This is a genomic window from Spirosoma litoris, from assembly GCF_054776755.1.
Map to the genome: position 1 here is coordinate 39,041 of NZ_BAAHBI010000002.1, position 115,343 is coordinate 154,383.

The window sequence follows — 115,343 nt, forward strand, 5'->3', positions numbered from 1 at the left end:
TGGCTACGATCCGACTTATTATAGAGTGTTGAGCCAATCTCACACGTAAGCGATGTGCAGACACAAAAGCCGTCTTCATTGTAACGGGAACCATTAAATCGGTCGCGTGACGAATGAAATATAGCTTCCTCGCGGGTTGCAAATGACCGTATTTCATTGGGTAATCCATTGTAGGAAACACCCAAATCAACGTATTCACCAATGAAAATTTTCGTCATTGCATTGTACTGATCGACAGTCAGTCGCGCATATCCTGGGCAAGTCGAATAGGTAGAGGCCAGTATTTCAACGATTACGCCGTTTTGTACGCGAATCGCCTTCTTAACACTATCGACTAATCCGTTTGCAAAGACGTAGTAAATCTTATCGTCTACGACTTCGCAATTTGTCCCAACGCCATTATAGACGGTTTTGCCAACTACAACCGAATCGATATTAACGCCGAACGTGGAAATAGTGCCTGGGGCTGTATTGTCGAGTTTTGCGCCAACCGTGTTGTTTGCGTCCGCCAGCGTCGTAAACAGTCGGGCATTGCCGCCCGGTGGAACGAAATTCCAGGCCAGTTGATAGGTTGTTAATCCGCTTGGACGGGTACAATCGGCATTAAGAACCTGAACATTGAAAGAAACAACAACGTCGTTAACGGTTCCGTGAACCTCTACGTTTGTGTTGGCACTAATCGTATTAGCTCCAGCCGAAAAGAAGCCGTCTGCATCGACCCCAACGCCCGAAGGATTACCAACATTCGACCACGTAACCAGTAGGCCGTTAACCGCTTGCCATGAACCATCCGAGTATTTGCGCTCTAAAGCGAGTTGAATACCTACCCCGCCTTCGGTTACCGATAACGGGGTAGATTGAGCCTTTCGGTAGGCGGTTGGGCCGAATAAGGGCGTAGGCGCTCCGCATGTGGTTGTTTCCGGCGTTCCAACGTCCGACGTGGCTTTCGTATCCGATGTGCCGCCGAATATTTCCCATAAGTGCGCAACTCCATCGTTTGTCGAAAGTGGCTTGGCGTAATTCCATCCCCACCGGCAAAATGTTTGATCTTGCGGAACAAGACCCCGCGACTTAAGGTCAGCTAAAACGTCTGGCTGATCGGTTGTACATATTACGTCAGCCATAAAATCGCCGTCCATTTTGATACGGACAAATGGCGCGGTTGTCTTGTGGTTAAGGTCAGCACACCAGCCTGAAATACTACCTTGACTGCCATTGTCTCCGCACGTATTCGTATTTAATCGAATCCGGTAAGACGGCTCAACGGTTTCACCTTTTGGTACAATAAGGAAATGCTGAATCTCACTAAAGCCAGTTGGGTAACTGCCTGGATTGGGTATATTTCCGCAATTGGCAATAAACTGACATAACAACGCCTGAACGTCTGCATTACCCGCCGAACCCGTCAGGAGTTTTTTAAAGATCGCCGTCAGGATTTGGTCGCTGGAACTATAGAATAGTCCGAGTAGCGAAACAGGCGTAGTCGGCCCGATGCCTAAGTAGGACTCAATCATCCGCACAACGGCGGCTGCGGGTAGTGGCTTGGTTTCACTCGCCAAGTCGTCGGGATTGTCGTCGTGTGCTAACTGGAGTAAACCCGCTTGGGTCGTAGAGCCGGAACCGGGTAGGATTTGGTCGGCAACTTCGGTACGGGTTGGGAAATAGTCGGTTAGATCGACGGTTAAGGAAACACCCTTGTAGAGTTTAAGGGTTAGAATCCCGTTTACGATTGTTAAGTCAGTGGGAAGTTGTTTAACCGCATTGTTAAACTTATCCTTTCCGCTATTAACAAAATCGCCGTCTACGATCTCGTATTGTGTAGTATTTGCCACGCGAAGCCGTCGAAAACACAGGTGTAAATTCGACTTCTAGCGGGCCGGTAGCAGAAGTTTATATTGGCAGTTAAGCCAGTACGCCAAAATTAAACTAAAATTGTTAATTGTCAATTCACTTATGCAAAATCTCTAAACCGACAAAAGCGGTATAAATCAGGGTTTGCGGTAACATCGTTCTCGAATTGATGAAAAACCCAATCCGCGTAATCTAAACAGGTTGGCCCTCCGTTCGTATTTTCCGTAAATTTCTTGCGTAAAGTCAGTTCCGCTACTTCGCTATTTGGATTATATGAAATCTTCATAGGATAAGCGTCTACTAGGTCGCCATCCGGGTTTTTAATCGTTACGAACCCCATGTTTTTAGATTCGTTCGGGTGCAGATTGCGAAGGGCCAATAACAATTCGTCTACCTGTTCGGGCGTCATATAGACGGTTGCCGTAATGGTTTCGGGTGAAAATAGTTTCGTAAACCCTTCAAATTCGCCTAATGCAATGTCGCCGGTTTCGCGGACTAGTTGCCTGTCCGTATCGCCGGGCAACACGTAGCCATCCTTAACGCGACTTGCCATATCCCGGTTGTTTTTATAATCTACGTTTCTTAACTCGTCGGTAGCTCGTTTGTAGCGAAAACCAGAATTAAGAAACGCGGCCCAACGGCGTAGCATCCGAACCGGCGATAATTCGAGATTATAGGTAGACGAGGGGTCAGCGATACCCGAAACATCTAACCGCTCATTCGTGCGAATACGAACCGGCTGGTTTTTAAGGCTCCAGCTACCAAAAAATGCCCCTTCAACCATCGGCAACAGGTTAGAAACCGTATATACTAACTTATTTAGACTGTTTGTCGATACATACCCGATTAAGTATTCTACGCCATCGTTTGGCGTTCCGGTTCCTGAAAATATAATCGTGTCACCAACCTTTAGCGGTTTGGCATTGTCGGGCAACTGTATCGTTTTAGCGGCTGGTTGGCCGGGCTTGTAGGGAAAGCCAAAGAACGGAATAACCGTAAAGGTTATGCCGCCCGACTCACTTTTAGGTGCAACGTGCAAGATAAACGCATCGTCGTCGTAAGTGCCGCCCTCTTTACTCTTATCAATCAGCTTGCCGGTTGTGTCGTATTCGGGAATACCTAGCCGCCTTGCTTCTTCGATTGCCGAACCGGCTGCAATCAGCGGGCACTTAATCTCTTTGGTTTGCTGATTCGTAACGATAGGGGTTTGATACGTCCGTTCCGTGTTAAATTCATCCAACACGCCCGGCCCCGTTTCGGGGTATTTCTCGTAGCCGACAATGATTTTATTAACCAGCAAGTCCTTATTGGGTACTTCGGAGTAGGCGAACACTTTAGCGTCGTCTTGCGCTACTTCGTCCAAAATCATAATTTGCCCGCCCCGATAAAACCAGCTACCTTCCTCTACTAAAACCGAATGATTGCCGTTTGCGTCGGTCCGGTAGAGTAATCCCGCTACGTGGTGTGCTGACAAAGCGCCATAGAGTTGCTTTAGGGTAAACGTAGGCGACTTGGTATTGAGATTTCGGAGTTGATAGCCCGAACTAACGGCGTATTCGGTTCCGTAGCCGTCTTGCGCCTGGGTCTGTGATGCCTTTGAAATCAGCGACCCGCCAATATTACCCGTTCCACCCGTTAGCGCGTTACTGACGACGCCGAACACGTGTTTTAGCGCGTCAGGCAACATAAACGCATAGCCGGTCGAATCAACTGCCCGTGTCGTTCGCTCTATTTCTAATTGAGCCTGTAGGGTTGTTATCAGAAAGATTAATTTCCGACAGTTAATAAACGTGCGAATCTGCGTGTACAGATAGATTTTTGTCCCTTTGGGTACATCGAACGAGCCGTCGTAAACGCAATTAAACGACTTTTCGCCTATCTCGTTGGTATTGCCTTCGCCTTGTTGTACTGGAGCTAATTGAATTAATTCGGCGGCTTCTCCTGGACGTAAAATTGCCAATATTGGCGCGATCACCCAACCCGTAAACTTAGCCCCGCCAATCGTTAGGGCTTTTTTGTAGGCGATAATATTAATGCGAAACGACCAAATGAATTTAAGCTTATAGCTACCCGCTGCATAGGCGATAGCTAACGGTATTTCGTCGGCTGTTCCCGGAATAACCGTACCGCTAGGCGTTAAAAATTGGCCGCTACTACTGTTCAGGTTGTCTAAGCCTGGGGGCGCTGGTATGGCTTGTTGCGTAATTGGGTCAATCGCGCCGGTAGGCTTATTGGGTTGTCCGTTGGGGTCAACAAGGTTAGGAAACAGCGTATAGTAACCAACGTATTCCGGGCCGTCAAAGTCGGATTCCTCCGAAAATGGGCCAATGCGCTTAAAATAGCCGGATTCTTTTAACGCTTGCCCTGGCAAACCGATTTCGATAGGTGAGGGCGGGGTAATCGGTAAATTGTCGAGTGTCTTGGCAACGATCATAGAAACTGGCGTATCCCAACGCGCGTTTATTTTCTCGTTTAGATCGTCAGCGATTACGTCGGCTGAAACCTTACCGGGTTGTATTGTGCAGTCGTTGAAATCAATCTTGCCGCTATAACGCAAGATTTCAAAGCCGCCCGCCTGAATATCAACCAGCAAAAACTTAACGATTGCGTCGTTTCCGTAAGTGTAGTATTGGGCCGATAATAGACTAGCCGCCGATTCGCAAGCAAAATCGAGCTGTACTTTGCCATCGCTGTACTGGTAATTAAAACCATGCGTATCGGGGTCGCGTTCGGCGGTTATTTTAACCGAGTCCCATTTTATCGGTTCGTCAATAACGACTGTAACCGGCGTTGCAACGCCCTGACTGACTACTGTTGTAGATAAGCGAAACTCTAAACGAGGGAATAGCATAGCGGCCCGAAGGAATAATATAATTTATCCTGACGGGCCGGTAGTCAGAAGCCACAAAGTACGCAAAAAATGCCCGGTTTTGATAGCCGGGCATTTTTGTTGTTATTAGCTGCAAAAAGCGGTAACATGAGCAAAAATTCTACATCAAAAACGGGGGGTTGCATGGGTATTATTGCAATACTTATGATTATCGTTGTTATAGTGATTGGTGTTAATAGTTTCTTAGAAGCGCCAAAAGACAAAAAACAAATTCGTAGGGAGCATGTAGAGAGTTTATTTTCGGCTTACGATGGTTCTCATGCACAATTAGAAAAGGCGATAAAATCCGAAATGAAAAACCCAGATAGCTACGAACACGTAGAGACTCGGTTTCGTGATGACAGCACTACAATTTATGTTATTACTACCTTTCGCGGTACAAATTCTTTTGGCGGAATTGTGCCCCAAAAGGCAGAAGCAACAATAAACGCCAAAGATGGGCATATTCTTAGTTGGCAAATGCTAAAATAATCTATCTACCCGGCCTATGCTTCTTTGTGCGGTCGATAATTCGCTGATTCTGTTTGATAGTAAAATCGGCGGTCCCGTTAGCGTCGGTGTAGCTGTAGTTAAACGGCAACTTCGATACTTCGTCGGCCAACACGTTACCTATCTGCTTTATCGTTCGACCATCTAACGACATAGCGCGGCTATACTGGCGAACTTGGTAGGCTTCGCGGTTTTGGTCGGTTCGTTGACTGGCTAATGACTGACTGTTAACCCGGTCCGCAATCGCATTACCTTCTAACATTTGTTCGGTTAACCAGTTCGGGTAAATCACATCATTACGCCCTACATTGATTAAACTAGGCTTATCGAGTAAGTCTATACGCCCGTCATGTTGCCATAATTCCCGGCCCCGTTCCCCCGCGATAGCAGGACCGGCGTAGTTATCATTCGTTATCCCGTCGATACCCTTACCCGCGAAGTATTGCGGTAACGCCGTTGCTAGGATTACGCCCGCCTGTACGGCTCCTAGTGCCCCCTGTAACAAAGCGAGTGGTGTACCGAAGGGAAACCCGAACTCAGCGTAGGTTTTCATAATTGCCTGAGCGGTCGAAACACCGACATTGAACAAAGCCTGTTCGCGGTTGGCTATGTCCTGTTTGTGCTGGAGTTGTTTACGTTCGGCATCGAATTTCTTTTGGATAAATGCCTTTGCTGACTCATTATCCCCAACCGCATCTAATTCGTACTGCTGTTGTTTATCGAGTTGGGTAAGCTTGTTTTGGGTGTTTTGCTGCTCAATCGAGAATAAGCCATTTACCAGTGTCGAACCGATTTCCATAGCTACATCAACCATAGCCTTGCGCCGTTTTTCGGTACGTTCGATTTCGGCTATACTGTGATTAGCTTCTTCAGTCGCTTGTTTTTTGGCATTGTCGGCAACCTCTTTATCAAGTTTCTTTTTATCGTCGGCGGCATCCTGTTCGCGTTGTTTTTTTAGGGCGGCTATTTGCGCGTCGGCGGCTTCAATCTCTTTCGGGGTACGAATAGCCGATTGTTTGTACTTCTCCAGATTCGAGATTTTCGCAAGCGTTAGCATATCGCTTGCTGTCTGATCGTCGTTATACGCGGCTTGAGTTGCTTTTAATTGGGCTTGCAACTCAGAAATATTGATCGCGTACATTTGTTTTTCGGCGTCAGGCTCCGACAACTTGCCGCCCCGACGCTTCATTTCTACCTGGGCGCGTTGTTCGCCGTAGAACGCATCAATTTTAGCCAATTCGGCTTCGTAACTAGCCGCCGTCGATTTGTCGATTTCGGTCAATCCGTCTTTAGCCGCATCTAACTCTTTTTTCCAGCCATCTGTAGCAACTTTTAACCGCTCTTTAAAATAATCCCTATCGGCATCTAGTAGTTGCTTGTCGATTTCCTGAGCGAGCTTACTTTGACCCTGACCGGCTGCTACTAAAATCTGCTTTTGCTCATTGAGCGACGCAACGAGTATACTACGTTTCCGTTCGACGTAATCGGCATCTGACAAACTACCGTCCTGGTTATCGCGCCCAATTCCGGCAATAGCGTTGGCCGCGTCGGCTTTGGATTCTGAAAGCGATAACTTTAGTGAATCCCGTTTGTATTGGGTTTGGGCTTCGATCTTATCAGCCGATAGCTTTTTGTAATCGTCAGTTTCCTTTTTGCCCGCTTTGGCTAATAGGGCTTGTCGTTCGGCAATGCCCGATAAGGTGATTTTTTGCCGTTCTTCGATAAACTTGCGCTCTGATATTAGTCCATCTTGATAAGCGGCCTCATTAGCGGCTAATAATTGATCGTTGGCGGCTTTGGCATTAGCTACGTTCTGATTTAGAATTTTGTCGGCTTCTTTCGCGGCTTTTTCGGCGGCTTCGGCTTTTTTGCGGTTGGCGTCATTAATTTTCTGTTGAGCTTCGGCCTGTTTGCGTAACTTATCCGTTTCCGGTGTACCAGCCGCCCCGGCTTGTTGACTCTGTACAGCCCTACCGGCGCTCATAGCTACATCAGACGAAATCAAACCCGCCCCAACTGCCAAAGCGCCACCAATAAAGCCCGCCTTTTGACTGCCCGCGTTGTAGAGTGCTCTTAGACCCGTAGTGTAGGTTGATAGTAAACTAATACCCTTACCCAATAGACCCAACATAGCTGTTAAGGCGGGTATTAGAATCTGAAAAATGTCATTCGCGACCCCTTTAAAGCCATCTTTTACAGTTGACCAACGACCGGCGAAGCTTTGCGCTAATTTATCCGTCGCCCCCATTACGCCGTTTACTTTGCCTAGTCCTATCAAATAGTCGCTAATAGCTTTACTACTATATTCAACCTCAGTACGAACCCCCTTAAACGTGAAAATTACCTTGTCCCCTTGCTTACTGGCATTGATACCAAACTCCTTTAGTCGCCCAAATTCGCCCATTTGGGCGTCGGCAATGGCCTCTACATAGTCCATTATCGTTTTATTCTTCGCTATCGCAACGTCCGATAATTCGGTCAATTGCTCTTTAGTCGGAATAATACCAATATCGACAAGCCGGTTAAAGGCTTCGGTAACGGTTTCAATGTCGGCGGGGCTATGGTCGGCAAAATCGCGAATCAATTTACTAGCTTCGGCGGCTGCTTTCTTGTTGTTGTTAAGGGCGTTTTCGGTTAATAAATTGAGTTTTTCGTATTGTTGACCTACTTCTAAAACGTAGCCGGTCGCCTGAACGGCAACAGCCGCTATTCCCGCTCCAGATGCCAAACTACCAAGCCCTGCAACTTCGCCAACCATGCCAAGCGCCCCGCCAATACCACCCCCGCCTTTGGGATAATTACCGACATTGCGGTTATAAACACCTTGCGAAGCGTCAATTTTCTTAAGCAGTGCAATCGACTCCTGATATTGTTTGTTGAGGGCTACAGCGGCTTTGTTTTGCTCATTAATCTTACCCGTACCTTTATTGTAGGCATCGGGCAACGCATTAAGCTGATTTTTTAAATCCAGCGTCGATTTTCGGAGGGCGTCGGTCGAGCCTTCGGCGGCTTTCTGGGCGCGTGTAGTCGTCTCAGTTGCGGTAGTTAATCCCTTTAGCGCCCGCGTCGTTTGGGTTAACTCCTGTTCGATTTCCTTTTTCCGCTTAAGGTCTTTTTTCTGACTTAGATCAAGCTTTTCGTACTCTTGCTGCAAAGCAATTAACCGGGCCTTCATGGCATCTAACACCCGGTTATTACTCTCTATAACGGTCGTATTTTGCGTAAGAACAGTAGACTGATTCTTGTAGGCCGTCGTCGTATTGACAACTGAATCTTTTAGCTGGTCTAGTTGCGTTTGACCGGCTTTTTGTCCCGTGTTGACGCCAATCAATTCAGCCTTATACGCCTGAATCGTTTTAATTAATTCGATCTGCGAAAGCCGTATATTCTCGTTGGTTGTAATAGCAACCTTGCCGTAATTTTGGTTAGCGTCGGATAGCTCTAAAATGGCTTTGAGTATCCCGGCCCGGTCGGCCAAATCGTCAAATGTAGTCATTAGGGCGCGTGTTTGCGTCGGGGAAAGCAGGACGCGCAACGCGGGCCGGTAGCGAAGCGGTAAAGAGGTACTAAGTACTTAACAACGGGTCACTAAACCAAATTCAGTTTCCCACAATTCAAACGTGCCGGTTGCCAGTTGGGCGGTATCGGTTCCGCTTTGATAGCCAGTTTTAAGCGAAAACCTGTTACCATTAACCAATAAATCCTTATGCGAAAGCATGGCAACAAAGCCTTCATGCGCGATGGCATCGGCATTTTCGACCGTAAAACTATGAAACAGATTTTGCTTAATGGACACGGTTCTAATCTTACCTGTTGCTACGCCGTCGTATTTTTCAATTGTCGATTCGTTTTGCGGATTTGCGGCAACGCATTTTAAGCGAATCGACTGCCTGAAATTCATCAAATCGCCTAGTTCGTAGGGGATATTCGCCAGATTCCTAGCCGAACGAAACGAAAAAACGGCACTGGTATCCTGAGCGGCAAGCTGACTAATGGGCCGATACCAAACCCGATTTGAGTAGTACGGAAAGTTATCGGAACCGATTTTAAGCCTATAGTATTCTTCGCGTAATCCAGCGGGCGGGTTTATGTTTGCGTAGTATTGGGGCGATGCAAGACCCGGAACCGTTACGGTTGTCAGGCTACCAACATTAGCCGATACGACCGTCAACGCGGCATTGTCGGCAACCAGACTAATTGTTGGATTTTCAATTAACAGACCCGAAGGAATATTGATGTATACCGTAGAAAACTCGCCTGGAATCAGAACAACGACCGCCGACACGCGCCCCACGTTGCCGCCCAACGGTAGTTGACTCAAATGCGATGCTTCGGGCGGTGTGTTGCTCCAGACGAGAAAATTAAAGCGGTTTAATAACATGTTATTTGTCTTTACGATACTTGCGTTCTACCCGCGTCACAGATTGATTTTACAGCAACTAAAAAGGGTGCGGGTGAAAAGAAAAAGTACCTGATGGGTGTACCCTCAACTCTTACGGGCCAGTAGTAAGAAGGGAATGGCAGTAAATTTATAGTAAAACAAAGAAATATAGGTATAGCGGGGATTAACTATTAATCCCTGTAACATGCGACCATGCCTTACCCTTTGCGATTAAACCTATAAGGCTTGAATCTACCTCAAATTGTCTCCCAATAGAGGCATATGTTTCTCCTTTATCTATAGATTCTTTAATTTTTAAGACCTTTTCATTATTCAGTTTAGCAGACTTAGAGTTTTGCCCAAATGGTACAGGTTTTTTTTCTATCTTACCTTCCTTTGACATATTAAACCCTGTAACAAAAGCCCAAAGTTGCCCTTTTCTGATTTTACTAATGGTCTCTTGAAACACATTAAATCTTTGGGCGATTTCCTTTATAGAAAGATTGTCATTTAACAATTCCTTAATCAAAATAACATCTTGTTCACTTAATGCAGAAAATTTATTCGTTTCTCTTTGGGCGTTACTTTTATTAAAATGCGCCCGTATTCTAACTCTCTCTTTAGCTTCGTCTAAAAATGAGCGAGGTATAGATTGGTTAAAAAATTCAAAGTCTTGATTTGATAATTGAATATGGCTGTATGTTTCATTTCTGCCTATACGAAAGACTGTTGCTTCTGAGTAATCAAAGTATTCAGCAATAACTCTAGGTGACTCACCTAAAGAACTTAAGTACTTTATTAACTTAACACGCTGATCTTCAAAATGCTTTTTTGTTGAAATATCAGGTACATTATATTTATCTATTTGCTCTTGTGTGATTAGTGTCATTTGCCAAGCAACACCATTCTTGATATTAAAAATATCGGATTGAGGTACGTTAAAGTAGTTAGCTATATTCACTATACGACAACCCTTTGCGAGCATCAACTTTATTTCTATAGCAATTTCAGTAGTCAACTTTGCCGCTGGATGAGCTTCGCCAAATCTTTTAGCCCTAAATGGATGATTTGCGGGCATTTTCTTACCTCTCATTCGTGCTTTAGTTTCTTCGTCAAGCTTTGAACCTAAGCGAGATTTTGCAACCTCAGACATATTGTAACCATAAATCCGGTTTGTGGCATTATATAATTTTATATACTTATCCTCTGTATCTGTCAATAAATCGTATGGTTGATTAGTTAAGTCTACTAATTCTAATAGATTAACTTCAAAAGCATCGGGCCCGTATTTCTTATAAGCTAAATTAAGGTACTTATTAGGGTGCGTGCCATTTTCTAGCTTACGCTCGTGATCTCTAATACGGTACTTAAATTTGTATGTTGAACCAATATAATATTTACCATTGACAATGTTTAAAATCTGATAAACACCTGATTTTCTTATTGCGCCTTCCGAAATGTTGTTTTTCATATTATTTTAAAAACGCTAGGCTAATCATTTACATAGCCTAGCGGATATTAAAGTTAAACTTTTGCTTTCTTTTTTCCTTTTACCTTTCCACGAAAATTAACGGGGTAACTTTCCGTTTTTTCGTGGCACGAATGGCATAAAGTGCGACCGTTCGTTATATCCCAAAGGGCGGGACATTTTAGCGCCGTTTCGATGCAAACAATACCATACTTAGAAACAAGCTCCGATAGGCTTTTAATATGGTCGGCTTCTATAACTCGTTTGCGTCCATTTCTAGCCCCGCAATGTTGACAGGTAAATCTATCTCGGATAAAAACAGCCCGTTTCCATTCTTCGTATTCGTCTAAACGCCGAATAATTGCAATAAGCCCCGGTTGCCGGTTGGGTTGTTGACTCATAATAAATAGAGTTTTTTAGCCCCAACCTTTTACGGTTTTCGTTCCGATGAATAATTACCCGTACACTGGTTACGGCTAACACAAACCATAAGAAGGCAACCGCAAAAGGTTGAAGCGTTTTTAGGTTCATGGTAGTTGTTATTCTTCGGGGGAATGGAGTTCCGACATAATAAAGCCGTAAAGCTTTTCTAAATGTCCGTAGCGTTCCAGTACGTCTAAATGCGACTCTTGTTTACTAAGATGAACAAGGCGATAAACATCTATGCCGTAGAACTCGTGTATTCGCCTATACAGGTATCTGTATGTTTCGCTTTGCTCGGCTTCGTGAATAGCGCAATAGTCGTTTACCTTGCGGGTAATGAGTTGGCGCAACGGGTTAGCCGCTTTCTTTGGCGGGCCAACTAGTCGCGGGGTTAACCTATTCTTAGGCGGTCGATACCCCGACATAATCGTATTAACATCGGCTCGTAGTTGGTTAATTGCCTGTTGTTGGTCAACCAACATTTTTTGTTGATTCGCTAACAGTTGGTTGCTTTGCCCGATTAGCTGAATAAGCACCTGTTCAGTTGTTGGACTGGTTAAAACTTGCCGTAACTGCTTTTCCTTTTCAATAAAGTATAGGCGGGCTTCGCGTCCTTTATGGTTATTTTCGACCATAGCCAATTCCTTAGCCATATCCAGCGTTAGGGCGTACTCTGTTTCTGGCCTACCCCCTTTTACTGAAAATTCAGTAAAACTCTCAACCTCTACGTAATCAGTATCTTGCCGAAAGCTGTACTTAATAATTCGGGCTTTTATCCAATCGTTAAAACGGGTTCTTACCTCTAAAAAAGCGTGTAATTCGCGGGCCGACACTACCGATAAACCTTGTTCATTGGTAGTAATTTGAATAAGCTCATTCATGGTCGTAACTTATTCCGTTTGCTGACATAGATAATTTAGACGCTAGGAGACAAACCGAGTCGAATAAGGTGTTTTGTATCTCCTGTAACTTGGTCTGATTGTAGTCGGCGGCTTCAAAGTCGGCACTATCATCGGCTATCTGCTTTCGATAAGTCTGTTTGCTTTGCTCCAGCGCCCAATAAACTAGCGCGGCTTCGGATAACTTACCGTCGCCAAATTCCCAGACAGATAGGGAAATTTCGGCCATATCGCCCACAAAGGCGGGGCTTAATTGTGTCGGTTGCCGATTGTCAACCGAAGGCGGGGTTTGGCCGTCGTTTTGGGCCGTTTGTGTAGACGAGGTTGCATTATCCCCCCTACCCACGTAGTTTTGCTCCGTGTTCATAATTAACTACCTGTTATGTGTGAACGTCGCCCCGTTGCTATGCCGTGAGAAAGTCTAGCGCGGGGTTTTTTATGACGCATCAATCAACTGATTGACAATACAATATTATACAAACTTAACCATTTTGTCAAGTTTTATAGTAAAAAAATATTACTGAAATTCAATCACCAATTTACTCCCCGTTGCCTTTGCAATACGTTCAAGGGTTGAAACAGAGGGTGGCGTTTTTCGATTCTCAAGTTTATTGACGGCTGATTCGGAAATACCCAGTCGTTCACCAAGCTCTTTTTGGGTTAAGTCAGATTTCAATCTTGCTTCTTTGATTTTTTGACCTATTATCTGTTCCATATTTAGGGGTTTAATACCACAAAGATATATTTCTCAAACTTAACTAAATGGTTAAGCTGTCTATTATTTAACTGACTTTATCAAACGGCATAAAGTTTTGTGTACCTACGCGACTTTAGTGTGCTTGCATAAACTCAGAAAGCCTGTAATCTATTACTTCGCTGTAATCGTAAGTTTATAATAATCAGTTCTAGGGTCGGGGGTCATTGATGTAGTAATACTGTATCGCTCATTTTCGTAGGAGAAATTCTCCTGAAGTTGCATTGACGCATTTATTCCCTCTGGAACGTTGAGTTCAAGCAATTGAAACAAACTATCAACAACACGCAGATAAAATGCGTAAGAATCTGCCTTATGCTCTTTGTTTCGTTGATTCATGCACAACTTTACTATTCTAACATAGTTTTGCGCTTCTGATTCTAAATAAAGCGCAATGTTATCAGGCATACCTAGTTCACTAACTTCTCCAAACTCAAAATAGGGTGTTGAGCAAATCCAGCCAGCCGGGTCACTACGCCAAGCTCTAAGCGAGCCAATACCGGCTTTACTCAAGGAGTTACGCAATAACTCTACGTTATTAAATACATTAAGTGCAACCACGCTTATATAAATTTATTTGAAGACTACTATTAAAGGAATGACTAAACCTAATCAGATTTTTGAACTTTCACAAGCTTGTGGTTAAAGCCTATTATACTGATAAGCTTCTCCTAGTTTAGTAATTACGTGTACCTACATGTTTTTAGTCCGCTTGTGTAACTACCTACAAGAAGCATCGGCATTTTTGCCTACCATCAGCTATCTGTAGACCTATTATACTAGGCGTTTTTGCCTAGATCAAAAGGCGTTATAGTTAGTTGAAATAGATCTATATGAGGAATAAAGGGGCATTTTTAGATTACCTATAGGCGTTTAAAAATAATTACCTATAGGCGCTCAATTGACCTTTAACTATAAATTCCATATTTGATGTATCTACATGAATTTTTCGAGCTAGCGTAACAATTATATTTGTCCAAACCTCAATCTGCCTAAGTTTCCTATGAATCAATCCAGTCCAAAACAATCTAGTGTATTTGGCATAATCGCCATAGTGGTTGCTATAGTTGCGTTCGGGACACCCCGCTTTCTTATTTCAATGGTATTGATTGCTCTAGCCGCGTTTATTATTCTTGGCTTCATTCGTGACGGCTCTAAGGTTTTTAGTTCAATTGCTTTAGTAATTGGAGTAGCTCTACTTTTTGTAATATATCAAAACGACCTAGCACAAGAAACTAGGGAAGCTATCAGGAAAGAGCAGGACGATGCACTGTATACCGTTCGATATGAAACGGCTTGTTCGGATTGTAATGTAAGATATACCAACCGAAGCGGGGGAACAGATGCGGAAAAATCAGTTCCAGTAAGATGGTCGCGCACGCTACAAATAAAAGGCAATCAGTTTATTAATTTCAGCGCCCAAAACACTAACTATTCTGGAAAAATATTTGTCCGGTTATATATAAACGACAAGCTATTTAAAGAGGAATCTTCGTCGGGCGAATACGCTATTGCCAATATTAGTTGCAGGCCAAAGGATATAAATGTAAAGTTACAGTAACTTATTAGATCAAAAAAGCGGCCCGGATATAGAAACCGGGCCGCTTGTGTTACTTGTTAAACCTTTTATTTCGATCAAGAACTCTTTGACTTCCCTTTATAAACCAATTCAGTACGCCATGTTCGTCAAATGTGGTCATATTATACGGTAAATTCTTATTTCCCTCGATAATAGCATCAGTAAAACGATTCATAGGAAAATTATCCCAATTGATAGCTCCAGACAATTGCCTTGCCTGATACTGTTCTTTACCTTGCGAAATCTGTCTACCTGCTAAAGATTGATAATATGCCTGATTAGCTATAGAATTGGCCTGTAACATGTGTTCGGTCATTGCGTTAGGGTAGATTATATCTTTACGCCCAACGTTTAATATAGACGGTTTGTTAACCAAATCTAGTTTACCGTCATGTTGCCATAATTCCCGGCCCTGATCGCCTACCCAAGCTGGCCCGGCGTAATTATCATTCGTAATGCCGTCGATATTTTTCCCGGTGAAATATTGTGGTATCGGTCGAGCTGCGGTCGCAATCAACGACGCGGCCCCAAGCGCACCAACTATTATAGATAGCGGAATATTGGGCAACGCCTTTACGACGGCAACTGCTGTATTAATAGCAATTTCATACATAGCCCTCTGCTTTTCCGCTTCCGCCTGTCGCCGTTGGACTTGTTTACGTTCTGCATCAAATTTCTTTCTGATGAACTCTTTAGCGGATTCATTATTCCCGACACTATCAAGCTCATAGGCTTCCCGTTTGTCGATTTCTGCTAATTGCTGGGTTGTTCGTTGTTGTTGCAGTTGGTAAGACGTATTAACAATAGAAAGCCCGATTGCTGCGGCTGCTTGTGCTGTATCCTTTAAGCCCTGTAATTCATCGGCTTTACGTTCTTCGGCGGTCATTTTATCCCGCGCGGCTAATTTCTCCTTATGGTTGCTGATTTGGCTGTAGATAGCCATTATAGCTGTTGCGCTATCTTGCAAACCTGGAATATTAAACCCACCGTCTACGGGCTTAGAAACTAACGCTAAAATCTCCTGACGGTCGGCCTTTTCCTTATCGGCATTCCGTTTTTTAGCTTGGTACTCTTTATCAGACTGCGCTACACCATTATCGGCAACCGCTTTTTGTACGTTTATAGCATCTTCGGCATCACTTTCGCGCTGTAACTTTTCGAGCGCGGCTATCTGCATTCTGGCTTCGGTTAATTCTTTTTCCGAAGCCCCTGAATAGGCTATCCAGTTATTTAGTTGCTCAATTCGGTCGGCAATAAATTCATGGGTAAGCTGCTTAGCTTTATCCACAAAATGTTGATACGCCGTTAGTTCGTCCTTTAGTTCACTCTGATCTATTAAGAATAATCGTTGATTGCCCTCATTTTCTGATAGATTACCCTGAGCAACCGACAACTGTACTGCATTGCGCTGATCGTTATAAAACTTATGGATTTTGCTTAACTCCGTTTCGTAGTTAGCCGCCGTTTGTTGGTCAATTGCGCTTAAATTTTCCTTAGTAAGTTGTAGCGCATCCTTCCAAGCCTTCTTTTCAACGCTAAGGCGCTTATCTAAGTAGTCAGACTGTTCTTGCTCTAAAGCTGTGTTAGTAGCTTTAAATAGCTCCGTTTGCTCTTGCCTGGCTTCTTTAAGTGTAGTCTGATCGCGCTTTATTCCGGCTACTAGTATTTCATGCCGTTTATCGACATAACTAAGGTCTGAAACGTCGCCTTCGCTGTGTTGTCGATCTAAACCGGCTAGTGATTTATCAGTTGTAGACTTATTTGATTTTAAGTCTAGTTGCAGTTGTGAACGACTATACTCCGTATCCGCTTTTTTCTTTTCTTTCTGAATATTGATATAGTCTTCGGTTTCTGTTTTTCCCGCTTTTTTTAGAATAGCTTCCCGTTTTTCTAAACCGTCAAGGGTGATTTTTAGGCGTTCTTCGATAAACTTTTGCTCACTAATTAAGCCCCCTTGCTGGTCGCTGTTGAGGTCGGCCAACTTATCGCCGGTTGTGGCTTTTGACTTATTGAGGGCTTCCGAAAGTTTTTTATCTGCTTCCTTGTTGGCTTTGTCACTCGCTAGCCGCCGTTTACGGATTTCGTCGGCCCGTTTATTGCGTTCCTCTAACTGCTTTTGAAATTCTTCATAGGTTTGAGGTTCGCCCGTTTTGTTATTAGCCTTCGCCTTTTTTTGTCGTTCTATTTCCCGTTCGTTGGCGGCTATTTCGGCTTCGGTAGCATCAATATTAAATTGATGTGGATTAAAGACGCTTTGGAAAAACGAACCTACAATACCTGTTTTGTCGTTTCCGCTTCGCTCTTTTTCGGCGGCTACCGCCCGTAAATCTTTCAGATACTCAGAAAGGCCGCTTGCGGCCTGTTGGGTCGTTGATATTAACCATTGCAAAGCCGGTTGTAGTATTTCACCGATTTCATTAGCTATACCCTTGAACGTATCACCTAGCGTTGACCATTGGCCGGATAGCGTTTTTCCAGCCGCTTCGGTTTGTCCAGCGATTCCGGGCAAGTCTCCCAGACTAAGGAGATACTTATTAATCTCGGTTGTTGTGTTTTTAACTGTTGTTGTTACCCCCTTAAAGGTGAAGTCTACAGTTTCGCCGTTATTCTTCGCATTAATTGAAAACTCTGCGAGTCTGTCGAATTGATTTTGTTGGGCATCGGCTATAAGCTCTACATAATCTTCAATCGTTTTTCCTTTGCTTAGGGCAACATTAGAGAGTTGAAATAGCTCTTTTTCAGTAGGAGCAATCCCAATATCAACCAAGCGATTAAATGCTGACGTTACATCCGCAATTTCGTGTGGTGTTTTATTGGCGAAATTGGTAATAATCTGTTGCGCTTCGGCGGCTACCCCCTTATTGCCTAATGTGGTTTCAAGTTGCTTTTCAAGTAGCTCGTATTCGGCCCGAACGGATACGATAGCCGTACCCATTTTGATAATTCCAGCCGCTAGGCCCGCCCCGGTTAATAATTCGGCGGCTGGGCCTGTTAATTCACCCACAAAGCTACCTAGAAAGCCCCCTTTGGGGTAGTTGCCTACATTGCGCCCAAATTGGCCTTGAATTTGATCCATCCGAACCAACGAAGCATTAGCCCGGTCGATCTTTGCGGCCAACTCAACGGCGGCTTTATTCTGCTTATTGATTTCTCCTGTTCCCTCTATAAACGCATTGGGCATACTTTTGAGAGTTGCCCGCATTTGCTTCAATTCATTATCAAGGGCATTATAGGAGCCTTCGGCGGCTTTACTAACCTTAGTGGCTTCGTTAGTTACTTTACTTAAACCATTAACGGCGCGGGTCGTCTGGGTTAATTCCCGTTCGATTTCCTTTTTCCGCTGTATATCTTTTTTTTGCGTTAAATCAAGATTGTCGTACTCTTTTGATAGAACCGCCAATCGTTCCCGCATTTGGTCGATAACTTTATTGTTGGTATCGACTAGGGATTGATTTTGCTTTAGAGTTGTATTGTAGTTTTGGTTTGCAGTCGCCAGTTTATTAATATCATCCCGCATACTAACGGCTTGCTTTTCGTTAGTCTGAGCGATTTGATAATAAGCTACAGCGGTTTGCTTTAATTCTTCGATTGACTTTTTAGCGCGTTCATTTGCGTCTACAGTAACGTCGCCAAACTCTTTATTGGCTTTAGCTAGCGACTGTATACTACTCAGTATATCGTCGTAATCAGCTAAGGCACTAAATGCTATAGAACTCATTGGGCAATCTTTTAGCAGATGAGATATTAAGGCATCACGGGCCAGTAGCGAAGCCGGGTAAGTTTTATTTACCGGATTGACGGCGGTACTTATCTTGTAGATCGGAGATGTATGACCAAAATGTAATTGCGGGCGTTAGGTCGTCAACGGGCAACCCTTCCGTTAATAACAGAAACTTATTCTTTCGGTAGGCTTCATGGATAGAGTCGGGTACAGAGCCTTTTCCGGCCATTAACGGGGGCTTTAAAGCATCCACAAACTCGCTTTCGATTGACTTTCTCCGATGTTCTAAGGTTGCGTTATCGGGGTCTATAATTTCGTCAAGCGTCAGTATTAAGGCGCGTTGTAGGCGTTGGTTGACTTCCTTTTGACTATCAGGAAATTGCTTTGGGAATTGTTGTTGTAGCGGCTTTAGAATCTTTTCGTAAACTGGAATTATACCCCCTGCACATTCTTGATTTACCCCTAACTCGCTTAATTTTCTAGCTAATTCCTCTAAGCCTTCGGGTGAATAATCGTCCCACTGTTCGCCATTTACTGTACGAACCAAACAGGATAACGCTAGTACGTTGGGGGCAATTTGTTTATGGAGAATATTAAAGAACAGGTAACGGATATTATTGATAGCCGTAAGTGTGTCGTCTATTTCTTTGGCCGCTACTAAGACTTCTAAAATATCAAAATTGCGCTCGTAATCTTGTAAGGTTGATCCTATAGCCGAATGGATGAGGTTATAGTATGAAAATTCTGTTCGGCGGGATTCGGGTAGCTTGTAAGCGGAATCATATAAAATTATTTCACTCGGCAATGGGATCGCTTCTACCTTTCTAAGTTCGGGTAACACCTCGTCTATAATTTCCTGTGTCAATCCCATTTGGGATAATTTCAGAACTAGACCCTGTAAACCTTCTTCAGTGTAATCGTCCCAACGTTTCCCGTTTACGGTTTCAACGAGCGCGGCAAAGGCTAACGACTTCGGGCTAATTTGCTTGTGTAGAAGCCCAAAAAACAGATACCGAATGTTGTTTACTGCGTTCGTTTGGGCCTGTAGGTCGTCGCTACCTAAAATCAACATTAGCGGCTCGAAATGCCTATCTATATCCTGAATTGACGACCCTATTCCTGATTCAATCAAAGAATAGTAATCAAATTCGACGCGTCGGGATTCTGGCAATTTGCGGGGCGAATCGTGTAATTCGATAACCCCGCGCGGTAAGGTTAGCGTGTGCATTAGTCGTCGTCTTTAGAGATGTATAATGCAACAGCGATACAGGTAAACAATAGTACAACCTTTACGTATGGTTGATTATTTGGTGTTTCCCAAATGGCTCCAGACATTGAAAACAATAAGCAACAGCCGACAAATCTTAAAATACTCATAGTCGATTAAGGATTAGGTTTGTTAAAATTCGTTGTATCGGAATAGCGGCCAACGGCAAGAATACGTACAACAAACGCGGCTCCAGCAACATCAACCAGAATGCAATAGCCCCAATCCAGAAGCCGCGACATAATAGGCAAGGATTGCGCGGCCACCATTTAACCCCGCGAACGTTCATATAGTCGTCTACTTTCCATTTCTCAAAAAGCAAGACGCCCGTAACACCGACGAGAGAGCAAAGAATAAGGTACGAGTACATCTTAAATTGGGTTGCAAAGATTGGTATAATGGACGGTCATTTCGATACGAAAGCCGCCGTATGGATAAGACAAGTACTTGCTATCTAACCCCGATACATCGAAGTTAGGATAGACAGCATTAGCGCCCGAAACGGTCTGATCGTAGGATTTAAACCCTTTGTCGCTCATTACGCAATACAGGCCGCGAAGCTTTTGAATAACGTCCTGCTTCAAACCCTCAAGTGTTGGCGGGTCGATACGTAAGGCTTTCAAATCAGCCCAAACGATAGCCGACAACGTGCGTTTACCAAAGAACCCATATTGGTCGAATTGCTCGTCTTCGTGTGCATACAAGCACGAAAATGAGGTTAGCGTATCATTCGGGTAAGCTTGGTAGTATTCGCCATCGGCTTTGTAAATCCAGGGTTCAGGCAACGAACTATTAGCTTTGTATTCCGGCTTTACGCGGCCTAATGAATTTTCAAGCCAGGTCAACGCGCTTAATTCTTGCTTGATTATGCCGATAACGTTGTCAACGCCGGTTAGGTCGGCAATGATCGGGCTAGGCGGGGTTAGTGCTGGAGTCATTGGCTTGTCGTTTTGGGGTAACACTCGCAATGGCCCATCAAATCGCCTAATGAGCAAGGCGCCATACACTTTTTAGCCTCCTTAGCGAAAGCAAGAGAATTAGCCGCAAGCTTACTAATCTCTAGTTGTATCTGTTCCCTATCTACCAAATCATCAAACCTGATTTTCTTTTTCATAATCCTATTCGGGTTTTAAGTTGGGCTATAAATTGCGGTTTCAAATAGTCGGCAAGAATCCGCTTGTTTTCGGGCGTTAATCCCAGAATATCGGAGCCGTATTTTGCCTTTAGGCTTGCCGTTTTTTCGTCGGTTGCGTCCAAATCAAAAGCTTGCTCGAATACTTCCGTAAAAATGCTTTCGTAAAAAGCGCCCGTATCATAGAGCCTAACCCGGTCGGTTAGTTGGCCCTTTTCCCGTTTTATTTCAACCGTTTGTGGTTTATAATACGGCGTAATTGCGGAACCATCGGCACGAATGCCCTGGTTTAACTGCTTCCGGTTTAAATCTTCGATATAGACGGCGTTGGCCGCGATTACATCGGTTAAAACCGAATCAAGTAACTCGGCTGTTATTCGCAATAACGGAGCTACAAAGCAGTTGTAAGGCGTTAACTCAGTCATCCCAAACGCTACCAAAGCTTATGCCTTTTCGGGGTGCGGCTGGCAAACACGAACTAATCTTAGATAGCGCGTCTTTTAGGTCGCTAATGGCTGCTTTCCGTTCGCCTTTAATCCCGAAGTCGTTATTTTCCTTTTGACCGTTTAGGGCTATATACGCCTGACTCGTCATGTTTTTAGCGATACCATTAACCCGGTCGTTAGTCGCCATATTCTGTAAAACGTCTCCAGCAATCATATACAACAGAGCTTGCGTAAATAGCTCTTTGTTGTCTAAAACCGCCTTTGTTGCGTCGCATTTGGCCGAAATAACCATGTTAAGCCCCCACGATTGGCTACTTATCTGCACATGACTCGTATCGTCCCAAGTCATTAGCCCCGATTGGCTCGGATTGGGCACGTAAATAGGTTGAATCGTGATATACGGAGCGCGGGCGTCGTATAGAGCCGCATCGATTCCACCCCCGCAACCCCCGCAACCGGCAATTGTAAACGGGCGCTGCGAACCGATAGCAAATGTGCCATTCGGCAAGTCTTCAGCAAAATATCCTAGCAAGTAGTAGCCGCCGACACGCTGGTATAAGAACTCTTTTGGTATATCGAGCCACAAGCTTCGACCTACTGAGGTTCCCGAAAACAAAAACGTTGCAATCGGCTCGTTTTGGGTCGAATGAAACAGGTAGATCGGGAAATTGGTAAGCGTACCCGTAAACTGAAACGAAAGTCGAATAATTGGTAGTACCGTATCGCGTCCGTTTACGACGATTTGCCACCCTTTAAAGTCGGTTGAGCGGTTAAGCGTATCGGACGCATTACCTTCGCGGCTAAACAAAGCCTGGTTGTCGAGTAGCGGAACCGTAGGCGGGGCCGACGAAGCCAGTAACACAAGTTTGGTAATCGCGTCGCGCTCAATTCGTCCGTACCAGGCCGATAATGCCGTCGTCTTGCGCCAATAATCGGTATTGGCTAGAGGTTGGCCGGTATTTGGCTGTATGCACTCGTACATTGCGCCATTTTCGCTTGTCTCATCGACTACCAGATCATACAGCAAATACGGTGTATCAGCTTTGTAGCCTTGCGGGCTAACTTCCGACAGCTTTGGGCCGACAGCTTGCAGGATTTCCGGGCGTAATAGTTGGTGCGCGGCTTGCAAATAGACTTCCGGCGAACGATGGTAAACGGCTGGCAGATCGCCCCCACCATTTAGCGACGGATACAGGCCGATAAGCCCGGTTAATTCTTTGGTAAGTGTTGCTGTATCGACCATTTGAGTAGAGAAAAAAAAGCCCCCTCTAATTTTCAAGAGAGGGCTTTAACGAATCCAACTTTAAACCCAAAACCTACGCTTATTAAGCGTTCATAATGCTAAATCGCTTGATAGGCGATTCACCTACTATGCTGGTAAAATCAGACACTAACGCGAAGTCAGCGGCCAATTTACCTTGATACGTTTTTGCGCCACCTGAGCAGTCAAGCAATTGTTGTACGCCCCACTGCCAGTTGGTATACACGTTGTCGTTGATTTTGCCCCAGAACCGAACGTCCGAAATGTCTTTCTCGTCGGTTGGGTCAATTGTGTTGAGGTCAGGCGCTTCCTGGTAATCCAGATCAATAAAATTGACGATACCGATAGAGCCACGAGGTCCGACATAGTGAATGCCGCGTTGACCTGAACTAGCCGCAATCCGGTTTGAGTATTCAAACTCGGTAATATCCGCCGTTTTCATAATCTCGGCCGTATTGTAGGTTGCGCCCCCGCCCGGTTTTTCGAGCCAGTTACGATCTGCCAAAGCCGCCGTATTAAACAGGTCGAAATAGGGGCCGTCCGTGTCCATTTCTTCCATAATCGCCAACAGGTTATTATAGAAGGTTAGCGTATTCGTTACCTGATATTCGCCCGCTACGCCCGTATACAGACGGTTAGCGCCAATAACCTGTGTCGTTTCCTTGTTCGTATCCAAATAAGTAGCACACATGGTATCGAGATACTTGTACACTGCCTTTTTAGCCATGCGGATTTTTTGCGCAAGGGCTTTTTGATAGGAAATGTAGTTGTTGGCGTACTCCGATGGAATAATGTCGAAATCAACCTCTACGTGGAAACGAGTAACCGTTTTCAGCGTTACGCCTAACGCTTGCGTCGTAATCGCGCAAGTACGAACCGTTATAATCGTGTGGTCGTACTTGTTCATAATCGGAATTTTAAACGAGCGGGTGTACGGCGTAGCGCGAAGCTTCGCCAATGTGTCCGCGTCGAACAATTCCGACGTGTTATTATAAAACAGGTTCAACGCCCCATATCGAGACATTCGATTTTCGAGCTTACCAAACGAACCCGGATTGACGTCGGCCATGACGTCAGGCAGTAACATGTTTGTTATGACATTTGCCATTACAAAAAGGTGAATTAATTACCCTGTTGCTGTTGCCGGGCCGGTAGGCAACGCGTAGGCGCTTTCTTGCGCGGGACTCCCTACGTGTTTATTTAGATAGCTTCTTGGTTTCCTCCTCTATGAACTTATAATATTCGTCTGAGTAAGCCGCAAAGCCCTTTGTTTCAATTGCGTATTTGCGAATTTCAGCCGCCGACTTGAATGCGCCAGGAACGCCGGGCGCTGGCTTACCAGTCCCCCCGCCTTTTTGTTCGTGTCCTACTGGCGTTAACAACATTGGGTATTGTTGCCGCATGATTTCGGTAGGCGTCATTGGCCGGTTTTCGGCGGCATTCATCAACGGCTTATCTGTACCTCTTTTTACAAAGTACATTTCGCCTTCGTCGTCTTGCTTGCCTTCGTAAAAAGTCGAAAACAACTCTTTCAATACGCCAACCGCACTATTTTTAGCTGTAGCAACTGCTGCCGCATCTTTCAAGCTGGCATCAATGACAACCGGCGCGGTACGCAAATCGGCACTAACAGCCGCTTTAACCGTTTTCTCAAAGGCGGCTTTGTCTTTAGCTTCGTCAGCCTTCGACTTGTCTTCGATTTGCTGTTTTAGTTGCTCGATAACGGTATCTTTCGTTTTTGACGAACCGTTTATTGAGTCCCGAATTTTGGTTAGTGCCGCTTCGGAAAGAGGCAACTTACCTTCTTTTTCTAGTTGCTCAACCCAATCGCGGGTACGCATTTTGTCGGGCTTTGTTTCGCCCAATGCAATAGCAACCAACGAATCAATACGACCGTACAGCGTTGCACTTTCTTCGCCAACTGCTTTTTTAACAGCCGTTTCCGAAGCAGTTTTAATTTCGTTTTCGTAATCGGTTTGGGGCTTGATTACAAAGCCTTTTGTACCTAATCGAGCTTGTGCCTTAGCTTCTAATTTATCTAGGATTGCCGTTTCTAAGGCTTCGTCAATCTCTACTGTGCCAATGTTTTCTACTGTAATATCCATTTTGATGCGTCGGGCCGGTAGGCGCGTTTTTGGGTTTTTGATTGATTGAACTAGTGATTAAATCCGGTTACAATCGTCTGACTGCAACCGGATTTAAAGGATTTATTAAGCGTCTACTTCGGTCGCTTCGTGAACGGTTACGTAGCCGCCACCATCGCCGGGTTTGCCGAACAGCACGTCATAAGGCGCTTCGCCGGTTGTTTTATTTGGCTTAATCGACTGATCGTACATGGCTGGTTCGATGATTTGCGCCCGACGAGCGGTTGTATCTTCGCGAACTGACTTATCTGACAGTACATCGTGCTTCTGAATGACAATAACATATTTGTCTTTCGGTAGCTCTTTCAGCGTTGGTAACAGCTTAGACAAATCGAACTCCTTCTTTTTGTCCTTATTACCAAATAAGCCCGCTTTTTTAGCTGACTCCGTTACCAGATCGTCGGCTACAGGTAGCGAAGGTGCAACCCCGACAGCCTTTTTTGCTGCTTCAGTCGCGGCATCCTGAGCCAATGCCTTTTCGTTGGCCGTATGGGCTGCGATACCAGCCGCAACCGCATCTTTGATGATACTAGCCAGTTGACTAGCGGGTATCATCGCTTCGCCTTGTTGGGCGACTAGCTCACTTGGTTGCACTGGCTCGTCCTTTGCCGGTTGGCTTGGCTCCTGATTTTCCACCTTTGCCGCCGTTTCTGGGGTTGTTTGGGTCGTTAGCGGGGTTGGCGCTTCCGACGATTGGTTCGACTGGTTTTCTTTCGCTGCCATAGCGTGTAAAAGAAGTTTTAATTTGAGAAATTCGATTTTCGTAGTCAGGCGCGTTGCAGAATTGTTCGATTGACAAATCATTTTCGCGCTCAAAGCGGTAGATAAAACCAAGCAACGACACAGCTATCGTGTAGCCTTCCGGGTCGCTGGTATTGATTCCAAGATTGTACAGTTCATCGGGGCTTAGATTCGGGTAATCGGTTAAATCCCGCATTACCTTAAACCGAAGCTTGCGGCTGGCATCCGTTCGGGCAAAGTACTCCTGTTGCTGCTTCGTTAACTCTTCAAGCAACCAAGCTCCCAACCCCGCATCTTTTGCGGCTTGATACAACGTTATTAGTTGATCGCCCGTTAATAGACTTACCCGGCGACCTAGCGAAACCGCCGAACCCTTGAAATACGCGCCGTAACGATACCGCGCGACTGTATCCAGGATTCGTTTTGTCAGCACTTCGTAGTGTTCGGCTAGGTACTGATAGATTAGCCGCGACCGCTCCAAAATCTGCATAACCTGCGTTTCGTTGATTGGCTGCGCTGTACTACCGCCGTCGTAACCCGTTGCCGTTTGGCGAATCCGTTGCCGAAGGTTAACAACCTTATCGGCAATGTATTTCAGGTTTTCGACTTGGGGCGCAATGAATCCAGCCGGGGGACGCATATCGGCATCCTCTTTGGTTTGTGGAGCCGGTACAGGTAACGTTGTTCCGGGGCCGTAAATCGTGTTATCGGCTTTCGGCTCGTTCGATACGGTTTGCCGAACGGGCGCGTAAGGTGTACCATCGTCTAATGTGCCTACGGGCCGTATGTCCTGAACCAAACCGGGGCTACCTAGTTGCAACGGGGGCGCTGGTTTGCTGGTATCGGTTGTTTTCTCCAGATACCAAAGCATCATAAACGCACTGGCTAAGTCGTTACTTTCCCCGCCCGAATCCCAAAACAACAACCTATCCAACAAACCAAGCAAGGGCCGTAGCATCGTATTCGACGTTAGCGGATTGCTATCCTCTACGTCGTCCCACATCTTGAAAACAGGGCAATACGGTTGATTGTGGGCGACTTTACTGCCCGTTATTTCCTGCCATTTTCCGGTAGCATCCTGCTTAAACAGCGTAATATCGACTGTATCAAACAGCGCCGTAACGCCCGGAACGTCGGTATCAAACCAGACAAATTCAAGTAACCCCGAATCACTAGGGCCGTTCAGCGCCTTGATTGCCCGTACACGGTCTAACGCCAATAGGTATACGTAAGGCTCTGGAAACGGGGTTACTTGAATCGCTGGCAGGTCGATAACAACCAGCGAATTAGGGCGCGAAAATAGCGACGAATGGCAGTTACGCGTAATAAACTGCTGTATGGCTGCTTTTTCAGCGAATTGCTCCCAATCGGCCTCTAGCGACGCGTCGGTAAAGTCGAGCTTTATAAATCGGTCTTCGGCATGGTGTACCGCCGACGCCATGTCTACGATCTCGTCAACAAGTTCAACCGAAACCGGGGGCCAAATAAATTGCTTACGTAGCTGCTTTAGCTTGCTTTTCGATGCAATGACACTCGTAACAAAATCCTTAAACCAAGTCTTAAAATACGGCGACGCGGTAGCTTCTGACGTAGCCGCTTCGGCATGTAGCCTATGGCGGTTGTCGTCTCGCTTCGCGGCTTCTAAGGCCCGATGATCGAATTTTGTTACTATGTCGTCGTAGGGAGTCAGCAAGGTTTTAGGCGGCTGGCGTTGAGGTTGGGGCTTCTACAGCCTTTTGTTTTTTGCTGGTTGACTCATCGGGTACTAGCTCCCAAAGTTTTACGCCCGTCTTTTCTTGACCGGCTAGAATCGCGTCGGCATGGTCATCGTCAAAGTCTTCAATACGTCCCAAGCCAATACCGCAACCGTCTACGTGTACTTCTTTTAGCTTTTTCACTTTTGTTACTCGTTTAAAAGGTTGAGAAAAACGAAGCCAGATTACGGATTCACTAACAGCGAGTGATTGAACGGGAGCGTCAAAACGGCGGCATTGGCATACCAGCTTTTTGACAGTTCAAATTCTACTTTGAACTGAGTCAGCTTGTGCAACTGCCCGCCCGTTGGGTTGCCGATGTACGGGGCGCGAATTGGGATACCACCGCCTGACGCCATCATTAGTAACTGATTGTCTCCACACAGGAAATAAGCGGTTAGCCGGTCAATGTCAGCCGACGCGCGGCCCTCAGCAAACAACGTGTCAATCTGATTGAACATAGCTGGCGACAAACCCGTAAACATGCCCGTAAACTTGGGGATTGTTTCGCCTACGATTTGAGTACGACCCGCTGGCGTACTGTTATCGTTACTACCCACCGTTACAGGTTCAGAACCGGCAAGGTCAGGCTCGTACAAAAGCGATTGAATCGAGCTAATGGCTGTATTACCCGTAGCGGCTAGAAGCGCGGTAAACGTTGCCAGTGTTAGCGCCGTCGTAGTCGTAACGGTTGACGCGTTGCCGGAACGCTGAATGAGTAACCGGCGAAACTGTTGCAATAACGTCGCGCATACGTCGGGCGTTACAATTTGGAGTTTCGTAGCGATTGCGCTACAGTCTTGAAAGACCATCGGGAAACGAGATAAAATGAATTATCAGGTTTTCGACGGGCCGGTAGTCGATACCTATTTGCGACAAAAATAGAAATTATTTACAACCCTAAATATTTTTTGCAAAATAATTGCAAATATTCAAAATAATAGTACGGTAAATATGCAAGAATATAAGCAAGATTATGTAGATTTGGGGATAACTAAAAAGCATAAAACACTATGCCACTATTAGCGACGGTAACAGGGCTAAAGGAAGAGTATCAAGATAAGTTTGATTGGAAAATCCCCGAATTTCCTTTCAAGGTTAGAGTCATTCAGTCAGCCGCTAGACGCTCGGCCTTTGACGAAGATACGCTAGTCGTTCCAATCGGGATGATACAAAAGCAAACCTATTGGCCGGGCTGGTTTAACTTCGCTAAGAAATGAAAAAGAAAGATGTTCGACGTTTGCGCGACATACTGCAACGCATCGAAGCTAATGTTCATAACGATAGGAATAATGACAATCAGAAGTCTATAACTATTTCGCTGATAAAAGAAGGCGTTGAGTTGTGTAACGAAAAACTAAACAAACTAAAGCCCGGCAACTAACCGGGCTTTTGAATAACTTAGCAACATGGAAATACTAGTTATCTACAAGTTTGAAAACGTCTATAAATTCTTCCCCGTTTTGGATGCCAAAGAAGCAAAGGAGTTACTAGAGCTTGAATTAAAGGCTAATAATATCGTACCTATTGGACTTGTAAAGTACGATACTCGTACCAATCGGGTTTTCGAGGTACTAGAACGATATGAAGGCATAAAGAAAGATGTTGAAGTTATCATAGCCGCTAGGAATGCTATTCGATGGTTCCAACTCAATACTACTATGCCTAATCGTTATTGGCCCCTCTGATCTCTCTAGGCGGTCTAACCAGCTCGAAGTATTCGCGCATCATTATACAGTCGGCAAAGTCAGGCGACCAACCGCCTAGAATTACCTTCTGTTCGGCTTTGTCGTTAATCTGTAGTTTCTTTTCGGCATCCATTTCGATTTTCTTGATAGCTCGTAGCTCCTTTTTGATAATGTCGCGTATATCGACCGTTGCCCCGCCCCGCTTGGTCATACAACCCGTTTTAACTGAATGATTATAGGCTTTATTGGTCGGGCTATCGGATACAGGTACGCTTTCGTACACCCACACATTATCATTATTCAGGCTCATGCGAAGCCCGCCCGCGTTAACCCGGTATGACGACTTATAATAACACTGCGTTTTCAGGTTCTTGTAGTTTTCGACAACCTTAACGGTTAAATCCTTTAGCGGTTGCGCCTGATTCACAAAGCCCCGATAGCCTGGGCGTAAGGCCAATACTTCACCACCGACGCCGTTCTGATCGACTACTACGTCATGTTCCATAACGCCGAACTGTTTCCGTAGCCACTCAATCGCGTTAACCGCTTCGGGGCTATCGTTCACTTTCATTACGATACAGCCAACGATTTCCCAACCGAACCAAACCATGATTACCGTCCAGTCGTGACCAAATCGGGCAATGTCGGCAGTAATATAGCGGCCATTGTGTGCGGGTGGATAGTTGGAATGAATCGAGCCAACGGCGGCACTGTTATAGAGCGAATCAGGCGAAACGCGGGCTTTCCAGTTACCCTTTAGTAACTTCTGCTGCTCTTCGGCGGACATAGCCAAGAGCGAACCTAAATACTTCGGGTCTTGCTCCAATAGTATCTTATTGCCGTATATATCGCCGGGAATAAACGTAACCGATAGCGGGCGCGTATCGGCATTTTTGCCCGAAAACTGGTGCGGCACTTGGTCGATAACCTCTTGGGCTGTGTTGCCCCAAACCTCATTGTCGTTTTCGAGTGTCAGATAACGTAATACGCCTTCGCGCTCTTTGATTGGAAAGCCGTAGTTTGGGTTTGGTAATCCGTCGTCGGTTAGTTCTTCCTGATCTATCCACCAACTCAAAAACTCAGCTAACCAGCTATCGGGGTCGGGGTTGCACGAAGCGCGTATATAGGGTTCTATACCGTTTTGGGTTGGGTTCCGGTTTCGAGAAAAGAAATAGGTAAATTGAGTACGGGTAAAGTGCGTCAACTCATCGAAATAGATAACTTGAATCTGTGACCCTTGATACTTATAAATGTCGCTTTCATGTTGTAAGTGCCGAAAGAAGATTTTAGCGCCAATCGGAAACCGCCATTCCATACCGATTGGTTGCGCCCCGTACAATGGGTAAAGCTTTTGGCTCGTACTTTGTAAACCGCCTGGGCTGGTTATTTCGGGATAGGTGCGACGAAAGAACAAACATTCAAAATCGGGCGTGTCTATCGCATAATGCAAGGGGTCTAGCAACATGCCAAAGGTCTTACCATTCAGCCGCCCCCAGCCGAACCACCGACGACCGCTATATCTGCTTTGCAAGATAAAAGGTCTTCTTGTAGTCCAAGCTGAGGGCGAATTTCTATTTCATTAAGTGTTTCCATGATTGGAGTTCTATAATATCCTTTATTGTCGCTAATGCAACACCATATTCTTGGGCTAACATTTTTCGCGTGTAAATATTTCGCTATCGGTTGGCGGTTCGTCGGCTGGAATATTGCTAGGCGAAGGTTGCTGTTTTCTGCGGCCATTATCTGGCATATAGGTAACTACGCGCATTGGGTTAGCGGATTGCCCGCCAATGTTAAGCGGTTGCGGTACACGGCCCTCGGTACGGTTTAGAATCTCCTTAATCGCCTTTATGTCGCCCGCTAACGCCATTTGTAGCAACCGGGCCGCTATAGCCTGGTTTATGGTCTGCGTACCATTCGTTGACAGTCTCGCGGTTGATTCTGATTTTGTACCGTTTGAGGTCTTGGTAATCGTAAATACCAACTCGTCGGAGTTACCAAACTCTTGAAGAAAAGTAGTTATATGGCCTTTAGGGCGTCCGTTTGGGTTGCCAGAATGGCCGGGCGGAAATTGCGTTCCTTCACTATTTGGAACCTTATTGTTTTCCATTGTTACACCTGTTATTCACCTGTTATTAACTACGACGCACTAGGAACTCGTCAACGATAACCATAAGCGACAATTCGTTAGCCACACCCTGAGCATTGGTAATGTCGTTTTCGATTCGGGCCGTTTCTAACGCCTTAAAGAGTTGGGCCGTCTGTTGCGGGGTAAGACCAAACGTTATTGGCGTATCAGCGTCTTTCGGTTTTTCGGGTTCACTATTCGACTCATCATTACTACCGCCCTTCTTAGCCTTCTTATTGTCCTTATCGCTAAATCCTAGACTTTCTACGTCTATATCGTAATCAAGCGCCAAAGAGCCAACTACATCTATATCGAAGTCTAGGTTTACCTGGCTCACCTTATTATCGAGCAAAGCCAGTTCACGCCCTTCTTTGCTGTCTAAGTCCAAATCGTCGCGTTGGACGACAACCAGCTTAGTACCGTCTGTGTGAACGATAATAACGTCGTCCATACCAATCTCAGCGGCTTTTTCGGCGGTCTTATTACCCGCTATCAAATTGCCGTGTTTGTCAGCTAAGACGGAACGACCCGCCCCGTATTGTCTAAGCGACTTTTCGAGCAAATGCCCGCCGTACTCTGTGCCTTTGTTGGCGTTCTGTTGATCGGGTGTAAAGTCTGATAGTTTACCACTACTGGTTTCCATGCCTATATCATTTGCACAATAATACGAACCAAAAATATTAGTACGGTTATTTTTAAATTTTCTTTATTATTTATTTGCAAATTTACCGTACTATACCGTACTTTGATTCAGTAATTCAACAACGAAGAAATAGACAATGAAAAAGCAAGTATTTACCCTGGGCAATACCTTACGCGGTGTTGGTTTAAGCTCGAAAGTCGCGTTTGAACGCGCTTGGTTGGGTTTGCAATTGCGGGCTAAAATGATGAATGAGCCGGTACGCTTTACGTATGTTAAAGAAACCGGCGAAGTACGCAACGCACTCGGCTACTATGGCGACGACCATAAGCCAAAGGATACCGATACCGTCAGCAAGGTTATTAAGTATTTCGATTTACGCGCTAATGGCTGGCGCTCGTTCCGGGTTGATCGGCTGTTGTCGGTTGGCTAATCTCTCTACGCTTTTATTCTCTCACAACGGCCCGACGATCACGCCGGGCCAATAAATCCAAATCAATAATTATAATGAAAGCGACTATTTATCTTCTCGTAAATGGCTCATGGAGCCAGTTTACCATTGAAAACATTTTTGACAGCGAAGAGCTTCGCACTCGAAAAATCCAAATCGACAACGGGGCACAAATCGGCAACGAGGCACGAATCGGCAACGAGGCACAAATCGGCAACGGGGCACGAATCGGCAACTGGGCACAAATCGGCAACGGGGCACGAATCGGCAACGGGGCACGAATCGGCAACGGGGCACAAATCGGCAACGAGGCACAAATCGGCAACGAGGCACGAATCGGCAACTGGGCACAAATCGGCAACGAGGCACGAATCGGCAACGGGGCACAAATCGGCAACGGGGCACAAATCGGCAACGGGGCACAAATCGGCAACTGGGCACAAATCGGCAACGGGGCACGCTTGCTCAAGTGTATTTACATTCAGGGTAGCAGACACACCGTCAACTATTGGGGTCATGGTAAAATAGCGGTCGGATGCCAGATTAATACAATCGAGGATTGGCTTAACATCTACAAAGAGGTTGGCGACAAACATAGCTACACTGAATCTCAAAAAGCCGAATACTTGCGTTATATCGAGCTTGTACGGGATATGCACCAAGCAAATCCAGATTGGGAAGTTAAAACCGTTGCGAAGGTTGACTAATGGACGGCTTTCAACCTCTACCCCACACGCCTGGACGTGTTCAAAATCTCCACATAAGCGGCTTTGTCCGGCTGGAGATAACCGACAGAAACGAACCGGGGCTTTACGACCTACGAGCCTACAACACACGAATAGATAATACAAAACCCTATTCGGAAGTCTACAACGTCGATGCCGATATGATCGGGTATGTAATCCCGATGCTGACCGAAGCAATCGAAGAACTTAAGAAGCACTACACTAACGAACGATTACCTAATAATTAAATCCCTTTCCATCATGCGTAAAATAAAAATGCCTAAAGAATATCCCGTAAGAGACGAACATAGGCTCCAATATGTCGAACACCCCGTACAATTAGAAAATGGCAAATGGGTAGCCGTTGAAGTCCTTAAAACGGGCGGCTACATAAGTCCAATTCAAAACGGGGAAATAAATCCGACAAAGCGGCAATTCGATCTTGAATACGCTTGTCAAGCGGCTTGCGACATACATAACCATTGGTTGGGTTTCAATAAGAATCAAGCTAATAAGCTTATCGGGCAAAGTATGCGGGCTAGTCAAAAAGCTAATAAATCCGGATTCTGAAAATAATACAACGTCGGTAAGGCGTTTTCTGTGATTTTTCCTTTCAATTTCTAAACAAAGTACAATTATGCAAACCAACGATCAACCCGCAACATTAGGCCGCGTCAAATACCTTGAAGGCCACCCCCGCCAATATCGCTTCGACGCCAAAGAAGGCATCTTTAACATCAATGGTACAGAGAAACTAGGCCGAACCTTCACGTTTCAACCTATAGCCTGGAGGATTTTTACTGATAATATCCTCAATATGGGTACAAAGAATTGGGCGGAAATTTTCTTTATTGACGAAAAGAACTGCGTGTCGGCAATCCTGTTTCACGGCTATAGTGTTGATAACATCTTTCGGCTGATTGAGCCACTTTACTACGATGATTTGACGATGGCCGATGTAGTTATAACGGCTGTAGCAGAACCCAAAGAAAATAGTAAGCTGGAAAAGGGTAAGGGCAAATACTACATTGCTACATTCTCGTATAAGATTGGCGACCCTGCCCGTACTGCACTACTAAAGCAATACCCGAACGAGGTTAAGGTATTCCGGCAGGAAACGCTTACTGATATGGCTAACGTTAAAACGTCCTTTCAGTACTACAATCCCTTCCAGCAAGGCGACGACGTAGAAGAACTGACCGAAGGCGTTACCCAACGCGATGTTAATAAGGCTGTAGATAATTACTACGTCGAAGAAACTAAGCAACTCGAAGGCGGCATTGCTGGCGCAAATTCTTAATCAATCAACTGACCCAGGCCGTTGACTCAATCAGAAGCCAACGGCCTTTTTTCTTCTACTTACATGCAATCCCTTTTCGAGTCTTTCCAAGCCTTCGACGGCTATATCAAAGAACAGCGGTTTAACGCGTTCCCATCGGTTGGGGTTATCGTACCAACTTACGAACCTGAGCGATTAAAAAAATTACTACTAAACAGTTGGGCGGCTGAATACGCACTAAGCATTACGCCAGTCGTTAATGACGAGCAATATTTACAATCGTCGCTACATTGGACGTTTCCACAAGCCTACTATAGCGTTTTGTTTAGCGCCCGCGCGTTTTTGCTTATTGCAGGTAAAGACCTACACAACGAGAACAACATACGGCGCGAAATCGCTTCGTTAGTCGTAACGGCCCACTACCCTGATTCGCTAAGCTTTTATGCGATTGGTTTGCCAGATGCTTGCACGATTGGTCGGTTATACAAAAGCCCAAGTATGGCTGAATTTATCCGCGATACGCGGGCGTTGCAAATCGAAAAGGCTTGTAAGTTATTAGGATTTAAGCCAGGAACACGAGTTTACAGCAATATTCAACGCCAAAAGGTTGCGAACGATTTAGGGCCAACGACATTTTTTGACTTACTCAGTCGGTTACGGATTACGTTGGCAGATCGGGAAATAAAAGAGACATTACGAGGGGAAGAAATGCACGTTAAGCAATTTCACGACTATCTAGGAAATATCGTAAATCATGTTAACACGATTCACGAAACACAGATAGCGCGAATCATTGGCCTCGAAGCATTCAGGGACTTAGTAAACGAAGCGCCTAGTTATCTACAGGCTTGTTTAGCAGATCGCTTTAGGGAGATAATTCAAGGTGGAATCGAAAAGCCAGTAGCGACAGTATGAACGCGGTAATCAGTGAGGGCGACCGGGTTTCTGTTACCCGGTTCGTTCAGGGTTTTGAGCGAGGAAAATACAAAGCAACGGTTCTTGGTTGGGTAAAGTCGGGACGGCTAAAAGTTAAAGCCGATGGCACTGGAGCCGTAACGCATGTTAGAAGTGACCACGTTAAAAAACTGGCAGATAAGCCGCAAACTTTAGAAGACAATCAGCAATGAAGCGTCAACGACTGAAATTAACCTCTGAGCAAAAAGAGCGAATTGACTATTTTATTTTTAATGAAGCGCCAACCAAATACGATATGCAACAATACTTTGATAGTCGTCAACAATGGCCGAAAGGTTCGAGCGGTTGGGGTTGCTTAGGTCAAGGCGGCACAGGCATTTTAAGGTTGCTTTTATGGTATCACCATCATTATAAACCTGGTTCTAAAGAGTGGCGACCGTCGATAATTATAAAAGCACTTTTAAAACACTTATATCCACAAAATGCAACTAACTGACCACGAATACCGCGTCCTTCCCGCTTATGCAAATTCTGATCTAAGCGAACTGTTTAACCTACGTACTGGCAACATACAAAAGCCAATCGACCCGAAAGCCGCGCAATTCGGTACGACGTTTCATTCGATGATTCTGGAGCCACATAAGCCGATTGATTGGACGAAACATCACATTAAAGAGCGTCACACGATTATGCAAATGCAGGAGTCTTTTACGGCCAACGCAAGCCCTCTAAGCCTGGATTTAATCTTAGCTGGGGCGCACGAAGTTGTTAAGACCTGGACTGACCCAATTACGGGTTTGCCCTGTAAGGCGAAGCTAGATAACTACGGCGAAGTTTCAGCCGGTACGTATGTAATCGACTTAAAAACAACGTCGGCCCGCTCATCGTCTGAGTTCTTCGACTGCTTTATCAAATATGGTTATGATCGACAAGCCGCCTATTACTTGGATGCAGTTGGTCTGTATCCCGATAACTTTATCTTTATCGGGATACAGAAAGCCAAACCGTTCAATGTCTACGAGATTAATATGAACGTTTCGCACGACCGGCAACTAATGCTTAAAAATGGTCGATCTAAAAACGAACGGCTGTTACGAGACGCGTATAACGAGAGTATCAAGCCGAACGGCTGGAAACCTAGTAGCTGGAGCCGATTGGAGGGGGCTTATGTATGAAAAAGCCTTGCAATAATTGTCCATTTCGTAAGGATAGCCTAGAGGGCTGGCTAGGTGAATACCGAGCAAGACAAATTGCGCAATCAGCAACATCTGACAATAACTTTTATTGTCATAAAACCCTAATCCGTGACGACGAAGGCGATACGCAAATAGGTATAAATAGTCAAATTTGCGCTGGGTCGGTTTTGTTACATCAAAAAGAAGGTCGCCCCAATTGCTATTATCGCTTTATTGATAAAGAATATAGTGGGTCTGAGTTGATTTTTGATTCTGCCAATGACTTCATAGAACACCATTCCTAAATCAATCAATTTCAACCCATAAACACGTTATGAAATCTTTTTTAAGAGCCTTTTTATTCTTTTTCCTAGCCGGGTCGGCGGTTATGGTTTGCCGGGCGCGAGTACATAGCAAGCCGCGCCCGGCTTTTCCAATCTCAATTACGCGTGATACTATAACAACCATTTAAGTAGTAGCCGGGTCTAGTAGACATTTACTAAATCCGGCTTTGTTATTTCATTAAACCAAAATGCCCGGACTGATCGAAACAGCCGGGCATTTTTATGCGTACTTTGTGTAAGGAATCGGGCGAAGAAATACGAATGTTTTCCTATTGTTTTACGCCCCTATCCATAAATGACAGCTAACTATCTGTTGTACAGTCTACTAATCCTAACCGTTTAAAAAACTGCTAATTTAAGCAGCCGTTTTGGGACGGTCTCAATACCGAATCGAATCTACGTATGCCAAACCTGTACCGTCCGTTATGGAAAACCTTACTTATGGCCTGCTTATTGCTGGTTATGAGCCACTTTGCCCTGGCAACCCATATTGTTGGGGGCGAATTGGAGTTGCGTTATCTCGGCTCACAGAGCGCTTATTCCCATCGTATTAACCTGAATCTGTACTTCGATGCCGTCAACGGAAATACGGGCGCCAATGATGCTGTCGTTAGCGTCGGTGTTTTTGCCAAACGAACAAACCAGCTCATTGGCTATGTTCCGCTGCCCCGCGTTAGTACCGAGCAGGTAGCCTATACGAAACCCACCTGCGCCGTGGCTGAGTTACGCACTTTATTGATTCGATACAGTAACGATCTGAACCTCGACCCTAACGTTTTCAATGATCCTGGTGGTTATTATATGTCCTGGGAACGTTGCTGCCGGAACGGAACAATTGTTAATATCATGGCTCCTAACGCAGCAGGTTCTGCATTTTACCTGGAATTTCCAGCCATAAGAAATGGACAGGTTACGGTAGCCAATTCGTCGCCGGTATTTACCGTTCCTAAAGGTGATTATGCCTGCGTAGGTCAGCCGTTTGTCCTCGACTTCAGTGCCAAAGACGCCGATGGCGATAGTCTGACCTATAACCTGGTTACTCCCTATAATGGGTTTAGTACATCCGTTTATCCAGATCCAGGTTCTGTCAATCAGGCGGCCCAACCCGTTTTCAACGCTGGTCCCTACCCACCTGTTCAATGGATCAATGGCATTTCAATCAGCAATGAGATTCCGGGAAGTGTGCCTCTACGCGTAGACGCCCGTACAGGGTTGCTCACGGTAACTCCCGACAGAGTTGGTCTCTTCGTGTTCTCGGTTGAAGTTGGTGAATACCGGAATAAAAAATTGATCGGCCTCGTCCGGCGCGATTTTCAGGTGTTGGTTGTCGACTGTAAGAAAAACAACCCGCCGACACTCCTTTTCAAGCCTGATGGACAGAAAGGCTTCTACAAAGAAGGGACCGTCATCACAATTGCTGAGAAAGACACAAACTGCCTGAGTTTGTACGTCACTGATATTGACCCGAACCAGCAAATCACCATCACTAACATGAGCGGGTCGCTACCCGGCCTGACACTCACACCCGGTACGTTACTCACCAAGACCAGCAGCGATACCTTACAGGCCAAATTCTGTTTTGGGCGCTGCGTCGGAGCCGATGGAAAACCGTTTACCTTACTCATCCGGGCCACGGATGATGGGTGTCCGCAAGGATTGAGTGATACGATCAGTATCCGCCTGACAATTACTCCGTCATTAAATAATAAACCTGCAGCCAGCACCGATCTAGTAAATAACATAGGCAAAGCTACGGTTGGCTCATCGCTTAGCTTTACGGCCTTTGGCAACGATATCGATAACGATAATATCACGATTCAGGCTGTTGGACGCGGATTTACTCTAGCCCAGGCAGGGATGAGCTTCAGTTCAGTATCGGGGGTGGGAAAAGTCGCTCAGCCTTTCACCTGGAAACCAACCTGTACACAAGCCACACAGCCTGAGTATATAGTCGACTTTATTGTGACCGACACACGTTGTAATCAAAACCTTCGCGATACTGTTACGGTGAGGCTTTCGGCTGTGGGTATACCCAGCCAGCCACCCAGTATACGTACAACACTGGCCCAGCCCGTCGTTGAACTCTCCGTAAGCCCCTCCGACTCTACGGGCCACACGCAATTCGATGTACTGGGCAATGACCCTGACCGAGACACACTTCGATTAACAGGTACAGGACGCGGATTTGATGTGAAAGCTGCGGGAATGAATTTCACTGACAAGACAGGTCTGCCAACACTACAATCTGCCTTTAGCTGGACACCTACCTGCGAATTGATGGCGGGCAAAACTGAGGCCACATTCATTGTCGATTTCGTGGTTGATGATCGTTCCTGCCAGCCCAATCATACCGACGTGACCAGCGTTACATTCCATGTTAAAAACCCATCGGCTAACGCCGAGATCAAAGTACCCAATGTATTTACCCCCAATGGCGATGGCGCCAACGATTACTTCGCGGTAAAAGACATACCCGAAAATTCGTGTGATGAACAGTTCAAACGGGTTGACATCACGAATCGCTGGGGAGCAACGATCTTCACCTCAACTGATCCAAAATTTCGCTGGTATGGTAACGATGCTGCCGTTGGCACGTATTATTATCTCCTGCTCACAACCAAACGTACCTTCAAAGGAACAGTAACACTCATTCGATAAGGTGTTAACAGTCTATATCGTCAGTCAGTAGTCATTGGCTGGCAGTTATTCATAAAAGCTGTTTTGTTACCGACTGACAACTAACCACTAGCGACTAATAATGCCTTATCTTTGCCTTCCTCTATGAAAGATAAAATTGTACTTATTACCGGTGCCTCATCGGGCATTGGTCGGGCATTAGCCTTTGCCTTCGGACATGAAGGAGCTCGTATTGTTATCTGTGGTCGTAAAGCGGATGCACTTCAGCTGGTTAGCGATGAACTTCAGCAGGCTGGTATTACCTGCTTTTCGCTTACTGCCGATGTAAGCATCGAAGCGGATGTAAAAAAACTGATTGACCAAACCATTGCCCATTTCGGCCGACTGGATATACTCATCAATAATGCGGGCATTAGCATGCGCTCCATGTTAATTGATACCGACCCGGCAGTTATCCAGAAGGTGATGGACATCAACTTCATGGGAACGGTTTATGCCACTCGTTACGCCCTCCCCTACATTCAGCAAACCAAAGGCTCTATCGTTGGTATTTCGTCGATTGCTGGTTATCGGGGGCTACCGGTGCGGGCTGGCTATTCTGCGTCAAAATTTGCGATGAACGGATTTCTGGAAGCAGTCAGGACTGAATTGCTCCACACGGGCGTTCACGTGCTGACGGCTTGTCCAGGCTTCACAGCTTCCAATATTCGGGTTTCGGCACTAGACGCCCACGGTCAGGCAAAAGGTGAAACAATGCGCGATGAAAGCAGCATGATGAGCGCCGAGGAATGTGCCGATCATATACTCAGAGCCGTAAAAAGTCGGAAACGCGAACTCATTTTAACCGGACAGGGGAAATTCACGGTCTTTATGAACAAATGGCTTCCTGGCCTGATGGACAAGCTGGTGTACAACACGCTGGCCAAAGAGAAGGATTCGCCTTTGAAAAAATGATTGAGTGATTTAATGAATGAGTGATTGAGTGAATAGAATTTTTACGGGCTATTCACTCAATCACTCATTCATTAAATCACTCAATCATTAAATAATCCAAACATTATCTCGCCGGATAAAGTACAGCTCGTTGTGCCAGAGTACACGTAGGTAAATATCTTTCGTGCCCAGAATATTGAGTTTATGCCCCCGGCCGATCACCTCCACAACGGGAGCCGCTGCCGAAGGATCGGTTCGTAACAAAACCCGGTCGTGGCGGGTAATACCCGATTGCACACCCTCAGGTAAGTTCGTAAAGATCAATAACAGCAACAGATAAACGAAGATAATCCATTTCTGTCGTCCTGGAATAGCCTCCTTTTTGACCACTTTAAGTAGTAACACGCTAAACACATAACCTGCTGGAATCAGCAAAAAAAGCAGAAAATAGATGCCGTATTTACGATAGAAGAGGTAAAAGTAGTTTAGATCGTCGGTTTCGTAGCCGCTTAGGTTATTAGCACGAGCAATGTCGCTCATTCGGCGCAGTACCGCGTCGTCGGGATGCCGATCAAAATACACATCGAGGTAATATAACAGCTTCGGCACATCATTTTGCTGCTCATAAGCACTCGCTAACTTCAAAAGCATCGGGTCTGTAGCCGTATGCCCTTCGGCCAGGGCCGCTTCGTAGAGACGAGCCGCATGTGCCTGATCACCAGAAGCAAACAACGAATCAGCACGTCGTAATGAGTCTGGCGAAGCTGTTTGAGCCCAGGCGTTTACAGACAAAAAATAAAAAAATAGACTTATTTTAAGGGTAATGGCTTGCAATGAACGAATAAAGGCCATAATTTTGCACCACAATTACGGACAGCCCCCCTAAACGAGGAACCTTAATTGAACCGATTTGGTAGCTCAGCTGGTAGAGCAATACACTTTTAATGTATGGGTCCTGGGTTCGAATCCCAGCCGAATCACAAAAAAAGCCGCTTTAAAGCGGCTTTTTTCATTAGAGCCATTTTAGAATGGCAGGTCGTTACTTTCTTCATCAAAAGCTGCATTGAACGACATAGCAGCACCTTGAGGAGCGGGGCGAGACTGCGCTTGTTGCGGAGCCGCTGGGCGAGCCGGTGCCGAACCACCATCTCCTTCGGCTAATTCGATACGGAAAGCCCGCAATTCAGTATACCAACGCTCATTGTATTCTCGCGACTCAGCACTAAAGGTAGCTTTCAGGGTATCGCCCGTAGCATATTGTTTCAAGTCTGCTACTTTATCGCCCCAAGCGGTTAAGCATACTTTTTTGGGATAGGAAGCATCCAGCGTTTCGATAACGAATTCCTGTTTGCTCCAAGGGCCTTTTTGACTTTGCCCCGATACTTCTGGCAGAACTTTTATGAGTTTTCCGATTAATTCCAGTGCCATATAAATTGGACTTTTAAACGTGATTTAGAAAGATAAAAGTACGAAATTTTAGCCACTTATGCCCCCTGTTTCACGAAAAAAGGAAAAGTTTCGAGCTTCTGTTTGGGAAAAGAAAACTAGAATCTTATCTTTGCACCCGCATCACAGAAATGGCCACGTGGTGAAACTGGTAGACACGCCATCTTGAGGGGGTGGTGCTGCAAGGCATGGGAGTTCGAGTCTCCCCGTGGTCACACAAATAACTAAAAACCAAGCACTTACATTCAACAGTAAGTGCTTTTTTGTTTTTCTAGATAAAGCACCAGGCAGTCAGTTATTAAACATCTGGTGATGGCTTTTCCCGAAAAAAGTGAATTACAGTTCTGATTTGCCTGCTCCTACTGGCACTTTATAGATACGTATAACTTCGCTCTACTCACTCGAACCAGAACGATTTATATTTTTCGAAGTCTTTCAGCTCGTTTCTATAGCAACTGTCCCCGCTATAGAATTTCCTAAACGACTGTGGCCCAACTATCAACAATAACATATCTACAATCTTCAACAATTATTACAATCAAAATAATTAGTTTACCGTTTCTCCTTTTAATAAATATAAAGTATTACTCATTCACTTAGATTAAACTTTATACATATCAACAATACACAAATACATACTTTTGTAAACAAGTCTATCTCACAACTTGGGAGAAGCTTAAGACTTATCTGACCGTAAATACTTGTCTTTAACACCATATTATCATTCATGAGAAAATATCTATTGAGTTTTACTGTTTTAATTGCGCTGGCAAACGTAGCACAGGCACAGGACAAGGTAGGCTCTTCCAGTGAAGCCGGTCTAGATTGGTCTAAATCTTTAAAACGAGGTGACAATTCTTCCGTCGAAACGCTCACGCAACAGCTAAACTATTACCAGAAGAAATCCGTCTATCTAGCCCGCCACTCGAAGACATTAACGCGAAAGATATCGCAGCTTGATCTTAAAAATAAACGGCTGGTTTTCAAGGTCGATGAATTACGTCGGGACAGCCTGCAATTGCGTAAGATCCTGCAGGACGCTCTCAACGATAATCAGCAATTGGTTAAATCTTACGAAACCCGAATCCAGGGTATGGCCGGTGAGCTGCGCGCCCTGCACGACTCGCTATCTGATTTGCGACTGGTGAAGCACGACCTGGATATGATCAAGCGCTATTTTGACTCGGCTTTACTGGCCAAGCGAGAATATAACTTGCCCGTCTATAAAGTCGTCCAGGCCCTGAATGACACGTTTAGAAAGGCTAACTCCCCTTACCAAATCAAAGGAGGTACTGGCCAGGAGTTGATCGTTACCGAAGAATTCAGCTTAAAGAGACCCGGATTTCTTTTCCTAAAGTCAACTGTTCACATACAGGGTGAGTATAAACTTAGTTTGAAGCCTCACCCGTTTGACGAAGGAAAAACGTTGTTGGACTGTCAGCCTAGTTTCCAGCGAAAACAGGGCAAGACCTTAGTTTACGATAGCCAATATGGCGACAAAGTGGGCACTGAAAACCGACTCTTCAGCTACATCGATCAAGCTATCTACTCCAATGACTTACACGCTAACGTCTCTAGTCATAGCCTTCACAATTAATGCCGCTTGCCTGGCAAAATCAGATGACTCGTTTAGCCTTAGCTATAAACGAGTTCATCTGCAGGATACAACCACCATTGCTTACCTACGGGCTCAAGTTGACGATGGCTTATGCCATTGGAAAGCAGGTGAGTATAGTCAGGCTGAGCAGTGCTTCCGAAAGGCGGCTACTCATAAATACAGTTGGGGCCAGTACAATCTGGCTCTTTGCTATTTCCACGGAAAAGGAATTTCCAAAGACTTAGTTAAGGCCGCTAACCTAATGCGACTAGCGGCTATCCAGGGAAATTCAGAAGCGCAGGGAGCTTTGGGTAGTATGTATTTCTATGGCATGGGTGTCGAGAAAAATTATACCGAAGCGCTAACCTGGTACCAATTAGCGGCTAAAGCCGGAAATATAACAGCCCATACATACTTGGGTTATTTATACGAAGCTGGGCTGGGCGTACCCAAAAATTACCAGATCGCCTATGAGTGGTATCAAAAAGCTGCCGATAAAGGCTGTGGTGACGCTATGCAATGCCTGGGTAATTTATATGAACAAGGCAACGGCGTTGAGAAGAACACAAACGAAGCGTTAAAATGGTATCGGGCAGCGGCTGAACAGAGTATTCCCGAAGCCAGTTATCGGGCTTTTCGAATTTATTACTACGACCGGTTAGATACCGTAAACAGCTATATATACCTGACAAGAGCAGCGGCTCAAAACCACGTTGCCGCCTTGTATGAACTTGCCGAAGCCTATTATTTAGGCCTGCTCGGACGCCCAATCGATAAGCAAAAAGCATTAAAATATTACCAGAAGGCAGCCAACTCCGGCAGTAACCTGGCTAGTATGGCGCTCAAAGTCAGAACGTTTCCCGATGCCGAGTAACTCCTATTCATCTAAAGTTTTTCGACAAGATTTACAGGATTAACATGATTTAAGCACAGAAGAAAAATCCTGTTTTATCCTGTAAATCCTGTCGAAAAAAATTGCCAACCTCAGTCAACAATCCCATTGAATTCGAAATCAGCAACTGCTTAGCCGTACATTTGCGGGCAGTTTACAGCCTATCACGATGATGGCTAGCTCAAATTCCAGAGAATTTTAATGGACGTAAATTCATACCAGACGCTTAACGATACACGTTTACGATGGCTTTGGGGCATAGCCCTACTTGTTCAGCTCTTTTTTTGTATTACGCAGGTAGGCTTCTTTCATCCCGATCAACACTTTCAGTTAATTGAGTTTTCGTCCTGGCAAATGGGCGAACCTACCGGGGCTACTAGTGTCTGGGAGTTGACCAGCCATATTCGCCCAACGTTACAGGTTTATTTGTTTTCAGGATTTGTAGGCGTCTGCCGTTTTTGCCACATAAACGACGCCTATACACAACTTCTAATCCTGCGACTCCTTTTTGGGGTATCCGGGCTCCTTTTATTTAATGCAATCGGGCTTTATTATTTCAAGTCCGACAAAAAGCTACTTTATCTCGTCCTGCTACTGATCAATTTTTCCTGGGTACTCCCCTATACGCGTACCTTATTCAGCTCGGAAATGGCATCGTCGATGGTGTTTTTCGGGGCTATTTTATTGTATGAACGCAAAGGGACTAAAACACTATACGTTTTTCTGATCGGGTTCCTGTTTAGTCTGGCGTTCTATTTCCGTTTTCAGGTCGCCTTTGGTCTGATTGGTTTCGGCTTATGGATGCTGCTTATTGAACGAAAATATACCCGATTGCTACCAATGGCTATTGGCTTTGGTATCGGACTAGCCATGAATATGGTTTTAGATACCAACTTTTATCACCAATTCGTTTTTACGCCCTACGAATACTACCGGGTGAACATTACAGAAGGCAAAGCGGCTGAGTTCGGGACTGCCAGCTTTTTGTATTATGTGGTAATGCTGCTGCTGGTTATTGGTACGCCCCCGATCAGCATTGTCTTATTCTATTACAGTCTGAAAGGCGTCCTGAAACAGTACCGTCAGCCGTTGGCATTTGCCGTGGTGTTTTTTATTGTCGGGCATTGTTTGGTCGCGCATAAAGAAGAGCGCTTTTTATATCCAGTCGTCAATGTACTACCCATTCTGGCAGGCTGGGGCTTATCGTCATTGCTTACCTACTACCAGCAGGCTAAAACGGGGACCCGCCGTTTTCTAAAAAACGCCTTGTATGCCAGTATAGCCCTCAATGTAATAACGCTGATCGCCTTGCTTTTAAACCCAATTGCGCAAACCGTTGAGTTTTCGCGAAAGCTGACCAATACCTTTAAGAATTCGAATCCTACAATTTATTGTCTGGGTCGTACGCCGTTTGAAACAGAAAGCCATCTCCCACTAACGTTCTATCGCCGAAATGCGCCCAATATGAATCTGGTCAGGATTAATGATGCTGATTCGGCCCGGTACTTACATAACGCCTGGGTGGTCACGACCTACAATGACGCCAAGCCGAAGCTGCCTCTTTTAGATAGTTTGGGGTTTAAGCCCCAATTTTATTCCTCTGCGGCTTTGTGGAACATCAATAAATTTCTACAGTCTAAAGAAATAGGTACCATCAATGAAATCTGGGTGCTGTATAAAAAAGAGTAGCTGGTGGTGCCATTACACGAAACAGGTTGAGACAAAATTCGTCGCCATAAATCACAAACGGCCAATTCATTAGAATCAAATACCTTCAATTGTAATCATAATCTAAGGAAAATCTAATGTTACTCTAAACCAGACCTAATACCAGGAAAGTAGCTTTGTTGATGATTTGGTCATGTAGGGGATTACAATAAAAACACCAGACGTTTAAATCTGGTGTTTTTATTGTTAAGACGTTGACCTGGACAAGAATGCATCCGTTTGTGATTGATGAAAAAGCAAAACTACATAATTCTGGAAGCGCATTGCCCGAAGGTTCTCCTCAATTCGATTGCCACGTTAAAGGCCGATGGCTATACGGTATTGGCGACTAGTGCCAGTCCGAAAATTTGCCAGTTGGGAAGAACCCGGTTATACGTCCAGGCGATGATGCGGGTTTGCATTTGCTAACTTTTCACGCTTTCTTGAGCGGCTTCAGATCATCTGATAGGTTTGACCAGGCGTTAACTGTTTCTACTCCCCACGAAACTCACACGAGTCGCTAATCCACGGATTTAACACTTTATCCCTTGTATTTTATTGATAGGGTGATTGCATGAAGAAAATAGTAATCATTGAAGACGACCGACGCATTGCTCAGATGATTAGCCGGGGACTTCAGGAGGAAGGCTATACAACCGAAGTCGTTTATGAAGGCATTAATGGCAGGCAGGTAGCTCTAAAACCAGATGTAGATTTATTACTTCTCGATCTTAACCTACCTGGCATCAATGGGTTCGAAGTTTGCCGTAGTGTACGGGCGGCTAAACCTTCGCTGCCCATCATTATCCTGTCGGCCATGGGCGAAATAGAAGACAAAGAAGAAGGGCTGGCACTAGGTGCCGATGATTACCTGGTCAAACCTTTCGATTTTCGGGAGTTGGTTGCCCGCGTGAAAACCAGCCTTCGTCGGTCGGAGTATATGAGTGGAATAAGCACCGAGTCGGAGCAGGTTTGGCAGGTGGCAAATTTGACGGTGAACCTTATCACGAAAGAAGTTCGTCGGGGAGAGGTTAAAATAGATCTGACGGCTCGCGAATTTTCTCTGCTTGACTACCTGATGCGTAACCGGGGCAAAGTACTCTCCAAACTGGATATTGCCGAACATGTGTGGTCACTCAATTATGACCCAGATTCTACCGTCGTCGAAGTTTATATTAATTACCTCCGAAAAAAAATAGATCGCGACTTTAAGCCCAAACTGATTCACACCCGGCTCGGTATGGGCTATGTGTTGAAAGAAGAGTAGGTAGTTGCACCGGGTTGATCACAATCGGTTTCTAATCTTTTTCTAATTGTTTTCTATAGACATTATAAGGTTAGCTTAAGCCTGCTGTAACCTTCACAATGGACCTTTGTAGCCATTCATTGGGTCTCTCATGCGGTTATTAATTTCGTTACTTTTTATTTTAGTCAGTGCCCGATCGCTTCAGGCACAAGCTACTACTGAACAGGATTCTATTCAGTTAACGCTCCGACAGGCCGACAGTCTGTTTGTGAAAAACAATCTACTCTTACTGGCCGAGCGGTTTCGGATCGATGCCAGTCAGGCGCAGGTGTTACAAGCTCGTTTATACGACAATCCGACGGTTAGCCTCGAACTAAGTGCGTATAATGGCGATGAACGACGGGTACTTGATGTAGGCAAACAGGGCCAGAAAATCGTTTCCATTCAGCAATTGCTTTACACCGCGGGCAAACGGAACAAACGAATCGCGCTGGCCTCCGAAGCGGCTCAACTGACTCAGTTTGAACTACTCGATTTAGTCAGAGGGCTACGTTTTGATCTGCGGAGTCGATTCTATTCCATTTATTTCCAACAAAAAACCCTGACTCGCTTCGATCAGCAACTGGCTACCCTCCAGACAACCGTAGCGGCTTATGAAATACAATACAATCGAAACAACGTATCGCTTCGGGAGCTACTTCGGTTGAAAGCCTTGCTGTTTCAGCTCAACAATGACCGGACGGCTATTGTGTTTCAACTAGCCGACGATCAACGGGCGCTGCGCACCTTATTATCCGTCGATCAGCCTATTAAGCCGCTGGTTATCGATGAAAAATTGGCCCGTTACAGTCTGCCAGTCCAATCAGAAGATACGCTGCAACAAATGGCGTTGCGCAATCGGCCTGATTTAAAAGCGGCTGAATCGTTAACGAAGCAAGCCGAGTTGAATCACACGCTCCAGCGTGCTCTAGCCACACCCGATTTACGCGTAGGGGGAACGTACGATCAGGCCGGAAGCTACATTCAGAATTACGTTGGTCTATCTGTTTCGGCCGACATTCCTGTGTTCAATCGTAATCAGGGCGCTATTCGGGCGGCTCGTAGCCAGATTCAGTACCAAAGTCAGTTACAGCGCCAAAAGGCGATTCAGGTAAATAACGAAGTTGCAACATCCCTGCAAAAAGTGCGGGAAGTGGAACGACGGGTACAATCGATTGAACAACAGTTTACTGATCAGTTCGATCAGTTGAACCGGGGAGTCATTACCAGCTTTCAAAAAGGAAATATTACCCTTCTTGAATTTGTCGACCTGATCGAATCCTATAACGATAGCATCAGTCAGCTCAATCGCCTGAAGGCCGACCGGGTGAGTGCTTACGAAGAACTCAATTACCTCATCGGCGAAGACTTATTTAAGTAAGCCCGGTCACCTGCCTGGCCAGCACACCCGTAGCAAGCCTATTCTTTATACGCCCGAACCGACGATCTGGGCTTATCCAATAACCATGAAAATCAACATCTTACTATTCTTTAGTGGACTGACTATTATTAGTTCATGTACCCCAAAACCAGCCGCAGAAGAGGCCGGAGCCTTTATGCTCTCCGATACAATGATGCGCCGTATTCGTCTCGACAGTGCGGTAACGCAGCCTGTACGAAGCGAACTGACCCTGGTTGGCAAAGTTGTAGCCGACGAGAACCGGGTCATTAAGGTGTTTCCACTGGTGGGTGGCAACGTAGAAGACGTCAAAGTTGAATTGGGCGATTACGTCCGCAAAGGCCAAACGCTGGCGGCAATCCGATCGGGCGAAGTAGCCGATCTGGAACGCCAGTCAATCCAGGCCCAGTCGGATTTGCTGGTGGCCGAAAAAAATCTTCGGGTCGCGCAGGATCTGTTTGAAACCAAACTTACGTCGCAGCGCGAAGTAGTAGCCGCTCAGAAAGAAGTGGAAAAAGCGCAGGCAGAAGCTACCCGAGTCAAAGAAGTATTCCGCATTTATGGCATCGGCAAAGCATCGATGTACACGGTAAAAGCGCCCATTGACGGCTACGTCATCGAGAAGAACGTGAACCGCGATATGCAACTCCGCTCCGACAACGCCGATAACCTGTTTACCATTGGCCAGATTAGTGAAGTATGGGTATTAGCCAATGTGAACGAAAGCGACATTGGCCGGGTACGAACGGGTATGGAAGCGACCGTGCAAACACTCAGCTATCCTGACGAACTCTTCAAGGGCCATGTTGATAAAATCTACACCGTCCTGGACCCCAATACGAAGGCCATGACGGTTCGGATTCGGCTCAATAACAAGGGGATGAAGCTCCGGCCCGAGATGCATGCCACTGTAACCTTGCGCTACGAAGACGGCGGAAAACTGGCAACGGTACCCTCTGCAGCCGTGATTTTCGACCGTTCAAAGCAGTATGTCATGGTCTTCCGAAATCGGTCTGACATCGAAACCCGCGAAGTCAGTGTCCTCAAATCGCTAGGCGATGTGGCCTATATCAGCCAGGGTATCAAACCCGGCGAAAAAGTCATTTCCAAAAATCAACTGCTGGTCTACAACGCACTCAACAATTAAGCGAGGAGCAGGGTGCATAGGGCAGGGCTAAAAACCGTGCTCCATGCACCCTGCCCCGCGCCCATTCCCATGAATAAATTCATTCGTAACATAGTCGGTTTTTCGCTTAAAAATCGATTCTTTATTTTCTTCATGACCCTGGGGTTGGTCATTGCAGGTATATATAGCTACCTACATACCCCGCTTGAAGCCTTCCCCGACGTCACCAATACCCAGATTATTGTGGTAACGGAGTGGAATGGCCGCTCTGCCGAAGAGGTGGAACGATTCGTGACCGTGCCCATTGAGGTTGCCATGAACTCCGTTCAGCGGAAAAGCAATGTTCGGTCAACGACCATGTTTGGTTTGTCGGTTATGAAAATCATTTTCGACGATGGTGTCGATGATTTCTTTGCCCGACAACAGGTCAATAACCTGCTCCGTAACGTGTCGTTACCCGAAGGTGTCGACCCAGAAATACAGCCTCCCTACGGTCCAACGGGCGAAATTTTCCGATATACACTCGAAAGTAAAAACCGCAACAGCCGCGAATTGCTTACGCTACAAAACTGGGTGGTTGACCGCCAATTACGAAGCGTACCGGGTGTTGCCGACATCGTTGCGTTTGGCGGACGCGATAAGATTTATGAACTGCGAGTCAACCCAACTCAACTGACCAAGTACGATATTACACCCCTGGAAGTGTATCAGGCCGTTACCCGCAGCAACATCAATGTGGGGGGCGATGTTATTGAGCGCAACAGTCAGGCCTATGTGGTACGCGGTATTGGGTTGCTGACGTCAATTCAGGACATTGAGAATATTCTTATTGAGGAAGTCGGTGGCAATCCGGTGTTGGTCAAAAACGTGGCCGAAGTTGCGGAATCGAACCTGCCCCGCGTCGGGCAAGTTGGCCTGGATACTAACGACGATGTGGTGGAAGGCATCATTGTGATGCGGAAAGGCGAAAACCCCAGCGAAATTCTGAGTCGGGTAAAAGCGAAAATTGAGGAACTGAACACACGTGTATTGCCATCCGATGTGAAGATGGTAACGTTCTACGACCGCGACAACCTTATTGAGTTCTGTACCCACACCGTTTTGCACAACCTTACGGAAGGCATCATTCTGGTAACGGTCATTGTTTTTCTGTTCATGGCCGATTGGCGCACTACGCTCATTGTGTCCATTATTATTCCGCTGGCACTGCTGTTTGCGTTCATGTGCCTGAAATTGAGAGGCATGTCGGCAAACCTTTTATCGATGGGCGCGGTCGATTTTGGTATTATCATCGATGGTGCCGTCGTGATGGTCGAGGGGATTTTCGTCTCACTGGACCACCTGGCTCATCGTATGGGCATGGAGCGCTATAATCGAATGGCTAAACTTGGCTTAATTCGAAAAACAGGTGGTGAATTGGGCAAGGCGGTGTTCTTCTCCAAACTAATTATTATCACGGCGTTGCTCCCCATTTTTTCGTTCGAGAAAGTAGAAGGTAAGATGTTTTCACCCCTCGCCTGGACATTAGGTTTTGCCTTACTGGGTGCGCTCTTATTTACACTTACCCTGGTGCCCGTCTTGTGCTCCATGCTCTTACGGAAAAACGTTCGGGAGAAGAACAATCCCATTGTCAACTTCTTCAATCGCATTGTGATGGCGGGTTTTGGCTGGTGTTACCGTCACCGCCGGATTAGCCTGGTTGGGGCAATTGCCTTCATGATCGCTACGTTTTTCTCGTCGACACTACTCGGCACCGAGTTTTTGCCCCAACTTAACGAAGGCGCCTTGTGGGTAACCGCCGAGCTACCGATGAGTATGTCACTACCTGAAAGCGTCGATATGGCCAAAACCATTCGGCAAGATCTGAAGACATTTCCCGAAGTGAAACAGGTACTCTCGCAGGTAGGTCGTTCCAACGACGGCACCGACCCGAACGGTTTTTATTTCTGCCAGTTCCAGGTAGACCTGAAACCCAAAGAAGAATGGTCACGGAAGATCAGCACGGAGCAACTGACCGACGAGATGGATGCTAAGTTGAAGAACTACGCGGGGATTCTCTACAACTACTCGCAACCAATTATCGACAACGTGGCTGAGGCTGTAGCGGGATATAAAGCCAGTAATGGGATCAAAATTTTTGGGCCGGATGTGTACGAACTGGAAAAATATGCTAACCAGGCGATGGCGGCTGTTCGGGATGTTGAAGGCATCAAAGACCTGGGCATTATTCGGAACGTAGGCCAGCCTGAACTCAGCGTTCTGTTTCATGACCACAAGATGGCTCTCTACGGCGTTTCGACAGCCGATGCGCAGGCCGTAATCGAAATGGCAATTGGCGGAAAAACGGCCTCCATTTTGTACGAAGGCGAACGCAAGTTTGATATCCGTGTCCGGTTTCTGCCCGAGTACCGTAAAAGCGAAGAGGACATTATGCGCCTGATGGTGCCGACCATGAGCGGAGGCAAAATCCCCTTAAAAGAGATCGCCAGCATCCGGCAAATTACAGGCCCCGCCTTTATCTATCGCGACCTTAACAAACGGTTCATCGGCGTTAAATTCTCCGTACGTGGTCGTGATTTGGGCAGCACCATTGCCGAAGCACAGCAACGGGTACTTGCCAAACTTCAACCCGCAAAAGGGTACTCGGTAGAATGGGTTGGGGAGTTTGAGAACCAGGTGCGGGCTACTGGCCGGTTAGGGCAAGTCGTTCCGATTAGTATTGCCGCCATTTTTGTTATTCTGTTCATTACTTTCGGCAATGCCAAAGACGCTGGTCTCGTTCTGTTCAATGTTCCCTTTGCGTTAATTGGCGGTATCCTGGCTCTCCATGTAACCGGCATGAATTTCGGGATTTCAGCGGGGGTTGGCTTCATTGCGTTGTTTGGGATTTGCGTACAGAATGGCGTTATCCTGATTTCGGTCTTCAACCAGAACCGAAAAGACCGAATGCCACTCGACGAAGCCATTCGGGAAGGTGTTCGATCACGGATTCGCCCTGTCGTCATGACGGCCCTTATGGCAGCCATTGGCCTTTTACCCGCAGCTATTTCAACCGGCATTGGCTCCGAAACGCAAAAGCCACTGGCCATTGTTGTTATTGGAGGGTTGATAACGGCAACCGTGTTAACCCTACTCATTTTCCCAATTATCTACCGACTTTTTAATCGGCACCACATTCACCGACTGAGTGATTTAGACTAGTATAATTACGAACAAAGTAATGCTTTCATCTTAGTCGTTTTCGTGATTGAGGTTCTTGGGTTCCATGCAAAAAGCCAACTTCTCTGGAGGTTGGCTTTTTGCATGGAACCCTGTCGGCTTTGCAAGTGGCCATTGCCCGATTTCCCTTAGGTAGTATCTGATCAATGCTGTTCTGTTTGTTCTATATTTTTAGGCTACCCCATCTGTTACCGATATTGCTAAAGTAACAACTAGATGACCTTTTATACTTAGCTACTCTTTCGCCTAAACGTATCTTAAAAAAATCCTATTCAACTAGTTGCTACATAAAGAAAGGGAGGTTTATAGTCACTTATAACTATGTTTTGTTACGTTCAATAAATTTCATGTCAGTACACATAACAAAGAGATACCTTTGTATCAACCATTCATCGTAACCTGCACTTATGAAATCAAATTACCTCCTGCCAGTCACCTGGCTAACCGTACTTTCTATATCCTTCTGTCTTTTTCTTCTCGCCTTGAAGGGTCTTTGTCTTCTTATTTTCATGCAGATAAATTAAGTATAAATACTTAATTTAATTTTACCATATATACTCAATTAACTTTATCGACTATTTCATCATACAGCTATGAAAATCTCATATGGTCCCGGCCAATATTGTTCTTCATTACCTGTGAGCTGCACAGGTTCGCTTTGGAAAGGGTATGGGGGCTGGCTGCTTCATACTTGCTCGTTTTTAGTCGTAGAAGCTACTCGTCGACGAAGCCGGGTAGTGAGCACTGCCTGCCAGGCAGGCCCGATCTCTATTGACCGCACAATACGAAACTACCAGTCTAACTCCGTTGTCAACCCGTGCGCACCTATGTTTTCGGTACAACCAAAATCATTCCAATTAACGAATGCTGCCCGACTATGGCCTGTGGCAGTGAGTAGGTCTAATGCTGCATTTTTCCCGCGCCACCAGTTAATTGCTTCTTAGTGGTATTGCCCAATAGACATTGCCTCTCTACGTGTGAATAGTATACGTAGAGAGGCAATGTCTATTTTATCAATCTGGTATTCGGTTAGGCCATTTCGCTCTGGCTACGCATGCCCCGATCTCAACAGTTGCAGCGCTTCTACTAGCTCAATACGCTTTCGGGTATAATACACCAACTCCTGAGCGGCATCGGTATGCATGGTCTCGTCATCTGGAGAAGCACCATCGAGGGTAAACAACTCGATAGTCTCATATAACTCATCGATTAGAGCATCGCACTGTTTTATCATATCCTCCAGTAGCTTTCTCTGCTGGTCAGCATTCGGATTTATTGCGTCATTAGGCTGCCCCATCGTTTTAGTAATCATTAGGCCTTTTGCTTAGAACCGTGCCACGGCTCTAAGCAAAAGGCTACGCTGGTTTATTTAACAGCGTGAATGTTTATCTTGATCAATTCATAAAAGTTCTTCAGTCTTTACTACCAGCACAGATAGCAAGACTTTCCGCAACAAAGGCCTAAAACCGGGAAGTCATCAACAAAACATAAACTTAAAAAGAAATAATATACCAATTAAAACATACAAAATTAAATAACGGTCATTTTTATATATTTTTGGTAACAAAAAGAGCCACTTGCTTATTTTGCTACCTATTGGGGTGATCGTCAATTTTAAGTCTCGAAAAGCCTGATGGACACCGCCATTCGATTTAAATCAATTGATGGATAAATGACAACAATCAGGCGTGCCGAATAGTCATATCGATTACCCTGACGACTATCATGCGATTAACCTTTTTTATACGGTTAGCAACACAAAACAATATAGTACTATCGTACACTCATTATCCATACTTTCGCGCCATTACCAGCATTCATCCGCACAGGCAGTTCCCAACAAGAGTTGACCTCCTTCAATTTGTTAGTGTTAATGAATAAATATGAACTCGTTTGAACCTACCCAGCGCCGATTGAACCGTCTTAAGCGCCAGTTGGTCTGCCAGAAAAAGGAACAACGACGGGTTGAGCGGCAGTTGAAACTAAAGTCGTTACGCCTTAGCCAATCGGAAGAGCAACAAAGGCTGCTGAACGATGCGTTGAATCAACAACTAAAAATTAACCTTGAGCAAGGTCAGCAAAGCGAGTACCAGTATCGTCAACTTATCGATTCGGCTCAGGATATCATCTTCAAGATTTCGACCGAAGGTTACTTCACCTTTACCAACTCGATGGTGGAGAGTTGCTTGGGCTATACACAAACTGAATTGCTTGGCCGGCATTTTGTCCATTTGATTTTACCCGACTATCGAGCCGAAGTGATCAACTTCTACCAAACAATGGTTCAGTCTGGGCAAGAAGCTACGTACATAGAGTTTCCGGTACGCGCTAAAGATGGCACAACCGTCTGGATTGGGCAGACGGTTGGTCTGGTAAAGGATGCGCAGCAAGTACCCGAACTGGTAGCGGTGGCCAGAGATATCACCCAACGAAAGCTTACCGAAGACTCGTTCCAATTGACCCAGGCCCGCCTGGAATCGCTCATTACCAACCTGCACAGCGGTATTTTGGTAGAAGACGAGCACCGAAAAATTATCCTGATCAATCAACTATATTGTGATCTGTTCAGCATCCACCAATCATCCAACACATTGATTGGCAAGGAATTCGTTTCAGTAGCCATCCCTCCTGCCCTTTTGTTTGCGAATGCGGAACAGTTCTTCGAGCGGATGGACGAAATTGTCCGTAATCAGGTAGCCATCCGAGATCAGGTAACGCATCTGGCCGACGGGCGAGTACTGAAATGGGATTACATTCCAATCTGGTTGGACGGACACTACCGGGGCCAGCTTTGGAAGTACGGCGATATTACGCAGAAATACCAGGCAGACGAGCGTATTCGACGAAGCGAAGAAAAGTACCGAACCATCATGAATACGATGGAACTGGGCTTGCTCGAAGTTGATAACGATCAGACAATTTTACGAGCCTACGATCGCTTTTGCCAGATGCTAGGCTATAGCCAGGATGAACTGGTCGGCAAAAACGCGGCCGATTTGCTGGTTCATCCTGAGTTTAAAGAAGAACTTAGTCGGCAACAGGTGCAACGCGGACAAGGTCAGACAGGCTCCTACGAAATGGCCTTAATGCGGAAAGATGGCAGTCGTATTTGGGTACTGGTCAGTGGTGTTCCTATAGTTGACGAAACTGGAACGCTGGTTGGGTCTATGGGGATTCACTTTGACCTGAGCGAGCGTAAGCGCCTTGAAGAAGAACTAGCCCTGGCCCGACAAATCGCGGAGGATGCCCGACATACCGAAAAGCAGTTTCTGGCCAACATGAGCCACGAAATCAGAACGCCCCTCAATGCCATCCTGGGCTTTTCAAATCTACTGGAAACCACGCTGTTAGATACGGAGCAAAACGAGTTTGTCAGTTTCATCCGAACCGCAGGCAAAAATCTGCTCAGCATCGTCAATGATATCCTCGACATCTCCAAAATTGAAGCGGGCATGTTGCCGCTAGAATCCATTCCGTTCAGCATTCCTTCGCTGGCAGATTCGATTCGAACGATGCTTCATTCGGCGGCTACCGAAAAAAATCTGTGGTTACTTGTCGAAACCGACCCTACCCTACCACCGGTTGTTCTAGGCGATCCAACACGACTCACCCAGATTTTGGTCAACTTGCTCAACAACGCGATCAAATTCACACAGCACGGTGGTGTTCGGGTACGCATTGAAAAAAGAGCCATAACAGCCGACTCCGTACAGGTACGTTTTAGCGTGCAGGATACAGGCATTGGCATGGCTGCCGATATCCTCCCCTTCATTTTTGAGCGATTCCGTCAGGCCAGCGATTTTACAACCCGCTATTATGGTGGTACAGGCCTGGGGCTGAATATCGTTAAATCACTTGCCGAAATGCAGGGCGGCTCCATTAGCGTTTCCAGCACACTTGGCGAGGGATCATGTTTCACGCTGGAGATTCCTTATCGAATAGCCGCTACTCAAATCGATCCGATTGCTGAAAGGTCAACTGTTGCTCTAAACCCAACGTTCTCCGATCTGCGCATTCTGATTGTGGAAGATAACCTGATGAACCAGAAATTGGCGCTTCAGGTCCTCAAACGATTGGGCTACACTGCCCAGCTAGCCGAAAATGGCCAACTGGCTATTAACAGCCTGCAAATGAATGATTTCGACCTAGTGTTAATGGACATCCAGATGCCGGTTATGGACGGATACACAGCCACTCGCTACATCCGAAATACATTGTGCAAGAACGTGCCAATTATTGCGATGACCGCTCATGCCCTGGCCAGCGAACGAGAACAATGCTTACAGGCCGGTATGAACGACTTTCTGCCGAAGCCTTTCCAGGTGGAGGAACTACAGCGCATTTTACGAAAATACACACCCTTGCATTATACAGAGCAACATTCATCCGTTAAACCCAAAGAAGAGATAGCGCCAAAGCCAAGCTTCTCGATGGAGATTTTATTGAGCGCTTTAGATGACGACCAGGAGTTTGCCGCTGAAGTTATGGAGTTGTTTTTGGCGCAAACTCCAGGCGAGATTCAGCAGATTCAGCAGGCACTCGAAAAAAACGAACTGACTACGATTGGTGGAATTATTCACGCGCAAAAAGTAGCGTTTCAAATGTTCGGATTGACCGAAATGGTCCAGTTAAGTCAAACCATAGGTGCCCGAATAACGAATAAACAACCTGTTAGTGAAATTGAACCACTCGTTCATCAATTTATACGAACTCTGGAAGCAGAACTACCGGCCATACAGTCTGCCCTGGCAGCCATCGGTTAATTAGTAACGGGACGAACAACCTGATTATGGACTTTCTATGCGTTTAATTTATATAATGCTCATTATTGGTACGGCCCTAATTCTGTATTTAAGCTGGCAACCCAATTATCATTTTAAACACATCTGGTTCATTCCGGGCTGGGTATCTCGCTGGACCGATGTTCACGCCCACGGCAACATTCGTACGGCCATTCCCTTCGTTTTTATGGGCCTTGTTGCCGGTTTTTTACCCACGTCTACTCCCCGTTCTTTATTCAATTGGTTGGTATTATGGCTGATTCTGATCGGGATTGTTACCCTGGCCGAAATTGGCCAATTGTTAATCCCTTCCCGTTATCCTAGCGTTGAAGATATTGGTTGGGGGTCAGTAGGCGCTTTTGTAGGGCTGGGGACTGCCTTTATAGTGGTGAGCGGTATAAGAAAGTTAAAGTCCCAGAATAAATAACTTAACGAACTGATCCTCAACTAAGGTAGCCTGTTAACGGGCTACAGTTCTCTCGTCACACGCTCATTATATAAATCGAGCGCTCGATCATCCTTAACATTTGGCCCGTAGGTCAGGTCCATAAGGGCTGCCCATTTACGATCGCCAGTAGCGGCTGCAAATGCTTCAAATCGTAGTTCCGCCGAAAGCCAGGCAATAGGACAGGCCATATCTTCGGTCAAGGCAATAGCAACGAGTGAGTCATAGACATCGCGGGCGTAAGCTTCGTTAGGCGTTGACGACCACAAGCTTGTGTAAGCCTCGTAAATATCCTTTACCTGACTGGCAGTTGCCCCCCAAAAACCAATAAGCGGCTGGCTGATGGAAGAATAAACTGTACTTGTCCGTTCGTTGAGAATCATAGATGACTTTTTCTTGAAAATACATCATCAATCATGCCAAGAACGTTCTTTCTGATGTGCTGTAACCTCATTTATTTTGTTAGTAAACCATATTCAGAATAGTGCCTATTTGCCAGCAAAATGGGCTAATTGAAACGGCTGAATATTAAACCCTGTTTGCCCCACTAAGGCTAGTTCGGCTAGAATTTGGCCCACAGCGGCCGAGTGTTTAAACCCATGTCCCGAACAGGCTGATGCCAACAATACATTCGGATAAGTTGGATGCTGGTCGATAATAAAATCCCCATTGGGTGTCATGGTGTATAAACAAACAACCGATTTAACACACGTTGGACCAATACCCACAAAATTAGGGGCCACATGTTGCTCATACATGGCCTGTGTCTCGGCCTCACTCACCAAGCGATTCACAGTCTGGGGTGAAGTTGACTGCTCGTATACTTCTGTGGCCAGTTTAAGCCCACCCATAGGGCCGCTGATTGCCGGAAATCCATATACTTCCCGATCGCTCAGAATAAACACGGGCATGCGGTCGGGCGTATACAGATGATAGTCAGATTCAATGGCAAACCAGTACAGAACCTGCCGATGCACCCGAAGAAGATCCTGATAAGGAGTGTTTCGAAGGGATTCGGTTATCCAGGAGCCGGTTGTTAGAATTAACTTTCGTGTTCGATAGGTAGCTTGGTCGGTTTGAACGATTACAACATCTCCCTTCGATTCCATTGACAGCATTCGTTCATTGGTACGAATAGTAGCGCCATTTCGCTGAGCCTCAGCCAGCTGTGCTGATATACAACGCTCTGGATTCAGGAATCCGGCTTCGTCTTCGTAATAACCAATGTCATTCGCACGAAATCGAAACTGAGGAAACTCTCGTCGCAATGAATCCGTATCCAACAGGCGATGCGCAATACCAAACGACTCCGCAGCCTGTATGGTTGTTCGAAGCCAGCCGGGTTTATGATGCATCTGGCTATTGGATTGCGCATCGCCAACAAACAATCCGCCCGTTATGGTCAGTAGATTCTCCCCGGTGTTTTGTTCGAGTTCTCGCCATAGTTCATAGGAGCGCAACGCGAGTGGAACAAAGTGAGTCCCTTCACCAATTGCCTGGCGTGTAATTCGGGTTTCACCATGCGTTGATCCGTGGGTATGGGGCGGAACAAACTGATCAATTCCTAGTACATGTGAGGTTTGTTTGGAGAGTTGGTAAAGTGTAGCGCTTCCCATGGCTCCTAGCCCAACCACCATTGCATCCAAAATCATAGCTAAAAACGTCTGTTTATATTGACTAACAAATCTGCATCAGGACACTTTTCGGCCCTGTTTTTTTACACATAAACATCTGTTTTATTGACTCTTCCGGCCTTTCCTGGTTGTTACCAGACAACACCGCAATTGTGGTGTAAAATGGTACTAAATCGCTAATGCAGTAAGGAATATCGACCAGTTTTCCATAAACCTAAAACCTTCATTTGGTCTATCTGGTTAAAAACTTCAATCAAGTATATGTAATCACCGATGAATCAATGACCGACGAGCAAAAGCCCTTCGATCAAGGTCTATCTGCCGAAATTGAACACTTACGATTTAGGCTACAGGCTGCCCGAATAGGCACCTGGGATTTTAACCCTGCATCCCAGCTTTTTTACGGGAACCACCGTTGCCAGGAGTTATTTGGCTTCCTGGATACGGAGACAGTCACCCTTCAGCAATTGTTTGAACATGTTCATCCCGATGATCGGAAACGGGTAAATGAATTTATGCAACAAATGCTTACGACACCATCCGATGAACTCGTTGAGATTCAGTTTCGTGTTTCTGATGCCAGCAACCCACCATTGCGCTGGTTGCAGTGCGTAGGTAAAGCTTATTTTGACCAGCAAGGTGCCCCTCTACGGCTTTCGGGTATTGTGCAGGATATTACGGCACAGGTTCAACAAGGGGAGAATTTGGCAACCTCCGAACGGCTTAATCAATTAGCAGCCGAAGTAACTGATGTGGCAACCTTTCAGCTTCGGCTGGCCGATGGTCACCTCGTTTACCAGCCTCAACTGGCCAGAATTCTGACCGGGCAGGAAGATCGTCAGTTTGATCAGCATACGCTGGTTAATTTCATCCATCCCGATGATCGTCCTATTCGGGAGCGAGCTTATGCCGACGGATTACGGACGGGTAAAATTCGGTTCGAGGTTCGATTCATTTGGGCTGATGAATCAGTTCACTGGATTCGTATGCAGGGCATATATATCAACGATGCCTCCGGGCAACCCCAGGAGGTAGTTGGCCTTGTACTCGATATTACGGAGCAGGTTCTGACCCGGCAGCGCCTTGAAGACAGTGAAGCCAGAATGCGCAGTATCGTTGAGAGTGCGCCTTTCCCTATTGGTGTTTATGTAGGGCGGCAAATGCAGATTCAACTGGCAAACCAATCCATTAAAGATGTATTTGGCAAGGGTGATGATGTCATTGGCAAATTATACCCGGAGCTACTGCCCGAATTAGCGAACCAGAAAATCTTTGAGCAGTTGGATAGTGTCTATACCACTGGTATTCCTTTCCACGCCAAGACCCAGCGCGTAGACATCGTTGTAGATGGCAAATTACAACCCTATTATTTCAACTATAGCTTTACCCCTCTGTACGATGCTTCGGGCAAAATATACGGGGTAATGAACACCGGTGCCGAGCTAACCGATCTGGTTCTGGCCAAACAACAGGTAGAGAAAGCCGAAGCCTCACTGCGTGGTGCCATTGAACTGGCCGAACTTGCCACCTGGAGCATAGAGATCAAAACGGGCATCTTTACTTTTTCTAAGCGGTTTATGGACTGGCTCGGTTTCTCCGAAGCAACGAAGACGATGGATGAAGCGTATAATCCGCTACCCGACGAGTATCGGCAATCGGTTGCGGATGCGATAGAAGCTGTTATCCAACCGGGCTCATCGGGACTTTATCGAAATGAGCATCCAATTATTAACCGACTAACAGGACAGGTACGGATTATAAGCACGCAGGCCCAGGTATTTTATGATGACGCTGGTGAGCCAATAACACTCACAGGCACCGCCCAGGATATTACCGTACAACGCCAGCTACAGATTGCCCTTGAACATCAGGTACAGGAGCGCACCGAAGAACTGGAAGCTGCGAATGAAGAGTTGGCGGCCATCAATGAAGAATTGGCCGCCACCAATGAGGAATATGCCGCCACCAACGAAGAATTGGAAGAAGCGAATCAATTATTTAGCCGCTCCAACGATAACCTACAGCGATTCGCTTACGTGGCCAGTCATGATTTACAGGAACCTTTGCGCAAAGTGCAGCAATTTGGGGATCTCCTGAAGAGTCAATATGCCACTCAACTCGGCGACGGTATCGGTTATCTGGAGCGTATGCAGGCAGCCGCCAGCCGCATGTCAAACCTGATCAAAGATTTGCTGAGTTTCTCCCGAATTTCGACCAAGCAGGATGCGTCTGCCCTGGTCTCTCTGAACAGTGTACTCAACAATGTGATTAGCGATCTGGATTTGCGTATTCAGGAAACTGGAGCCTTGGTAACCGTTGATCTATTACCCAGAATTCAGGGCGACAAATCACAGCTAGAACAATTGTTCCTGAATTTACTGAGTAACGCCTTAAAATTTCGTCAGCCCAACACAGCGCCACTAATTCTGGTCAAGGCCAGGACGGTACCGGTTAATGAACTTCCTCCTTCTATAAAACCCGCGCGCCTGACACCGAATTACTACCAAATTGACGTTTCAGATAACGGAATTGGTTTTGATGAAAAGTATGTAGATCGTATCTTTCAGGTTTTCCAACGATTGCATAGTAAGAGTGAGTTTGCCGGAACGGGAATTGGCCTGGCAATCTGCGAAAAAGTAGTGGCTAACCACGGAGGGGCTATTACAGCCCATAGTAAACCAGGTCAAGGCGCTACGTTCAACTTATATTTTCCAATATAAAAACACGTTTAACGATTCACAAACCAGAATTAGTTTGAGACTACAAATACGCTAGGTTATAAATCACTAAAACCCAGAATAATTAATCGACACGCATCGGTAGCCATCACATCTGTATCACTAGCTAATATGTCCAGCCAGTTCCCTATTTTATTGGTCGATGATGACCCTAATGTTGCCGATATTCTGAGTAAAGCCGCTAAAACAAGCTTCGCTGAGGCCTCGTTTATTCACGTAAGCACTTTCGAAGAGGCAAAACGGTATATAGAGGGCTTGGAAGGACGAGGACCCAAAATTGTTTTACTAGATATCGACTTACAGGATAAAGTGGATGGATTGGATTTCCTAGCTTTACTTCGCGCCCATCCTAAAGGTCGTATTCTGCCTGTTGTTGTCCTGTCGGCGAACCAGACAGCCCAGCTCGTGGAGCGAGCTTACATGTTTGGGGCATCTTCATTTACGGTTAAGCCGTTCAGCTTCTCTGACTGGAAGACCTATCTGAGCAACTTAAAAATCTACTGGGCTGATACCGTTACCCTCCTGGATGTCAGGCACTCTAATGACGAGAACTGATTATGCCCTATTGATTAATCATCATAACTGATTTCAGATTCCAGACCAAAGCCAATTTTTTTCAGGCTGTCGATAGCGTTTTTCATCGATTCTGTTGCGTCAGCAATCTGGCGGGCATCGGGGTGATTGGCATCAACTTGCCCCAATAAACTCGTTCCTTTCTGGCGAAGCGCTTCCAGCTGAGCAATTAGCTCACTAAGTAGAGGTTTCATTTCCGGGTTCATAGATTCTATTCTGTAAGCGGTTTGTTCGTCTTTCAATTAGATTAACGCCAAACGGTGTTCGGGAGTTTTATAAGATCCAATTCCGTTATTCCTTTCCTACTGTGACAGAGCACACTGGCTCCTGATAGCAACCAAAAAATCGGATTTGAGGTTATCCCTAAAATTAACCATAACGAATTCGGTCTGCTTTACACTGCTCTTACCGAAGCAGTTTTCTTGCTCTCGGTAAAGACATTGAACAAATTGGCCAACAGCTGGCTAATGCGGGCCGCCTAATGCTTATCAAGATGGACGTAGAAATATGGAGTGATGTCATGTGCCCCTTTTGCTACATTGGCAAACGGAAATTTGAGCATGCACTAAGTCAATTTTCGCACAAAGACCAGGTAAACGTTGTCTGGAAAAGCTTCCAGCTGAACCCAGACATGAAAACAGAACCAGGCAAAAATATCAATCAGTATCTGGCCGAGATTAAAGGCTGGAGCCTGGACGAAGCCAAGCGCATGAACGATCGCGTTACAGCAATGGCCAGTGAAGTGGGCTTAGCGTATGATTTCGACAAAGCAGTTGTAGCTAACTCGTGGGATGCGCATCGGCTTATCCAGCTAGCCAAACAACATGGGTTAGGCGATGCAGCCGAAGAACGATTGTTCCGGGCTTATTTCACCGAAGGACGAGATACCTCCGATCATGCTACGCTCCTTGAATTGGGCACTGAAATTGGACTTGCCACTAGCGATGTTGAACAACTGCTCCAAAGCAATCAATTTGCCGAAGCCGTTAGTCGGGATATTTACGAAGCTCAACAGGTAGGGGCGCGCGGTGTTCCTTTCTTTGTACTGGATCGTCGGTACGCTGTTTCGGGCGCTCAACAACCCGAAACCTTCTTAGGCGCCCTCAACACTGCCTGGGCAGATTGGGAAAAAGCAAATCCTGTGGTGATTGAAGCCACCGACGGACCAACCTGTACGCCCGGCGAAGTCTGCTGATCATTAGCCAATAATCAAGGCTGTGAAGTCAGATGCTTACATCTGACGCTGTGAGGTTTCTCAAAACCTCGTGCAACCATTAGGTTTTGAGAAACCTCACAGCGTCGGTTATCAGTAACCGACGCCACGGCAAGGTATACGAATTGCAATCTCAAAGAGCTAGTCAAACACTATTTCGTTGGCAATATCAACTTCTCTCTTTTCAAGTAGTGGTACGATTTGTTGGACGACCAACTCCTGGAAATGAGCGGAGTTGCGGTGTTCGTTCATAGCGGTTTCGTCGGCATATCCTTCGAATAAAATAAGCGTATGCTGGTCCGCTACACTTTGATGGAGCTTATAGAACAGGTTCCCTTTCTCAGCGATTGTCTGCTTCACCAATTCAGGAAGAAGTGCCTTTACCGCTTCTAGCTGACCTTCTTTCACTTGCCATTTGGCAACGATATAAACGGCTTTATTGTCCATGATAACTAGTTTTTCGAATAAGTAATGATTGCCTTTTCACAAGGCCCCCTGTGAAAAGGCGAAGGGAGATTTATGCCTGGGCTTCGAGAATATTGACAATTTTTTCGCCAACACCTTTAGCCGAAGCGGGATTTTGACCTGTAACCACATGGCCATCCGCAATACTGTTGGCAGACCAGGGAGTTGCAGCATGAAAGATAGCCCCCTGGTCGGTAAGGGCCGTTTGCAGGTCGAAGGGCACATCGGCTCTGGCATAATTATCCTCTTCGTCTGTAGTAAACGAAGCAATATTTTTGCCATTTACCAGATACGAACCATCACTCAATTTCACATTCAGCAAGGATACGGGTCCATGACATACGGCTCCAACCACAGCCCCACGTTCATAGGTATCGGCAAGCACCTGTTTCAGTAATGGATTTTCCGGCATGTCGACCATAGGCGCAAGGCCACCAGGCACAAACACCGCATCATAGCCACTAACGTCTACGTCGGAAAGTTTTTTGGCCTTTTGCATAGCCGCCCATCCGTTGCCCGTCAGGAACTTTAAATTGTCCGGATCATCGGCCAGATTCAGGGCATCCAGATAAGGCGTGTCGCCAGATAAGCTGGCAAAATCAATCTGATAACCGGCTCTGTCAAATTCAGCATAGGGGTGCGCTACTTCAGGTAAAAAAGTACCTGTCCGGCGGTTGTGTGGACCAATAACATTCGCATTTGAAACGATGATCAATATGTTCTTTTTCATAGCTGTACAATTAAAAGGATGAAGATTTTTGGGTGACAACTGATTACATGACAAAATTAAAATCAGCGCGTGGGGTCAGGAATGAGGCAAATCACTAATACGGTGTGCGTCAAATCACACGCTTAGAGAATGCCTTTTAAAATCCCACCGTCGACTTTAATAGCCGCACCATTGGTAGCGGCAGCCCATTCGCTGGACACAAAGAGCACGGTTGAAGCCACTTCATCGGGAGAGATGAAACGTTGTAACAGACTCAGCGGTCTTGTTTCGGTGAAGTACTGGTGCTCTACATCTTTAATGGACATGTTGCGTTGAGCGGCAAGCTCGCCAAAGAATCGCTCAGCTCCCTCGGAAAAAGTTGGGCCGGGTAATACCGAGTTCACCGTAACTCCAGTTCCTTTTGTGAGTTGGGCTAATCCATTGGCGATGGACAACTGTGCGGTTTTTGACATTCCATAATGAATCATTTCGGTGGGAACCTGAACGCCGGATTCGCTGGAAATAAACACCACTCGCCCCCAGTTTTTTTGCAGCATTCCGGGCATGTAGAAACGAGTTAACCGCACCCCGCTCATAACGTTGATGTTGAAGAGTTTGAGCCAATCTTCGTCGCTTGATTCAAAGAACGAAACGGGTTCAAACAGGCCGAGATTATTTACCAAAATATCGACAGATGGCAACTGCTGAGCCAATTGTTCAAACCCTTCCTTTGTTGTAAGATCGGCAACAATACCACTCACCTGAACTTCGGGGACTTCGGCAACGATCCGCTGAACAGCCTGATCAACATTGGCTTGATTGCGGCCATTCAAATACACCATAGCGCCTTCTTTGGCAAACGCTTTTGCCGTGGCAAAGCCAATACCGGCTGTAGAACCTGATATAAATACGGTCTTATTATTGAGTTGTAAGTCCATGATTACTGTGCTTCATTGATGGGACAAAATTGGAGCACAGTAAGCCCGAACAGAAGGAGGAAAATCACAAAAAAACTGTGATCGCAATCACAGTTGGTGGGGCTGAAGGAATCTTAAATTTCTACTTAGAGAGCGTTATGGCTATATCCTCAATCTGTGCGGATATAGACTGAGGATACGGTACGACCCCTTCAGGGTCGAATGTTTATAGAAAATCGAGCTAGCTATAAACATTCGACCCTGAAGGGGTCGTACCATCTATCTTTCTAAAAATCTCAACTTTTATTTAGCCGACAATCGACTCAATGTTTCCCGACTGACACCCAAATACTCGGCAATCAGCTTTTTGGGGATGCGTTGCAAGAGGTCAGGATATAGCTTACAAAACTCTTCATATCGTTCCTGGGGCGTACTCGACAGGAGCAATTTTATTCGTTGTTGCTGGGCAACATACCCATTGGTGAGTTTTGTCTTGTAGAAATGCTCCATTTTGTGAAAGTCTGCTGAAAGCTTTTCCCGAGCCTGAAGTGTAGAAACCAACACCTCCCCTTCTTCCAGACATTCGACAAACATAGTGGCCTTCACTTGTCCGAAGAAAGCCTGATAATCAGACATCCACCAGTTTTTCTGAGCAAACTGCATGATGTGTTCCTTGCCCTCTCCGTCCATGTAAAAAACCCGGTAAACGCCCGCTAAAACAAGGTATTCATGTCTCACCTCGTCGCCTTCGTGAATCAGATATTGGCCTTTGCGTACTCGTTTTAGGGTAAAGCATGTTTTTATATAGTCAAACTCTTCATCGGTAAGCGGGGTAACCTGCTCAATATGCTCTCTAAGTTTTTCCATCGAAAATTTCTCTTTTATCGAGGCTGTTTAAACTTTCTTTTTTACCAAGAAAAGGGTATGTTTTTTTGTCATTCCGACGCAGGAGGAATCTCCGGTTCGCAAATATTCCTCACCCCGGAGATTCCTCCTGCGTCGGAATGACAAAAAAACACTCAATTCCCACCTATTTTAAAAGTTTAAACAGGTTCATCGAAAAGGCGACCTCGATTTAAGCTTTTGCGAAAATTAAGTTCATGAATAGCTCAAATATCATATTACCGGCGCATATCCTCAACAGAAGCATAAAGAATGCCTGGGTGGCCATTATGCCCTCCAACACATCTCATGTTGAATTTATCCAATTCACCGATTAATTAACCATACGGCTTCAGTTAATATAATTTTAATATAGCCGCTTACCAAAAAACCAATTACTGATAACCAGAAAAAATCATCAGTAGCTGACTAGCAAAAAATAAACAAGACAAACAATTAAATTACAGACAATTACAAACACATACTCGACAGAAGAAGGGGACAAATCATTTTAGAAATCTGACATACATACATTAATTTATTTTTAATACTTTGCTAGCTCAAAAGAGATCCAATCAGAAGGTTGGAGATTTGCACCCTTAATCAATTACCATCACTATGAAGACTTTTTACTCCTCTCCTCCTACGTTGAGACGCAACTGGAGTGTATTATTTTGCCTCTTACTGGCTTTCCATTCCCTGGCAGTTTTGGCAAACAATACCTTATCAGCTAACCCCAAAACGTCTGTTTTTAAGGATGACAAGTCAAAGGCAGAAATAACCGTTAGCGGACGAGTTACCGACGCAACGACGAATGAAGCACTGGCCGGATGTACCGTCGTGTTGAAAGGATCACAGAAAGGCACGACTACCGATGCCAACGGCGATTACAAGATTGCAGTACCCGATGGTAATGCCGTTCTGGTATTTGGTTTCATTGGCTTTGTCTCTCAGGACGTTCCCGTGGGAAACCAGACGATCATCAATGTCTCCCTGAAAGCATCGGCATCCGAGCTTGCTCAGGTTGTGGTCATTGGTTACGGTAGCGCTTCACAGAAAGATATGACGGGTTCGGTGAAGTCGATTAAAAGCGCCGATTTCAACCGGGGTATCATCAACTCACCCGAGCAACTTTTACAGGGCAAAGTCGCTGGTGTTAACGTAACCTCTACCAGTGGCGAACCGGGTGGTAACCAAAATATTACCATTCGGGGTCCGGGTGGCGTTCGTACAGGAAGTACACCCCTTTTCGTGCTGGATGGTATTGCACTGGATAATTCAAGCACGGGTGGAGCCACTAACCCGCTGAACTTCCTGAATCCACAGGATATTGAGTCGATCGATGTCTTGAAAGACGCATCGGCAACGGCCATTTATGGCTCCCGTGGCGCGAACGGCGTTATCTTAATTACAACCAAAAAGGGGAAAGCAGGTTCATCGAACTTTACGCTTTCGTCTAGCTATGGCATATCGAATCTGACTCGCGCTTTGCCTGTGTTCTCGGCCGATGAGTACCGCCAGCAGGTTCCGGCAGTCGGTGGTGTTCTGGAAGATTTCAAAGGATCGACCGATTGGCAAAAAGAAATCACCCAAACGGCCAAAACCCAGAATCACAACGTATCATTCAGTGGCGGAGCTAATAAGCTCACCTATTATGGCTCGGTTGGCGTTCAGAATCAGGAAGGTATCCTAAAAGGCAGTAAACTTGATCGGTACACAGGCCGCCTGAATGTGTCACAGAAATTTCTGGATGATCGGCTTACGGTTGATTTCAATCTCAACACGACCTACACCTTAAACAAACGACCTCCAACCGAGGATTTGGTCGGTGGAGCGATCTCGACAAACCCGACAATACCCGCCTATGATACTGATGGAACGCCTTTTAAATACCAGGCGGGCACCAATCCGCTCATTACGCTGGCGCTGAAGAAAGATATTGCAACCATCAATCGGACAATCGCCAATTTATCGCCCTCCTTTAAGCTCACGAAAGATCTGGTGTACAAACTGAATCTGGGTATCGATAACTCCAGTGCAGTGCGAGACATCGAACAGTTACCGAGTGCGGTGCCGTTGATCGATGGCCGACTTGAGTCGATTTACACGACCAACCGCAACATTCTGGTTGAGAACTACTTCACCTATACCTTAGCGAAGCAGGATCATAACTTAACCGCGTTGCTGGGCCATTCGTACCAGAAAATTTTTGTGCAGGAACGCCGTTCCAGCATCAACAAATTTCCGATCTCTCCAATTGATCCGATTTACAACCCCGGTCTAGGACAGGAACTTACGTTGGCGAACAACAAGCCCAGCGGCTTTGCTACCGAAAATGAGTTACAATCGTTTTTCTCGCGGGTTAGCTATCACTACAAAGACAAATACCTGATGACGGCCACCGTGCGGGCCGATGGATCATCCAAGTTTGGGGCCAATAACAAATACGGGGTATTCCCATCTGTCTCGGCAGGCTGGCGGATTTCGGAAGAAGCCTTCATGAAATCAGGGCCATTCACTGATCTGAAACTTCGGGCGGGTTGGGGTCAAACCGGTAACCAGGAAATTCCGTCCAAGATTACCCAGGCCCTGTTTACCTCTCAGGTGTCGGCATCAACGAGTTATCCCTTATCGCCAACGGGCGCCTATCCAGCCGGAACGTCGTATACACGCCTTGCCAACCCCGATATCCAGTGGGAAGTATCGACCCAAACCGACTTAGGAGTAGATTTTGCCCTGTTCAAAGGTGGGTTATCTGGCTCGGTGGATTATTTCCGAAAAGTATCGAACAACATTCTGCTCGAAGTTATTCCATCCGATCCTGTTCAACCAGCGGGTACATTCTGGACCAACGTTCCGAACATGACCATCACCAACCAGGGCGTTGAAGTGGATTTGAATTACCGATATGCTAGCCTGAGTGGATTCCGATTCGATGTGGGCGGCAATATTACGTTCATTGACAACGTGGTTAACAATTCGCCCTATACTGTTATTCCTTCTGGGAACGCGTCGGGTTCGGGCCTGACATCGGCTACCATCAACGGCTACATCAACGGGCAACCCATTGGTACGTTCTTCCTGAAAAACTTCATTGGCCTTGATGATAAGGGAATCAGCAAGTTTCAGGATGTGGATGGCGACGGTATAATAACGGATAAAGATCGCTTGCCCGTTGGAAGTGCTCTGCCAACCAAGCAGTTCAACTTCCACACGAATTTTGCCTATAAAGGATTCGATCTATCGGTCAATTTCAACGGCGTATCTGGCAACAAAATCTACGACAACACCGCCAATGCGAACTTCTATAAGTTGCGGTTGTCAAAAGGGCTAAACGTCACGCCTGAGGCTATTGCTATGCCAAACGAGTCGATCAACAACTCGGCACCCGTTTCGAGCCGATACCTGAAAAATGGGGCTTTCCTTCGGTTAAATAACCTGTCGTTAGGCTATAATCTCAGTCCAAAACTTATTGGCATGGGCAAGTGGATTCAGGGGATTCGCTTATCGGCTACGGGTCAGAATTTGTTCGTGATCACTAAATACGACGGCTATGACCCCGAGGTGAACGTAACCGACCGGAACATCAACGGGATTTCGTCGTACGGTATCGACTACCTCAGCTATCCGAAAGCGAAAACGTTTGTTTTTGGCCTGAACCTTACTTTTTAATTCCAGAAGTCATGAAAAAGAAACTCATTTCCGCGCTGGCTCTGGTTGGCACGCTCTTTATATATAGTTGCACCAATCTGGCCGAAAACGTGCTGGACGAAGCCTCCGTTTCGGGCCTCTCCGATCGGCAGGCAGCTGATGGGATTATTGCCCCTGTTTATGCTCGGCTACCCGATATCTTCCTGCATACCAACTACTTCAATATCCAGGAAATCTCCACCGACGAAGCCATTCTCCCGTATCGGGGGGGTACCGACTGGGGCGATAACGGTATCTATCTGGCGATGCACCAACATACGACGATCAGTACCGATCCTAACCTAAACAGCACCTGGAACCTGATTTTACAGGGTGTGTCGCGGTCGATTACTGCAATCAATACCTTGCCAACGCTGAAAGATCCTGTTGCGAAAACGTATCTCGCCGAAGCACGAGGCATGCGGGCTTACTACTCCCTGCTGACGTTAGACCTGTTCGGGCTGGTATTTGTGAAAGACGATCTGGGCGCAACCTCGACTATTCTGCGGGGTGATCAGGCGGTTGAGTATATCAAAGCCGAATTGCTTGCCGTAGAACCCAATCTGGAAACAACCGTAGGGCCCGGTCGGCTGACCAAAGGCGCTGTTTGGGGTTTGCTGGCCCGTCTGTACCTGAACGCTGCTGTTTACCGAGATCGGTATGCAACCCAGTTTACCTTCAAGCCAGAAGATATGGATAAGGCCGTTGAATATTGCGACAAGATCATTGCGTCAGGCCAATACGCACTGTCGAAGGATTTCTTCTCCATCTTCAACTCCGATAATCACGACAACAAAGAGCTGATTTTTGCCGTCGATCAACGGGCAGATTTGAATGGTACAAACCGGATGGCTTACTTTTCCATTTCGGGCGATCAGTTCCCGATACCTGCTTATCCGGCTGCTAACGGCACCGACGGACCGGGTATTACTCCTGATTATTACCAGAGTTGGGCTACGGCTTATGCGCCTAAAGACCCTACCGTAGATCCTCGTTTCTACAAACAGAACCTGACAATCTATTCAAACCCAGCTGACTCTTGCGTGGCGGAAGCCGATTTTAACATCAACCGGGGTATTCTGCGCGGCCAACAATACGGTTTGATTCGGCGGAACGGTGTGTTTTTAAAATGCCCAGATGGTAAATACAAAGTAGGGGCCCTCTTTTATGACACCCGGAACAAACCCACGCTGCCCGTTAATTTTACCCAGCAAATTGACTTCACCGTTGCCGGAAGTAATTATAATACGGGCTACCGGGTTGAAAAATATGAGTTCAGCAAGAAATCAGCCAGTGGTCGAAATTTTGGCGATGCGGATATTGTGATCCTGCGGTTAGCCGATATTTACCTGATGCGGGCCGAAGCTAAACTTCGTAAAAGTGGTGATGCGGCCTCGGCTCTAGCGGATGTCAACACGGTTAGAGCTGCCCGGACGGTTACGGCTCCTCCTCCGGCTCTCACCACTATGAACCTGGATCTGTTGCTCCGGGAACGCGGCTTTGAATTATACTGGGAAGACCTTCGCCGTACTGACCTAATCCGATTTGGTAAGTATGAAGGCACCTGGACGGAAAAGACGAACAGCGATCCCAAGAAACGTATTTTCCCAATTCCGCAAACAGCCATTGATGGCGCATCCAACTTACCGGGTTATCTGAAGCAGAACGATGGGTATTAGTTGTTCATAAAAACGTAAAGGCTTAACAGAACTAGCCGGTCAATAACTGACCGGCTAGTTCTGTTTTAATGAACCTGTTTAGGATTTCAGTTAGATCTAGTACTGGTCTATCTTGTCCTCTCTATACCGATAACTCAGAATGAACACCATATACACACTAAAGTAAAACACAACCTCACGGAACAGCTATTTTATACTTTTATTGACCATCCATTAGTCTAGTCTTGCGTAAACCATCTGTCATAACCGTTTTAGCCGGTATACTTATGATACTCTCTAGTATCTATGTATTCTATTTATTGGAGTATCAGCACCCGGAAGTATTAATTTTTGCGGGCGTCGTTTTGATTATTTATATACTGTGTATCAGACAGCTAAAGTAGGATCGCTCCTTTTCTGAACAGCCTTTAGAACTTATTAATACCCATTTCGCAACGAAACAAATTGGCTTCGCGTATCAAATACATATAAGCTTTATTATGTAGTTCAAAAAAGCCGGACTTGATGAGTCCGGCTCTTTTTTTGTCCATTTGTATAACTTCAGGATTTTTCAAATGTGCTCAGCCAGTCGTCAATCTGACGAACCACAGCCGCGAAGTCAGACGGCTTATTTACATAGTCCAGCGTGTTCACGTCCAGCACTAGTAGCGGACCGAGTTTATAAGCCCCGGCAAATTCTTCATATAACAGATTAAGATTGATCAAGTATTCTTCACTAATACCCTGTTCAAAGGAGCGCCCCCGTTTCTGAATCTGTTTGCGAAGTTTGGGTAAATCGGCCCGCAGGTAAATCATTAGATCGGGTGGACGAACCATGCTCATCATATTCTCGAACAAGTGTCGGTAGGTAAAATAGTCGCGCTCAGGCATGGTGCCATCCTGGTAAAGATTACGGGCAAAAATGGCCGCATCCTCATAAATAGTCCGATCCTGCACCATCGTGTGGGCATGTGTCCCGAACGCAACCGGGTCCTCCTGACGACGCTGCATGATTTTTTTCATCTGGGCGAAGCGGCTATTCAGAAAAAAGATTTGCAGATTGAATGCCCACCGAGGCATATCGCTATAAAAATCAGCCAGATAAGGATTTCCGTCAACCGCTTCGTAAAGTACTTCCCAGCCGTAATGAGCGGCTAATAGTTCGGCCAGCGTTGTTTTGCCAGCTCCAATGTTCCCTGTAATAGCAATGTGCATTGTTTAATAGTTGCCAGTCGGCAGTACAGTTTGTGGGCAATAAATGTAGGCAGTCAACGACTCCTGACCAACGTCAGGGAACTAATCAATGATTTAATTTAATTTTGTAATTCAGAACGAACATTGAGCAACACCCTTTCGCTCATTCACCCTTTCGCTCTTTAAAAATGAAACCGTACCGCGTTCTTCTGTACTATATTTATTCACCCATCGAAAACCCGGAGCAATATCGGGAAGAACATCATTTGCTGTGCCTGCGGCTTAACTTACTCGGGCGTATCATTGTGGCCCCCGAAGGCTTGAACGGAACCGTGTCGGGCCTGGTGGAAGACTGCGAAGCGTACATGGCAGCGCTCCAGGCCGATCCTCGTTTTGCAAAAACAGAGTTTAAGATTGATGAATCGGACGGACATGCGTTTCAAAAACTGCACGTTCGGGTGAAAGCCGAGATCGTTCATTCCGATTTAGGCGTCGATCCACTGGTGCAAACAGGTATACACCTCGAACCGGAAGAGTTCAAACAACTCAAAAATGACCCGGATGTTGTGCTGGTCGATATGCGGTCAAACTACGAGCACGAGGTGGGTAAGTTCAAAGGAGCCATTACGTTCGACATGGATAACCTACGCGAGCTTCCCGAACACATTGGCGAAATCGAGCATCTGAAAGGATCAGGCAAAAAGATTGTGACGTATTGTACAGGCGGCATCAAGTGCGAAAAAGCTTCTGCATATCTCCTGTCGCAGGGATTTGAAAATGTGTACCAGTTACATGGTGGCATTATCAAATATGGTATCGAATCAGGTGGTGAAGATTTCGACGGAGAGTGCTATGTATTTGATAACCGTGTAACGGTGCCGGTCAATCACATAAATCCGGTTGTCGTATCGACCTGCTATCGGTGTGGCACGCCCACCAGCCGCATGATCAACTGCGCAAGCCCAGTTTGCAACAACCACGTTACGCTTTGCGAAGATTGTGGTAATGAACACATTGGTACCTGTTCCGACTCCTGCAAAGCCGATCCGAATTTGCGTCCTTATGATGGAACAGGGTATTACGGCAAACAGACCCAAAGCTACTCCCCTATTCAGGGTTACAAAAGCCGACAAGGGCAAAAAGTTGATGTGGCGCTTTAATGTATAGAACGCTGATGACGCTGGTTCTTATGATCTACACAGATTTATCCGTTTAAATCATAAGAATCAGCGTTCTATTAGTTTATTTGTTCACCACATTCACCGGTTTGCCCTCTAAAAAGGCAGTCAGATTCTGGACAGTAATATCCATTAGGCGAGTTCTCGCTTCTATAGTTGCCCAGGCGATGTGCGGGGTTATCAGGCAATTCTTGGCCGTAAATAATGGATTGTCGGCCGCGGGCGGCTCTTTCGAGAGTACATCGATACCTGCACCGGCAATGACACCTGTATTCAATGCGTCAGCCAAATCCTGATCAACAACAATTGGGCCTCTGGACGTATTTAAGAGGAACGCCGTTGGCTTCATCAACGCCAGATTTTCTTTATTAATAAGCCCCTGCGTTTCAGGCGTTAACGGACAGTGAATACTCACTACGTCCGATTGTGCCAGTAGCTCAGGAACATCGGCCCAACGGAAATTAGTCCGATGCGATTGGTCTGTGTGGTGTCGCTTAGAGCCGATGATGTTCATACCAAAGGCCGTGGCAATATCGCCTACTTTCTCGCCAATACTGCCGAATCCAATAATCCCGATGGTTTTGCCAGCCAGCTCAACCAAGGGGTAATCCCAGAAACACCAGTCTATCGACCTGGCCCATCTGCCTTCCCGTACGGCATCGCTATGATGCTTAACCTGCTGTGTCAATTCGAGCAGCAAGGCAAACGTTAATTGGACAACCGAGGTGGTTCCATAGCCAGGCACATTGCAAACAACAACACCCCGTTGTTTGGCTACTTCCGTATTGATAATGTTATACCCCGTGGCCAGTACCCCAATGAATTTCAATGTCGGTAGCTGAGTTAACAGGTCTTCGCCAAGGGGTGTTTTATTGGTAAAAATAATTTCAGCATCTTTTGCCCGCTCCACCACCTGATCAGCAGGAGTCCGGTCATATACTGTCAGGTCACCAAGTTTTTCTAACCCTTCCCAGGATAAATCGCCCGGATTTAGGGTATAGCCATCTAATACGACAATCTTCATTATTGAGTTTTGCTTATTATGGAGTAAATTTTGATTCTATTGATTCTGCGGATTCTATCATTGCTATGTAGTCAATAGCGTCCAGCGAATCAATAGAGCCCAAAGAATCAATAAAATTAACTACACCCTTGCCCAGGCTTCGTTCAACGTCCGTTTGGCATTGGCAATTACGACATCCGGATCTTCATCACCAAACGGTTTTACTTCAAAACTGACGATAGGTGGATTTTCGGTATTCAGATAGCCAATGTCCAGCAGAACTTTCAGATAATGCGTTACTTCGGGCACGTCGTTTTCGCCGTTTGGGAAGCCAAATCGAGGATGAACATCACCGTAAGCAGGCATTTCCAGGCTTTTGACGACGCAGTTGCCAATGTGAGCATGAGTGATGTAATCCTTAACTGGCAACAACGATTCCTCAATTGTTTCATGAATCAGGGGGATATGGCTTAAATCGACCATCAACCCGAAATTGTCGTGTTCTTTCCGAACCTCCTGTGCGTAACATAACGCTAAACCGGCAGGCCCGATCAATGATTTTTTATCGACGTCGTAATCAAAAACTTCCAGCGAAACCTTCATATTGCCCTTGCTTTTTGCATAAGCGCAGATTTCGTTTGTCGATTTTACGAGCAGTGCAAAAGCTTCTTCCTTTCGGGCTTCGTCATACTTTCCGCTCAGAAACGAGTAGCCTGTAGCCCCAATTTCATAGGCTTCATCAATACCTTCTTTTACATTGACAAGCGCCCGTTGCCGACCTTCCTCGTTGGTATCATTCAGATTTAGTCCCGTGGTTAATAGTCGGGGTTGTGCAGCATAGGCAACCGTCATGTGCGAGGAATCGAGTAGGCTTTTTACTTTTCGACGAATGTCGAGGTCTTTAACGGTCGTGATTTCTATGGCTGTGAAGTATTCATCCAACACAACTTTTTTAATGGTTTCCAACACGGGGCCTTCGCCTTTCATGGTCTCGGGAAATGCCATAAAATGGACCAGGCCCACTTTCATGTAGTTGCAAAGTGGTGCATTCATATTTATTTGACAACAATAATGGCCCAAACAGTCTCCGGCTGTTTGTGAGATGTGATTTCCGCATTACGACAAACAGCCGGAGACTGTTTAAGCTTAGTGCTTTGGCAAAATAGATTCTAACTGTTTCTATCGATCCTCGGGGCCGCCCGCGCGGTCGGTTCTATTGTGCAGATAATCAGAAACGATAGAATCAACCGCGCGAGCGGCCCTGAGAATCGATAGAATCTAAATTGGACAAGTACTAGTTTACTAAATCGGGGGTTTGTACTTTTTTTCTGGCCGTGGTCAGCACGGAAATGGCAATTCCGGCCAGCAGTACGCCAAGCAGAATTAGGTAGGTGTAGCCTTTGGATAAATCAGGAACAGCCGTAGCTTTTTTAGTCCCGAGCATTTCGTAGACCGGAATTATCCATTTGACCGCATAAGCCTGGGCCAGCACAATCAGGCAAATGAAACTCAGCATGTAGAAACTGTGCTTGACGGTAAAACGGAACAGCTCCGACTCTTTACCGACCAGATTTCCGGCGGCCGCAGCCACGGCGATGGACTGGGGTGAAATCATTTTACCGACAACTCCACCCGATATATTGGCCGCCACCGTCACAACCGGATCAACGCCAATGGACTGAGCTGTAGCATATTGAAGTTTACTGAATAACGCATTGGCGGAGGTATCGGAGCCGGTAATGAACACGCCCAGCCAACCCAGCACAGGCGCAAAAAATGGGAATAGGTAGCCCGTATTCGCAAGCACGTCGGCCAGTGTGAGAGTAATGCCCGAATCGTTCAGAATGTAAGCGAATCCTAATACCGCAGCAATCGTCAGAATCGGAAATTTGAGTTGATTCAATGTTGCCCCGAACACTTTAGTCCCTTCGCCGTAGGTCAGCCCGACGAGGGGAATTGCCACCAGAGCCGCAATCAGAATTGCCGTTCCAGCAGCTGAGAAGTAGTTGAATTTAAAGATTTTAGGCAGTAGATTCCCGTCTTCTCCCTGAATGGCATTGTGCAAGCCCGGAAACTCAAACTGGGTCATCCCCGCCGAATTCAGGACATCTTTAATAGGCTGTATGCCCCAGGCAATGACCATGATCGTCAGCACAATAAATGGCGACCAGGCCCGGAGAAGCTGCCCATTTGTATAGCTGATATCCGTATTGAGCGTGGCTGCCGGTTCGTTGGCAAAACGCCAGATGGTTTTCGGTTTCCAGAAACGCAGGAAAACCATCAAACAAATGATCGATCCTAATCCGGCAATAACGTCGGGTAACGCAGGGCCTAAAAAGTTCGAGGAGAAATACTGAAGGAAGGCAAACGAAATACCTGATACGAGCACCGCTGGCCATATTTCCTGCGCTTTTTTGAAACCAGCAATGATACTCACCAGATAAAAAGGTAGCATGATCGACAGAATCGGGAGAGTCCGGCCAACCATCTGCGAAATGGGCAATTCGGGAATACCCGATACTTGCGAAGCCACTGTAATGGGAATCCCGATCGACCCAAAAGCAACGGGAGCCGTGTTGGCAATCAGGCAAATACCCGATGCATAGAGCGGATTGAAGCCTAGCCCCACCAGCATAGCCGCCGTAATGGCCACGGGTGCTCCAAATCCGGCAGTTCCTTCCAGAAAAGAGCCAAACGAAAACGCAATCAACAACGCCTGCAACCGCCGATCGGAGGTGATCGAAGCCATAAAGTGTTTGATAATCTCGAACTGGCCGCTTTTCACCGTGACGTTGAACAGGAATACGGCCATGATCACCAGCCAGCAAATGGGGAACAATCCGTAGACAGCCCCATGCATGGCCGACAACAGGGCCAGTTTCACGGGCATGCCATAGACAAAAACGGCAATGATCGCAGCCAGGAGCGTAGCGATCAGGCTCGCCTGATACCCTTTCATTTTCCGGATAATCAACGCCCAGAATATAAACAGAATAGGCACAGCCGCTACAAAAACGGACAACACGATATTGTTAAGCGGATCAGTAACTTGTTTCCAAATCATGAGTTGTATTTCGGTTAAATTATGTGGCGTCGGGTTCTTAAAACTGACACCACAGTCCTACTCAATTACGCCAAATCCAGGGCAACAATTTCGTGGTCGAGAATCTTGGGAACGGACACCATTACTTTGCTACCCTTCAATTCAAATTTAGGTTTTTGATCGCTCATCAATAGCTTGACACCAGCCACTTTAGCACCTGCTGGAACCGCAATACTCACCTGAGCCTCGACCGGGATTAGCTCCCGGAATGGGCCTTTCATCATCATTGGGTTCGTTAGGTTTACCAGGTGAACAGTCATGGAATTAGCCTGTCGCCAGACATTGACATCAATCACGCCCGGTCCCGTTAGGGTGGCAATGGGTTCTTCATCGAGTGCCCAGTTTACCACATTGCTCAGCAGTTGTCCATGATCGGTACCCAGCATTTGCCAGAACGAGCGATCCAGATCACCGGGAATGTAGGCCACACGCCCTTTGCCAACCTGCCGCAGGTATAGCTCCCGCGTATCGGTTTCGGCTACCCGTGGGTACACGTCTTCCATGGGCAAGTCGGGATACGTAGGAATCAGTGTAATTGGGCTGGGGAACGTAGTTGTTGGTTTTACATTGACTTTATAAATCGAATTGATAATACGCGGGGTATCGTCCAACCCTTTCAGAATCAATTGTGTCTGACTGTTTTGGGCATCCTTACGCAGTTGCAAATAACTGTTCCTCATCGGCCCCTCTACTTTCTGATCATAAGACACACCGAACAGACTCGCCAGCCCGAAATCAGATCGTTGCTTACCTTCTTCATCGTATAACGACGTTTCGAAAGTCGACACAATGCTACCGCCATTATCCACAAAGGCCTGAATCTGTTTGCATTGCGCGTCAGAAAGAGCCGCGATATTTGGAAGAATCAGCAGTTTGAACCGTTTAAGCGCATCGGGCGTCAGCAGCCGATCATTCACCATATCAAACGGAATACGACTCTCTACGAGTGCGTGATACATGCCGTCCAGGTGATCGCTGCTTTTCTGCTGCCAGGGTTTGCCACCGTAATTACGGTCGGTTTGTTCTGAATAAACGACGCCAACGCGTGACATCGACGCCGTGTTACGAAGGTATTTTTCGTTTTTATAATAACCTTCATAGAGCTTGGCTACAGCCTCCATCCACCGCTTGTCGTAGATGTCTCCCCCAAACTTTACAAAGCAGGGGCGCATGCCATTAGCCACACCTTCGGATGCCCAAATCCGAATTTCGGCATCGCTCTGCACCGAGTCTTTCCAACGAAATTCTTCTTCAATCCCAATGCTAAATATCCCAATCAATGGCTTCATTCCCAGCGTAGAACGCAGTTCCTTGGCCCCTTTTCCATTTGCCCAGGGAGCCGTAAGCCCGCGTCGTGCTTGTTGGTCAGCAAAGAAAAGATCGGCTTCTTTTCCGGTCATTACTTTATCGGGGAAACCGTTGGGGATGAAGCGCGCTGTTGGTTTCTGTTTGCGGATACCCGCATCCCAAACCGCCCAGACCTCCCGCAGGCGTTTCATCCGCCAATCAGCCCATTTGCGGTAAGTTGGATCGAGTTTATCCGCCGTTTTGGGCAATTCAAGGCCGGATGCTTTTTTGAAGTTACTCGTACAATGCTCACAATAGCAGATATCATGACCATGCCAGCGATTCGAAAAAATCCCTTCGGGCTGAAATTTCTCCATGATTTCCTGATTCACCTGCGTCATGAAATCAAAGTTGTAAGGCCCTAGCGCACAGGTAACCCATAACTCCGGGTTAGCCCAGTGACGGCGCGGCTTTCCGTCGACGGTTACGGCAATCCAGTCGGGGTGTGCGTCGTAAACGTCTTGCCGGGCGGCATGCGGATCGGTTCGGAGCATGATTTTCATGCCCTGTTTTTTGCAGCCTTCTACCAGATATCCCAATGTATCGGAATTGCCCATGAAATCACTGCGGTGATGCAATGGAATTTTCGTCGGATAAAAGGCGACAATACCACCCGCACTCAGCAGTGCCCCATCAGCATGAATGCGTTTAAAGTAGTTGAGCCAGAAATCGGGGTCATAGTGACCGGGGTCACGCTCAACAAACGCGAGCTGCGCCCAACGCATCGGGCCATCGAGCCAATAAGTCTCTGTCGGTGCCAGTACATTGTCCGATGAATTCGCCAGAACAGACGGACCGGACAGCGCGTATGCACTTCCCAGAATACTGGTCGTTTTAATAAAATCTCTTCGTTCCATGGTTAAGGAAGGATATAGTTAATCTTCTTGCGCGAGAATAATATCGCGCTCTACTTGCGGCAAATAGTTACTCCACAAGAAGCGTTGGGAATCTTTATAAGCAGTCTCTTTCGATATATAGCCCTCAGTATAAGGGACCTCATGGTAATGATTGCCCGTTATTTCGCTGACCTTCCGCCAATGGGTTATGCACTGATTCAGGTAAGCGATTGCCTTCTGTTGCTGCGTTTTATCCTTGGTAAGTCGGTAGGTTTGAAGCGCTACAGCCGCGCGCAGTTTATCCGCAAAATAGCGACTCAAATAAGCCCAGGTTTCCAGATCAGCCAATTCGCATTGCAACGTTGGCGATGCTCCCGAGCGCAATTGGTCTAACCACTGAAACACCGTTTTACTATCGGCCTCCAGTAAATCAGCCAGTTTTAACGGACTAAGTTTCGTCTTGGGGATCGACTTCCGGGCTACTATCTGACTCACGTATTCTTTGATCGACAAGTAAGTCGGGTCTAAAGTTGAATGGTCAATTAACTCGTTGATCGAAATAAAACTCGATACGGTATCCTGAAAACCTTTGCTCGCCGAAAAGGGCGCCAGAAAACCTTCAGAATACAAGGTATAATCCCAGGTTGAGCCGTAGAACGAAGCAAGACGCAATGGCATTTGACTAGCTGCCGAATAGGCTTCCAGCATCGGTTTACCCGATTTCAGTCCATAGCGGTTCGCGAAGGAGGCTTCAAATACGGCATCCGGTGTAGTCGGATCGTAAAGCAATCGACCCCAGAGTTGGTAAAAAAGCCATTGTTTCTCAAAGGCATAGTCCCAGTTCTGATGATCGCTTTTCACATGCGAATAGTCTTTAGCGGGGATATATCCCTCAGAACCAACAAAGTATCCATTAACATAAGGGGCTGTATTCTGTGCAATATGCCGACGAATGAAATCGGGTTGCCCCCAACGAAGAATGAAGAAATCTTCGTTTCGAATCATCCACTGAATACGGTAATTCGACGGCATCGGATTCCAGTAACCATCATCCCGCTTGCCCGAATGCGAATCATGCGTTAGCGCTAACGTAGGGGTCGAATGTCCATGCGACCAGTTAAACTTGATTTCGACCAGGGTCGTATCGGGCAGTTGAGCGTTGTTGATCACGCGTCGCATTTCGCCTGGATCGGCTGAGAGTACCGAACGATGAATGAGCTTCACAGGTCGTTTGGCTGCCTTAATGCCCGCAATTATCGTTTCCTCCAGCCAGTCTTCGCGATCTTTGGGCGTCATCTCCGGCAATGCCGAATTAGGCCCGCTGAAATTGCTCATCCAGTCGGCCAACGTAATACCGATGCCGGCCAGATCCGGGTATTCGTTGATAACCTGCGTGACGACTTCGCGGGTGTACCGTTTCACCACCGCCGACGTATCGTTGCGTTCTTTCACGCCATACGCCTTCGCAAACTCGGGCGACACGGCAATGTTCCAGTTTACGATATAAGGTTCGATGCCGCGCTCCTTAGCCATCCGAAACAGCGTTGTCCAAAAGTGCTTCCAGCCGGCCATTTCGCTAGCTGAGAAACTATTCGCTTCTGGAAAATTCGTCGGCTTCACCATGAAGGAAAATGGATGGATATTCCAGAGCGACAGGACGTTGAACCGATTTTGGGCCATCTGATCCAACAATCGCTGCCAATACGCCAGATCCCGACATACGTCCTTATGCACCTCCATTGCCGGGCCCGACCGATACGACGACCAAGGCAAATTGACCTTCAACGCCCGAACGGTAAAGTGTGGATTGACAGCCTTGGGTGTCAGTGTTTTCCAACTTTTCCCCATCTGAATCTGCTCCGCTATGTCCAGCACACCATACATCGCCCCGGCATCATCGACCGCCGTTATCAACAGGTTGTTATTCTGATAACTGATCCGATAGCCTTCTTCCCGAATAAACTGTTCACCTTGAGCCGGTTGAACCGAAACAAGGATACCCGTTGATTGTGTATTCGACCTAGTTGACTCTTTTTTAACCGCTTGCCCAACTTTCTGTAGCGCTTTCTCCAAACGACTTACCCCAAATTGAATTGGCTTACTGGCCGTATCGAACGCAATCACAAGCTGGGCTTTCCCGATTGTTCGCTGCGCGAAGGCCGAGTGACCGATCAGTATAAATAGCCAGAAAATGGTGTATTGTCGTTGCATCTGGAATAGCTTACAAGTGGTGTCAGGTTCAGAACCTGACATCACGCCATTATATCATCTCTTATCAAAGGCTCCGCGCTTTCAACTGATCAACAGCATACTTGGCGGCCCGAGCGGTAAGTGCCATATAGGTAATCGACGGATTTACGTTCGAGGCTGAGGTCATGGCAGAGCCGTCGGTCACGAATATGTTTTTGCAGGCGTGAACCTGGTTAAATTTGTTGAGCACCGACGTTTTGGGGTCTTTGCCCATACGCGCCGTACCCATTTCGTGAATACCAAGGCCCATGTGCGCCACGGCGTTGTCGTAAGGCACTACGTTTTTGAAACCAGCTGCTTCGAGCATTTCAGCGCCATCGTTCATGATGTCTTTGCGCATGGCCCGTTCGTTTTCGCCGAAATCCGCGTCGAACACCACAACTGGCAAGCCCCATTTATCGGTTTGGGTGTCGCTTAGATAGAAGCGGTTATTCGGATCGGGAAGCACTTCACCAAAGCCACTCAGGTTAATTTTCCAGGGGCCGGGTTGTGTCATTTTCGCTTTAAAATCAGCGCCAAAACCCGTTTCGGCGCCACCCCGTGCCCAGTCGGCGCGAGAGGCTCCACCCTGATAACCAAAGCCACGCAGGTAGCCCCGCTTATCGCTACCCCAGTTTCGGAAACGGGGGATGTACAACGCATTGGGACGGGCACCAAAATAATAGTCGTTTTCAAAGCCTTCGATGTCGGCCCGTGCGCCTACGCTGAGGTGGTGATCCATGAGGTTCCGGCCTAGTTGATCACTATCGTTGCCTAGTCCAGTTGGGAAACGCGATGATTTGGAGTTCATCAGAATCGACGTGGACCCAATCGTACCCGCATTCAGGAAAATGATTTTGGCGTAAAACTCCCGAACCTCCATCGTATTCTGGTCAATCACCCGAACGCCTTTTGCTTTCTGACCTTGACTGTCCAGCAAAATCTCTTTCACAATGGCGTTATGAACAACGGTCAGGCGGTTAGTTTGGCGAGCCGCTGGAATCGTAGCCGCCAACGAACTGAAGTATGCACCAAACGGGCAACCGCGCGAACAACGATTTCGGAATTGACACTGCGCCCGACCCAGTGCCGTATGCCAGGGTTGAGGCTTGGTAAGATGCGCCACCCGACCAATCGTGATGGTCCGGTTCAATTTCTGCATCACCGATTTTTTCAAATGTTGTTCCGGAGCCGTCATGGCCATTGGTGGCAAAAACTGTCCATCCGGCAAAACATCCAGTCCTTCTGCCTGACCACTGACCCCTACAAACTTTTCGACGTAATCATACCAGGGAACGAGGTCGTCGTAACCAATCGGCCATTCGACGCCAAGCCCCTGTTTGGCATTGGCCAGAAAATCCTCACGGTTCCAGCGATACGATTGTTTACCCCACAGCAACGATTTACCACCGGTATGATAGGCCCGTATCCAGTTAAACGGCCGTTTCTGGATGTACGGGTTTTCTTTGTCGTTGGTGTATAAATATTGCGTGCCTTCTTTGGCCGAGAAGTACATACTGGCATAATGTTCTTCGGCTGCCACGTTGGTTATTTTACCCCGATGCTCAAACTCCCAGGGGTCTTTCATGGCGGTTTTGTAATCTTCAACGTGTTTAACTTCATAGCCCCGTTCGAGCATCAATACTTTTAACCCTCGTTCGGTCAACTCTTTAGCGGCCATGCCGCCGGTCATTCCTGAGCCCACAACAATGGCATCGTAGGTTTGTGCCTTATCCGATTTTATGTTCAGATTCATATTTTACAATGATTGAATTAGTGAATGTGTGAATGATTGAATTACTGCTGGTGGAGTCAGATACTTACACCCGACAGCGCACCATTCAACCTATTTCACACCTGATTTCCGTACATAAAATCTTTCTGACCAGGTTTGATCTTAATAGCCTCGAACCGGCCGGGAATCGGCTGATAATCGAACGATGCTTTGATGCCTGCTTCTGAGGTAAAATAGCCCAGCAACGTAACTTCTTTGATGATCTGCCAGAACGACGGACTGGTAGCACTGGGCGGAGCGCTGGCTTCAACCTGCTTCAGTATGTCTGTCTGCTGATCGGGTTTGAGCGCCAGGAAGTTCTTGCTTTCCAGATTACGCACACCCGCTACGAAAGCATCTTGTGCAGGCTTTTTGTAGCAGTCACGGAGCATCACATCCATAAACACGGGAACACCTGCATCAATCGAGCCCGGTGTGTCGGTTCGGGGAATGATGATGTCGGAAACGCGAGCTACAATTTCGCGCTGGCTATCATCCAGAAGCGAATCGGCTTTGGAAAGCCCACTCGATTGCTTGTCAGCAGTTTGTCCCCACTGGCTCATGGCCATTAGTGTTGGTGTCGACAGGGTCCCTCCCATCAACCAGGCCACTCGTGCTACGGCTTCCCGTCTGTTCATCGATTAAATTAATTACGTTATAATGGATCTTTTTTGACAGGATTCACAGGATGGACAGGATTACTTTATCGGATTTCATCCTGTGAATCCTGTCAAAAAAATATACTATTAAAAGGCATCAACACGCTTTATCTAATACCCTGGATTTTGCTTGATCTTGTCTTTGTTGACATCAATCTGCGCCTGAGGAACCGGGAAGACCAAATTATTCTCCGTCAATGCATTGACTAACCGAATCTGATCTTTTTTGCCATTCAGGACGGGAATGGCCCGGCCTGTACGCACAAGATCATACCAACGATGGCATTCAAACGCCAGCTCAACCCGGCGCTCCTGCTCCACCGCCAAACGGAATGATGCCTGATCAGGCGTATCGGTAGCTGTTTTCGCTTTCAGACCAGCGCGTGTGCGAATCTGATTCAGGTACGTAAACGCTTCGCCACTAGCCTGATAGCCAACTTCATTTAAACTCTCAGCATACATCAGCAACACATCGGCATACCGGATGATTGGGATGTTGTTGCCGTTATCATTATTCGTTGCGGGCGTATCGTAGTACTTCTTGACAAAATTCGCCGGAACAACCTGGCCGCTGGCATTAACGTACGAGATAGCCATCGAAATATCTCTACGAACATCGCCGGTTTCGTAAGCTTTGTAGAGGTCTTCTGTGGGTTGATTATTGCCCCCGCCACTAAAGGCAATGACCGAGTTACCCGAGCTTTGCGGGGCAAACAGGTTCGGCCAGGGGTTTCCTTCAGCGGCTCCACCCGATTTGTATTGCACATCAAACACCGACTCTTTGTGATTTTTGTTGCTCACCTTAAACACGTCGGCATAGTTGGGCAAAATAGCGTACACATTCAGGTCGATCACCTCTTTCAGTTTGGCCACTGCCAGCGCGTATTTCTTCTGCGTCAAGTAAACTTTACCCAGCATGGATTTAGCTGCACCCTTCGTTGCCCGGCCTACGTCGACACCTGTATAGGTAGCAGGTAAGGCAGCTTCCGCTTCCGACAAATCCTTTTCAATTTGGGTATACACTTCCGTTTTAGGGTTACGGCTATAAGCGTATCCATCATCTGGATTATTAATTGACTTGGTCACCAGCGGCACATCGCCGTAGGTTTGCACCAGAATAAAATAAATCCAGCCCCGCAAAAATTTCACTTCTCCGGTATAGCGGCTCTTGACGGCAGCATCCATTGTAATGCCATCAATTTTATCCAGAATGGTATTAAAACGAGCAATAGCGGAGTAACAGTCATTCCAACGACCCGAAATGTAAGGGTTGGTCGTTTTGATGTAAAAGCGATCAAACTCATCCTGGTCGGTGATAGAACCGGAGGCTACCGGGATTGTATTATCCGACGCGATATCGCCGAATACGTAGCTATTACCTGCAATCCCATCGGCTTGTAAAGCGGCATAACTTCCACTGAGTGCATTTTTAATATCGTCGGCCGTTTTGTAGAAATTATCGCTGGTCGCATTCGATATGGGTTTCAGGTCCAGGTATTGCTGGCTGCACGAACTGATCCAAACCAGCATCAGCACAGGCGCAAGGATTCTATATATCTTCATTGTTGAAACTGATTAAAGGGTAGTTAAACACAGAGGCTGCGTCTCTGTGTTTAATAATTCACTTAAAATCCCACATTGATACCAAACGTGTAAGTTCTGGCGAGCGGATAGGCACCGTAATCGATACCTGCCGATAAAGGGCTTTCGTAGTTACTTACTTCAGGATTATAGTTCAGGTATTTTGTCCAGGTGTACAGATTCTGGGCCGATACGTACACACGCAGTTGCTGAATCTTGATCTTGTTCAACAGCTTGGTTGGTAGTCGATACCCCAGATTGACGTTCTGAATTCGCACATAGCTGGCGTCTTCTACCCATCGCGACGATACGGCATTGTTGTTTCCGCTAGTACGCTCATTGGCACGCGGTGTAATGCCATCGCCCGGATCACTGGCTGAGCGCCAGCGACGCAGCGCCGTTGTCAACTGGTTCTGGTTGCCTTCCATATTGTCGTAATACCGGCGACCAATGTTGAGAATTTTACCACCCTGTGTACCCTGAATAGCAATGTTCAGATCAAATCCTTTATAGCTAAACGAGTTGGTGATGCCGTATATAAAATCGGGCTGATTGTTCCCCAGAATCGTCCGGTCGTTTGCCGTGATTTTACCATCACCATCAATATCAGCGTATTTCACATCACCCGGACGAGACGTAACATCGTGCGGGTTCGCATCTAAATCAGCCTGATTCTGAAAAATGCCGAGCTGTTTGTAGCCGTAAAAACTACCGATGGGGGCACCAATCTGGGTAATGGTCAAATCGGCAAGACTGCCACTAGCCGTACGGATAGGGTCACCGGTGGGGCCAAGTTCCAGCACTTTATTCCGGTTGTACGATAGATTAATTGTCGTATTCCAGATGAACCCTTTGGTCATGTTTCGGGTATTGAGAGCAAACTCCATCCCTTTATTCTCCATCTTCCCGATGTTCTTATACGCCGACGTGAAGCCCGTGAGCGAAGGCACGTTGACCGACAACAGCAAGTCTTTAGTAATCCGGTGGTAATAATCGACACTCAGGTAGACACGGTTATTGATCAAACCGAGGTCGATACCCGCATCGAACTGCTGATTTTTCTCCCAACCCAGCTTCGAATTTCCGAGCGAAGACGGTGCTAATCCATTGACCAGGTTGTTGTTAAAGCTGTAGTTATCGGTTCGCAACTGCGCTACGTAAGGATAGTTATCCGAGAAGGCGTTATTTCCCGACAGCCCATAACTAACCCGAAGTTTGGTTTCGGAAATGGCCCGTATGTTTTTCATAAACGACTCCTCGCTCACCCGCCAGCCCAGCGAACCCGCCGGAAACGTACCCCAGCGATTATCAGGCCCGAAAACGGATGACCCATCCCGACGAACCGACAGATTTACCAAATACTTACTCTTGTAACTATAGTTGGCTCGCGCAAAATAAGAGACCGAAGCATTCGCTGTTTTAAACGACCAGGCCGTTGTTGTCGAACCGCTGGCGCTGGCATTCAAGGTTTCAACCACGTCGTTGGCATACGAACTTCCCGACGCGCTGCTCGACTGAAACTTGGTCGACGTGGCTTCCATCCCGATCAAAGCCTCGATATTGTGCGCGGAATTGATGTTTTTCGTATAGCCAACAACCTGGTTGAAGAGCCAGCTCATGTTTTGGTCGGAGTAAACTGTTCCCATAGCCGTTGTAGGAGGTAGCAGATTGCTCAGCGGCATTCTAGAACTTCGGTACGTATTGCGTCGGTTATCGCTGAAATTCACATTGGCCGATGCCCGATAATTAAAGTTTCTCAGGAAACCATAGTCCGCATAGATATTTCCAAGCAGATTTCCCGACAGATACGGGCTGTTGTATTCTGTGATATTAGCCAGCGGATTCGTAACACCGGGTAAATTATAAGGAGCGGCTAACGCCAGTTGTGATGAATAAGACCCATCGGCCGCGTAAACAGGTGCCATCGGGATAGCTGCCAAGGCTGCTGTAATAATTCCTTGATTAAACCACTGGTTTTCAGCCGTAACCTCCTGCACACTTTTGAACGACGGGTTCAGGTTCATCCCGACTTTTAACTTCGGCAACAGGTTTACCTCAACATTAGCCCGAAAAATATACCGATCCAGCGATGATTTCAGAATGATACCATCCTGTTTCAGATAGCTACCACTAACCAGATAACGCGCCTTTTCGTTACCACCCGAAACGGACAGCTGATAACTACTCATTTTGGCCCGTCGGAAAATCAAGTTCTGAAAATCGGTATAGGGCAGGTTCGCAACTTTGGTTGGATCATCATAATTGAACCAATCGAACAGGTCACCGCGTGGGTACCGATAGCGCAGGTAACTCGCTGGCCGAACGCTGTTTGGGTCGGATGCACTACCGCCTGGAACGTTGTCCAGATAAGCGGTATTCGATGCTTCTTTGGCAAATTCGGCGTACTGCTGCGAGTTCAACAGGTCTATCTTTTTTGTAATTTCCTGAAAGCCCGTATATACATCCAGATTCACGTTCATCCGGCCCGGCTTACCACGTTTGGTTGTGATCAGCAAAACGCCATTGGAACCCTTCGATCCATAAATAGCTGTCGAAGATGCATCTTTCAGCACGTCGATACTCTCGATATCAACGCTACTCAACAAGCCAAATACGCCCGACCCCACAATATTTCCATCGACAACCACCAGCGGTGACGTACCGGCGCTGATCGAACCGAATCCTCTCACTTTAATAGCGGGCGTACTACCCGGCGCACCACTGGTTTGCTGAATAACGACACCCGGAATTTTGCCCTGCAAAGCCGTTGCTACGTTCGATACAGGCATGTCTCTAATTTCGCCCATCGGAACGGAGGCAATGGCCGCTGTTACGTCGGCCCGTTTCTGCGTTCCGTAACCCACCACCACCACCTCACCCAGTGCTTTTGTATCGGCAGTTAGCGTTATATTCAGAATCGTTTCATTGCCAACCGTCACTTCTTTAGGCAGATACCCAACCGAACTGAAAACCAGTGTCGTTTCTGTATCAGGAAGTTCCAGTTTAAACTGCCCCTGGGCATCGGTCGTGGTACCTTTTTGCGTGCCTTTGATCACCACGTTTACGCCGGGAAGCGTTATGCCGGTCTGATCACTCACCGTACCGGATACAGATCGGGCCACCTGTTCGACTGGCACCACGATAGCGGCCTGGTCAACCTCAACGGGAGCGGATTTAGCAGGCCGATCGGGCCTGATAATAATCATATTGCCACTCACTTCATACACGAGCTGGAGTGGTTTTAGCAACTTAATCAATACCTGAGAAAGTGGTTCAGATTGGCTTTTAACCGATATTTTGCGATCTGACTGAATAATTTGTGAGCTAAAAACGAAACGGGCATCAACCTGTTTTTCAATCTGATGCAGTACTTTTTTCACATTCTGACTCTCTACCGAAAGTGTAATCTTCTGGTCGAGAAGTTGTTGGGCTTTCCCATCACGTGCCCACGAAATTCCGGCTAGTGCACAGACCAGAAACCATTGGAGGAGGGTTATACGCATGATTCGTAAAAGCCTTTCATCTACAAAGCGTAGTTTTTGCATACATTTGTCATGTTTTGTTGGGTGAGCAAAAAAATTCAACAAAATCCCCCCAACCCATTCATTGTCAGTGAATGGCGCGGCTTGTCAGGTCAGAAAATAAGGGGGAGAATTCGGAGGTCAGCTATGCGTCAACATGGCTGACCTTTTTACTGGAGGGGAGTAATTTTGAGCATAGGTTAGCAAAAGTTAAGCGTTAGGAATAATCATTATTGGCAACGTTGGCCACCGGTAATCGTCACCTGATTGCCCTGAATAGCATATTGAGCTTCCAGTGCTTTGCAAACAATAGCCAGTTTATCATGAAAGGGCTGCCCCACCAGCGACGCCGATAAAGAGCATTTACCCAGCATTGTTTCGTCGTAAACAATGTGAACACCGTACGCCTTTTCGAGCATACTAAATACTTCTGAAACAGGCGTTTCATCAAAGTCAAACGACTGCTTTGCAACCTCCTGAGTTTCGGGTTGTGTAAATACGCTACCCGGCATCCGAACCAGACGCTTGCTTTCAACCGAGTATTCGGCGCCCTGATTCGGCGTCAACACAAGTCCTTCCAACTCAGGGCTACTTGCTTTTTCCCGAACCGATGTCGATTCCTCCAAAGCATATACCGCCACTCGGCCCGTTTTTACAGCTACTTTTATGGGCTGACCAGTTGCAGGTGCATCAACCATAAAGCTGGTTCCTAATACTTTAGTCGCAATGCCGCGCGTATACACCAGAAATGGGTGTGTAGGATCTTTAACAATTTCAAAAAAAGCTTTTCCCGTCAAATAGACTTCCCGTTGCCGAAACTTGTCGGGATAGCTCAATCGGCTGTCGGGCTGAAGTACCACCGAACTCCCATCACTCAGTAAAACGGTCAACGGTTTGTTGGTGTCGTTCCGGGTTTCTTTTAAGGTCGTTCCAACCGAATTTGCCTTTTTAAACTGCTGATAGCTTTCAGGCTGTACTCCTTGTGTTTGACTATACCAGTAGGCGCCTAACCCAATACTTATGACCAGGGCTATGGACGCAGCCATGCGTAACCAGTTCCAATTTGTTCCGACTGTACGCGTAAACGGAGTGGCGATTACTTCTCCCTTTTCGGCTTGAACATGCTTCTGAACGTACTGGCGCATCAGCTCACTTTGGGCTGCCGTTGGTTGATGCTGCCCCGTTTGCTCAGCGAATATCAGAACGTACTGACGCGCCATCTCCACTACCAGCTTCTTCTCAGGATGAGCATCCAGAAACTGCTGCCAATAGGCATCCTGCGTTGTATCAGGGTGCTTAACCCAGCGGATAAAATCGGGATCTTCCAGGAAGTCTGTTAGTTCGTAGAGGGCTTGTTTCATAGCTGGACAAAAGAGTACCTACGCAAGAAGTAATAGAATTATTCCCTTTACTAAGAAAGAAGCAGCAAGCGGCTGTTTGACCTCTTTTTTTAGGGGAAATTTTTTCGAAAATTTTTACAGACTACATAACAGCCAGAAAATCAGCAACGAGCCGATAAGCCAGTTGCGATTCTGACGAAGCGATGTGATGGCCCGGTGAATGAAATTACGAACTGATTTCTCGTTGACATCCATCAGTTGAGCGATCTCACTAATGCTGAATTCGTCGTAATAATATAAGGTAAGGGCTTCAACCTGGCGTTTAGGTAAGTGGGTGAGCAACTCCTGGATGCGCCGACTCAGCAAATCTCTGGATTCCTGCTCAATCTGCGTCGTCTCTTCTGGGCCTGACGTTGGCGTTGTGTCATCTTCGACTAGCCCATCTATTGTTTCGCCAGTCTGGTATTTGCCCTGCATTCGGTGAATCCGGCGACGAAGGGAACGATATAGGTAAAATTTAATGGAGCCAATTTCTTCGGATAATGTGGCCCTCATCCGCCAAACATCGATAAAGACTTCCTGAACGGCATCTTCAACCAACGTCGAATCGGCAACAAGTTTGCTACCGTAGTTGTACAATGTTCGGTGGTACCGTTCGAAAATGGCCGTAAATGCCGACTCATCCCCTTCGCGAAGGCTTCGCCAAAGTTGCTGATCGGTGGAATTGCTCCAGGAAGATTGTAGACTGGCCACTGTTAATTAAGTTCCCTTTACGGCATAAGGCTATAATTGGATAAACTTAATTATAGATACGCAAAATACAATTAGTTTGTGTGAAAGAGTTGAGGTTAGAATCAGATGGTAAACGTAGTCAACTCCCCTATAACGATAAATAATTATCCCTAATAAACAAAAAATAAAGTTAAATATACTTAATCGTTGACTTTATAGAGTCTTATCCGTCATACTAGTACTAGGTCAAACTCAAACCTAAGTATAGTATGCCTAAAATCGCTGTTTATCAGTTTTTAACGTTCTTCGCTTACATGTTCGACGCTGTAGGAGGTGAACCTCCACACCTGCACGTATCAAAAACTAAAAGCCGAAATACACGGTTTGCTAAAATATGGTTAGATTCGCTAACGTTCGCGGAAATTGGCGATTTTACAGAAAAGGAGTTAGCCTTAGTCAACAAGCTCGCTATTGAAAATCAGTCGGCTCTATTAGACTTATTTCACCGTGTTAGAGCTGGCGAAAAAATAAAGGCAATAACATTAAAGATAAAATAACATGGAAGGCTACGGTGGTACTACACCCGTTATAAAAAAAGTAACGTTCCCTAAGCGGGGCAAATTTGAAGTTTCGCTTGAGGATGGGCGATCAATCATGTTACCCGTTTCACGTTTTCCTTCTCTACAAAAGGTGCCATTAGCACGGCGTAACAAGTATACAATTGGGAATGGAAATACAATCATCTGGCATGATTGCTCCGAAGTATATCATATACAGGACTTCTTCGGTTTCCCTGACGATTATCGTTATAAAGGTTAATCTAACGTGAATTATGGAGGATTTACGAATAGATTATACTAGCTTTTTGCCATCCCGACGCCAGGAGGGATGGCAAAAAAATAACTTTGTAAATAGCTAACAATCAGTAGGAAACTTTAGGTGTTATCCATTATTCACGTTAATCTAAAGATCCAAATACAGACTACGCCCATGTGATGTCAGATGCTTTCATCTGACATAGGGGAGGTTTCTCAAAACCTTCGAGTGTCGGGTTCTACACCCGACACCACTGACAACTCCTCAGCAAACCCACTTTCCTTTTATATTATCCAGATATTTTTGGCCTGAACCTGTATTCAGCAACAGAATGTTTTCCTCTGGTTGAAGCCAGCCCTGATGTAGTAATTTCTTGGTGGCAGCCCAGATGGCTCCGCCTTCAGGCGCGACGAAAATACCTTCGTGGCGGCAGAGTTCACTAACACTTTCCAGCATGTCCTCTTCCGAAACAGCAATAGCTGTTCCGCCTGATTCGTGCAGTACATTTAACATGAGCGGTTCGCCAATAGGGCGCGGAACGGCCAACCCGTTGGCTAGTGTAGGTTTGCCAACATACTGCTTGCTGTTTGCCTGTTTCCCCCAATAGGTATCGACAACGGGCGAACAGTTCTCGGTCTGCACAGCTACCATACGCGGTAATTTTTGTTTTTTAGAGAGCCATCCAAGCATTTTTAGTTCGTGGAAAGCCTTCCAGATGCCAATCAGGCCAGTTCCGCCACCAGTTGGGTACATGATCACATCGGGCAGTTGCCAGTTCAATTGCTCGGCAATCTCAAAACCCATCGTCTTCTTGCCCTCTAAGCGATAAGGCTCTTTTAGTGTAGACACATCGAAATAAGAACCATTCTGATTGATTTGCTGCACTTTGGCTGCACAGTCATTGATCAACCCATCTACTTCAACAAGGGTGGCATTGTAGCCAATGCATTCTTCCTTAAACGCATCGGGCGTATGACGCGGCATTACAACAACGGCCTCCAAACCTGCTCGGGCGCAGTAAGCCGCCATTGCGACGCCCGCGTTACCAGCTGTGGGAATAATACACGCCCTTTCTCCGTTTTCTTTGGCTTTCGACACCGCTAAGCTTAGCCCTCTGGCTTTGAATGAACCTGTCGGATTAAGTCCCTCGTCTTTCAGGGAAAGCTGGCGTAAATCGTATCGACTAGCCAGACGATTGAGTGCCAAAATAGGTGTGAATCCTTCGCCTAAACTAACCTGATTTTCAGGCAGAATAACAGGAAGAAGCTCTTCATATCGCCACAGCGATTTAGGTCGTAGCAACAAATCTGATTTCTGGATGCTACCAGGTCCAATAACGTATTGACATAACAGGGGTGCATGACAACACGTCGATATCGTTTGCCGAACAAGGGCGTCGTGAATGGAGCCGCATTGCGAACAGTGAAGATCGCCTAAGCGTGATGAAGTGATGACAATGTTCATGGTTGTATTTTCCCGAAATGTCCCGGTTACCAACGCATGAAGCAAATACCATTTTGGCATGAGTTATTCCGTAATGGAATAATGTCGTTTCGTAAACTGAATAAATGTAGAGACGAGTCGATTGTTTTCGGTTCCCTTTCGCTGGATAAAATAGAAGGTGCGTTGAAGGGTCAAACCGCGAATAGGAACTTCTACTAACTCACCCGCCGTCAGCTCTTTCAAGATAGCCCGCTTCGGCAGGAAGGCCAGGCAGGTATCAGCCAGTACAAAGTTTTTTAGCGCTTCGGTACCGCCCAGTCGAATCAGAATCCGCAACGATGACAGGCTGATTCCTTTCTTGCTGAGTTCATCTTCGACTACTGCCAGTGTTCCTGAACCGATTTCCCGAACTGCCAATGGAATTGTGGGCAAATCGGCTACGGTTAGCACCCGATCCCGTAAAGGACTCCTCGCCGAGCAGACCGCCAGGACATCATCCGTCATGAAGGGGGTATACACCAGCGTATTTAGTTGCGTTAACCCTTCAACAATTCCGACGTCAATGTCGTGGGCCAGTAAAGCATTTTGAATATTGTTCGAGTTACGGTTCAATACACTCACCTGAATGGTGTCGTAGCGATGCAGATAGGCAGAAAGAACAGGTGGTAGAACGTACAAACTAATAGTTGTACTGGCACCGATGGCCAATTTGGTTGGCGGAAAAAAGTCTTCATTAAGCTGCTGTAATTCCTGATATAGTTCGTTTTGTAACTGCCCCGCTTCGAGCAACTTGGTGTATAGAGCCTGCCCGGCCAGGGTTAAGCTGATTGTTGTACCATGACGCTCAAACAAGCCCGTTTTGTAAAAATATTCCAGCGATTTAATCTGCTTACTGATTGCTGACTGGCTCAGAAATAACGTTTGGCTGGCTTTGGTGAAACTTAGTAAACGGGCCACTTCCATAAAAATCAGGTGGCGGGACGAAAGCATAATAGGAGCCTGTTTAGGTATTAAATAAGCCGTGCCATGGATCTGAACTGTGGCACGGCTTAATCGAAAGCTTATTTCATCGAAACAACAGCGGAGCGAGATCGGTCAGATTTCTACGCCATACCATAAAGGTGTGGCCACCAGGTGTTTCGTGATAGGTAAACTTTACGTTTTTCGAGCTCAGATATTCCCGGAAGTATTTATTATTCTGATACAGAAAATCATCGACGCCACAGGAAATCCATAATAGTTTCAGTTGCGAATTTGCTTTTTCGTCCAGCTTGGGATACGTCTTGGCAAAAACATCCATCATGGCCGTTACTTGCTCACTAGAGGGCGTCGTTGTGGCGGGATTGGCCGTTGTCGATGCTGGCGGACGAGGGCCACCCATGCCTACAGCGCTGCTCATGCCACCTACATAGGCAAAGTGATCGAGGTGATTAAGACCTGTATAGTAAGCCGTTCCGCCCCCCATTGATAAACCCACAATAGCCCGTTGGGTCCTGTCTTTAGCTGCGTTGTAGGTTTTTTCAAGCTGTGGAATGATTTCCTGAATCACCTCTGTAGCGTATTTATCATTGCCTCCGTAGCCCAGAGTATTTACCATAATCATGGGCTTGGCCTTGCCTTCCGCAATCAGGTTATCCAGAATGATATTGGCCTGCGCATTCACAATCCACGACAAAGCTGTGCCTGTAGCGCCATGCAACAGGAAAAATACCGGATAAGGCTCTTTGCGCTTCGGATCATAATTTGGTGGCAGGTACACGTAATAGTCCCGATCTTCGCCCATAACCGCCGATCGATATACTTGATGATTGACTGCTCCACGCGGAACATCCTTAATCTCCCAGCTCAGTGAAGCAGGCCCTGGCATATGCGCCAGACTCTGCCCGTTGCATTGATAACACGGTTTGGCAACCGGATTGGCCGGATCGGGAATACGAAGCCCATCGACAACAAAAGCATAATCATAGACATCTGGATCAAGCTTTTTGGTAAAGCTCCAAACGCCCTGATCATCCTTCACCATCGTCTCCTTCGAAATGCCTTCAATGTCCAGAATAACTTCTTTGGCATTAGGGGCTCGAAGCCGGAAGGTTAGTCCGCCGTCTGCCACTTCCGGGGATTTGATGGGTGGTAAACGCTGTTGAGCCTGAAGCGTAAACGACAGGGCTAGCAGGCAGAAAATAAGGAAAAAGCAAGACGGCGTTTTCATAGTAGTTTAGATGTAAGATCGTATAACAGAGCTATAGCCTATAAAGCTTCGTCTGAGTTCTAAACTACTTTTCGCATCCGTCATGACCGACTATTTACTGAGCTGGTTTAAGACCGAATTAATCGCTAGGGTCTGTTTTCGGCTGCAACCATAGTGCGAATGCGACTATACGGTTTCAAGTCAATGCCAGTGCTACTTCGGAGTGCAATCAGCGTTTTCCAGGGGTAATTGAAAAGCAGGTGATTTAAGGCGCCTTTTGCTAAGGGTAGTTGAAAATGTAAAGTCATGCCATTATCTGTCCAGACCAACGTGTTGTTTTCGGGCGTTAACACCAATCGTTCCTGACGGACTACCTTGCCCTGTTGCTCAATGGCCCAGATAAGATCAAGAGAACGTAGCGGCTGCATAGGCTCGGAGAAGTGTATGGCGAAGGTTGCCAACGTATCAGTAATAGTCTGATTATCCAGATTACAGCTGGTAATTAGCGGTTTACTCAATCCTGATTGTAATGTCTTGAGTCGTTGGATAAAGGTTGGATAGAGATCGTTGAGGGTTTGGCCGGGTCGTCGGGCGTTGTATAGTCGTGTCAGTTCCCAGTTAAAAACCGAACTGGCAAAAAAGCCACGTGTATCATTTTGCAGTGCCCAATCCAGACATACTTTGGCCGCCACATCGGGAAAGTATGTCTGCACATAAAGATCGTAGACGGCCCAGGTCATATATTCATTAAATGTCGCAACACTATCAGTCTCATAGCCGCTGCCCGCATCCCAACGAGTAATGGTAAAGCTGGAACGTAGTAAAGCGCGGTACTGCTCCGTCAATGGGTTCACAAAAGCGTGATCAAGCTCTGTAAACAGCATGTGTGTGCCAGAGGCAATCTCTTCCGGTGTGGCTTTGTTAACGGCTTTCCCCGTCAACAAAAAGGTAGGTAACGTAATAAAATCAGTGCCTACACCTGCCACTACTCTATGGCAATTCATACGCCCTACCAAGGGTGAGAGGGCGATGGCATAGGATGTTAATTCTTCGCGTTTCCCCAGTTCAGTTTCCAGAAAATGGAGCATTTCTTCGTAGCGTTGCGATTGCAGATAAGCGGTAGCTAACCTCTGGTAATACGGTAGATGTTCCCGATAAAACTGACGAAAGCCGGATGTTTTGACAAAATCATCAACCAGGCTCAGTTGCTCCTCAAACGGATTAAAGCCCTTGTTGGCCTGAAAGTTAATTCGTCTAATCAGGTGGTTATTGTTGTCGAACGAAAAGGCATAGGCGTCCGTCCGGAAACTCAGGTAGCTTTCCCATTTTTCCCGCGAATAATTCACCTTAACCAGAAGGGGATGGTGAGCGTATTGATCAAAATGCGCCCTTACTTCCTGATAATAGTCTGAGTTTTGGGCCACCTCCCAGGGATCGGTTTTTCCGTAGTCTGTCAGAGCTAGAATGACGTTGGCCAGTTCGTACGTTTCCGATAATCGAACGGGGTTACTGCCATTTGGCAGGGCGCCAGCCAGCAAGTTGAATCCGCTCAAAAAGAGCATACCAATAGCAACTGATTGTTTCATCAGCATAAAATTTAGCTTAAAATGGTGAGTTGATTAATGCAAATTCAAGGCTTGTTTGATCGCTTCTTTTTTGCCTCGTGAAACCGGTATTTCGGCACCATCTGTTAACAGTAAGAAATCCCCAAACTCTTTTTTCCAGCTTTTTATCCACTTTTTATTCACCAGATGAGACTGGTGACAACGTAGGAATCCATGTGGTCTCAACAACTCCTCATACTCATAAATAGGCTTGCAGACCAGCAAGGCTTCCTGATCGCTCAGAAAAAAAGTAGTGTAGTTGTTAGACGATTCACAACGGATAATTTCGCCGACTTTTACAAATCGAGTCTCCTTTGTGGTAGCAAGCGCAATACGTTGCTCCTCGCTGCTTGGCTGGGCTTTTAGCAGATGTACCAGGTTCTCCAGCTGCTGGTTCTGCACTTTTAACCGACGTTGTTTTATCGCTTTCGTTACTGCCGATTGAAGCTCGCCAATATCAACTGGCTTTAGCAGATAGTCTACCGCAGCAAACCGCATTGCCTGAATGGCGTACTGGTCATAGGCCGTAACAATGATTACCTCGAAATCGTACGTATGAAGACTACGTAGCAGATCGAAACCACTCTGACCGGGCATTTGAATATCCAGAAAGACAAGGTCTGGCTGATACCGATACAATAGCGATTTCCCTTCTTCGGCATTCAGAGCGGTAGCGCACACCGTTACTTGAGGGCAGTACGCCTGGAGCAACGCCTGCAGGTTGTCCAGATTAGGCTTTTCATCGTCGATCAAGATGGCTTTCATGCAAACCAGTGGGTAAAGCGAAGGATTATCTCAGTACCCGCCGTCGAATGAGCGGGTAGTTCAACCTGAATCGGCTGGTCTCGATTCAACTTATTCAGCAGATCAATGCGGTCACGGGTTAGCTTTAAGCCAAAACCACCCGTCGAAGTCGTGGCTAAGAACCCTTTTCCGTTATCAACGATCCGAACAATCATTGTATCGCCATTTTTGTCAAAACGAATGGTCACCACGCCGTTTTCTCCTAGTGCGGAAACCCCATGTTTAACCGCATTTTCTACCAGAGGCTGCAACAAAAGAGCCGGGATACTACTTTCGTACTGATTAATAGAGTCATCCAGGAGAATCTGGTAGGTAAACCCAAATCGAAGCTGTTCCAGTCTTAAGTATGTCTCCAGTCCCTTTATTTCTTCGTGTAAAGAAACTTCTTCTTTGTTGCTATTTGCCAGAGATTCGCGCATCAGCCGGGCAAAGTCAGCCAGGTAGTTATTGGCCCCCTGAATATCCTGCTTGTTAATCAGACCCTGAATTGAGCTTAAGGCGTTAAAAACAAAATGTGGATTAAGCTGAGCATAAATTGCTTTCAACTCCAGTTGCAGTTTAGTTTTAGTAGCTAACTCCTCACGGCTTTTTCGTTTTTGTTGAATATAAAGGACAAAAAAGATGAGGGCTCCCAAACAGACAGTCAGGAACATTCCAATCATCAGTTTGAATCGTTGCGATTGATACCAGGCTGGCTCTACCTCAAAATTATAGGTTGTTACGTGCTGTGGTTGAACGGTATAACGAATGTTCAATTGATACCTACCAGGCTCATACTCTTTGAGCCAGATAAAGCTGTTATCGTACTCGTTATTCTTCCAGGGAATTATGATGTCGCCATTTCGAATTAGCTCATACTGCACCTGGTCTTTATGATAAATGTTCGCTGCCAGGAACAGAATCAGGTTCGTATTCGTAGATGGCAACGTTAAGGGTGTAGCTGGTCGACTCGTCTGATCCAGATTGTTTTCTTTAGCCCAGGGATACTGTAGCTTTTTTAGGAAAGCATCCAGATTATCAGATGTATAGACGTTGGAGATAACAGGTTTTATAGAGACCCAGCTAACCAGCGACGTTCCTACAAGTTGGCGAGCGCCAGTTTTTCGAACATCCACAATCAGCGATTGACCTAACGGGGCTTTGTAGCCACCCAGGTAAGCCATACGGGGTAAGGCGGAGCTTTTGATGAGGGCAGAATCTGTAAATCGATTTATGGTTTGCCAGGGTACCAAAATCTGATTCGACGGATAGGCCATCACCCGAAATTGATAGGCACTCGCATTGCCGGGGTTCACACCATGCAGAAAAAACTGCGCTCTGGCCGTATCAAATGTTGTGCGGGCAACCAGGTTTCCCGAACGTAACCGCAGAAAAGAAGAATCCTTCGCCAACTCAAAAAAATGCCGACTGTTGGCATCCAACGTCCAGAATGAATTATTGGCCATGGGAATCGCCAAAATGAGGGCTACGGTTGACGGGTCGTCCATCGCGCCAGCCGGAAAACTTTGGGAATACGCGCCCCAATCAATCTGCCCGTAAACGGATTGGATCGAAAGAACCAGGCATAACACTAAGCTTATTTTTTTCATGCTGTAGAGAAACAACAGCAAATGTCCATCGCTCTTTTTAGAATTATAGGGTCAACTGTGAATTTGGTCGGTTCGGCTGTGAATCTTGAAAGAGGTATAGCAGACAATAGGTATTTAATTGGGTGAAATGAGAGAATAGAATATTCCATAACACACTAGGCCTTTCGTAAAAATCTGTGATACGACTTTTACGAAAGGCCTGGTATATAACGTCTTTCAAAGCAGTTTTACTCCCAACTATCCAAACCCAGCAGCTTTTTGCCCAATGGCGACAGTTCGGCGGTTTGATAACGCTCTTTTTCCCAATTGCGCGGATCGCCGGGAAATGCGTAACCTTCGGGGGCCTGGCGATCGCGCCACGAGGTGATACGCCACTGACGCAGCGCTTCGTTGTCTTCTTCAGCGGGCATCATCGAAATGTATTGGGCAATTCTGACTTTATCAGTTGATCGATTTGGACGGATGCCATGGGGCTCGGTGCTGTTGAAAATCAGCAGATCGCCTGCTTCCATTTTCACCTTTACGAAATCGAAACCAGTTGTATCAGGCTGAAACCGATTTCGATCGGCAGGCTGGGTCAGTTTCCAGGTGTCATACGTCCGATAGAGTTCGGGAATGCACTGAAAACCGCCCATGTTTTCGTCAGTTTGATCGGCTAGCGCCAATACACCCTGTACATTTTGCGGGCGCGTTTCAGGATCATAATCCCAGTGAATAAATCCCTTGAATTCGTGGCCTGGTCGAACCGGAAAATTCAGATTAGCCCGGTCGATGGTTACCCACAATTTCTCCGTGCCCCAGATGTCGACGAAGGCATCGTACACACGCGGATATTGACGATTATCCCACTCATATTGGTGATTGTAGAGTTCAACCATACCACTGTTGGTCAACTCTTTCATTTTCATTTCAGCGCGAGGTGGTGCGTACCAGGTAGCTGGGTTATTAGGATCTTTTTCTTCAAACTCCCACAGGAAATTGGCGAGCCGTTCGGCCTGTTCTTTGGGCACAGCCTGTTTGATAACGATATAGCCGTTGTGTTTCCAGAATTGCCAGTCTTCTTCTGACAATACACGCAATTTGTTTCCATTGGATCGGTCGTTTAAACTGATTTTGCTACTGGTAGCTGTCGATGGATTGCCTGGAATGTCTTTGTGAGCATTATCAGGAATCATGGTAGGGGTCATCGTGGGCTGCATCGTTTCCATGTTCGTTAGGATGTTTTGCTGATTTTGTTGTAACAAAGATAGTTGACCCGCTAAGCCTATTTCCACAACAATGATGTCCACTTTTTGTACTATATTGCTCTTATATGAGTTAACAACTCCTATTTTAAGGAATTATGAGTAAAATTTAGTAGAAATCCTTAAGGGTGTCGGTGGTTCTGTAAAACGGAGTGGTACTCCGTTTTACAGAACCACCGACCAAAATACAGGTCCCATGAAAATCGCTCTGGAACAAATCAGCCCTGATGCTGACAGTTCATTTCACATTTTGGAAACGCCCCGATTAAACGATGTTTTTTTGTGGCACTACCACCCCGAATATGAAATTGTATACATCACTGGCGCCAATGGGACCCGGCACGTGGGCGACCATATATCACGCTATGAGGGGAGCGATCTGGTCTTTATTGGCCCTAATATTCCGCATCTCAATTTCGATTATGGCGTGACAACTGAACACCGAAAAGTGGTTGTGCAATTAAAAGAATCGTTTCTGGGTGACCTATTCGGGCAGGCACCGGAGTTTGCCGCGATTGCCCGCCTATTCGAGCTGGCACGCGCGGGTATTTCTTTTCATGGAGAAACAAAACGGCTGGTTGGCGAGCAACTGGAAAGCCTTCCGAATCGCCCGCCCTTTGAAAGACTGATGGCCTTGCTACTTATTTTTCAGCAGTTAGCCACGAGCCAGGAAGCTGTTTCTCTTCACGGAAAACCAATTACAAACGCGTATAATTTGAGTGAACAACAAAGACTGAAACGGCTCTATCAATTTATTGAGGATAATTACCAGCGCAAGTTTGAACTGGCGGAAGTAGCTTCGTTAACGAACCTGACCACGGCCGCTTTTTGTCGCTATGTGAAACGGATGACTCGCCTGACATTCACGCAGTTTCTGAATCAGTACCGCATCAATCAGGCTCAGAAATTACTACTGCTCGACCACAACGTAACCGAAGCCTGTTTTGCCAGTGGATTTGAAAGTCTGTCGTACTTCAACAAGATTTTCCGGCGCGTTACGGGCGAAAATCCCCTTCAGTTCAAGAAGCGTTATCGGGAGTGATCTGGACTTTCTCCCAACATCTTCACCCGTATTTGTGTAGTATTGCAAAGAAAAGTCGTTAGTCACCAGCCAATAGTCGTCTGTAGAAAAATAACGGTCGACCACGCTGACCTAACAGTAGATTGAGACTATCGACTGACGATTATTGACTTATTTTTATGTCTGACCAGAAGCCCTTAATATTAGTTACGAACGACGACGGCATTACTGCCCACGGCATTCGCACGCTTGCCGAATTAATGAAACAATTGGGTTCGGTGGTAGTCGTTGCCCCCAACAGCCCACAATCAGGTATGGGTCACGCCATTACGATTGCCAACCCGATTCGCCTTTACCCATCCGATATTTACGGTGATATACCCGCTTATGAATGCTCCGGCACACCTGCCGACTGCGTGAAACTAGCCAAACACCATATTCTGAAAGACCGCGCTCCTGATTTGGTCGTGAGCGGTATTAATCACGGCAGCAATTCGTCAATCAGCATTCTGTATTCGGGAACGATGTCGGCGGCTATCGAAGGAGCTATTGAAGGAATTCCGGCCATCGGATTCTCCCTCAACGACTTCACTCGTCAGGCCGATTTCTCGCATACGCATGAGCATATTCTGGCCATTGCCCGCAACGTACTGGAAAAAGGGCTAAAGCCAGGAACAGCGCTTAACGTTAACTTTCCGGCCCGTACGGCTGAGCCGCTGAAAGGCATTCGTATTTGTCGACAGGCGAATGCCAAATGGCAGGAAGTTTTCGACGAACGACGCGATCCGCACGGCCGTCGATATTTTTGGCTTGCCGGTGATTTTGTCAACTTCGACACCCACGCCGAAGACACGGATGAATATGCCCTGGCCAATAACTATACCTCGATTGTTCCATGCCAATATGACCTGACGGCCTACGGCATGCTAGACGAATTGACGAATTGGAAACTGTAATTATTAATGATGAATGATGAATGATAAATGATTGTAAAAGCAGCCATTCATCATTCATCATTCATAATTCATCATTCAAACATGGCACTATTAGGTAGTATGCTCAAAAACGGCATTCGCTTATCGAATGTCGTTCGGCTTCGGCAGTTTAATCCGCTTCGCCAGCAACGCAAAGTTTTTCGTAAACTCATCCGAAAAGCGCAATTCACCAAGTTTGGAACGGCCTATCATTTCGATGAGTTGCTCCGCTCGGTTGAGTTTGGTAGTGAGGGCGAATTCTATCAGAAATACAAACAGCATGTCCCGATCCACGACTACAATAAAATGTTCGATGGTTGGTGGAAACAAACGCTGGCTGGCGAAAAAAACGTGACCTGGCCGGGCAAGGTGAAGTATTTTGCCCTTAGCTCGGGAACGTCTGAAGCCTCAACAAAGTACATCCCGGTTACGAAGTCGATGTCGAAGGCCATTCAACGAACGAGCATTCGGCAAATTCTAACCCTCGGCAAGTACCAGAATCTCCCATCAACACTTTACGAAAAAGGCTGTTTGATGTTGGGCGGCAGTACCGATCTAAATGCACGAGAAGGTCACTACGAGGGCGACCTTAGCGGCATTACCGCTAGTAAAATTCCCCTTTGGTTCGAACGATTCTACAAGCCCGGTCGCGACATTGCCCAGGAAAAAGACTGGGCGCTGAAACTGGACGAAATCACGGAACAAGCCGCAAGCTGGGACATTGGCTATGTTGTGGGCGTACCGGCCTGGATTCAGTTGCTGATGGAGAAAATCATTGCCCGGTACAAGGTCAAAACGATTCATGATATTTGGCCCAACCTGATGGTTTTCTGCCACGGAGGGGTGTCGTTTGAACCGTATCGGGCGGGTTTCGAGAAACTCCTCGCCCACCCCATTACTTATATTGAGACGTATCTGGCCTCCGAAGGATTCATTGCTTATCAAACACACCCCAGTGCCGAAGGTATGCAGCTAGTCCTGAACAACGGGCTGTTTTTCGAATTTATTCCGTTCAACGAACAGAATTTCTCACCCGATGGCGAACTGGTCGATAAACCTCAAACCCTGATGATCAGCGAAGTAGAAGAGGGGAAAGAATACGCTCTTTTGCTGTCGACCTGTTCCGGAGCATGGCGTTACCTGATTGGTGACACGATTAAGTTTGTCAATAAAAAACGGGCCGAAATTGTCATTACGGGTCGTACCAAACACTTTTTAAGTTTGTGTGGAGAACACCTCTCGGTCGATAACATGAACAAAGCCATCGAGATGGTTTCGGAAGATCTGGGCATCTCGATTCGCGAGTTTACCGTGGCAGGCGTAACGCACGATACGTTGTTTGCCCACAATTGGTATATCGGTACCGACGATAAAGTAGATGCCAACGACCTCCGTAATCGTATTGATGCCAAGCTTAAAGAGCTAAACGACGATTACGCCGTCGAACGTCGGCACGCCCTCAAAGACATTACCGTGACTGTATTGCCCAACCAGACATTTTACGACTGGATGCAATCTAAAGGCAAAATGGGCGGTCAGAACAAATTCCCGCGCGTCTTGAAAAAGGGAATGATTAAGGAGTGGGAAAGCTTTTTAGGAGAAAGAGCGAAAGAGTGATTGAGTGAAAGAGCGAAAAGCCTATCGGATGCGTTTCGCTCTTTCACTCAATCACTCTTTCGCTCTTTAAAGCCTACCAATTCAGCGCTTTCTGGAGCGGTTCCAACAAACGGGTATAGGCAATATTAACGGCCCCGATCAGGAAGACGACGCCCGTTACGCGATTGAAGATCAGGACAACACGGGGCGTAAAGAGTCGTTTGAGTCGATTGGCATAATAAGCCAGCGCGCTTTCGGTGGCAAATACGCCAACCAAAGCCGCAATCATGAATCCATATTGTTGCGCATCGGTGTAGTGCAGGTGCGAACGAATATAGGCTACAATAGCCACCCAGGCGACAAAGTTGACCGGATTAAGGGCGTTTAGAAAGAAGCCGGTTGTGAAATAATAGACAAAATTTCCGAATCGTGTTTTCGGATAAGCCAGTCGGGGCGTACCTTTCAGAATATTGACCAGTCCCATCGCAACCAGAAATATCACCCCTACTGCAGCCATAATATTTTCAAATCCCTGAACCTTGGGAATGAAAGCCGTACCCAGTAAGGCCGCCGTTACGAACAGAATATCGCCGACGATAACCCCAAAAACAATTTTCATCCCCGAGCGGAAACCATTATCGACACTATTTTGAATCAGCGCAAAAAACACCGTCCCAAACGTTAGACAAAGGCCCACGCCTAATAAAAAACCAAATAGAATAGGTAAGAACACAGGCTGTTATTTATTGTTTCAAGTTTCATGTTCCAAGTTGGCAGGCAGTTAAATGGCCGTCAACTTAAAACGTTGAACATGAAACCTGAAACTTGAAACTTAGTTTAAATTCCCCGCAAACGGGCTACGATCATCAGGCCACTCACACTGAGTGAATCGGTAATTTGGCTGGTCATTACCATCTCAATCGCTTCGGCTAAAGGGAGTTTCCAGACGCGCAGATCTTCGGTTTCTTCGGGAGCGTGTTCGCCCTGCGCCAAGTCCTCAGCAATATATAGAAAACCTTCTTCGTCGGTGGCTGAATTTGAGGTATGAATACGGGCAATTTTTGTCCATTTCTGAGCCTCCAAACCTGTTTCCTCCTTCAATTCGCGTTTGGCCGAATCAAGCGGATCGGTGCCCAGTGGCGAGCCGCCTTCGGGGATTTCCCACGAATATTCATTCAGTGGGTAACGATATTGGCCAACGAGGTAGGTATTGCCATCGGCATCGATCGGAATCACGCCTACAGCTTTATTTTTAAAACTAACGACGCCATAAATACCGGGAGTACCAGCGGGCGTTACCACATCCTCGTGCCGAATAGATAGCCAGGGATTTTCATATTTGACCGACGAGTTCAGCGTCTGCCAGGGGTTTTCAGTTGTGTTCATGCGTACAAAAACGGCCAATTCAGGCTAGTATTCCACCGTTAAAAAGCTGCTAAGTTATCATCTTTCAACTATACCCTACGATTACCGGCGTCTTTTCCCGTTCTCAGGCATTTGTCAATCAAGTGGTTGGGTAGAAACAAACAGGATTTTTCTATGAATTCATATTGATTAATACAAGAATTAAGAAAGAAGAATCAACCACTTTCGGCAAATCGGTTAACTTCGGGTTCTCCCCTAACAATCAAAGCTTATGCATCACAAACTACTCTTAACCAGTCTATTCCTTGGCAATGCCTTATTCAGCTACGGACAGGATGATAAACTGGACATGACTATGATCCAGAAAATTCGGACAGAAGGGCTGGAACATTCGCAGGTTATGGAAACGGCGTTCTACCTGACCGATGTCAACGGTCCCCGTTTGCAAGGTCCTGGTTTCCTGAAAGCCGCTAACTGGGCGAAAACAAAACTTAATAGCTGGGGATTACAGAACTCCCGTCTGGAAGCCTGGGGTGAATGGGGCCAGGGTTGGGGAGTGGAACACTCCTATCTGGCAATGACTGCCCCTTATTACAAAACAATCATCGCCGTACCACGGGCATGGAGTGGCAGCACAAACAAACTACAATCTGCCGATATTCTATACATCAGCTCAAACGATACGACAGCGCTGGAAAGCTATCGTACTAAACTTAAGAACAAGGTTATTCTGCTCGATCAATCGTTCAAGGGTATGCCTTCGTTCAAAGCGGATGCCGATCGGTTTACCGATGAAGACCTGCTGAAAATGGCGAATGAAGCGCCACCCGCTCAGCGAGCTGGCAATGATACGACCTTCCGCAGTCGGATTATGGCCATGCGCACACAGAATGCATTTAATCAGAAAATGCGGAAACTAGCGAAACAGGAAGGGGCTATCGGGATGCTCAACACAACGCAGACTAGTAAAGATGGAACGCTGTTCGTCAGTGGCGATTATGCCAATGCCGCGCTGGGCGCAACTCCCGATGATCTGGCCGATCTCTCGATAGCCGTTGAAGACTATATGACGCTCTGCCGACTCATGAAAGCCGGTATTCCGGTAAAACTGGAGTTAGATGTAAAAACCAAATTTTACAAAGACGACACCAAAGGCTACAACGTACTGGCCGAAATTCCGGGTACCGACCCTAAACTGAAAGATGAAGTGGTTATGCTGGGTGCCCACCTCGACTCCTGGCATGCGGCCACTGGCGCTACCGATAATGCGGCTGGAAGCTCAGTTATGATGGAAGCCGTTCGGATTCTGAATACCATCGGAGCAAAACCCAAACGGACCATTCGGATTGCGCTCTGGAGTGGTGAAGAGCAGGGATTGCACGGTTCCAAAAATTACGTAGCGAATCATTTAGTCGATAAGGCTACCAACAAGCTAACGAAAGAGGGTGAGAATATAGCTGCTTATTTTAACGTCGATAACGGTACGGGCAAAATTCGGGGTATCTATTTGCAGGGTAATCTGGCCGCCGGTCCCATTTTTCAGCAATGGCTAAAACCCTTCAATGACCTAGGTGCTACAACCGTCACGCCCGCGAATACGGGCGGAACAGATCACCAGTCTTTCGACCGGGTAGGCTTGCCGGGTTTCCAGTTCATTCAGGACCGGATTGAGTACAATACCCGTACGCATCACACGAACATGGATACCTACGATCACCTACAGCCCGATGATCTGAAACAGGCAGCCACGGTTGTTGCCAGCTTTGTGTACAACGCTGCGATGCGGGATCAGAAAATTCCAAGAAAGGCCGTTGCCGCACAGACGGCCAGGTAAATGAATAGATTACTGGCGCGGGTATTCACCCGTGCCTTTTTATATAGCCAGTATTCACTGGCGCACCAAGAATTCGTGGTCAGCGAATGCTGACTAAATTAAAAGGCACGGGTGAATACCCGCGCCAGAAAATCTACATGATCAGGTCAATTCCGTTTACACTTCTTTTTGGGTTTCTAACTATCCTAGCCAGCCCTTCATTCGGGCAAACAAAGCCCTTTGTATTAGGTCAAATCGACGTCATTCAATCAAAGGAGTTAGGGGAAAGCAGAACCCTGAACATCTACTTACCGGATGGCTATTCGAAAGACTCGATGGCCAACTACCCAGTCATTTACCTGCTGGATGGTTCGGCCGATGAGGACTTCATTCATATCGCCGGGTTGGTACAGTTTGCTAATTTCCCCTGGGTTAATTTACTTCCCAAATCAATCGTTGTCGGCATTGCGAATGTCGATAGACGGCGCGATTTCACTTACCCAACCACCATTGAGAAGGATAAAAAGGATTATCCAACAACCGGGCATTCGCAAAAATTTATCGCCTTTCTCGAAAAGGAACTGCAACCGTACATTCAAAAGAAGTACAGTAATAACCCTAGTAAAACGATCATTGGCCAATCGCTGGGCGGGCTCGTAGCGACCGAAATCCTGTTTAAAAAGCCAGATTTATTCAATCAATATATCATTGTCAGCCCAAGTCTGTGGTGGGATAACGCATCGTTACTAACTCACCAACCCGCCTTTCTCCAAGCTGGTTTTCACCAAAAGACAATAGTCTTTGTCGCTGTTGGAAAAGAAGGTAAAATTATGGAAACTGACGCGGGCCGATTGATGGATATATTGAAAAAAGCACCCGCTGGCACCCTTAAATCCGATTTCCACTACTTTGCCGATGAAAACCACGCGACCATTTTTCATCTGGCCGTGTATAAAGCATTTGAGCGTTTTAAAAAGTAATTGCGTTTTCTTTGACAGGATTTACAGCCGGGCCGACGCTCGGATTATCAGGATTTTATTGAGTTCTTAAAATCCTGATAATCTTGTCAAATAAAAACCACTTCTTGATTGAGCCAGCTGGCTCAATCAAGAAGTGGTTTTTATTTTCACTGGTTGAGCCATAGCCCACCTGCTCAAACCAGTTTTACTCATTTCCTCCAACTGTCTCCACTACCAAACGATTGTAGTCATCTCAACTTATCAGGAAAAGACAATATCAGCTACTATTTAATCAGTAATTAACTCCAAATATAATTTTATAAAAATTAAAAAATTTGAATTTTAAAATCAATATTTTACATTTTTATAACATATAAATAACTAATAGATATCAGATTCGTACATTTGCATTACACGCACTCTAAAAGCAAACTAAATAAAAAACAATTTTTCATGAGAAAGGCACTACTTAGCATGCTTTTTCTAGGCCTGTTGTTTTCGATGGCGACCAATAGGCTTTATGCTCAATCCGTTGCTATCAAAGGTCAGGTTACGCTGGCCGAAGATGGCACCTCAATGCCCGGCGTTAGCGTCATTATTAAGGGCACAACGACCGGGACTACCACCGACAACGCCGGGCGCTACACCATCAATGCCAGTAACGATGCTATTCTGGTATTCAGCTTTGTCGGTATGGTTTCGCAGGAGGTACATGTTGGCAAACGCAGCTCCATCAATGTGGTTCTGAGCACCGACACCAAAACGCTGGATGAGGTAGTTTTTGTGGCGTATGGTTCGCAGGAGAAAAAGACGATTACTGGATCGCAGGTTTCGCTCGACAGTAAAAACTTCACCAACAATCCCCTTCCTTCGGCCGATCAGATGCTTCAGGGCAAGGTAGCTGGTTTACAATCGATTGCCACTACAGGGCAGCCAGGCGCGAACCAACAGGTGCGGATTCGGGGTATTGGCTCCATCAACGCCAGTGCGGACCCTTTGTATGTGATTGATGGTGTGCCGGTTAACTCAGGCGATGTATCGCGATTAACAACCTCAGCGAATACATTGGCAGGTTTAAACCCAAATGACATTGAAAACGTCACGGTTCTGAAAGATGCGGCTTCGACGTCGATCTATGGTTCACGGGCGGCCAACGGGGTTATCCTGATTACCACTAAACGGGGTAAAAACGGTAAAACTCAGATTTCGATGGATGCCGAATACGGGGTCAACAGCATGGCTATTTCCGATCAGGCCAAGCCTCTGAATCGTCAGCAATATCTGGATATAACCCGCGAAGGGCTGGTTAATGCGAATTACACAGATGCCCAAATTACGAGTACATTAAATTCGCTGGGGGCTAGTACTAACTATGACACCGACTGGCTCGGTCTGGTAACTCGTCAGGGCAGCACCCAGCAGTATAACTTATCCGTATCAGGCGGCAACGAAAAAACGACGTTTTTCGCTTCGGCTGGTTATTACAAGCAGGAAGCCACCGTTATTGCCTCCAACTTTCAACGTATTTCAGGAAAGATCAACCTGAAACATAATTTCCTCGATAAGTTCAGCTTAGGGGTAAACCTTAACGTATCGAACAACGGTCAGGCGGGCCCGTCGAATGGTAGTGGCTATGCAAACCCGGTTTGGGGTGCGTATGGACTTCGGCCAACCATGAGCCCGTATAATGCCGATGGTTCATTAAACACGCTATCGACCGATTTCCCAAATATCTACAATCCAGTGGTGATTGCAGAATACGACAAACGTACCCTGAACAATGTCAAAGGATTGGGTAGTGTTAGCCTGCAATACAGCCCGCTGCCCGATCTGAACCTGAGCACACGGTACGGGATCGACTACAACGGTCTGGAAGAAAACCGCTACAACAACCCGTTCATGGGCGACGGTCGTAACAGCAATGGTCAGGCCTTTGCCTATTACACCCGTTTGTTCAACTGGGTATGGACCAACCAGGCCGATTATCGGCTGCATTTCACGGCCGACAAGGAATTCTATGCCGATTTGAAAGTCGGTTACGAAGCCCAAAAATCGTCAGCGTATACGATTAACGCAGCAGCCACGAACTTCCCCTCAAACCTCGATTTAGTATTGCCCGTAGTAGCCGCAACGCCAACAGCAGCCGCTGCATCAGGTAGCGATTACACATTCTCCAGTATCTACTCGAACGCCAGCATCAGCTATCATGACAAGTATGTTCTGTCGGGAAGTTTTCGCCGGGATGGGTCGTCGCGCTTTGGTCTGAACAATCGTTATGGTAACTTCTATTCGGTGGGTGCAGCCTGGAACGTCGATCAGGAAGACTTTTTACGGAACAATCCAACCATCAGCGGTCTGAAAATCCGTGCCTCTTACGGGGTCAATGGTAACGGTAACTTGTTGACTTCGTCGGGTGCGCCGGGCAACTACCTGTGGCGTTCGACCTATGGCTATGGTTATAACTACAACCAAAACCCCGGTAGCGCGCCCAACAACGTTGGAAACCCGAATCTGACCTGGGAATTGAACAAACCATTTGACGTAGGTGCTGAAATAGGCTTATTTAATAGCCGCCTGAATATCAACGCTGATTACTACAACCGGAAAACCAGCGATCTGATTCTGGAAGTTCCTCTGTCAAGAACTAGCGGCTTCTCGACCTACTTCGATAACATTGGCGCCATGCAGAACAGTGGCTGGGAGTTCAGTGTGAATGCAAGCCCAATCAAGAAAGCCATCCGGTGGGATATTTCCTTCAACATTGCCTTCAACAAGAACAAAATCACCGCACTGGACAACAACCAGGATATCATTTCAGGTAGCTTCATCCGTCGTGTAGGTGAAAACTTCCAGACATTCTACACCCGCGAATGGGCTGGTGTCGATCCGCAAACGGGTAGCCCACTATGGTACCTAAACACAGCCAATGCCGATGGTTCGATCAATCATGGTACTACCACCAGCTACAACGCAGCTCAGCAGATTCTGGCGGGTAGTGCCAGTCCGAAAGCGTTCGGTGGCTTTGGCACAAACCTATCGTGGAAAGGTCTGACTCTGGATGCGCAATTTGTTTATTCGTACGGCAACCTGATTCGCGACCAGTGGGGCGGTTATTACATGGGTGATGGTTACAATCCAGCGCGGAATAAAATTGTTCAGCAACTGGATCACTGGAAACAACCGGGCGACATTAGCGACAACCCAAAGTACGTGTATAACAACTCGACTCTGTCAAACTCGTACTCAACGCGTTACCTCTACCAAGGCGATTACATCCGCCTGCGGAACGTTACGCTGTCGTATAACTTACCCGCGATGATAGCTCGTAAAGCGAAACTGAGCAATATCAACGTGTATCTGCGCGGCACGAACCTCTGGACCAAGAAGTTCGACAAACACCTCTACTTCGATCCGGAACAAGGTGTAACGGGTGAAGCCAACAACAACGTATTCATCAGCAAAGTGGTATCGGCTGGTTTAAACCTGACTTTCTAACCACTGTAATTAATCAGGAATCATGAAAAAAGTACTTTATATTGGCTTAGTGGCTAGTGCAATGGGCTTATGGTCTTGCAGTGAAAAGTTTCTTGACCAGGTCCCCTACGATAGCGTGAACAGTGATGTAGCCATCCGAAGTGAAAGTGATATGTCGAACGCCCTGAACGGTATGTATGCCGGCATGCGGAGTGCAAACATCTATGGCCGTACATTCCCGTTCATCAACGATGTTATGGCCGATAACGTCTATATTTCGACGGCTAACTCAGGTCGCTATCTGGCCCAGAATACCTACGCCATTAACTCGCAGGATACCTATTTTACCAGCTTGTGGGCGCAGGCATACACCAACATTCTGCGGGCGAACAACGCGATCAATGCAAATGTAACCACAACAACTAACGTAGCCCAGTATCAGGGTGAAGCACTGACAGCACGAGCGATTCACTATTTCGATCTGGTGCGGATGTTTGCCAAACAATACACCGCCGATTCAACATCGCTAGGTGTTCCGCTTATTCTAACGTATGACCCACTAGCGAAACCAAGCCGCAATACGGTTGCGCAGGTATATGCGCAGGTTGTCAGCGATTTAACGAAAGGATTTAACCAGATGACGGTTACCAAAAACTCGTCATACATCACCAAATATGTTGCCGAAGCTGTACTCGCGAAAGTCCACCTGTACAAAGGCAACTACGCAGCAGCGAAGGCTGCAGCTCTGGATGTGGTTACGAAAGGAGGATACACGCTGGCCGATTCAGCAGTCTATGTGGCTTACTGGAACAACCCAGCTCCTCGTACCGACAAGCTGGAAACCATCTTCGAGATTTCGTCTGACAATGTAAATAATGCAGGTTCCGATGCGTTGGCCAACATGTATAGCCAATCGGGTTACGGCGATGGTATGGCGTCTACGGATCTTTACAATCTGTATAGTACTCGTGACGTTCGGAAAAACCTGATCATTGTTGGTAAACGTTCGGGTAACGATGCGCTGATCGTAAACAAATACCAGAACGTTTCGAACAACAACGATAAAGACGATTTCAAGATTATCCGGTACGCCGATATAGTGCTGATCCTGGCCGAATCCTATTATCGAACTGGCGACGAAACCAATGCGCTGAAATACCTGAACATGGTGGCTCAGAAACGCGAACCTTCGCTGAAAGCCTATACCTACACAGGAGCTGCGTTGCTGGATGCAATCATCACCGAGCGTCGGAAAGAACTGGCGTTTGAGGGCGACCGCTTTAGTGACTTGAACCGTTTGGGTCGTGATATCAACCGCAGTTCGCAATATCCAAGCGCAGCCCGCTCGATTCCGTTCTCAGATTACCGTCGCATATTGCCCATTCCTCAGGATGAAATAAACGCCAATGCGAACATCCGAACACAGCAAAACCCAGGCTATTAAATGGAAGTGGATTGAGTCATA

At 46.5% G+C, this 115,343-nt stretch carries 98 protein-coding genes and 2 tRNA genes; 45 read left to right on the top strand and 55 right to left on the bottom strand.

Annotated elements, in window-relative coordinates; all coding sequences use genetic code 11:
* Together ACYVGR_RS00960 and ACYVGR_RS00965 are read right to left on the bottom strand one after the other, a co-directional pair.
* The coding region (locus ACYVGR_RS00960) for a hypothetical protein (protein ID WP_460953168.1) at positions 1-1,832 on the bottom strand (1,832 nt) is incomplete at its 3' end.
* Between the two features lie 119 nt (positions 1,833-1,951).
* On the bottom strand, positions 1,952-4,702 hold the full coding sequence (locus ACYVGR_RS00965; protein WP_460953170.1) for a hypothetical protein: 2,751 nt from the start codon (positions 4,700-4,702) through the stop codon (positions 1,952-1,954).
* A 69-nt stretch (positions 4,703-4,771) separates the two neighbouring features.
* Here ACYVGR_RS00965 and ACYVGR_RS00970 point away from each other — a divergent pair, with 69 nt between their 5' ends.
* Entirely contained in the window at positions 4,772-5,212 is a 441-nt protein-coding gene (locus ACYVGR_RS00970; protein WP_460953171.1) for a hypothetical protein, read from the top strand.
* 1 nt (position 5,213) lies between these two features.
* Here the strand turns inward: ACYVGR_RS00970 and ACYVGR_RS00975 are convergent, their stop codons facing one another.
* The 8 genes from ACYVGR_RS00975 to ACYVGR_RS01010 form a co-directional block, all read right to left on the bottom strand.
* A complete protein-coding gene (locus ACYVGR_RS00975) occupies positions 5,214-8,726 on the bottom strand; it encodes a hypothetical protein (RefSeq protein WP_460953173.1) in 3,513 nt (1,170 codons plus the stop codon).
* A 78-nt stretch (positions 8,727-8,804) separates the two neighbouring features.
* Positions 8,805-9,611: a hypothetical protein gene (locus ACYVGR_RS00980; RefSeq protein WP_460953175.1), complete on the bottom strand. Its 807-nt coding sequence runs from the start codon at positions 9,609-9,611 to the stop codon at positions 8,805-8,807.
* Positions 9,612-9,795: 184 nt separating this feature from the next.
* Entirely contained in the window at positions 9,796-11,082 is a 1,287-nt protein-coding gene (locus ACYVGR_RS00985; RefSeq protein ID WP_460953176.1) for a GIY-YIG nuclease family protein, read from the bottom strand.
* A 53-nt stretch (positions 11,083-11,135) separates the two neighbouring features.
* The gene (locus ACYVGR_RS00990) at positions 11,136-11,480 is read right to left on the bottom strand and encodes an HNH endonuclease (RefSeq protein WP_460953178.1); all 345 of its coding nucleotides are present in this window, start codon (positions 11,478-11,480) and stop codon (positions 11,136-11,138) included.
* Between the two features lie 138 nt (positions 11,481-11,618).
* Complete coding sequence (locus ACYVGR_RS00995) at positions 11,619-12,383, bottom strand: antA/AntB antirepressor family protein (RefSeq protein ID WP_460953180.1); 765 nt, start codon at positions 12,381-12,383, stop codon at positions 11,619-11,621.
* Positions 12,376-12,768, bottom strand: coding sequence for a hypothetical protein (locus tag ACYVGR_RS01000; RefSeq protein ID WP_460953182.1), 393 nt, complete (start codon positions 12,766-12,768; stop codon positions 12,376-12,378). The genes ACYVGR_RS00995 and ACYVGR_RS01000 overlap by 8 nt, the downstream gene beginning before the upstream one ends.
* Before the next feature lie 150 nt (positions 12,769-12,918).
* On the bottom strand, positions 12,919-13,116 hold the full coding sequence (locus ACYVGR_RS01005; protein ID WP_460953184.1) for a helix-turn-helix transcriptional regulator: 198 nt from the start codon (positions 13,114-13,116) through the stop codon (positions 12,919-12,921).
* Between the two features lie 153 nt (positions 13,117-13,269).
* Positions 13,270-13,716 carry a hypothetical protein gene (locus ACYVGR_RS01010; protein ID WP_460953186.1) on the bottom strand — a complete coding sequence of 149 codons (447 nt, stop codon included), beginning with the start codon at positions 13,714-13,716 and terminating at the stop codon, positions 13,270-13,272.
* A gap of 442 nt (positions 13,717-14,158) precedes the next feature.
* On the opposite strand from ACYVGR_RS01010, the gene ACYVGR_RS01015 reads away from it, so the two are divergent.
* Positions 14,159-14,716, top strand: a complete 558-nt coding sequence (locus tag ACYVGR_RS01015; RefSeq protein ID WP_460953188.1) for a hypothetical protein — start codon at positions 14,159-14,161, stop codon at positions 14,714-14,716.
* A gap of 49 nt (positions 14,717-14,765) precedes the next feature.
* Here the strand turns inward: ACYVGR_RS01015 and ACYVGR_RS01020 are convergent, their stop codons facing one another.
* From ACYVGR_RS01020 to ACYVGR_RS01070, 11 genes are all read right to left on the bottom strand, one after another.
* Entirely contained in the window at positions 14,766-18,452 is a 3,687-nt protein-coding gene (locus tag ACYVGR_RS01020; RefSeq protein WP_460953190.1) for a hypothetical protein, read from the bottom strand.
* Between the two features lie 64 nt (positions 18,453-18,516).
* Positions 18,517-19,683, bottom strand: coding sequence for a hypothetical protein (locus ACYVGR_RS01025; protein ID WP_460953192.1), 1,167 nt, complete (start codon positions 19,681-19,683; stop codon positions 18,517-18,519).
* Between the two features lie 155 nt (positions 19,684-19,838).
* Entirely contained in the window at positions 19,839-19,964 is a 126-nt protein-coding gene (locus ACYVGR_RS01030) for a hypothetical protein (RefSeq protein ID WP_460953193.1), read from the bottom strand.
* Between the two features lie 129 nt (positions 19,965-20,093).
* Positions 20,094-20,660 carry a hypothetical protein gene (locus ACYVGR_RS01035; RefSeq protein WP_460953194.1) on the bottom strand — a complete coding sequence of 189 codons (567 nt, stop codon included), beginning with the start codon at positions 20,658-20,660 and terminating at the stop codon, positions 20,094-20,096.
* Positions 20,661-20,832: 172 nt separating this feature from the next.
* Complete coding sequence (locus ACYVGR_RS01040; protein ID WP_460953195.1) at positions 20,833-21,279, bottom strand: hypothetical protein; 447 nt, start codon at positions 21,277-21,279, stop codon at positions 20,833-20,835.
* A complete protein-coding gene (locus ACYVGR_RS01045; RefSeq protein WP_460953197.1) occupies positions 21,272-22,543 on the bottom strand; it encodes a hypothetical protein in 1,272 nt (423 codons plus the stop codon). The genes ACYVGR_RS01040 and ACYVGR_RS01045 overlap by 8 nt, the downstream gene beginning before the upstream one ends.
* Positions 22,544-22,625: 82 nt before the next feature.
* The gene (locus tag ACYVGR_RS01050; RefSeq protein ID WP_460953199.1) at positions 22,626-23,669 is read right to left on the bottom strand and encodes a hypothetical protein; all 1,044 of its coding nucleotides are present in this window, start codon (positions 23,667-23,669) and stop codon (positions 22,626-22,628) included.
* A gap of 88 nt (positions 23,670-23,757) precedes the next feature.
* Complete coding sequence (locus tag ACYVGR_RS01055) at positions 23,758-24,666, bottom strand: hypothetical protein (protein ID WP_460953201.1); 909 nt, start codon at positions 24,664-24,666, stop codon at positions 23,758-23,760.
* Positions 24,667-25,285: 619 nt separating this feature from the next.
* The gene (locus ACYVGR_RS01060) at positions 25,286-27,139 is read right to left on the bottom strand and encodes a hypothetical protein (protein WP_460953202.1); all 1,854 of its coding nucleotides are present in this window, start codon (positions 27,137-27,139) and stop codon (positions 25,286-25,288) included.
* Between the two features lie 4 nt (positions 27,140-27,143).
* On the bottom strand, positions 27,144-27,344 hold the full coding sequence (locus ACYVGR_RS01065; RefSeq protein WP_460953204.1) for a hypothetical protein: 201 nt from the start codon (positions 27,342-27,344) through the stop codon (positions 27,144-27,146).
* Positions 27,345-27,385: 41 nt separating this feature from the next.
* Complete coding sequence (locus ACYVGR_RS01070) at positions 27,386-28,012, bottom strand: hypothetical protein (protein ID WP_460953205.1); 627 nt, start codon at positions 28,010-28,012, stop codon at positions 27,386-27,388.
* Positions 28,013-28,213: 201 nt separating this feature from the next.
* On the opposite strand from ACYVGR_RS01070, the gene ACYVGR_RS01075 reads away from it, so the two are divergent.
* From ACYVGR_RS01075 to ACYVGR_RS01085, 3 genes are read left to right on the top strand one after another with little or no spacing between them, the layout of a single operon-like run.
* A complete protein-coding gene (locus ACYVGR_RS01075; protein ID WP_460953206.1) occupies positions 28,214-28,420 on the top strand; it encodes a hypothetical protein in 207 nt (68 codons plus the stop codon).
* Positions 28,417-28,584 (top strand): hypothetical protein, encoded by a 168-nt coding sequence (locus tag ACYVGR_RS01080; RefSeq protein ID WP_460953208.1) that lies wholly within the window; start codon positions 28,417-28,419, stop codon positions 28,582-28,584. Before ACYVGR_RS01075 ends, ACYVGR_RS01080 begins: the two co-directional genes overlap by 4 nt.
* Before the next feature lie 25 nt (positions 28,585-28,609).
* Positions 28,610-28,888: a hypothetical protein gene (locus tag ACYVGR_RS01085; protein WP_460953210.1), complete on the top strand. Its 279-nt coding sequence runs from the start codon at positions 28,610-28,612 to the stop codon at positions 28,886-28,888.
* On the opposite strand, the gene ACYVGR_RS01090 is transcribed toward ACYVGR_RS01085, so the two are convergent.
* The 3 genes from ACYVGR_RS01090 to ACYVGR_RS01100 form a co-directional block, all read right to left on the bottom strand.
* Positions 28,866-30,419: a terminase large subunit domain-containing protein gene (locus tag ACYVGR_RS01090; protein ID WP_460953211.1), complete on the bottom strand. Its 1,554-nt coding sequence runs from the start codon at positions 30,417-30,419 to the stop codon at positions 28,866-28,868. The two genes, ACYVGR_RS01085 and ACYVGR_RS01090, sit on opposite strands and share 23 nt — an antisense overlap.
* 117 nt (positions 30,420-30,536) lie before the next feature.
* The gene (locus ACYVGR_RS01095; protein ID WP_460953213.1) at positions 30,537-30,998 is read right to left on the bottom strand and encodes a DUF5681 domain-containing protein; all 462 of its coding nucleotides are present in this window, start codon (positions 30,996-30,998) and stop codon (positions 30,537-30,539) included.
* Between the two features lie 25 nt (positions 30,999-31,023).
* Entirely contained in the window at positions 31,024-31,659 is a 636-nt protein-coding gene (locus ACYVGR_RS01100; RefSeq protein ID WP_460953215.1) for a ParB N-terminal domain-containing protein, read from the bottom strand.
* A 136-nt stretch (positions 31,660-31,795) separates the two neighbouring features.
* Between ACYVGR_RS01100 and ACYVGR_RS01105 the strand changes: the two genes are divergently transcribed.
* The 12 genes from ACYVGR_RS01105 (at position 31,796) to ACYVGR_RS01160 (ending at position 40,136) form a co-directional block, all read left to right on the top strand.
* Positions 31,796-32,089: an SH3 beta-barrel fold-containing protein gene (locus ACYVGR_RS01105; RefSeq protein WP_460953217.1), complete on the top strand. Its 294-nt coding sequence runs from the start codon at positions 31,796-31,798 to the stop codon at positions 32,087-32,089.
* Between the two features lie 74 nt (positions 32,090-32,163).
* On the top strand, positions 32,164-32,814 hold the full coding sequence (locus ACYVGR_RS01110; RefSeq protein ID WP_460953219.1) for a hypothetical protein: 651 nt from the start codon (positions 32,164-32,166) through the stop codon (positions 32,812-32,814).
* Positions 32,814-33,080, top strand: a complete 267-nt coding sequence (locus tag ACYVGR_RS01115; RefSeq protein ID WP_460953221.1) for a hypothetical protein — start codon at positions 32,814-32,816, stop codon at positions 33,078-33,080. The genes ACYVGR_RS01110 and ACYVGR_RS01115 overlap by 1 nt, the downstream gene beginning before the upstream one ends.
* A gap of 13 nt (positions 33,081-33,093) precedes the next feature.
* Complete coding sequence (locus ACYVGR_RS01120) at positions 33,094-33,402, top strand: hypothetical protein (RefSeq protein ID WP_460953222.1); 309 nt, start codon at positions 33,094-33,096, stop codon at positions 33,400-33,402.
* 67 nt (positions 33,403-33,469) lie between these two features.
* A complete protein-coding gene (locus ACYVGR_RS01125) occupies positions 33,470-34,132 on the top strand; it encodes a hypothetical protein (RefSeq protein WP_460953224.1) in 663 nt (220 codons plus the stop codon).
* Positions 34,133-34,195: 63 nt separating this feature from the next.
* Positions 34,196-35,026, top strand: coding sequence for a hypothetical protein (locus tag ACYVGR_RS01130; protein WP_460953226.1), 831 nt, complete (start codon positions 34,196-34,198; stop codon positions 35,024-35,026).
* Entirely contained in the window at positions 35,023-35,238 is a 216-nt protein-coding gene (locus tag ACYVGR_RS01135) for a hypothetical protein (RefSeq protein ID WP_460953227.1), read from the top strand. The genes ACYVGR_RS01130 and ACYVGR_RS01135 overlap by 4 nt, the downstream gene beginning before the upstream one ends.
* Positions 35,235-35,522, top strand: coding sequence for a hypothetical protein (locus tag ACYVGR_RS01140; RefSeq protein WP_460953229.1), 288 nt, complete (start codon positions 35,235-35,237; stop codon positions 35,520-35,522). Before ACYVGR_RS01135 ends, ACYVGR_RS01140 begins: the two co-directional genes overlap by 4 nt.
* A complete protein-coding gene (locus tag ACYVGR_RS01145; RefSeq protein ID WP_460953231.1) occupies positions 35,509-36,201 on the top strand; it encodes a PD-(D/E)XK nuclease-like domain-containing protein in 693 nt (230 codons plus the stop codon). The genes ACYVGR_RS01140 and ACYVGR_RS01145 overlap by 14 nt, the downstream gene beginning before the upstream one ends.
* Positions 36,198-36,506 (top strand): DUF6283 family protein, encoded by a 309-nt coding sequence (locus tag ACYVGR_RS01150; RefSeq protein WP_460953233.1) that lies wholly within the window; start codon positions 36,198-36,200, stop codon positions 36,504-36,506. Before ACYVGR_RS01145 ends, ACYVGR_RS01150 begins: the two co-directional genes overlap by 4 nt.
* Before the next feature lie 441 nt (positions 36,507-36,947).
* On the top strand, positions 36,948-39,203 hold the full coding sequence (locus ACYVGR_RS01155) for a T9SS type B sorting domain-containing protein (protein ID WP_460953235.1): 2,256 nt from the start codon (positions 36,948-36,950) through the stop codon (positions 39,201-39,203).
* A gap of 123 nt (positions 39,204-39,326) precedes the next feature.
* On the top strand, positions 39,327-40,136 hold the full coding sequence (locus ACYVGR_RS01160; protein WP_460953237.1) for an SDR family oxidoreductase: 810 nt from the start codon (positions 39,327-39,329) through the stop codon (positions 40,134-40,136).
* Between the two features lie 87 nt (positions 40,137-40,223).
* On the opposite strand, the gene ACYVGR_RS01165 is transcribed toward ACYVGR_RS01160, so the two are convergent.
* Positions 40,224-40,967: a tetratricopeptide repeat protein gene (locus tag ACYVGR_RS01165; protein WP_460953239.1), complete on the bottom strand. Its 744-nt coding sequence runs from the start codon at positions 40,965-40,967 to the stop codon at positions 40,224-40,226.
* Between the two features lie 55 nt (positions 40,968-41,022).
* Here ACYVGR_RS01165 and ACYVGR_RS01170 point away from each other — a divergent pair.
* Positions 41,023-41,095: transfer RNA gene (locus tag ACYVGR_RS01170), tRNA-Lys, on the top strand.
* Positions 41,096-41,138: 43 nt separating this feature from the next.
* Here ACYVGR_RS01170 and ACYVGR_RS01175 read toward each other — a convergent pair.
* Positions 41,139-41,543 (bottom strand): DUF3127 domain-containing protein, encoded by a 405-nt coding sequence (locus ACYVGR_RS01175; protein ID WP_460953241.1) that lies wholly within the window; start codon positions 41,541-41,543, stop codon positions 41,139-41,141.
* 151 nt (positions 41,544-41,694) lie between these two features.
* On the opposite strand from ACYVGR_RS01175, the gene ACYVGR_RS01180 reads away from it, so the two are divergent.
* The 10 genes from ACYVGR_RS01180 to ACYVGR_RS01225 all read left to right on the top strand — a co-directional run bounded on the left by ACYVGR_RS01180 (position 41,695) and on the right by ACYVGR_RS01225 (position 53,730).
* Positions 41,695-41,776 (top strand) — tRNA-Leu (locus ACYVGR_RS01180).
* Positions 41,777-42,288: 512 nt separating this feature from the next.
* Positions 42,289-43,158, top strand: a complete 870-nt coding sequence (locus tag ACYVGR_RS01185; protein WP_460953243.1) for a hypothetical protein — start codon at positions 42,289-42,291, stop codon at positions 43,156-43,158.
* On the top strand, positions 43,115-44,032 hold the full coding sequence (locus tag ACYVGR_RS01190) for an SEL1-like repeat protein (RefSeq protein WP_460953245.1): 918 nt from the start codon (positions 43,115-43,117) through the stop codon (positions 44,030-44,032). Before ACYVGR_RS01185 ends, ACYVGR_RS01190 begins: the two co-directional genes overlap by 44 nt.
* A gap of 219 nt (positions 44,033-44,251) precedes the next feature.
* Positions 44,252-45,739, top strand: a complete 1,488-nt coding sequence (locus ACYVGR_RS01195; protein WP_460953247.1) for a glycosyltransferase family protein — start codon at positions 44,252-44,254, stop codon at positions 45,737-45,739.
* 267 nt (positions 45,740-46,006) lie between these two features.
* Positions 46,007-46,186 carry a hypothetical protein gene (locus ACYVGR_RS01200; RefSeq protein WP_460953249.1) on the top strand — a complete coding sequence of 60 codons (180 nt, stop codon included), beginning with the start codon at positions 46,007-46,009 and terminating at the stop codon, positions 46,184-46,186.
* A 145-nt stretch (positions 46,187-46,331) separates the two neighbouring features.
* Entirely contained in the window at positions 46,332-47,024 is a 693-nt protein-coding gene (locus tag ACYVGR_RS01205; RefSeq protein WP_460953251.1) for a response regulator, read from the top strand.
* A 130-nt stretch (positions 47,025-47,154) separates the two neighbouring features.
* Positions 47,155-48,423: a TolC family protein gene (locus ACYVGR_RS01210; RefSeq protein ID WP_460953253.1), complete on the top strand. Its 1,269-nt coding sequence runs from the start codon at positions 47,155-47,157 to the stop codon at positions 48,421-48,423.
* Positions 48,424-48,508: 85 nt separating this feature from the next.
* The gene (locus ACYVGR_RS01215) at positions 48,509-49,588 is read left to right on the top strand and encodes an efflux RND transporter periplasmic adaptor subunit (RefSeq protein WP_460953254.1); all 1,080 of its coding nucleotides are present in this window, start codon (positions 48,509-48,511) and stop codon (positions 49,586-49,588) included.
* Positions 49,589-49,657: 69 nt separating this feature from the next.
* Positions 49,658-52,768 (top strand): efflux RND transporter permease subunit, encoded by a 3,111-nt coding sequence (locus tag ACYVGR_RS01220; protein ID WP_460953256.1) that lies wholly within the window; start codon positions 49,658-49,660, stop codon positions 52,766-52,768.
* A gap of 611 nt (positions 52,769-53,379) precedes the next feature.
* Positions 53,380-53,730 (top strand): hypothetical protein, encoded by a 351-nt coding sequence (locus ACYVGR_RS01225; RefSeq protein WP_460953258.1) that lies wholly within the window; start codon positions 53,380-53,382, stop codon positions 53,728-53,730.
* 104 nt (positions 53,731-53,834) lie between these two features.
* On the opposite strand, the gene ACYVGR_RS01230 is transcribed toward ACYVGR_RS01225, so the two are convergent.
* Positions 53,835-54,098 carry a hypothetical protein gene (locus ACYVGR_RS01230; RefSeq protein ID WP_460953260.1) on the bottom strand — a complete coding sequence of 88 codons (264 nt, stop codon included), beginning with the start codon at positions 54,096-54,098 and terminating at the stop codon, positions 53,835-53,837.
* A gap of 571 nt (positions 54,099-54,669) precedes the next feature.
* On the opposite strand from ACYVGR_RS01230, the gene ACYVGR_RS01235 reads away from it, so the two are divergent.
* Both ACYVGR_RS01235 and ACYVGR_RS01240 read left to right on the top strand, forming a co-directional pair.
* The gene (locus tag ACYVGR_RS01235; RefSeq protein WP_460953262.1) at positions 54,670-57,549 is read left to right on the top strand and encodes a PAS domain-containing hybrid sensor histidine kinase/response regulator; all 2,880 of its coding nucleotides are present in this window, start codon (positions 54,670-54,672) and stop codon (positions 57,547-57,549) included.
* 37 nt (positions 57,550-57,586) lie between these two features.
* Positions 57,587-57,994 carry a VanZ family protein gene (locus ACYVGR_RS01240; protein WP_460953263.1) on the top strand — a complete coding sequence of 136 codons (408 nt, stop codon included), beginning with the start codon at positions 57,587-57,589 and terminating at the stop codon, positions 57,992-57,994.
* A 41-nt stretch (positions 57,995-58,035) separates the two neighbouring features.
* Here the strand turns inward: ACYVGR_RS01240 and ACYVGR_RS01245 are convergent, their stop codons facing one another.
* Positions 58,036-58,395 (bottom strand): hypothetical protein, encoded by a 360-nt coding sequence (locus ACYVGR_RS01245; protein WP_460953265.1) that lies wholly within the window; start codon positions 58,393-58,395, stop codon positions 58,036-58,038.
* A 105-nt stretch (positions 58,396-58,500) separates the two neighbouring features.
* The gene (gene solA / locus ACYVGR_RS01250; RefSeq protein WP_460953266.1) at positions 58,501-59,664 is read right to left on the bottom strand and encodes an N-methyl-L-tryptophan oxidase; all 1,164 of its coding nucleotides are present in this window, start codon (positions 59,662-59,664) and stop codon (positions 58,501-58,503) included.
* Between the two features lie 263 nt (positions 59,665-59,927).
* On the opposite strand from solA, the gene ACYVGR_RS01255 reads away from it, so the two are divergent.
* Both ACYVGR_RS01255 and ACYVGR_RS01260 read left to right on the top strand, forming a co-directional pair.
* Positions 59,928-62,366, top strand: coding sequence for a PAS domain-containing protein (locus ACYVGR_RS01255; RefSeq protein WP_460953268.1), 2,439 nt, complete (start codon positions 59,928-59,930; stop codon positions 62,364-62,366).
* Between the two features lie 129 nt (positions 62,367-62,495).
* A complete protein-coding gene (locus tag ACYVGR_RS01260; RefSeq protein ID WP_460953270.1) occupies positions 62,496-62,939 on the top strand; it encodes a response regulator in 444 nt (147 codons plus the stop codon).
* 14 nt (positions 62,940-62,953) lie between these two features.
* On the opposite strand, the gene ACYVGR_RS01265 is transcribed toward ACYVGR_RS01260, so the two are convergent.
* Entirely contained in the window at positions 62,954-63,151 is a 198-nt protein-coding gene (locus tag ACYVGR_RS01265) for a hypothetical protein (RefSeq protein ID WP_460953271.1), read from the bottom strand.
* Positions 63,152-63,450: 299 nt separating this feature from the next.
* Between ACYVGR_RS01265 and ACYVGR_RS01270 the strand changes: the two genes are divergently transcribed.
* Positions 63,451-64,152, top strand: a complete 702-nt coding sequence (locus ACYVGR_RS01270; protein ID WP_460953272.1) for a DsbA family oxidoreductase — start codon at positions 63,451-63,453, stop codon at positions 64,150-64,152.
* Positions 64,153-64,311: 159 nt separating this feature from the next.
* Here ACYVGR_RS01270 and ACYVGR_RS01275 read toward each other — a convergent pair whose 3' ends face one another.
* The 4 genes from ACYVGR_RS01275 to ACYVGR_RS01290 all read right to left on the bottom strand — a co-directional run bounded on the left by ACYVGR_RS01275 (position 64,312) and on the right by ACYVGR_RS01290 (position 67,128).
* Complete coding sequence (locus ACYVGR_RS01275) at positions 64,312-64,617, bottom strand: putative quinol monooxygenase (RefSeq protein WP_460953274.1); 306 nt, start codon at positions 64,615-64,617, stop codon at positions 64,312-64,314.
* A gap of 70 nt (positions 64,618-64,687) precedes the next feature.
* Positions 64,688-65,365 carry a type 1 glutamine amidotransferase domain-containing protein gene (locus ACYVGR_RS01280; protein ID WP_460953276.1) on the bottom strand — a complete coding sequence of 226 codons (678 nt, stop codon included), beginning with the start codon at positions 65,363-65,365 and terminating at the stop codon, positions 64,688-64,690.
* Positions 65,366-65,487: 122 nt separating this feature from the next.
* Entirely contained in the window at positions 65,488-66,282 is a 795-nt protein-coding gene (locus tag ACYVGR_RS01285; RefSeq protein ID WP_460953277.1) for an SDR family NAD(P)-dependent oxidoreductase, read from the bottom strand.
* Positions 66,283-66,564: 282 nt separating this feature from the next.
* A complete protein-coding gene (locus ACYVGR_RS01290; RefSeq protein ID WP_460953279.1) occupies positions 66,565-67,128 on the bottom strand; it encodes a Crp/Fnr family transcriptional regulator in 564 nt (187 codons plus the stop codon).
* Between the two features lie 633 nt (positions 67,129-67,761).
* On the opposite strand from ACYVGR_RS01290, the gene ACYVGR_RS01295 reads away from it, so the two are divergent.
* Together ACYVGR_RS01295 and ACYVGR_RS01300 are read left to right on the top strand one after the other, a co-directional pair.
* Positions 67,762-70,815: a SusC/RagA family TonB-linked outer membrane protein gene (locus tag ACYVGR_RS01295; RefSeq protein WP_460953280.1), complete on the top strand. Its 3,054-nt coding sequence runs from the start codon at positions 67,762-67,764 to the stop codon at positions 70,813-70,815.
* Between the two features lie 11 nt (positions 70,816-70,826).
* Positions 70,827-72,512, top strand: a complete 1,686-nt coding sequence (locus tag ACYVGR_RS01300; RefSeq protein WP_460953282.1) for a RagB/SusD family nutrient uptake outer membrane protein — start codon at positions 70,827-70,829, stop codon at positions 72,510-72,512.
* 540 nt (positions 72,513-73,052) lie between these two features.
* Here ACYVGR_RS01300 and ACYVGR_RS01305 read toward each other — a convergent pair.
* The gene (locus ACYVGR_RS01305) at positions 73,053-73,706 is read right to left on the bottom strand and encodes a deoxynucleoside kinase (RefSeq protein WP_460953284.1); all 654 of its coding nucleotides are present in this window, start codon (positions 73,704-73,706) and stop codon (positions 73,053-73,055) included.
* Between the two features lie 167 nt (positions 73,707-73,873).
* On the opposite strand from ACYVGR_RS01305, the gene trhO reads away from it, so the two are divergent.
* Positions 73,874-74,845 carry an oxygen-dependent tRNA uridine(34) hydroxylase TrhO gene (gene trhO / locus ACYVGR_RS01310; protein WP_460953286.1) on the top strand — a complete coding sequence of 324 codons (972 nt, stop codon included), beginning with the start codon at positions 73,874-73,876 and terminating at the stop codon, positions 74,843-74,845.
* A gap of 82 nt (positions 74,846-74,927) precedes the next feature.
* Here the strand turns inward: trhO and ACYVGR_RS01315 are convergent, their stop codons facing one another.
* From ACYVGR_RS01315 to ACYVGR_RS01365, 11 genes are all read right to left on the bottom strand, one after another.
* Positions 74,928-75,887, bottom strand: a complete 960-nt coding sequence (locus tag ACYVGR_RS01315; protein WP_460953288.1) for a D-2-hydroxyacid dehydrogenase — start codon at positions 75,885-75,887, stop codon at positions 74,928-74,930.
* 120 nt (positions 75,888-76,007) lie between these two features.
* Entirely contained in the window at positions 76,008-76,919 is a 912-nt protein-coding gene (locus ACYVGR_RS01320; RefSeq protein ID WP_460953289.1) for a sugar phosphate isomerase/epimerase family protein, read from the bottom strand.
* A 241-nt stretch (positions 76,920-77,160) separates the two neighbouring features.
* Positions 77,161-78,930, bottom strand: a complete 1,770-nt coding sequence (locus ACYVGR_RS01325; protein ID WP_460953291.1) for an L-lactate permease — start codon at positions 78,928-78,930, stop codon at positions 77,161-77,163.
* Positions 78,931-78,995: 65 nt separating this feature from the next.
* Positions 78,996-81,173 (bottom strand): alpha-amylase family protein, encoded by a 2,178-nt coding sequence (locus ACYVGR_RS01330; RefSeq protein WP_460953292.1) that lies wholly within the window; start codon positions 81,171-81,173, stop codon positions 78,996-78,998.
* An 18-nt stretch (positions 81,174-81,191) separates the two neighbouring features.
* Entirely contained in the window at positions 81,192-83,363 is a 2,172-nt protein-coding gene (locus ACYVGR_RS01335; RefSeq protein WP_460953294.1) for a hypothetical protein, read from the bottom strand.
* 64 nt (positions 83,364-83,427) lie between these two features.
* The gene (locus tag ACYVGR_RS01340) at positions 83,428-85,137 is read right to left on the bottom strand and encodes a GMC oxidoreductase (protein ID WP_460953296.1); all 1,710 of its coding nucleotides are present in this window, start codon (positions 85,135-85,137) and stop codon (positions 83,428-83,430) included.
* Between the two features lie 95 nt (positions 85,138-85,232).
* Positions 85,233-85,793 (bottom strand): gluconate 2-dehydrogenase subunit 3 family protein, encoded by a 561-nt coding sequence (locus tag ACYVGR_RS01345; RefSeq protein ID WP_460953297.1) that lies wholly within the window; start codon positions 85,791-85,793, stop codon positions 85,233-85,235.
* Positions 85,794-85,925: 132 nt separating this feature from the next.
* Positions 85,926-87,377, bottom strand: a complete 1,452-nt coding sequence (locus ACYVGR_RS01350; protein ID WP_460953299.1) for a RagB/SusD family nutrient uptake outer membrane protein — start codon at positions 87,375-87,377, stop codon at positions 85,926-85,928.
* A 62-nt stretch (positions 87,378-87,439) separates the two neighbouring features.
* Complete coding sequence (locus ACYVGR_RS01355) at positions 87,440-90,940, bottom strand: TonB-dependent receptor (protein ID WP_460953301.1); 3,501 nt, start codon at positions 90,938-90,940, stop codon at positions 87,440-87,442.
* Positions 90,941-91,146: 206 nt separating this feature from the next.
* Positions 91,147-92,277, bottom strand: coding sequence for a FecR family protein (locus ACYVGR_RS01360; RefSeq protein WP_460953303.1), 1,131 nt, complete (start codon positions 92,275-92,277; stop codon positions 91,147-91,149).
* A 114-nt stretch (positions 92,278-92,391) separates the two neighbouring features.
* Positions 92,392-93,009 (bottom strand): RNA polymerase sigma factor, encoded by a 618-nt coding sequence (locus ACYVGR_RS01365; protein WP_460953304.1) that lies wholly within the window; start codon positions 93,007-93,009, stop codon positions 92,392-92,394.
* Between the two features lie 248 nt (positions 93,010-93,257).
* On the opposite strand from ACYVGR_RS01365, the gene ACYVGR_RS01370 reads away from it, so the two are divergent.
* Both ACYVGR_RS01370 and ACYVGR_RS01375 read left to right on the top strand, forming a co-directional pair.
* Entirely contained in the window at positions 93,258-93,545 is a 288-nt protein-coding gene (locus ACYVGR_RS01370; RefSeq protein ID WP_460953306.1) for a DUF4160 domain-containing protein, read from the top strand.
* A gap of 1 nt (position 93,546) precedes the next feature.
* Positions 93,547-93,807: a DUF2442 domain-containing protein gene (locus ACYVGR_RS01375; protein ID WP_182461628.1), complete on the top strand. Its 261-nt coding sequence runs from the start codon at positions 93,547-93,549 to the stop codon at positions 93,805-93,807.
* Between the two features lie 261 nt (positions 93,808-94,068).
* Here the strand turns inward: ACYVGR_RS01375 and ACYVGR_RS01380 are convergent, their stop codons facing one another.
* From ACYVGR_RS01380 to ACYVGR_RS01410, 7 genes are all read right to left on the bottom strand, one after another.
* Complete coding sequence (locus ACYVGR_RS01380) at positions 94,069-95,328, bottom strand: threonine synthase (RefSeq protein WP_460953308.1); 1,260 nt, start codon at positions 95,326-95,328, stop codon at positions 94,069-94,071.
* Positions 95,329-95,331: 3 nt separating this feature from the next.
* Positions 95,332-96,237, bottom strand: a complete 906-nt coding sequence (locus ACYVGR_RS01385; protein ID WP_460953310.1) for a LysR family transcriptional regulator — start codon at positions 96,235-96,237, stop codon at positions 95,332-95,334.
* 76 nt (positions 96,238-96,313) lie between these two features.
* Positions 96,314-97,456: an alpha/beta hydrolase-fold protein gene (locus ACYVGR_RS01390; RefSeq protein WP_460953312.1), complete on the bottom strand. Its 1,143-nt coding sequence runs from the start codon at positions 97,454-97,456 to the stop codon at positions 96,314-96,316.
* A gap of 125 nt (positions 97,457-97,581) precedes the next feature.
* Complete coding sequence (locus ACYVGR_RS01395; RefSeq protein WP_460953314.1) at positions 97,582-99,021, bottom strand: DUF4932 domain-containing protein; 1,440 nt, start codon at positions 99,019-99,021, stop codon at positions 97,582-97,584.
* Positions 99,022-99,054: 33 nt separating this feature from the next.
* Positions 99,055-99,804, bottom strand: coding sequence for a LytR/AlgR family response regulator transcription factor (locus ACYVGR_RS01400; RefSeq protein ID WP_460953316.1), 750 nt, complete (start codon positions 99,802-99,804; stop codon positions 99,055-99,057).
* Entirely contained in the window at positions 99,801-101,432 is a 1,632-nt protein-coding gene (locus tag ACYVGR_RS01405; protein ID WP_460953317.1) for a sensor histidine kinase, read from the bottom strand. Before ACYVGR_RS01405 ends, ACYVGR_RS01400 begins: the two co-directional genes overlap by 4 nt.
* Positions 101,433-101,659: 227 nt before the next feature.
* Positions 101,660-102,640, bottom strand: a complete 981-nt coding sequence (locus tag ACYVGR_RS01410; RefSeq protein ID WP_460953319.1) for a phytanoyl-CoA dioxygenase family protein — start codon at positions 102,638-102,640, stop codon at positions 101,660-101,662.
* Between the two features lie 232 nt (positions 102,641-102,872).
* Here ACYVGR_RS01410 and ACYVGR_RS01415 point away from each other — a divergent pair, with 232 nt between their 5' ends.
* The 3 genes from ACYVGR_RS01415 to ACYVGR_RS01425 all read left to right on the top strand — a co-directional run bounded on the left by ACYVGR_RS01415 (position 102,873) and on the right by ACYVGR_RS01425 (position 106,288).
* Positions 102,873-103,718: an AraC family transcriptional regulator gene (locus tag ACYVGR_RS01415; RefSeq protein ID WP_460953321.1), complete on the top strand. Its 846-nt coding sequence runs from the start codon at positions 102,873-102,875 to the stop codon at positions 103,716-103,718.
* Between the two features lie 158 nt (positions 103,719-103,876).
* Positions 103,877-104,653: a 5'/3'-nucleotidase SurE gene (gene surE, locus ACYVGR_RS01420; protein ID WP_182461624.1), complete on the top strand. Its 777-nt coding sequence runs from the start codon at positions 103,877-103,879 to the stop codon at positions 104,651-104,653.
* 81 nt (positions 104,654-104,734) lie between these two features.
* Positions 104,735-106,288 carry a GH3 family acyl-acid amido synthetase gene (locus ACYVGR_RS01425; protein WP_460953323.1) on the top strand — a complete coding sequence of 518 codons (1,554 nt, stop codon included), beginning with the start codon at positions 104,735-104,737 and terminating at the stop codon, positions 106,286-106,288.
* Positions 106,289-106,361: 73 nt separating this feature from the next.
* Here the strand turns inward: ACYVGR_RS01425 and ACYVGR_RS01430 are convergent, their stop codons facing one another.
* Together ACYVGR_RS01430 and ACYVGR_RS01435 are read right to left on the bottom strand one after the other, a co-directional pair.
* Positions 106,362-107,000: a LysE family translocator gene (locus tag ACYVGR_RS01430; RefSeq protein ID WP_182461622.1), complete on the bottom strand. Its 639-nt coding sequence runs from the start codon at positions 106,998-107,000 to the stop codon at positions 106,362-106,364.
* Positions 107,001-107,104: 104 nt separating this feature from the next.
* On the bottom strand, positions 107,105-107,653 hold the full coding sequence (locus ACYVGR_RS01435) for an NUDIX domain-containing protein (RefSeq protein ID WP_460953326.1): 549 nt from the start codon (positions 107,651-107,653) through the stop codon (positions 107,105-107,107).
* Between the two features lie 250 nt (positions 107,654-107,903).
* On the opposite strand from ACYVGR_RS01435, the gene ACYVGR_RS01440 reads away from it, so the two are divergent.
* From ACYVGR_RS01440 to ACYVGR_RS01455, 4 genes are all read left to right on the top strand, one after another.
* Positions 107,904-109,466: a M28 family metallopeptidase gene (locus ACYVGR_RS01440; RefSeq protein WP_460953328.1), complete on the top strand. Its 1,563-nt coding sequence runs from the start codon at positions 107,904-107,906 to the stop codon at positions 109,464-109,466.
* Between the two features lie 86 nt (positions 109,467-109,552).
* Positions 109,553-110,425, top strand: a complete 873-nt coding sequence (locus ACYVGR_RS01445) for an alpha/beta hydrolase (protein WP_460953329.1) — start codon at positions 109,553-109,555, stop codon at positions 110,423-110,425.
* A 432-nt stretch (positions 110,426-110,857) separates the two neighbouring features.
* The gene (locus ACYVGR_RS01450) at positions 110,858-113,899 is read left to right on the top strand and encodes a SusC/RagA family TonB-linked outer membrane protein (protein ID WP_460953331.1); all 3,042 of its coding nucleotides are present in this window, start codon (positions 110,858-110,860) and stop codon (positions 113,897-113,899) included.
* Positions 113,900-113,921: 22 nt separating this feature from the next.
* Positions 113,922-115,322: a RagB/SusD family nutrient uptake outer membrane protein gene (locus tag ACYVGR_RS01455; protein ID WP_460953333.1), complete on the top strand. Its 1,401-nt coding sequence runs from the start codon at positions 113,922-113,924 to the stop codon at positions 115,320-115,322.
* Positions 115,323-115,343: the final 21 nt, after the last annotated feature.

What these genes read in the sequence shown, in the direction of transcription:
- ACYVGR_RS01160 (WP_460953237.1), top strand. Translation starts at nt 39,327, where the DNA reads ATGAAAGATAAAATTGTACTTATTACCGGTGCCTCATCGGGCATTGGT.
- ACYVGR_RS01195 (WP_460953247.1), top strand. Translation starts at nt 44,252, where the DNA reads ATGGACGTAAATTCATACCAGACGCTTAACGATACACGTTTACGATGG.
- ACYVGR_RS01055 (WP_460953201.1), bottom strand. Translation starts at nt 24,666, where the DNA reads ATGGATATTACAGTAGAAAACATTGGCACAGTAGAGATTGACGAAGCC.
- ACYVGR_RS01425 (WP_460953323.1), top strand. Translation starts at nt 104,735, where the DNA reads ATGGCACTATTAGGTAGTATGCTCAAAAACGGCATTCGCTTATCGAAT.
- ACYVGR_RS01445 (WP_460953329.1), top strand. Translation starts at nt 109,553, where the DNA reads ATGCTGACTAAATTAAAAGGCACGGGTGAATACCCGCGCCAGAAAATC.
- ACYVGR_RS01350 (WP_460953299.1), bottom strand. Translation starts at nt 87,377, where the DNA reads ATGAAGATATATAGAATCCTTGCGCCTGTGCTGATGCTGGTTTGGATC.
- ACYVGR_RS01235 (WP_460953262.1), top strand. Translation starts at nt 54,670, where the DNA reads ATGAACTCGTTTGAACCTACCCAGCGCCGATTGAACCGTCTTAAGCGC.
- ACYVGR_RS01015 (WP_460953188.1), top strand. Translation starts at nt 14,159, where the DNA reads ATGAATCAATCCAGTCCAAAACAATCTAGTGTATTTGGCATAATCGCC.
- ACYVGR_RS01075 (WP_460953206.1), top strand. Translation starts at nt 28,214, where the DNA reads ATGCCACTATTAGCGACGGTAACAGGGCTAAAGGAAGAGTATCAAGAT.
- ACYVGR_RS01260 (WP_460953270.1), top strand. Translation starts at nt 62,496, where the DNA reads ATGTCCAGCCAGTTCCCTATTTTATTGGTCGATGATGACCCTAATGTT.
- ACYVGR_RS01315 (WP_460953288.1), bottom strand. Translation starts at nt 75,887, where the DNA reads ATGAAGATTGTCGTATTAGATGGCTATACCCTAAATCCGGGCGATTTA.
- ACYVGR_RS01125 (WP_460953224.1), top strand. Translation starts at nt 33,470, where the DNA reads ATGCAAACCAACGATCAACCCGCAACATTAGGCCGCGTCAAATACCTT.
- ACYVGR_RS01155 (WP_460953235.1), top strand. Translation starts at nt 36,948, where the DNA reads ATGCCAAACCTGTACCGTCCGTTATGGAAAACCTTACTTATGGCCTGC.
- ACYVGR_RS01175 (WP_460953241.1), bottom strand. Translation starts at nt 41,543, where the DNA reads ATGGCACTGGAATTAATCGGAAAACTCATAAAAGTTCTGCCAGAAGTA.
- ACYVGR_RS01450 (WP_460953331.1), top strand. Translation starts at nt 110,858, where the DNA reads ATGAGAAAGGCACTACTTAGCATGCTTTTTCTAGGCCTGTTGTTTTCG.
- ACYVGR_RS01375 (WP_182461628.1), top strand. Translation starts at nt 93,547, where the DNA reads ATGGAAGGCTACGGTGGTACTACACCCGTTATAAAAAAAGTAACGTTC.
- ACYVGR_RS01135 (WP_460953227.1), top strand. Translation starts at nt 35,023, where the DNA reads ATGAACGCGGTAATCAGTGAGGGCGACCGGGTTTCTGTTACCCGGTTC.
- ACYVGR_RS01340 (WP_460953296.1), bottom strand. Translation starts at nt 85,137, where the DNA reads ATGAATCTGAACATAAAATCGGATAAGGCACAAACCTACGATGCCATT.
- ACYVGR_RS00975 (WP_460953173.1), bottom strand. Translation starts at nt 8,726, where the DNA reads ATGACTACATTTGACGATTTGGCCGACCGGGCCGGGATACTCAAAGCC.
- ACYVGR_RS01080 (WP_460953208.1), top strand. Translation starts at nt 28,417, where the DNA reads ATGAAAAAGAAAGATGTTCGACGTTTGCGCGACATACTGCAACGCATC.
- ACYVGR_RS01110 (WP_460953219.1), top strand. Translation starts at nt 32,164, where the DNA reads ATGAAAGCGACTATTTATCTTCTCGTAAATGGCTCATGGAGCCAGTTT.
- ACYVGR_RS01300 (WP_460953282.1), top strand. Translation starts at nt 70,827, where the DNA reads ATGAAAAAGAAACTCATTTCCGCGCTGGCTCTGGTTGGCACGCTCTTT.
- ACYVGR_RS01305 (WP_460953284.1), bottom strand. Translation starts at nt 73,706, where the DNA reads ATGCACATTGCTATTACAGGGAACATTGGAGCTGGCAAAACAACGCTG.
- ACYVGR_RS01165 (WP_460953239.1), bottom strand. Translation starts at nt 40,967, where the DNA reads ATGGCCTTTATTCGTTCATTGCAAGCCATTACCCTTAAAATAAGTCTA.
- ACYVGR_RS01070 (WP_460953205.1), bottom strand. Translation starts at nt 28,012, where the DNA reads ATGGTCTTTCAAGACTGTAGCGCAATCGCTACGAAACTCCAAATTGTA.
- ACYVGR_RS01020 (WP_460953190.1), bottom strand. Translation starts at nt 18,452, where the DNA reads ATGAGTTCTATAGCATTTAGTGCCTTAGCTGATTACGACGATATACTG.
- ACYVGR_RS01095 (WP_460953213.1), bottom strand. Translation starts at nt 30,998, where the DNA reads ATGGAAAACAATAAGGTTCCAAATAGTGAAGGAACGCAATTTCCGCCC.
- ACYVGR_RS01295 (WP_460953280.1), top strand. Translation starts at nt 67,762, where the DNA reads ATGAAGACTTTTTACTCCTCTCCTCCTACGTTGAGACGCAACTGGAGT.
- ACYVGR_RS01370 (WP_460953306.1), top strand. Translation starts at nt 93,258, where the DNA reads ATGCCTAAAATCGCTGTTTATCAGTTTTTAACGTTCTTCGCTTACATG.
- ACYVGR_RS01185 (WP_460953243.1), top strand. Translation starts at nt 42,289, where the DNA reads ATGAGAAAATATCTATTGAGTTTTACTGTTTTAATTGCGCTGGCAAAC.
- ACYVGR_RS00995 (WP_460953180.1), bottom strand. Translation starts at nt 12,383, where the DNA reads ATGAATGAGCTTATTCAAATTACTACCAATGAACAAGGTTTATCGGTA.
- ACYVGR_RS00980 (WP_460953175.1), bottom strand. Translation starts at nt 9,611, where the DNA reads ATGTTATTAAACCGCTTTAATTTTCTCGTCTGGAGCAACACACCGCCC.
- ACYVGR_RS01050 (WP_460953199.1), bottom strand. Translation starts at nt 23,669, where the DNA reads ATGGCAAATGTCATAACAAACATGTTACTGCCTGACGTCATGGCCGAC.
- ACYVGR_RS01120 (WP_460953222.1), top strand. Translation starts at nt 33,094, where the DNA reads ATGCGTAAAATAAAAATGCCTAAAGAATATCCCGTAAGAGACGAACAT.
- ACYVGR_RS01245 (WP_460953265.1), bottom strand. Translation starts at nt 58,395, where the DNA reads ATGATTCTCAACGAACGGACAAGTACAGTTTATTCTTCCATCAGCCAG.
- ACYVGR_RS01085 (WP_460953210.1), top strand. Translation starts at nt 28,610, where the DNA reads ATGGAAATACTAGTTATCTACAAGTTTGAAAACGTCTATAAATTCTTC.
- ACYVGR_RS01045 (WP_460953197.1), bottom strand. Translation starts at nt 22,543, where the DNA reads ATGGTCGATACAGCAACACTTACCAAAGAATTAACCGGGCTTATCGGC.
- ACYVGR_RS00965 (WP_460953170.1), bottom strand. Translation starts at nt 4,702, where the DNA reads ATGCTATTCCCTCGTTTAGAGTTTCGCTTATCTACAACAGTAGTCAGT.
- ACYVGR_RS01145 (WP_460953231.1), top strand. Translation starts at nt 35,509, where the DNA reads ATGCAACTAACTGACCACGAATACCGCGTCCTTCCCGCTTATGCAAAT.
- ACYVGR_RS01325 (WP_460953291.1), bottom strand. Translation starts at nt 78,930, where the DNA reads ATGATTTGGAAACAAGTTACTGATCCGCTTAACAATATCGTGTTGTCC.
- ACYVGR_RS01105 (WP_460953217.1), top strand. Translation starts at nt 31,796, where the DNA reads ATGAAAAAGCAAGTATTTACCCTGGGCAATACCTTACGCGGTGTTGGT.
- ACYVGR_RS01275 (WP_460953274.1), bottom strand. Translation starts at nt 64,617, where the DNA reads ATGGACAATAAAGCCGTTTATATCGTTGCCAAATGGCAAGTGAAAGAA.
- ACYVGR_RS01270 (WP_460953272.1), top strand. Translation starts at nt 63,451, where the DNA reads ATGGACGTAGAAATATGGAGTGATGTCATGTGCCCCTTTTGCTACATT.
- ACYVGR_RS01150 (WP_460953233.1), top strand. Translation starts at nt 36,198, where the DNA reads ATGAAAAAGCCTTGCAATAATTGTCCATTTCGTAAGGATAGCCTAGAG.
- ACYVGR_RS01355 (WP_460953301.1), bottom strand. Translation starts at nt 90,940, where the DNA reads ATGCAAAAACTACGCTTTGTAGATGAAAGGCTTTTACGAATCATGCGT.
- ACYVGR_RS01405 (WP_460953317.1), bottom strand. Translation starts at nt 101,432, where the DNA reads ATGAAAAAAATAAGCTTAGTGTTATGCCTGGTTCTTTCGATCCAATCC.
- ACYVGR_RS00990 (WP_460953178.1), bottom strand. Translation starts at nt 11,480, where the DNA reads ATGAGTCAACAACCCAACCGGCAACCGGGGCTTATTGCAATTATTCGG.
- ACYVGR_RS01210 (WP_460953253.1), top strand. Translation starts at nt 47,155, where the DNA reads ATGCGGTTATTAATTTCGTTACTTTTTATTTTAGTCAGTGCCCGATCG.
- ACYVGR_RS01415 (WP_460953321.1), top strand. Translation starts at nt 102,873, where the DNA reads ATGAAAATCGCTCTGGAACAAATCAGCCCTGATGCTGACAGTTCATTT.
- ACYVGR_RS01255 (WP_460953268.1), top strand. Translation starts at nt 59,928, where the DNA reads ATGACCGACGAGCAAAAGCCCTTCGATCAAGGTCTATCTGCCGAAATT.
- ACYVGR_RS01005 (WP_460953184.1), bottom strand. Translation starts at nt 13,116, where the DNA reads ATGGAACAGATAATAGGTCAAAAAATCAAAGAAGCAAGATTGAAATCT.
- ACYVGR_RS01025 (WP_460953192.1), bottom strand. Translation starts at nt 19,683, where the DNA reads ATGCACACGCTAACCTTACCGCGCGGGGTTATCGAATTACACGATTCG.
- ACYVGR_RS01115 (WP_460953221.1), top strand. Translation starts at nt 32,814, where the DNA reads ATGGACGGCTTTCAACCTCTACCCCACACGCCTGGACGTGTTCAAAAT.
- ACYVGR_RS01335 (WP_460953294.1), bottom strand. Translation starts at nt 83,363, where the DNA reads ATGCAACGACAATACACCATTTTCTGGCTATTTATACTGATCGGTCAC.
- ACYVGR_RS01290 (WP_460953279.1), bottom strand. Translation starts at nt 67,128, where the DNA reads ATGGAAAAACTTAGAGAGCATATTGAGCAGGTTACCCCGCTTACCGAT.
- ACYVGR_RS00970 (WP_460953171.1), top strand. Translation starts at nt 4,772, where the DNA reads ATGCCCGGTTTTGATAGCCGGGCATTTTTGTTGTTATTAGCTGCAAAA.
- ACYVGR_RS01230 (WP_460953260.1), bottom strand. Translation starts at nt 54,098, where the DNA reads ATGATTACTAAAACGATGGGGCAGCCTAATGACGCAATAAATCCGAAT.
- ACYVGR_RS01200 (WP_460953249.1), top strand. Translation starts at nt 46,007, where the DNA reads ATGAAAAAGCAAAACTACATAATTCTGGAAGCGCATTGCCCGAAGGTT.
- ACYVGR_RS01280 (WP_460953276.1), bottom strand. Translation starts at nt 65,365, where the DNA reads ATGAAAAAGAACATATTGATCATCGTTTCAAATGCGAATGTTATTGGT.
- ACYVGR_RS01320 (WP_460953289.1), bottom strand. Translation starts at nt 76,919, where the DNA reads ATGAATGCACCACTTTGCAACTACATGAAAGTGGGCCTGGTCCATTTT.
- ACYVGR_RS01190 (WP_460953245.1), top strand. Translation starts at nt 43,115, where the DNA reads ATGACTTACACGCTAACGTCTCTAGTCATAGCCTTCACAATTAATGCC.
- solA (WP_460953266.1), bottom strand. Translation starts at nt 59,664, where the DNA reads ATGATTTTGGATGCAATGGTGGTTGGGCTAGGAGCCATGGGAAGCGCT.
- ACYVGR_RS01215 (WP_460953254.1), top strand. Translation starts at nt 48,509, where the DNA reads ATGAAAATCAACATCTTACTATTCTTTAGTGGACTGACTATTATTAGT.
- ACYVGR_RS01330 (WP_460953292.1), bottom strand. Translation starts at nt 81,173, where the DNA reads ATGGAACGAAGAGATTTTATTAAAACGACCAGTATTCTGGGAAGTGCA.
- ACYVGR_RS01040 (WP_460953195.1), bottom strand. Translation starts at nt 21,279, where the DNA reads ATGACTGAGTTAACGCCTTACAACTGCTTTGTAGCTCCGTTATTGCGA.
- ACYVGR_RS01440 (WP_460953328.1), top strand. Translation starts at nt 107,904, where the DNA reads ATGCATCACAAACTACTCTTAACCAGTCTATTCCTTGGCAATGCCTTA.
- ACYVGR_RS01285 (WP_460953277.1), bottom strand. Translation starts at nt 66,282, where the DNA reads ATGGACTTACAACTCAATAATAAGACCGTATTTATATCAGGTTCTACA.
- ACYVGR_RS01140 (WP_460953229.1), top strand. Translation starts at nt 35,235, where the DNA reads ATGAAGCGTCAACGACTGAAATTAACCTCTGAGCAAAAAGAGCGAATT.
- ACYVGR_RS01395 (WP_460953314.1), bottom strand. Translation starts at nt 99,021, where the DNA reads ATGAAACAATCAGTTGCTATTGGTATGCTCTTTTTGAGCGGATTCAAC.
- ACYVGR_RS01400 (WP_460953316.1), bottom strand. Translation starts at nt 99,804, where the DNA reads ATGAAAGCCATCTTGATCGACGATGAAAAGCCTAATCTGGACAACCTG.
- ACYVGR_RS01265 (WP_460953271.1), bottom strand. Translation starts at nt 63,151, where the DNA reads ATGAAACCTCTACTTAGTGAGCTAATTGCTCAGCTGGAAGCGCTTCGC.
- ACYVGR_RS01035 (WP_460953194.1), bottom strand. Translation starts at nt 20,660, where the DNA reads ATGACTCCAGCACTAACCCCGCCTAGCCCGATCATTGCCGACCTAACC.
- ACYVGR_RS01130 (WP_460953226.1), top strand. Translation starts at nt 34,196, where the DNA reads ATGCAATCCCTTTTCGAGTCTTTCCAAGCCTTCGACGGCTATATCAAA.
- ACYVGR_RS01100 (WP_460953215.1), bottom strand. Translation starts at nt 31,659, where the DNA reads ATGGAAACCAGTAGTGGTAAACTATCAGACTTTACACCCGATCAACAG.
- ACYVGR_RS01225 (WP_460953258.1), top strand. Translation starts at nt 53,380, where the DNA reads ATGAAAATCTCATATGGTCCCGGCCAATATTGTTCTTCATTACCTGTG.
- ACYVGR_RS01385 (WP_460953310.1), bottom strand. Translation starts at nt 96,237, where the DNA reads ATGCTTTCGTCCCGCCACCTGATTTTTATGGAAGTGGCCCGTTTACTA.
- surE (WP_182461624.1), top strand. Translation starts at nt 103,877, where the DNA reads ATGTCTGACCAGAAGCCCTTAATATTAGTTACGAACGACGACGGCATT.
- ACYVGR_RS01455 (WP_460953333.1), top strand. Translation starts at nt 113,922, where the DNA reads ATGAAAAAAGTACTTTATATTGGCTTAGTGGCTAGTGCAATGGGCTTA.
- ACYVGR_RS00985 (WP_460953176.1), bottom strand. Translation starts at nt 11,082, where the DNA reads ATGAAAAACAACATTTCGGAAGGCGCAATAAGAAAATCAGGTGTTTAT.
- ACYVGR_RS01345 (WP_460953297.1), bottom strand. Translation starts at nt 85,793, where the DNA reads ATGAACAGACGGGAAGCCGTAGCACGAGTGGCCTGGTTGATGGGAGGG.
- ACYVGR_RS01410 (WP_460953319.1), bottom strand. Translation starts at nt 102,640, where the DNA reads ATGGAAACGATGCAGCCCACGATGACCCCTACCATGATTCCTGATAAT.
- ACYVGR_RS01000 (WP_460953182.1), bottom strand. Translation starts at nt 12,768, where the DNA reads ATGAACACGGAGCAAAACTACGTGGGTAGGGGGGATAATGCAACCTCG.
- ACYVGR_RS01030 (WP_460953193.1), bottom strand. Translation starts at nt 19,964, where the DNA reads ATGTCGCGGCTTCTGGATTGGGGCTATTGCATTCTGGTTGATGTTGCT.
- ACYVGR_RS01205 (WP_460953251.1), top strand. Translation starts at nt 46,332, where the DNA reads ATGAAGAAAATAGTAATCATTGAAGACGACCGACGCATTGCTCAGATG.
- ACYVGR_RS01240 (WP_460953263.1), top strand. Translation starts at nt 57,587, where the DNA reads ATGCGTTTAATTTATATAATGCTCATTATTGGTACGGCCCTAATTCTG.
- ACYVGR_RS01435 (WP_460953326.1), bottom strand. Translation starts at nt 107,653, where the DNA reads ATGAACACAACTGAAAACCCCTGGCAGACGCTGAACTCGTCGGTCAAA.
- ACYVGR_RS01390 (WP_460953312.1), bottom strand. Translation starts at nt 97,456, where the DNA reads ATGAAAACGCCGTCTTGCTTTTTCCTTATTTTCTGCCTGCTAGCCCTG.
- trhO (WP_460953286.1), top strand. Translation starts at nt 73,874, where the DNA reads ATGAAACCGTACCGCGTTCTTCTGTACTATATTTATTCACCCATCGAA.
- ACYVGR_RS01360 (WP_460953303.1), bottom strand. Translation starts at nt 92,277, where the DNA reads ATGAAACAAGCCCTCTACGAACTAACAGACTTCCTGGAAGATCCCGAT.
- ACYVGR_RS01220 (WP_460953256.1), top strand. Translation starts at nt 49,658, where the DNA reads ATGAATAAATTCATTCGTAACATAGTCGGTTTTTCGCTTAAAAATCGA.
- ACYVGR_RS01380 (WP_460953308.1), bottom strand. Translation starts at nt 95,328, where the DNA reads ATGCCAAAATGGTATTTGCTTCATGCGTTGGTAACCGGGACATTTCGG.